109 protein-coding genes, 5 tRNA genes and 1 pseudogene (2 of these 115 running past the window's edge) are annotated in these 115,343 nt (G+C 43.6%); 24 read left to right on the top strand and 91 right to left on the bottom strand.

Annotated elements, in window-relative coordinates; all coding sequences use genetic code 11:
- Positions 1-240, bottom strand: partial view of a pyruvate carboxylase gene (pyc, locus tag NSQ26_RS03180; protein ID WP_499719113.1) — the 5' portion only. 3,213 nt of this gene lie to the left of the window's left edge; only the first 240 of its 3,453 coding nucleotides appear in the window; its start codon is at positions 238-240; the stop codon falls past the left edge of the window.
- A gap of 138 nt (positions 241-378) precedes the next feature.
- Positions 379-660: an Fpa/YlaN family protein gene (locus NSQ26_RS03175; protein WP_090775945.1), complete on the bottom strand. Its 282-nt coding sequence runs from the start codon at positions 658-660 to the stop codon at positions 379-381.
- A 149-nt stretch (positions 661-809) separates the two neighbouring features.
- Between NSQ26_RS03175 and NSQ26_RS03170 the strand changes: the two genes are divergently transcribed.
- The gene (locus NSQ26_RS03170; protein WP_499719112.1) at positions 810-1,322 is read left to right on the top strand and encodes a peptidyl-prolyl cis-trans isomerase; all 513 of its coding nucleotides are present in this window, start codon (positions 810-812) and stop codon (positions 1,320-1,322) included.
- Positions 1,323-1,327: 5 nt separating this feature from the next.
- Here NSQ26_RS03170 and NSQ26_RS03165 read toward each other — a convergent pair whose 3' ends face one another.
- Entirely contained in the window at positions 1,328-2,662 is a 1,335-nt protein-coding gene (locus NSQ26_RS03165; RefSeq protein ID WP_090775943.1) for a PhoH family protein, read from the bottom strand.
- 158 nt (positions 2,663-2,820) lie between these two features.
- Between NSQ26_RS03165 and NSQ26_RS03160 the strand changes: the two genes are divergently transcribed.
- Both NSQ26_RS03160 and NSQ26_RS03155 read left to right on the top strand, forming a co-directional pair.
- The gene (locus tag NSQ26_RS03160) at positions 2,821-2,979 is read left to right on the top strand and encodes a YlaI family protein (protein ID WP_499719111.1); all 159 of its coding nucleotides are present in this window, start codon (positions 2,821-2,823) and stop codon (positions 2,977-2,979) included.
- Between the two features lie 296 nt (positions 2,980-3,275).
- Positions 3,276-5,276: an alpha-helical endospore appendage domain-containing protein gene (locus NSQ26_RS03155; RefSeq protein WP_499719110.1), complete on the top strand. Its 2,001-nt coding sequence runs from the start codon at positions 3,276-3,278 to the stop codon at positions 5,274-5,276.
- Positions 5,277-5,527: 251 nt separating this feature from the next.
- On the opposite strand, the gene NSQ26_RS03150 is transcribed toward NSQ26_RS03155, so the two are convergent.
- Together NSQ26_RS03150 and typA are read right to left on the bottom strand one after the other, a co-directional pair.
- Entirely contained in the window at positions 5,528-5,866 is a 339-nt protein-coding gene (locus NSQ26_RS03150) for a YlaH-like family protein (RefSeq protein WP_499719109.1), read from the bottom strand.
- 35 nt (positions 5,867-5,901) lie between these two features.
- Positions 5,902-7,740 carry a translational GTPase TypA gene (gene typA, locus NSQ26_RS03145; RefSeq protein ID WP_499719108.1) on the bottom strand — a complete coding sequence of 613 codons (1,839 nt, stop codon included), beginning with the start codon at positions 7,738-7,740 and terminating at the stop codon, positions 5,902-5,904.
- 399 nt (positions 7,741-8,139) lie between these two features.
- Between typA and NSQ26_RS03140 the strand changes: the two genes are divergently transcribed.
- The gene (locus NSQ26_RS03140; protein ID WP_090775939.1) at positions 8,140-8,325 is read left to right on the top strand and encodes a DUF5325 family protein; all 186 of its coding nucleotides are present in this window, start codon (positions 8,140-8,142) and stop codon (positions 8,323-8,325) included.
- 9 nt (positions 8,326-8,334) lie between these two features.
- Here NSQ26_RS03140 and NSQ26_RS03135 read toward each other — a convergent pair whose 3' ends face one another.
- Positions 8,335-9,114, bottom strand: a complete 780-nt coding sequence (locus NSQ26_RS03135) for an inositol monophosphatase family protein (protein ID WP_499719107.1) — start codon at positions 9,112-9,114, stop codon at positions 8,335-8,337.
- Positions 9,115-9,256: 142 nt separating this feature from the next.
- Between NSQ26_RS03135 and NSQ26_RS03130 the strand changes: the two genes are divergently transcribed.
- Positions 9,257-9,877 carry a DUF1054 domain-containing protein gene (locus NSQ26_RS03130; protein ID WP_499719106.1) on the top strand — a complete coding sequence of 207 codons (621 nt, stop codon included), beginning with the start codon at positions 9,257-9,259 and terminating at the stop codon, positions 9,875-9,877.
- A gap of 8 nt (positions 9,878-9,885) precedes the next feature.
- Here the strand turns inward: NSQ26_RS03130 and NSQ26_RS03125 are convergent, their stop codons facing one another.
- Complete coding sequence (locus NSQ26_RS03125; RefSeq protein ID WP_090775936.1) at positions 9,886-10,149, bottom strand: UPF0223 family protein; 264 nt, start codon at positions 10,147-10,149, stop codon at positions 9,886-9,888.
- Positions 10,150-10,286: 137 nt separating this feature from the next.
- On the opposite strand from NSQ26_RS03125, the gene NSQ26_RS03120 reads away from it, so the two are divergent.
- A complete protein-coding gene (locus NSQ26_RS03120) occupies positions 10,287-11,756 on the top strand; it encodes an aminotransferase class I/II-fold pyridoxal phosphate-dependent enzyme (RefSeq protein WP_499719969.1) in 1,470 nt (489 codons plus the stop codon).
- Between the two features lie 51 nt (positions 11,757-11,807).
- Here the strand turns inward: NSQ26_RS03120 and NSQ26_RS03115 are convergent, their stop codons facing one another.
- Positions 11,808-11,942 carry a GapA-binding peptide SR1P gene (locus NSQ26_RS03115; protein WP_090775934.1) on the bottom strand — a complete coding sequence of 45 codons (135 nt, stop codon included), beginning with the start codon at positions 11,940-11,942 and terminating at the stop codon, positions 11,808-11,810.
- Positions 11,943-12,072: 130 nt separating this feature from the next.
- A complete protein-coding gene (locus NSQ26_RS03110; protein ID WP_090775933.1) occupies positions 12,073-12,849 on the bottom strand; it encodes a polysaccharide deacetylase family protein in 777 nt (258 codons plus the stop codon).
- Between the two features lie 247 nt (positions 12,850-13,096).
- Between NSQ26_RS03110 and NSQ26_RS03105 the strand changes: the two genes are divergently transcribed.
- A complete protein-coding gene (locus NSQ26_RS03105) occupies positions 13,097-14,752 on the top strand; it encodes a glycine betaine uptake BCCT transporter (protein WP_499719105.1) in 1,656 nt (551 codons plus the stop codon).
- Positions 14,753-14,780: 28 nt separating this feature from the next.
- Positions 14,781-15,188: a YueI family protein gene (locus NSQ26_RS03100; protein ID WP_499719104.1), complete on the top strand. Its 408-nt coding sequence runs from the start codon at positions 14,781-14,783 to the stop codon at positions 15,186-15,188.
- A 33-nt stretch (positions 15,189-15,221) separates the two neighbouring features.
- Here the strand turns inward: NSQ26_RS03100 and yqgO are convergent, their stop codons facing one another.
- From yqgO to NSQ26_RS03070, 6 genes are all read right to left on the bottom strand, one after another.
- Positions 15,222-15,428, bottom strand: coding sequence for a protein YqgO (gene yqgO, locus NSQ26_RS03095; protein WP_499719103.1), 207 nt, complete (start codon positions 15,426-15,428; stop codon positions 15,222-15,224).
- Positions 15,429-15,449: 21 nt separating this feature from the next.
- A complete protein-coding gene (gene nhaC, locus NSQ26_RS03090; protein WP_499719102.1) occupies positions 15,450-16,841 on the bottom strand; it encodes a Na+/H+ antiporter NhaC in 1,392 nt (463 codons plus the stop codon).
- A gap of 127 nt (positions 16,842-16,968) precedes the next feature.
- Positions 16,969-17,979, bottom strand: a complete 1,011-nt coding sequence (locus NSQ26_RS03085; protein ID WP_499719101.1) for a ThiF family adenylyltransferase — start codon at positions 17,977-17,979, stop codon at positions 16,969-16,971.
- Positions 17,976-18,536, bottom strand: coding sequence for a 5-formyltetrahydrofolate cyclo-ligase (locus tag NSQ26_RS03080; protein ID WP_499719100.1), 561 nt, complete (start codon positions 18,534-18,536; stop codon positions 17,976-17,978). Before NSQ26_RS03080 ends, NSQ26_RS03085 begins: the two co-directional genes overlap by 4 nt.
- A gap of 62 nt (positions 18,537-18,598) precedes the next feature.
- Entirely contained in the window at positions 18,599-18,748 is a 150-nt protein-coding gene (gene rpmG, locus NSQ26_RS03075) for a 50S ribosomal protein L33 (protein WP_090776008.1), read from the bottom strand.
- Between the two features lie 72 nt (positions 18,749-18,820).
- Positions 18,821-19,495 carry a hypothetical protein gene (locus NSQ26_RS03070; protein WP_090775926.1) on the bottom strand — a complete coding sequence of 225 codons (675 nt, stop codon included), beginning with the start codon at positions 19,493-19,495 and terminating at the stop codon, positions 18,821-18,823.
- A 368-nt stretch (positions 19,496-19,863) separates the two neighbouring features.
- On the opposite strand from NSQ26_RS03070, the gene NSQ26_RS03065 reads away from it, so the two are divergent.
- A complete protein-coding gene (locus NSQ26_RS03065; protein WP_090775925.1) occupies positions 19,864-20,241 on the top strand; it encodes a hypothetical protein in 378 nt (125 codons plus the stop codon).
- Positions 20,238-20,816, top strand: coding sequence for a hypothetical protein (locus NSQ26_RS03060; protein ID WP_499719099.1), 579 nt, complete (start codon positions 20,238-20,240; stop codon positions 20,814-20,816). The genes NSQ26_RS03065 and NSQ26_RS03060 overlap by 4 nt, the downstream gene beginning before the upstream one ends.
- Positions 20,817-20,867: 51 nt before the next feature.
- On the opposite strand, the gene NSQ26_RS03055 is transcribed toward NSQ26_RS03060, so the two are convergent.
- The 8 genes from NSQ26_RS03055 to NSQ26_RS03020 form a co-directional block, all read right to left on the bottom strand.
- Entirely contained in the window at positions 20,868-22,862 is a 1,995-nt protein-coding gene (locus tag NSQ26_RS03055; RefSeq protein ID WP_499719098.1) for a TRAP transporter permease, read from the bottom strand.
- Positions 22,843-23,364 carry a DUF1850 domain-containing protein gene (locus NSQ26_RS03050; protein ID WP_499719097.1) on the bottom strand — a complete coding sequence of 174 codons (522 nt, stop codon included), beginning with the start codon at positions 23,362-23,364 and terminating at the stop codon, positions 22,843-22,845. Before NSQ26_RS03050 ends, NSQ26_RS03055 begins: the two co-directional genes overlap by 20 nt.
- 108 nt (positions 23,365-23,472) lie before the next feature.
- On the bottom strand, positions 23,473-24,408 hold the full coding sequence (locus tag NSQ26_RS03045) for a TAXI family TRAP transporter solute-binding subunit (RefSeq protein WP_499719096.1): 936 nt from the start codon (positions 24,406-24,408) through the stop codon (positions 23,473-23,475).
- Between the two features lie 249 nt (positions 24,409-24,657).
- Complete coding sequence (locus NSQ26_RS03040; RefSeq protein WP_499719095.1) at positions 24,658-25,788, bottom strand: Ger(x)C family spore germination protein; 1,131 nt, start codon at positions 25,786-25,788, stop codon at positions 24,658-24,660.
- Complete coding sequence (locus tag NSQ26_RS03035; protein ID WP_499719094.1) at positions 25,766-26,869, bottom strand: GerAB/ArcD/ProY family transporter; 1,104 nt, start codon at positions 26,867-26,869, stop codon at positions 25,766-25,768. The genes NSQ26_RS03040 and NSQ26_RS03035 overlap by 23 nt, the downstream gene beginning before the upstream one ends.
- The gene (locus NSQ26_RS03030; protein ID WP_499719093.1) at positions 26,856-28,331 is read right to left on the bottom strand and encodes a spore germination protein; all 1,476 of its coding nucleotides are present in this window, start codon (positions 28,329-28,331) and stop codon (positions 26,856-26,858) included. Before NSQ26_RS03030 ends, NSQ26_RS03035 begins: the two co-directional genes overlap by 14 nt.
- 173 nt (positions 28,332-28,504) lie before the next feature.
- Positions 28,505-30,559 (bottom strand): peptidoglycan D,D-transpeptidase FtsI family protein, encoded by a 2,055-nt coding sequence (locus NSQ26_RS03025; protein WP_499719092.1) that lies wholly within the window; start codon positions 30,557-30,559, stop codon positions 28,505-28,507.
- Positions 30,560-30,699: 140 nt separating this feature from the next.
- On the bottom strand, positions 30,700-31,986 hold the full coding sequence (locus NSQ26_RS03020; protein WP_499719091.1) for an MFS transporter: 1,287 nt from the start codon (positions 31,984-31,986) through the stop codon (positions 30,700-30,702).
- Between the two features lie 208 nt (positions 31,987-32,194).
- On the opposite strand from NSQ26_RS03020, the gene NSQ26_RS03015 reads away from it, so the two are divergent.
- Positions 32,195-33,103 (top strand): Rpn family recombination-promoting nuclease/putative transposase, encoded by a 909-nt coding sequence (locus NSQ26_RS03015; RefSeq protein WP_499719090.1) that lies wholly within the window; start codon positions 32,195-32,197, stop codon positions 33,101-33,103.
- Positions 33,104-33,188: 85 nt separating this feature from the next.
- Here the strand turns inward: NSQ26_RS03015 and NSQ26_RS03010 are convergent, their stop codons facing one another.
- The 8 genes from NSQ26_RS03010 to NSQ26_RS02975 form a co-directional block, all read right to left on the bottom strand.
- Positions 33,189-33,797: a superoxide dismutase gene (locus NSQ26_RS03010; protein ID WP_499719089.1), complete on the bottom strand. Its 609-nt coding sequence runs from the start codon at positions 33,795-33,797 to the stop codon at positions 33,189-33,191.
- A 600-nt stretch (positions 33,798-34,397) separates the two neighbouring features.
- Positions 34,398-35,732: an alkaline phosphatase gene (locus NSQ26_RS03005; protein ID WP_499719088.1), complete on the bottom strand. Its 1,335-nt coding sequence runs from the start codon at positions 35,730-35,732 to the stop codon at positions 34,398-34,400.
- Positions 35,733-35,929: 197 nt separating this feature from the next.
- Positions 35,930-36,019: transfer RNA gene (locus tag NSQ26_RS03000), tRNA-Ser, on the bottom strand.
- Between the two features lie 35 nt (positions 36,020-36,054).
- Positions 36,055-36,128, bottom strand: a tRNA-Ile gene (locus NSQ26_RS02995).
- Positions 36,129-36,138: 10 nt separating this feature from the next.
- Positions 36,139-36,214: transfer RNA gene (locus tag NSQ26_RS02990), tRNA-His, on the bottom strand.
- 12 nt (positions 36,215-36,226) lie between these two features.
- Positions 36,227-36,300 (bottom strand) — tRNA-Met (locus tag NSQ26_RS02985).
- A gap of 11 nt (positions 36,301-36,311) precedes the next feature.
- A tRNA-Asn gene (locus tag NSQ26_RS02980) sits at positions 36,312-36,383 on the bottom strand.
- Between the two features lie 110 nt (positions 36,384-36,493).
- On the bottom strand, positions 36,494-38,092 hold the full coding sequence (locus tag NSQ26_RS02975) for a Na/Pi cotransporter family protein (protein WP_499719968.1): 1,599 nt from the start codon (positions 38,090-38,092) through the stop codon (positions 36,494-36,496).
- A gap of 283 nt (positions 38,093-38,375) precedes the next feature.
- On the opposite strand from NSQ26_RS02975, the gene NSQ26_RS02970 reads away from it, so the two are divergent.
- Complete coding sequence (locus NSQ26_RS02970; protein ID WP_499719087.1) at positions 38,376-39,170, top strand: DUF1189 family protein; 795 nt, start codon at positions 38,376-38,378, stop codon at positions 39,168-39,170.
- Positions 39,171-39,172: 2 nt separating this feature from the next.
- Here NSQ26_RS02970 and NSQ26_RS02965 read toward each other — a convergent pair whose 3' ends face one another.
- The 3 genes from NSQ26_RS02965 to NSQ26_RS02955 form a co-directional block, all read right to left on the bottom strand.
- Positions 39,173-39,820 carry an NfeD family protein gene (locus NSQ26_RS02965; protein ID WP_499719086.1) on the bottom strand — a complete coding sequence of 216 codons (648 nt, stop codon included), beginning with the start codon at positions 39,818-39,820 and terminating at the stop codon, positions 39,173-39,175.
- An 84-nt stretch (positions 39,821-39,904) separates the two neighbouring features.
- Entirely contained in the window at positions 39,905-40,810 is a 906-nt protein-coding gene (locus NSQ26_RS02960; RefSeq protein WP_499719085.1) for a DUF1002 domain-containing protein, read from the bottom strand.
- Positions 40,811-40,849: 39 nt separating this feature from the next.
- Positions 40,850-41,995, bottom strand: a complete 1,146-nt coding sequence (locus tag NSQ26_RS02955) for an MFS transporter (RefSeq protein ID WP_499719084.1) — start codon at positions 41,993-41,995, stop codon at positions 40,850-40,852.
- 157 nt (positions 41,996-42,152) lie between these two features.
- Here NSQ26_RS02955 and yqfZ point away from each other — a divergent pair, with 157 nt between their 5' ends.
- The gene (gene yqfZ, locus NSQ26_RS02950) at positions 42,153-42,458 is read left to right on the top strand and encodes a protein YqfZ (protein WP_499719083.1); all 306 of its coding nucleotides are present in this window, start codon (positions 42,153-42,155) and stop codon (positions 42,456-42,458) included.
- 124 nt (positions 42,459-42,582) lie between these two features.
- Positions 42,583-43,689: a flavodoxin-dependent (E)-4-hydroxy-3-methylbut-2-enyl-diphosphate synthase gene (gene ispG, locus NSQ26_RS02945; RefSeq protein ID WP_499719082.1), complete on the top strand. Its 1,107-nt coding sequence runs from the start codon at positions 42,583-42,585 to the stop codon at positions 43,687-43,689.
- A 55-nt stretch (positions 43,690-43,744) separates the two neighbouring features.
- On the opposite strand, the gene NSQ26_RS02940 is transcribed toward ispG, so the two are convergent.
- The 7 genes from NSQ26_RS02940 to NSQ26_RS02910 form a co-directional block, all read right to left on the bottom strand.
- Complete coding sequence (locus NSQ26_RS02940) at positions 43,745-44,176, bottom strand: ABC transporter permease family protein (RefSeq protein WP_090775907.1); 432 nt, start codon at positions 44,174-44,176, stop codon at positions 43,745-43,747.
- A gap of 115 nt (positions 44,177-44,291) precedes the next feature.
- Positions 44,292-44,516 carry a DUF1540 domain-containing protein gene (locus tag NSQ26_RS02935; protein ID WP_090775906.1) on the bottom strand — a complete coding sequence of 75 codons (225 nt, stop codon included), beginning with the start codon at positions 44,514-44,516 and terminating at the stop codon, positions 44,292-44,294.
- A gap of 80 nt (positions 44,517-44,596) precedes the next feature.
- Positions 44,597-45,013, bottom strand: a complete 417-nt coding sequence (locus NSQ26_RS02930; RefSeq protein WP_499719081.1) for a Fur family transcriptional regulator — start codon at positions 45,011-45,013, stop codon at positions 44,597-44,599.
- A gap of 86 nt (positions 45,014-45,099) precedes the next feature.
- Positions 45,100-45,975 carry a metal ABC transporter permease gene (locus tag NSQ26_RS02925; RefSeq protein WP_499719080.1) on the bottom strand — a complete coding sequence of 292 codons (876 nt, stop codon included), beginning with the start codon at positions 45,973-45,975 and terminating at the stop codon, positions 45,100-45,102.
- Positions 45,968-46,741 carry a metal ABC transporter ATP-binding protein gene (locus NSQ26_RS02920; protein WP_499719079.1) on the bottom strand — a complete coding sequence of 258 codons (774 nt, stop codon included), beginning with the start codon at positions 46,739-46,741 and terminating at the stop codon, positions 45,968-45,970. Before NSQ26_RS02920 ends, NSQ26_RS02925 begins: the two co-directional genes overlap by 8 nt.
- Before the next feature lie 154 nt (positions 46,742-46,895).
- Positions 46,896-47,600 carry a lytic transglycosylase domain-containing protein gene (locus NSQ26_RS02915; protein WP_245701182.1) on the bottom strand — a complete coding sequence of 235 codons (705 nt, stop codon included), beginning with the start codon at positions 47,598-47,600 and terminating at the stop codon, positions 46,896-46,898.
- Between the two features lie 137 nt (positions 47,601-47,737).
- Positions 47,738-48,766, bottom strand: coding sequence for a histidine kinase dimerization/phospho-acceptor domain-containing protein (locus NSQ26_RS02910; RefSeq protein ID WP_499719078.1), 1,029 nt, complete (start codon positions 48,764-48,766; stop codon positions 47,738-47,740).
- Positions 48,767-48,935: 169 nt separating this feature from the next.
- Between NSQ26_RS02910 and NSQ26_RS02905 the strand changes: the two genes are divergently transcribed.
- Positions 48,936-49,202, top strand: a complete 267-nt coding sequence (locus NSQ26_RS02905) for a DUF2624 family protein (protein ID WP_090775902.1) — start codon at positions 48,936-48,938, stop codon at positions 49,200-49,202.
- A gap of 49 nt (positions 49,203-49,251) precedes the next feature.
- Here NSQ26_RS02905 and NSQ26_RS02900 read toward each other — a convergent pair whose 3' ends face one another.
- Positions 49,252-50,142 carry a deoxyribonuclease IV gene (locus tag NSQ26_RS02900; RefSeq protein ID WP_499719077.1) on the bottom strand — a complete coding sequence of 297 codons (891 nt, stop codon included), beginning with the start codon at positions 50,140-50,142 and terminating at the stop codon, positions 49,252-49,254.
- Between the two features lie 25 nt (positions 50,143-50,167).
- Entirely contained in the window at positions 50,168-51,511 is a 1,344-nt protein-coding gene (locus NSQ26_RS02895; protein WP_499719076.1) for a DEAD/DEAH box helicase, read from the bottom strand.
- Positions 51,512-51,669: 158 nt separating this feature from the next.
- Between NSQ26_RS02895 and vrrA the strand changes: the two genes are divergently transcribed.
- The 3 genes from vrrA to NSQ26_RS02880 all read left to right on the top strand — a co-directional run bounded on the left by vrrA (position 51,670) and on the right by NSQ26_RS02880 (position 53,828).
- Positions 51,670-52,143, top strand: coding sequence for a VrrA/YqfQ family protein (vrrA, locus tag NSQ26_RS02890; protein WP_499719075.1), 474 nt, complete (start codon positions 51,670-51,672; stop codon positions 52,141-52,143).
- Between the two features lie 98 nt (positions 52,144-52,241).
- Complete coding sequence (locus NSQ26_RS02885) at positions 52,242-52,733, top strand: CarD family transcriptional regulator (RefSeq protein ID WP_090775899.1); 492 nt, start codon at positions 52,242-52,244, stop codon at positions 52,731-52,733.
- Positions 52,734-52,880: 147 nt separating this feature from the next.
- The gene (locus NSQ26_RS02880; RefSeq protein WP_090775898.1) at positions 52,881-53,828 is read left to right on the top strand and encodes a 4-hydroxy-3-methylbut-2-enyl diphosphate reductase; all 948 of its coding nucleotides are present in this window, start codon (positions 52,881-52,883) and stop codon (positions 53,826-53,828) included.
- A 255-nt stretch (positions 53,829-54,083) separates the two neighbouring features.
- On the opposite strand, the gene NSQ26_RS02875 is transcribed toward NSQ26_RS02880, so the two are convergent.
- From NSQ26_RS02875 to rpsU, 25 genes are all read right to left on the bottom strand, one after another.
- Positions 54,084-54,509, bottom strand: coding sequence for a hypothetical protein (locus NSQ26_RS02875; protein ID WP_090775897.1), 426 nt, complete (start codon positions 54,507-54,509; stop codon positions 54,084-54,086).
- A gap of 203 nt (positions 54,510-54,712) precedes the next feature.
- A complete protein-coding gene (locus tag NSQ26_RS02870; protein ID WP_499719074.1) occupies positions 54,713-55,837 on the bottom strand; it encodes a Nif3-like dinuclear metal center hexameric protein in 1,125 nt (374 codons plus the stop codon).
- On the bottom strand, positions 55,834-56,538 hold the full coding sequence (locus tag NSQ26_RS02865; RefSeq protein WP_499719073.1) for a tRNA (adenine(22)-N(1))-methyltransferase: 705 nt from the start codon (positions 56,536-56,538) through the stop codon (positions 55,834-55,836). Before NSQ26_RS02865 ends, NSQ26_RS02870 begins: the two co-directional genes overlap by 4 nt.
- A gap of 50 nt (positions 56,539-56,588) precedes the next feature.
- Positions 56,589-56,969: a c-type cytochrome gene (locus NSQ26_RS02860; RefSeq protein ID WP_499719072.1), complete on the bottom strand. Its 381-nt coding sequence runs from the start codon at positions 56,967-56,969 to the stop codon at positions 56,589-56,591.
- A gap of 253 nt (positions 56,970-57,222) precedes the next feature.
- Entirely contained in the window at positions 57,223-58,344 is a 1,122-nt protein-coding gene (rpoD, locus tag NSQ26_RS02855) for an RNA polymerase sigma factor RpoD (protein ID WP_499719071.1), read from the bottom strand.
- Between the two features lie 34 nt (positions 58,345-58,378).
- The gene (dnaG, locus tag NSQ26_RS02850; RefSeq protein ID WP_499719070.1) at positions 58,379-60,196 is read right to left on the bottom strand and encodes a DNA primase; all 1,818 of its coding nucleotides are present in this window, start codon (positions 60,194-60,196) and stop codon (positions 58,379-58,381) included.
- Positions 60,197-60,223: 27 nt separating this feature from the next.
- Positions 60,224-60,682 carry a YaiI/YqxD family protein gene (locus NSQ26_RS02845; RefSeq protein ID WP_090775891.1) on the bottom strand — a complete coding sequence of 153 codons (459 nt, stop codon included), beginning with the start codon at positions 60,680-60,682 and terminating at the stop codon, positions 60,224-60,226.
- A 284-nt stretch (positions 60,683-60,966) separates the two neighbouring features.
- Positions 60,967-61,785, bottom strand: coding sequence for a pyruvate, water dikinase regulatory protein (locus NSQ26_RS02840; RefSeq protein WP_090776001.1), 819 nt, complete (start codon positions 61,783-61,785; stop codon positions 60,967-60,969).
- Positions 61,786-61,841: 56 nt separating this feature from the next.
- Positions 61,842-62,486, bottom strand: coding sequence for a transcriptional regulator CcpN (gene ccpN / locus NSQ26_RS02835; RefSeq protein ID WP_090775890.1), 645 nt, complete (start codon positions 62,484-62,486; stop codon positions 61,842-61,844).
- A gap of 16 nt (positions 62,487-62,502) precedes the next feature.
- A complete protein-coding gene (glyS, locus tag NSQ26_RS02830) occupies positions 62,503-64,587 on the bottom strand; it encodes a glycine--tRNA ligase subunit beta (RefSeq protein WP_499719069.1) in 2,085 nt (694 codons plus the stop codon).
- Positions 64,577-65,467, bottom strand: a complete 891-nt coding sequence (gene glyQ / locus NSQ26_RS02825; RefSeq protein ID WP_090775888.1) for a glycine--tRNA ligase subunit alpha — start codon at positions 65,465-65,467, stop codon at positions 64,577-64,579. Before glyQ ends, glyS begins: the two co-directional genes overlap by 11 nt.
- 346 nt (positions 65,468-65,813) lie before the next feature.
- A complete protein-coding gene (gene recO, locus NSQ26_RS02820) occupies positions 65,814-66,587 on the bottom strand; it encodes a DNA repair protein RecO (protein ID WP_090775887.1) in 774 nt (257 codons plus the stop codon).
- A gap of 27 nt (positions 66,588-66,614) precedes the next feature.
- The gene (locus NSQ26_RS02815; RefSeq protein ID WP_090775886.1) at positions 66,615-66,755 is read right to left on the bottom strand and encodes a YqzL family protein; all 141 of its coding nucleotides are present in this window, start codon (positions 66,753-66,755) and stop codon (positions 66,615-66,617) included.
- Between the two features lie 156 nt (positions 66,756-66,911).
- Positions 66,912-67,826, bottom strand: coding sequence for a GTPase Era (gene era, locus NSQ26_RS02810; RefSeq protein WP_090775885.1), 915 nt, complete (start codon positions 67,824-67,826; stop codon positions 66,912-66,914).
- Positions 67,816-68,217 (bottom strand): cytidine deaminase, encoded by a 402-nt coding sequence (locus NSQ26_RS02805; RefSeq protein ID WP_090775884.1) that lies wholly within the window; start codon positions 68,215-68,217, stop codon positions 67,816-67,818. The genes era and NSQ26_RS02805 overlap by 11 nt, the downstream gene beginning before the upstream one ends.
- Before the next feature lie 13 nt (positions 68,218-68,230).
- A complete protein-coding gene (locus NSQ26_RS02800; protein ID WP_499719068.1) occupies positions 68,231-68,617 on the bottom strand; it encodes a diacylglycerol kinase family protein in 387 nt (128 codons plus the stop codon).
- Positions 68,592-69,068, bottom strand: coding sequence for an rRNA maturation RNase YbeY (ybeY, locus tag NSQ26_RS02795; RefSeq protein WP_499719067.1), 477 nt, complete (start codon positions 69,066-69,068; stop codon positions 68,592-68,594). The genes NSQ26_RS02800 and ybeY overlap by 26 nt, the downstream gene beginning before the upstream one ends.
- The gene (locus tag NSQ26_RS02790; RefSeq protein WP_090775881.1) at positions 69,069-71,213 is read right to left on the bottom strand and encodes an HD family phosphohydrolase; all 2,145 of its coding nucleotides are present in this window, start codon (positions 71,211-71,213) and stop codon (positions 69,069-69,071) included. It lies immediately after the preceding gene.
- A gap of 74 nt (positions 71,214-71,287) precedes the next feature.
- Entirely contained in the window at positions 71,288-72,265 is a 978-nt protein-coding gene (locus NSQ26_RS02785) for a PhoH family protein (protein ID WP_245701180.1), read from the bottom strand.
- A gap of 5 nt (positions 72,266-72,270) precedes the next feature.
- Positions 72,271-73,458, bottom strand: coding sequence for a sporulation protein YqfD (gene yqfD, locus NSQ26_RS02780; protein ID WP_499719066.1), 1,188 nt, complete (start codon positions 73,456-73,458; stop codon positions 72,271-72,273).
- A gap of 20 nt (positions 73,459-73,478) precedes the next feature.
- The gene (yqfC, locus tag NSQ26_RS02775) at positions 73,479-73,775 is read right to left on the bottom strand and encodes a sporulation protein YqfC (RefSeq protein ID WP_499719065.1); all 297 of its coding nucleotides are present in this window, start codon (positions 73,773-73,775) and stop codon (positions 73,479-73,481) included.
- Between the two features lie 139 nt (positions 73,776-73,914).
- Entirely contained in the window at positions 73,915-74,430 is a 516-nt protein-coding gene (locus NSQ26_RS02770) for a YqfB family membrane protein (protein ID WP_499719064.1), read from the bottom strand.
- An 89-nt stretch (positions 74,431-74,519) separates the two neighbouring features.
- Positions 74,520-75,521: a flotillin-like protein FloA gene (gene floA / locus NSQ26_RS02765; protein WP_090775876.1), complete on the bottom strand. Its 1,002-nt coding sequence runs from the start codon at positions 75,519-75,521 to the stop codon at positions 74,520-74,522.
- Between the two features lie 49 nt (positions 75,522-75,570).
- Complete coding sequence (locus NSQ26_RS02760; protein WP_090775875.1) at positions 75,571-76,908, bottom strand: NfeD family protein; 1,338 nt, start codon at positions 76,906-76,908, stop codon at positions 75,571-75,573.
- A gap of 390 nt (positions 76,909-77,298) precedes the next feature.
- Complete coding sequence (gene rpsU / locus NSQ26_RS02755; protein ID WP_090775874.1) at positions 77,299-77,472, bottom strand: 30S ribosomal protein S21; 174 nt, start codon at positions 77,470-77,472, stop codon at positions 77,299-77,301.
- 213 nt (positions 77,473-77,685) lie between these two features.
- Here rpsU and NSQ26_RS02750 point away from each other — a divergent pair, with 213 nt between their 5' ends.
- Positions 77,686-78,627, top strand: a complete 942-nt coding sequence (locus NSQ26_RS02750; RefSeq protein ID WP_499719063.1) for a Na/Pi symporter — start codon at positions 77,686-77,688, stop codon at positions 78,625-78,627.
- Here NSQ26_RS02750 and deoC read toward each other — a convergent pair.
- On the bottom strand, positions 78,616-79,290 hold the full coding sequence (gene deoC / locus NSQ26_RS02745) for a deoxyribose-phosphate aldolase (RefSeq protein ID WP_090775872.1): 675 nt from the start codon (positions 79,288-79,290) through the stop codon (positions 78,616-78,618). The two genes, NSQ26_RS02750 and deoC, sit on opposite strands and share 12 nt — an antisense overlap.
- Before the next feature lie 265 nt (positions 79,291-79,555).
- On the opposite strand from deoC, the gene NSQ26_RS02740 reads away from it, so the two are divergent.
- From NSQ26_RS02740 to NSQ26_RS02730, 3 genes and pseudogenes are all read left to right on the top strand, one after another.
- Positions 79,556-81,694 (top strand): alpha-helical endospore appendage domain-containing protein, encoded by a 2,139-nt coding sequence (locus NSQ26_RS02740; RefSeq protein WP_499719062.1) that lies wholly within the window; start codon positions 79,556-79,558, stop codon positions 81,692-81,694.
- Between the two features lie 220 nt (positions 81,695-81,914).
- Complete coding sequence (locus NSQ26_RS02735) at positions 81,915-84,179, top strand: alpha-helical endospore appendage domain-containing protein (protein ID WP_499719061.1); 2,265 nt, start codon at positions 81,915-81,917, stop codon at positions 84,177-84,179.
- 538 nt (positions 84,180-84,717) lie between these two features.
- A pseudogene (locus NSQ26_RS02730) lies at positions 84,718-86,036 on the top strand (pyocin knob domain-containing protein); the annotation flags it as partial.
- 580 nt (positions 86,037-86,616) lie between these two features.
- Here NSQ26_RS02730 and mtaB read toward each other — a convergent pair.
- The 12 genes from mtaB to gpr all read right to left on the bottom strand — a co-directional run bounded on the left by mtaB (position 86,617) and on the right by gpr (position 100,702).
- The gene (mtaB, locus tag NSQ26_RS02725) at positions 86,617-87,954 is read right to left on the bottom strand and encodes a tRNA (N(6)-L-threonylcarbamoyladenosine(37)-C(2))-methylthiotransferase MtaB (RefSeq protein ID WP_499719060.1); all 1,338 of its coding nucleotides are present in this window, start codon (positions 87,952-87,954) and stop codon (positions 86,617-86,619) included.
- A 10-nt stretch (positions 87,955-87,964) separates the two neighbouring features.
- Positions 87,965-88,711: a 16S rRNA (uracil(1498)-N(3))-methyltransferase gene (locus NSQ26_RS02720; RefSeq protein WP_499719059.1), complete on the bottom strand. Its 747-nt coding sequence runs from the start codon at positions 88,709-88,711 to the stop codon at positions 87,965-87,967.
- Between the two features lie 5 nt (positions 88,712-88,716).
- Entirely contained in the window at positions 88,717-89,658 is a 942-nt protein-coding gene (prmA, locus tag NSQ26_RS02715) for a 50S ribosomal protein L11 methyltransferase (protein WP_499719058.1), read from the bottom strand.
- A gap of 117 nt (positions 89,659-89,775) precedes the next feature.
- A complete protein-coding gene (gene dnaJ / locus NSQ26_RS02710) occupies positions 89,776-90,897 on the bottom strand; it encodes a molecular chaperone DnaJ (RefSeq protein WP_499719057.1) in 1,122 nt (373 codons plus the stop codon).
- Between the two features lie 166 nt (positions 90,898-91,063).
- The gene (gene dnaK, locus NSQ26_RS02705) at positions 91,064-92,905 is read right to left on the bottom strand and encodes a molecular chaperone DnaK (RefSeq protein ID WP_499719056.1); all 1,842 of its coding nucleotides are present in this window, start codon (positions 92,903-92,905) and stop codon (positions 91,064-91,066) included.
- Positions 92,906-92,932: 27 nt separating this feature from the next.
- Positions 92,933-93,523 (bottom strand): nucleotide exchange factor GrpE, encoded by a 591-nt coding sequence (gene grpE, locus NSQ26_RS02700; RefSeq protein WP_090775865.1) that lies wholly within the window; start codon positions 93,521-93,523, stop codon positions 92,933-92,935.
- Positions 93,524-93,613: 90 nt separating this feature from the next.
- The gene (gene hrcA, locus NSQ26_RS02695; protein ID WP_499719055.1) at positions 93,614-94,639 is read right to left on the bottom strand and encodes a heat-inducible transcriptional repressor HrcA; all 1,026 of its coding nucleotides are present in this window, start codon (positions 94,637-94,639) and stop codon (positions 93,614-93,616) included.
- Positions 94,640-94,745: 106 nt separating this feature from the next.
- Complete coding sequence (gene hemW / locus NSQ26_RS02690; protein WP_499719054.1) at positions 94,746-95,900, bottom strand: radical SAM family heme chaperone HemW; 1,155 nt, start codon at positions 95,898-95,900, stop codon at positions 94,746-94,748.
- A gap of 71 nt (positions 95,901-95,971) precedes the next feature.
- Positions 95,972-97,795, bottom strand: coding sequence for a translation elongation factor 4 (lepA, locus tag NSQ26_RS02685; RefSeq protein WP_499719053.1), 1,824 nt, complete (start codon positions 97,793-97,795; stop codon positions 95,972-95,974).
- A 143-nt stretch (positions 97,796-97,938) separates the two neighbouring features.
- On the bottom strand, positions 97,939-98,259 hold the full coding sequence (locus NSQ26_RS02680; protein WP_090775861.1) for a hypothetical protein: 321 nt from the start codon (positions 98,257-98,259) through the stop codon (positions 97,939-97,941).
- Positions 98,259-99,395: a stage II sporulation protein P gene (locus NSQ26_RS02675; RefSeq protein ID WP_499719052.1), complete on the bottom strand. Its 1,137-nt coding sequence runs from the start codon at positions 99,393-99,395 to the stop codon at positions 98,259-98,261. The genes NSQ26_RS02680 and NSQ26_RS02675 overlap by 1 nt, the downstream gene beginning before the upstream one ends.
- Positions 99,396-99,592: 197 nt before the next feature.
- Positions 99,593-100,702 carry a GPR endopeptidase gene (gpr, locus tag NSQ26_RS02670; protein WP_499719967.1) on the bottom strand — a complete coding sequence of 370 codons (1,110 nt, stop codon included), beginning with the start codon at positions 100,700-100,702 and terminating at the stop codon, positions 99,593-99,595.
- Between the two features lie 199 nt (positions 100,703-100,901).
- Between gpr and rpsT the strand changes: the two genes are divergently transcribed.
- Positions 100,902-101,171, top strand: a complete 270-nt coding sequence (gene rpsT, locus NSQ26_RS02665; RefSeq protein WP_090775859.1) for a 30S ribosomal protein S20 — start codon at positions 100,902-100,904, stop codon at positions 101,169-101,171.
- A gap of 108 nt (positions 101,172-101,279) precedes the next feature.
- Here the strand turns inward: rpsT and NSQ26_RS02660 are convergent, their stop codons facing one another.
- From NSQ26_RS02660 to holA, 7 genes are all read right to left on the bottom strand, one after another.
- Positions 101,280-101,627, bottom strand: a complete 348-nt coding sequence (locus NSQ26_RS02660; RefSeq protein WP_499719051.1) for a hypothetical protein — start codon at positions 101,625-101,627, stop codon at positions 101,280-101,282.
- A 161-nt stretch (positions 101,628-101,788) separates the two neighbouring features.
- The gene (locus tag NSQ26_RS02655) at positions 101,789-102,709 is read right to left on the bottom strand and encodes a DMT family transporter (RefSeq protein ID WP_499719050.1); all 921 of its coding nucleotides are present in this window, start codon (positions 102,707-102,709) and stop codon (positions 101,789-101,791) included.
- An 88-nt stretch (positions 102,710-102,797) separates the two neighbouring features.
- The gene (locus NSQ26_RS02650) at positions 102,798-103,790 is read right to left on the bottom strand and encodes a proline dehydrogenase family protein (RefSeq protein WP_499719049.1); all 993 of its coding nucleotides are present in this window, start codon (positions 103,788-103,790) and stop codon (positions 102,798-102,800) included.
- Position 103,791: 1 nt separating this feature from the next.
- Positions 103,792-107,139 carry an amino acid adenylation domain-containing protein gene (locus tag NSQ26_RS02645; RefSeq protein WP_499719048.1) on the bottom strand — a complete coding sequence of 1,116 codons (3,348 nt, stop codon included), beginning with the start codon at positions 107,137-107,139 and terminating at the stop codon, positions 103,792-103,794.
- A 15-nt stretch (positions 107,140-107,154) separates the two neighbouring features.
- Entirely contained in the window at positions 107,155-108,219 is a 1,065-nt protein-coding gene (locus tag NSQ26_RS02640) for an acyl-CoA dehydrogenase family protein (protein WP_090775854.1), read from the bottom strand.
- 12 nt (positions 108,220-108,231) lie between these two features.
- Positions 108,232-109,359: an acyl-CoA dehydrogenase family protein gene (locus tag NSQ26_RS02635; protein WP_499719047.1), complete on the bottom strand. Its 1,128-nt coding sequence runs from the start codon at positions 109,357-109,359 to the stop codon at positions 108,232-108,234.
- A 501-nt stretch (positions 109,360-109,860) separates the two neighbouring features.
- Positions 109,861-110,889, bottom strand: coding sequence for a DNA polymerase III subunit delta (gene holA / locus NSQ26_RS02630; RefSeq protein ID WP_499719046.1), 1,029 nt, complete (start codon positions 110,887-110,889; stop codon positions 109,861-109,863).
- Positions 110,890-111,689: 800 nt separating this feature from the next.
- On the opposite strand from holA, the gene NSQ26_RS02625 reads away from it, so the two are divergent.
- Entirely contained in the window at positions 111,690-111,830 is a 141-nt protein-coding gene (locus NSQ26_RS02625) for a YqzM family protein (RefSeq protein WP_090775851.1), read from the top strand.
- A 22-nt stretch (positions 111,831-111,852) separates the two neighbouring features.
- Here NSQ26_RS02625 and NSQ26_RS02620 read toward each other — a convergent pair whose 3' ends face one another.
- The 3 genes in view from NSQ26_RS02620 to NSQ26_RS02610 are tightly spaced (at most 57 nt apart) and all read right to left on the bottom strand, a layout consistent with a single transcriptional unit that may run on beyond the window.
- Positions 111,853-114,198: a DNA internalization-related competence protein ComEC/Rec2 gene (locus NSQ26_RS02620; RefSeq protein WP_499719045.1), complete on the bottom strand. Its 2,346-nt coding sequence runs from the start codon at positions 114,196-114,198 to the stop codon at positions 111,853-111,855.
- 16 nt (positions 114,199-114,214) lie between these two features.
- On the bottom strand, positions 114,215-114,787 hold the full coding sequence (locus NSQ26_RS02615) for a ComE operon protein 2 (protein ID WP_499719044.1): 573 nt from the start codon (positions 114,785-114,787) through the stop codon (positions 114,215-114,217).
- 57 nt (positions 114,788-114,844) lie between these two features.
- A protein-coding gene (locus NSQ26_RS02610) for a helix-hairpin-helix domain-containing protein (protein ID WP_245701176.1) crosses the window boundary here: on the bottom strand, positions 114,845-115,343 show its 3' portion. Its footprint extends 110 nt past the window's final position; the window shows 499 of its 609 coding nt (coding positions 111-609); the start codon falls outside the window, past its right edge; its stop codon occupies positions 114,845-114,847.

Raw genomic sequence — 115,343 nt, 5'->3', positions numbered from 1 at the left:
ATCATGCAATTTAGCTACTTCAATGATGCCTTCGATATCAAGATACGCAGCAATCGGTTTTTTCCCTTCACCGACCAAATACGCTTCATCCGCTTTGTAACGGTGAAACGCCCCTGTATCTTCTTTTGAATAAATCGCTACTGTCCGTATGTTTAATTCTGAACAAGCCCTGAAAATCCGAATCGCAATCTCACCACGATTTGCGACAAGCACTTTTTTTATCGTCTGCAACTGACTCATGGTTGTCTCCCTCCTGAGCTCTATCTCTATGTCACTAAAGAAAAACTTTTGCAGCAATCACAAGACGGTACGCGACACCGCTTCATCACCTGATCATTCATAAAACAAGCCGGGAACAGAAAATAATGCCCGACTCGTTTATTTCTTTACAGACCCTTCGTGTAACAATGCCAATTTGCGTTCTAATTCATGCAAAATATTTTTTGCTTTTTCTTCCTCTACTAGCCCGAGACGAATGGCGAAATCAATCTCTCGTGACAAGCCAAACATCCGTGTATCTAACACCTCTTCATAAAGAGGACATTGCGGCATTGTTAAATTTTCCAACTGCACTTCGATTAGCTGACGAATTTTTTCAGCATCTTCCTGCAACAGGGCATAGGCTTTTTCCCCCTGCTTTGTGATCGCATCAATCCTCAAGGTGTCGCCTCCTCACCTAAATGTACTTGCTTCTTCCATAGTATCTGTATTCTGCTTAAAATGCAATCCTTTTGGCATGCACAATCGCACAATTATGCTATAATGAAAGCGCGCCCGATTTTTATACTAACATAACCGGAGGAGTCATCATGCAAGAATTTGTATTTTTTATTACCGGCAAAGTGAAAAAGCCCTTAACAATTGATCCAAGTGTATGGATTTTCGATGAACGGAAAATAGACCTAAAAAAAAGTTTCGATGAGACGTTGCTCACATCTGAAGAACCTCATCTAAATACATATACAAAAGCGATTTCTGCCCAGTGGGATAAAGAAATCACTGAAGGCGCAACGCCTCCTAATCCGAACCGTGACACAAACCGCATATCATACGATCGTGATTCACTTGAAACTGGCTCGTTTGCGATGCCACTTGCCCCATTCTTTCAAAAAGCTTCGCCACATGACAACGCCACAAACATTGAAATCGAAACACATACAGAAGAAAAATGGACATTCACACGCGAACAAGCGATGCAACTTGTCGCTGCTTTTTGCGAAAATGGAAAACCATTAAAAGAGGACGGACCGATTCATCTATACATTGCAGATGGCATCACGCGCGCGCCGATTCGCCATGTCGCCCGCATTTCTTTTATTTAAGCCGGTCATAATAAGTCGGCGGCAAGTTGTGCCAGTGTGGATCGTTCTCCTTTTACAAGCTTGACATGCCCGCTTAATGCTTCTTCCTTGAATGTTTCCACTGCATACGTTAACCCATTCGTGTACTCATCCAAGTATGGGTGATCAATTTGTTCCGGATCACCCATTAAGACCACTTTACTACGCTCTCCGACACGCGTTAAAATGGTTTTCACTTCATGCTTCGTTAAATTTTGCGCCTCATCAATGATCATGTACTGATCGGGCATGCTGCGACCGCGAATATAGGTGAGTGCTTCAATTTGAATGGCACCCATTCCTGATAAGATGCGGTCTAACTCTACCTGTTTCTTTGTTCCAAACAAAAAATCTAAATTATCATAAATTGGCTGCATCCACGGTCGTAACTTCTCTTCTTTCTCACCAGGTAAATAACCAATATCCTTCCCAAGTGGCACAAGTGGCCTTGTCACGACCATTTTCCGATAAGCATGCATGTCCTCTGTTTGAAATAAGCCCGCTGCTAAAGATAACAACGTTTTTCCAGTACCCGCTTTCCCAACGAGCGTTACTAGTGGGATATCTTTGTTTAATAACAGCTCAAGCACCATCTTTTGTTGGACATTTCGCGCCTGGATTCCCCAGATTGCTTCATCCCTCCCGGTGACGGGTGACAATGTTTGTCCCAAAGCATCAACTTTGGCTAACGCGGAACTTGATCGCTTCAGTGGGTCTTGTAATAGTAAAAATTGATGCGGATAACAAGACGACACGACGTCACGGGTTTGTAACGTACGGGTTTGGAATAATTGTGTCAACATTTCAGGATCGCTCTCTACATGCACATATCCCATATACCCTTCATCTTTTTCCACAATACGCTCATTCAAAAAGTCTTCACTTTGTAAATCAAATGCATCTGCTTTCACACGGACAATCGCATCTTTACTAACTAAGATGACTTTTCTACCTGCAGCTTTCTCATTTTCTTCTAATTGCAAATTTAGGGCAACTGCGATAATTCGGTTGTCATTCGTTCGATCCGCAAACGCGTGTTTTAAATGGTGAAAAGAGCGATGATTCAGTTCGATTCGAATAAACCCACCACGGTCTAACAATACGCCTTGATGCAATTTCCCTCCTTCTCGCAACTGGTCGATCATCCGAGCAATTCGTCTGGCATTATGTCCAACCTCATCCATTTGTCGCTTCTTTGCATCTACTTCCTCTAGCACAATTGCTGGGATCACAACTTCATGTGGCTGAAATTGATAAATTGAGGATGGGTCTTGCAATAGTACACTTGTATCCAAAACATAAATTCGTTTTGCTTCATCCAATGGCTAATCCTCCCTTTGCCTACTTGAGTCAAGCCCTTTATCATTAACATATGTACAAAGTGATGACACTAGACTTCACCGATAAACATTTCTTTTTTCAGCTAGATTGTTTAAAATAGATATATGACTTGCATGGACAACGAAAGGAAGGTCATCTAATGCGTGTAAAATGTGTGCTATGTGACAAGATTGAAGAAATTGCTGACTTTTCACCTCTAGCAAAAAAACTCCGGAATCGACCGATCCATACATTTATGTGCACAAATTGTCAAACGCGTATTACACAAAAAGTAAACAACTCTAAAAATCGAAAATAACATTTATCTGAGGCTGACCTAAAATCCCTTAAAACACCAGGAGACTGATTAACGTTGTGATGTTTAATCAGTCTTCCGGTGTTTTTTATCATAAGAAAATGTTTTTTAGAGATTTCCGTTGCAGAAACGACAGGGCTCTCGCACTGTAACACTTACACAAAGAGCAAAATTAATTATCTTTCTTTTCGAATAAATAACAATTAGCCCGAACCAAAAAAAAAAAAAACATACCCTGAATTAAACTAATAATTGCCCCTATATATAGGGAGTCAAAATAATGAAAAGGATGTGTGAACATGTCTCAACCAAGCATGCCAAATTTCACGCCCAATATTACACTCGACCGCGATGATGTCGTCAATTTACTGCTCGCGTCAATCGCGATGGAGGAAATGGGCTTGGCGCACATTATTAATGCGGAAGGAGAGAAAATTCAGTACGCTCTTGGAACATTGAATGGTCTTACTGGTCCACCAGCGACACTACAAGAAATTCTAGCGATCAACGAAAGTGCTGCAGACATGCTTGACACGATTTTCAAGAAAGAAATTATTCTTGAATCGAAAATGAAATCTGCTGCGAACATTCCAACAATGATTGGACCGACTGGAGCGACCGGGGCGACCGGGCCTGCTGGGAGTGTGATCGGTGTCAATGACATTCTCCCTGATGGTGCAGGCAATGTCGTCCTCACCATTGGCGATATTCCAGGCGGCATTGTAAACATCAACGGCATTACTGCCGCACCAGATGGCAGTTTAACACTAGATGCTGAGGATGTCGGTGCTTTTCCGTATGATGAAGTGCCTTCTGGAAGTGATTTAGATTCGTTTATTACAGAAGGTGTATACAGCTCTGAAGGGAATGCAGGCGGACCTGTGAACGGTCCACTCGGGTTTACAAGCCCGATATGGACATTGTATGTTTCTATCATTACCCCAGGACCGACAACATCGATTTTACAACTACTCATCGGCAACCCAACCATTTATGTACGAAGCGCGACCGATGACACAGGCACAACTTGGAACCCTTGGGAAGAACTTGGCACACAAGGACCGACCGGACCAACGGGAGCCGGCGTTACTGGCGCTACCGGCGCTACCGGCGTTGCTGGCGCGACTGGCGTTACTGGCGCTACCGGGGTGACCGGCGCTACTGGAGCCACTGGCGTCACTGGAACTACCGGCGTTACTGGCGCGACTGGCGTTACTGGCGCTACGGGAGTCACTGGGGCAACCGGCGTTACTGGCGCTACAGGAGTCACTGGGGCGACCGGCGTTACTGGGGCGACCGGGATTACTGGAGCCACTGGCGTTACTGGCGTTACTGGCGCTACAGGAGTCACTGGGGCGACCGGGATTACTGGGGCGACTGGGATTACTGGAGCCACTGGCGTTACTGGCGCTACAGGAGTCACTGGGGCGACCGGCGTTACTGGGGCGACCGGGATTACTGGAGCCACTGGCGTTACTGGCGTTACAGGAGTCACTGGGGCGACCGGCGTTACTGGGGCGACTGGAACCACTGGCATTACTGGACCTACTGGCGTCACTGGACCTACCGGACCTACTGGTGTTACTGGACCTACCGGACCTACTGGCGTCACTGGACCTACCGGACCTACTGGCGTCACTGGACCTACCGGACCTACTGGCGTTACTGGCGCGACTGGCGTTACGGGGGTTACTGGAGCCACCGGACCTACTGGACCTACCGGAGCTACCGGGGTCACTGGCGCCACTGGCGTTACCGGCGCTACTGGGGTCACTGGCGCCACTGGCGTTACCGGTGCTACTGGGGTCACCGGCGCTACTGGACCTACCGGAATCACAGGACCTACGGTAATAGGTAATAATGCTATATACTCAACTCAAGCAGTTCCAAATCCTTTTCCAAATAATACTACGGCTTTAACTACTGTTACAGTTACAGAGGTAGAAAATAATGGTTTTGGGATCACTCTTTCGACAAATAATCAGAACATACTCCTACAACCTAACAGCCTATATTTTATTGCTTTTTCTCTTAGGATAAATATGAATAGTCCAAATGCACTTGTCGACTTTTCCGAAGGGCTTTTATATTTAAATGGTAATCCAACACGACTGAACCCTTTCTTTTATAAGCCTGAAACTACGGGTACTGGACCGAGAGCCATTTCTCTGATAGATAGTGGGCTGATCAGGACTGGAGTTGGGGCATCATCAATAGAACTTAGGATAGCGGCGGTCACAACGTCGACTCTTAATATAAACACTGCAAGAAGTATGATCAATATTTTTCAGATAATTTGAATAATATTGTGCACAACATTCTGATCAATAACTAATTACGTTACTAATTTGCTAGTAGAAATGAAGTTACAGCGGGCTATGCTAAAACCCCTGAAACAACAGAGCACTGAATGACATTTAATAAGTGCTCTGTTGTTTTTTGAGTGACAGTTTCTTATCTCTATTTTCCTCAAGATCATGTACGAACAATTAACACGGTATAAAAACGTTTGGAGCTTCGTCTCTAGTGGTTTGACTTCTTACGAAAGGCACTAATCATTTTTCTTCTTTTCGTCCCCTTTACGATGCAAATGCAGTCGGAATCGGTAAATCCCGAGGACGACCGCTGAAATTGCAAGAACAGCGATGATTGGCGCGCCGAAAATAAACTCCAAAAACCAAAGGAAAAAACTTCCTAACACTAGCATCGTGTACACAATCAGCCTCTTTAGTAGTGGTAACTTTCGGGCAAAGCCTAAGTGAAAGACAAGCATTGTTAAAGCGACTGTTAAAATAAATGCCCAAAACCCAATCCATGGATTTTCCTCGGTTGCTTGTAATAACCAAGGCAACGTTTTACCTGATGTCGTTCCTGCTGCTACAAAAGACAAGTCTCCTCACCTACCTCTCTGTTGCTACTACGTCATTAGTCCTGTGCGGCAATCTTTCGGCGCTTTTCATCACGCTCGCGTTCTGACTTACCTAAAATTTTCTTCCGCAAACGAATTGACGCTGGCGTCAGCTCACAATACTCGTCGTCGTTTAAATACTCCAATGTTTCTTCCAGTGTCAAGATGCGTGGACGCTTCATCGTCACCGTTTGGTCTTTCGTTGCCGAGCGTACGTTTGTTTGTTGTTTCGTCTTTGTAATGTTGACAGTCAGATCGTTTTCTCGCGTATGTTCGCCAACGATCATCCCTTCATAAATCTCTGTCCCAGGTTCTAAAAAGATCGTCCCGCGGTCTTCAACACCAATGATGCCATACTGCGTCGCTTTCCCTGTTTCCATAGATACAAGCACACCTTGACGTCGCCCGCCAATCTTGCCCGCAACAACAGGCTGATAGGAATCAAAAGAATGATTGATGATCCCGTATCCGCGTGTTTGTGTTAAGAACTCTGTCGTATAGCCAATTAAGCCACGTGCAGGCACGAGAAACTCTAAGCGTACTTGTCCGCTTGCTGTGTGCGCCATATTGACGACTTCCCCTTTACGCTCTCCAAGCGACTGCATGACGGCACCTTGGTATTCTTCCGGTACATCAATTTGTACCCGCTCAACGGGCTCACACTTGACACCATCAACCTCACGGACAATGACTTCCGGTTTCGATACTTGTAACTCGTATCCTTCTCGACGCATGTTTTCAATTAAAATCGACAAATGTAGCTCCCCACGACCTGAAACCACCCAAACATCAGGTGAATCCGTTTGTTCAACGCGTAAGCTCACATCTGTCTCTAATTCTGACAATAACCGCTCCTCTAACTTACGGCTCGTTACATATTTCCCTTCGCGCCCGGCAAACGGTGAGTTATTCACAAGAAACGTCATCTGTAACGTCGGCTCATCAATGCGCAACAGTGGCAGCATTTCTTGATGCTCAAGCGGACATACTGTCTCGCCAACATTAATTTCCTCCATACCTGATACGGCGACAAGGTCTCCTGCGCGCGCTTCTGAAATTTCGATTCGCTTTAAGCCTAAGAAGCCAAACATCTTTGTGACGCGGAACTGTTTGACACTACCATCAATTTTCATCAGTGCCACTTGTTGACCGACTTTCATTGTCCCGCGGAAAATTCTGCCGATCCCGATCCGTCCAACATAGTCGTTGTAATCGAGCATCGTCACTTGAAACTGTAAGGGTTCCTCACTATTATCAATCGGTGCTGGAATATGGGAAACAACCGTCTCAAACAACACATGCATGTTTTCATCTTGACGCTCAGGATCAAGTGACGCTGTGCCATTAATTGCTGACGCATAAACAACCGGGAAGTCCAGTTGATCTTCATCTGCACCTAAGTCAATAAACAAATCAATCACTTCATCGACCACTTCATTTGCCCGCGCAGCCGGACGATCAATCTTATTGACGACAAGAACAGGCGTTAATTTTTGTTCCAATGCCTTCTTCAATACAAAACGCGTTTGCGGCATACAGCCTTCATATGCATCAACGACGAGCAATACGCCATCGACCATTTTCATAATACGCTCAACTTCACCACCGAAATCAGCGTGACCTGGAGTATCCATAATATTAATACGCGTCTGATGATAATCAATCGCTGTATTTTTAGCTAAAATGGTAATGCCACGTTCCTTTTCAAGTGCATTCGAGTCCATTGCCCGCTCTTGCACCGTTTCATGCTGGGCAAACGTGCCCGATTGCTTCAATAATTCATCCACCAATGTTGTTTTCCCGTGGTCAACGTGGGCAATAATGGCGATGTTGCGTAAATCATCACGTAAAGTCATACATTTCTCTCCTTCTCATTCCAGAGATCAGAATTAGACGACCAAGAAATTCGAGAGAAAACATTGACGAAACCGCATCTATGTTTTGTGTGCCGATCTTGGTAGCTATGTTCCGATCTGATATGCTGATTACCAGCAGCTGTGTTCTGTACTTTGGACAACTGTACAATTATAGCATAAAGAGCGCTCGTTGCCTATTTTACTCGTCATCGTTTTTCCATGCTTTAAAAATGTTTCGCTTTTTGTCACACGATCACCTTTCACTTTTCCTAATAAACATGTACACTATGAACGAGGTTACTTCAAACAATTTGAAGGATAAGAAACCAGCTCTGCCGCCATATTTCGTATCTAATCTTCTGGTGACTGTGTTCTGTATTCGAAAAAGGAGGTAGCGTAGTGAAAAAAGACAATATCTTGTTTTTATTACTTGCAATGATTACAGTTGCTGGCATCATGTGTATCGGTGTCGCAGTTGCTGAACGAAGTGTGTGGATTGCTTTCATTGCTTGTATAGGGATCTTTTTGGCCATGACCATCGGCTTCCGACTTCGTAAAAAAAATGAAGCACGAGACGAACGCTAACATTTTTATTTAAGTCAGATGCCGCCTTATTTCCTCGTGTAGATTAGACGAGCTAGCAAGCAAGCTCCCTTTTTCTAACATAGATAAGGGCGTGCCATCTAAGCGTGTTGCTTTGCAGCCCACTTCTGCTAAAATAACGGCACCAGCTGCATAATCCCATGGCGACAAATTTAAACTCATATACGCATTTAAACGATTCGTAGCTACATACGCCATTTCAAGCGCAGCTGAACCATAGGAACGTGAGCCTCGGCTTGTCCTCACTACTTCAGTTAGCGCCGCTGCATGCTCACCGACAAGCCACCCTGCATTGATTCCTACAACTGCTTTAGAAAGTGACGTTTGCTCCACCTTTGGGAGAAGACGATCATTTAAATAGGCACCTTCACCTTTCAGCGCATGAAAAAATTCCTCGTTCATCACATCATAAATTAATCCGATCATCCCTTCTCCGCCTTGATATACGGCTACTGAAATAGCAAATCCACGCTTTTGGTGGATAAAGTTTGTCGTCCCATCAATCGGATCGACAATCCATACGGTGCCTTCTAGCGATGACAATACTTGAGCTACCCCTTCTTCCCCCAGAAAATGATGCGTCGGATATGCTTCACTAATTTTTTCATAAAAAAACGCCTCTATGTCTTGATCTACTTCAGTAACTAAGTCATCTGGTCCTGATTTTTCGCTAACAACTACTTCCCCTGTCAATGCTGTTTTGATGCGGTCACCTGCTTCAACCATCCACAAGCGCGCCTGGCGTTCAATGTTTCCCCATGTTGCTGTCATACAAGTCTCCTTTCGTCTAAACCACTTGTCTTCATTCATGATATACATCACCATTATTACATAATAAGCAAATCGTTTGCACGGAAATCATAAAAACGCTATGCTACTATCTAAACATTAAAAAAGGGATGAGACAAATCTAATGACACTTCCTACTTTCACTGCACATGATTTTGCGACTTTCCACGTTGACGGACTCGCTGAACGAATGGAAGCCATTCAAATGCGCATTCAACCAAAATTTGCAGCAATTGGCGCGACACTTGCGCAAGAACTCTCACTCATGCTTGGACAAGAAATGTTTCTACACATTGCCAAGCATGCACGCCGCAAAACGAACCCACCAAATGACACATGGCTCGCTGTTGCGGAAAACAAGCGTGGCTATAAAAAACATCCACATTTTCAAGTTGGACTGTTTGACGATCATGTATTCATTTGGCTTGCTTATATTTATGAATGCCCAGACAAACAAGCCATTGCCAATACATTTCTTGCTCACGAACAAACATTAAAAGAAACCATTCCTGACCATTACGTCGTCTCACTTGACCACATGAAAAAAGAAGCAACGCCTTTTTCTGCGCTTGACTTACGTGCATCTTTGCAACGTTTCCATTCAATCAAAAAGGCAGAATGGCTCGTCGGTCGTCATATACCAGCCGAGAGTCCGATTTTAAAGGACGGTCATAAGCTAATGGCAACCATCATAGAAACCGTTCAAACGTTGTGTCCAATTTATCAACTATCTAGACAGCTTTAGCGCGTGCGCTAAAGCTTAATACGTTCTTGCGGTTTTGCTTGCTTAGCAGCCTGCACAACATGATAACAAGACGTGCCTATTTCCTTGTCAATGTCCTTAAACAACTGCTTCTCTTCAGATTTTGCAGGAACAACTTCTTTAAATTGCTCATAACGGCGCAAAATCTCCCTTGCCTCTACCCCTTGTTCAAACACGCGTGCGATACAATCACAAAATTCGGCAACAATGACCACTTCATTTTGCGTCCATTCATCATTCAGTGGAATATTCATCAGCGCTCCTCCTCGACAGGTTTTCTACACGTTTTCTTCCTTATGTTTTCCAAACAGATAGTCAAACATAAGGATTCTTGCTATACTTTTCATGTGACTTTTTTAATCACGGAAATGAGGGATCCTCTTTGACACATATACATGAACAAACCCCTTTACTTACAGGTCTTGTCACTTATGCAAAAAAGAAACCGCTTCCGTTCCATATCCCCGGACATAAACGCGGAAAGGGAATGGACGAACAGTTTCGTACACTAATGGGTGCTGAAGCGCTCGCGCTTGACTTGATCAACCTTGCCCCACTTGATGACCTTCACCATCCGCAAGGCATGATTGCTGATGCACAAAAGCTTGCCGCGCACGCTTTCGGTGCGGACCACACGTTTTTTTCAGTACAAGGGACAAGTGGTGCCATTATGACCATGATCATGGCGGTATGTAAACCGGGTGATAAAATTATTATGCCACGAAATGTTCATAAGTCAGTCATGGCAGCAATTATTTTTTCAGGTGCACTTCCCATTTTTATTCACCCTGTTTTAGATAACGATCATGGCATTGCGCACGGAATTACAATAAATGCTGTCGAAAAAGCAATCGCAACACATCCGGACGCCAAAGCCATCCTTCTCATTAATCCGACCTACTTCGGCTTTGTCTGTGATTTAAAAGCGATCGTTGCCCTCGCACATGATGCTGCAATTCCTGTCCTCGTTGATGAGGCGCATGGTGTCCACATTCACTTTCACAATGCACTTCCGATGAGTGCAATGACCGCAGGCGCAGACATGGCGGCAACAAGTGTCCATAAGTTAGGTGGCTCACTCACGCAAAGCTCTGTGTTAAATGTGCGCGCTGGACTCGTCTCCGTTGAGCGCACCGCCGCCCTTATGAGTATGCTCACAACGACGTCTACATCCTACCTATTGCTGGCGTCTCTTGATGCTGCACGCAAACATTTGGCACTCTATGGGCAAGCGTATCTTGAACAAACCATTGCCCTTTCCCACTGGGCACGTAACGCGATCAATGAAATAAATGGTCTTTATTGTATCGGAGAAGAAGTGTGCCAGTCAAGTGCAACCTTTGCACAAGACCCAACAAAATTGTTCATTTCCTTAAAAGGACTGACTATCACGGGCTATGAGGCAGAAATATGGTTGCGAAAACATGCAAACATTGAAGTAGAACTGTCAGATCTGTACAACATTTTATGTGTGATCACACTAGGAGACGACGAAGAAAGCATTCACATGCTCCTATCCGCGCTTGAAAACTTAGCTACACGCTATCGTCGTACAGAAACAATCGCGACAACAATTCCAGTTGAATTACCTGAAATCCCCACGTTGGCACTCTCTCCCCGAGAAGCTTTTTACGCTGAAACAGAAGTGATTCCATTTGATCAATCTGCCGGCAGAATCATTGCAGAGTTTATTATGGTTTACCCACCAGGCATCCCGATTCTTAGTCCTGGGGAACTCATTACAACAGAAAACTTAGCTTACGTTCAAAAGAATGTTGCTGCTGGATTGCCTGTCCAAGGACCAGAAGATGCGACACTTGCAACATTAAAAGTCATTCGCGAACAAGAGGCCATTAAATAAAGAGGGTGCAACAGTATGTCACACCCTCCCCCCTAATTGGTATTATTTAAATTATTTTTGTGCATCTTGCTCCTCTTCCTTCACTTGGCACGTCGCACAAACACCTGTTGCATAAAGACGACTCACTTTTTCCCCTTCAAAATGGTCCATCAGTTGATCACAATGTTGACAAACGATTGTACCCATCTTAAAATCCCCCTCCCTCATATGAAAACGCTTCCTTCATACTTTATTTTATTATAGTATGACTCAATGTGTGCGTCAAGCGTTAATTAGTATGTCACAATTGACATGGTGGTGGTAAAAGGGGCCAACACTAATTGGCTACGTCTACTGTTTGAATTTCTAGTGGATCAACAAATTCGTACCCTTGATCACGAAGTCCAATGACAATGTCTGCTAATCCTTCTGCAGACCATTTTCGGTCATGCATTAACAAATTTGCTCCTGGTTGTAAGTATTCACTATTCACCATCACCTCCGCTATCGATGCCCCTGTTTGATAATTCGGCTCCCAGTCGTAACCATACGTCCAGTTCATTAATGTCATCCCTTCCCGCTTTGCTAGTTCCCGAACATGATCTGTGTTCACACCAAATGGTGCGCGAAAAAAGCGCGGGCGTTCTCCAATAATAGACGCCACTAAATCATTTAAAGCGACGATTTCTTCTGTTTGTGCTGTGGTTGATAGCTCACTTAGACGCGCGTGAGTCATCGTATGATTCCCAATCGCAAACCCAAGCTCATATATTTCCTTAAGCTTGTCCTTGCCACGATCATCCTCTAAAAAATGACCATTCACGAAAAAAATTGCTGGTGCATCCACTTCTTTTAACGTCCGCGCCATTTCCACACTATAGTGTTCTGGTGCATCATCAATGGTTAATAACACCAATTTCTTGTTTGTATTTATTTCAGGGAGTGGCTGCACTAAATATGTTTTTGGATCAATTTCATATTTCACTTCCACTTTACTCGTCACTTCCGTCTGTTCACGAGGAACGGATACATCCCTTTTTGATGGCTCATTGTCGTTCCTACATGCAGCCAATAAGGCAACGACACATGCGATCAATACCCACCCTTTTTTCATCATCATCTCTCCCATTCACTTTTGTTTTAACTTAATAAATCGCATTGCCTTTTGTACGGTTATCTCCATATTCGTATACATTTTCCCAAAAAACTTCATACTAAGCGAAATCAAACGTTTATCCCTTCATTTCCAACAGAGAACAGCTTTTTTTACCATTTTACAACCATATCCATCACTTGGAAAGATACTTTACCTATGTTACGATTTTATTTTACAAGAAAAAAGAAGGGTCTGAGAACTAAATATGAAACAAATAACAACAGTGTTTTACGTATCTCTCTCTATTGCAATTGCCTTCATACTATGGGGTGCCATTGCGCCAACAAATATGAAAGACATTACTGAAACGATTCAAAAAATGATTACTTCTGAACTCGGATGGTTTTACTTACTATCAGCTACATTTTATGTTGGGGTCGGCATCTATTTAATCTTCAGTCCTTATGGTAAAATAAAATTAGGGAAACCAGATGAAGAACCTGAATACAACTACTTAACATGGTTTGCTTTCCTGTTTACAGCAGGAATGGGGATTGGTCTTGTCTTTTGGGGGGCAGCAGAACCATTATCACATTTTTTCTCGCCACCTTATGCAGCGCCTGAAACGAAACAAGCTGCAGCTGAAGCAATGCGTTATTCTATTTTTCATTGGGGCATTCATCCATGGGCCATTTACGCTGTCGTTGCTTTGACCCTTGCCTATTTTCAATACCGCAAAGATGAGCCGGCATTATTTAGTTCTACATTTCGTCCATTAATTGGTCATCGTGTCACCGGTCCAATCGGGAAATTAATTGATGTGTTTGTTGTGTTTGCGACGGTATTTGGCACAGCCACATCACTTGGTTTTGGTGCAGCTCAAATTACTGCGGGCATTCGCTATGTATTTCCACAACTGCAAGATTTTAACGTATATATTTTCCAAGTTGTCGTCATTGTTATTGTAACCATCTTATTTAGTTTATCTGCTGCAACAGGGATTGACAAAGGGATACGCATTTTAAGCAACTTAAATGTCCGTCTTGCAATCATTTTAATGACGTTCATTTTATTTTTAGGACCAACAAGCCACATCATGGGCGTCTTTACACAAGGCATCGGTAGTTATGCGCAAAACTTTTTTGGTATGAGCTTTGCGATGGATATTTATGATCCTAAATCATCGTGGGTGCAAGACTGGACCATCTTTTACTGGGCTTGGTGGATTTCTTGGGCACCATTTGTCAGTGCATTTATTGCGCGGGTTTCACGTGGGCGTACCATTCGAGAGTTCGTTATAGGTGTCATCGCTCTACCATCTTTATTTGGCACACTATGGTTTAGCGTTTTCGGAGGATCAAGCCTCTATTTTGAAAGTATTGGGAGAGACTTATACTCTCACATGCAAGAAAGTGGCACAGAAATGGCGCTCTTCTCTTTGCTAGAACAGTTCCCTTTAACATTTGTCATTTCGATCATCGCTGTATTGTTAATTTGCTCTTTCTTTATTACATCTGCTGATTCAGCGACAGTCGTTCTCGGCATGCAAACAACTGGTGGAAATCTCAATCCACCCGGTATCGTTAAATTCATCTGGGGACTCATTATTTCTGGTACTGCCACTGTATTACTCATTACAGGTGGCAAAGCAGGAACAGGACTCACTGCATTACAAACCGCATCCATTATTGGTGCCTTTCCGTTCGCCGTCATTATCATTTTAATGATTGTTTCACTCTTTAAAGAGTTGCGTTCAGAAAAAGCCATTCTTGTTGTCGATCGAGAGCGAGTTCGTCAAGAGCGACTTGCCTTAAGGACAGAACGAGAACGTGTGAGACGAGAGCAACACATCCTAAAACGAGAACAACAACGATTTAAGAAGGAAAAGGAAAAATCTACGCCTCCACGGAAAAATGACTAATTAACCCTTTTATAAAGGAGCAGTCCACATGCCAAAAGATGTAAATGACATTTTGGAACAAGCATTGGCAGGTTGCCTTGAAACAAAACCTAGTGAGCGGCGTTTATTTTTAACGACGATACTAGAACGGGTTTATTTAGCACTAACGACAAGCCAAGTGCAATCTACACACGTTTATCCTGAAGTAGAGCGATTGATGAAACAAAAAAATAACGTGCACCTATACATTAATGGTGAGACGTCTTATCGCTTTTACACACGGTATATTAAATTAGCAGCGACCAATCGTGTTCCGTACACAATTGTGAATCCAAATGACCCGACACCATTCGGTCTTGTACTAGCTAGCAACTACTCACCTGTGCATGTCAACCAACCGTATATTGTCGATTCCCTTCACGAGCAAGATATTGTTGCCCATGACAAGAAAAGTTAAGAAAAAGCGTACCTTTTAAAAGGTGCGCTTTTTCTAGGCTTCCGGAGCATTCGTAGCATTCGGATAGGTAAACAATGAACCCATCAATCGTTTACGAATAAAAGGGATTCGTAATAATGAAGCAATAGCGAGCTTCCGGAGAAAAGACTGCCGAAAAAACATGTTTAGTAACCGGTAACGGTAACGATAAGCCAGACCACAGGCTAAACCGATACCCATCATACACATTATTTGACGCATGTGACGTCACCTCCAGTCTTACTATGCCGCTCCTCCCCCGCTTTTATCCACTCGCGCAATACCAATTCCAAGATAACCAAATACAATTGTAAACAGTGGGGACAACAGCAAGAATAATGCGAACGGTGCATAAGCACTTACTGGTACTTGTAACGTATGAGCGAAGAAAGCGCCACTTACCCCCCACGGGATTAATGGATTGATTAATGTCCCGGCATCTTCTAACGTACGGGACAAATTTTGCCGTGCCAAGCCAATCACTTTGTACGATGTCCGAAACGTTTCTCCTGGTAACAACACTGATAAATATTGCTCACCAGTCACCACATTGACACTGATCGATGACATCGCTGTTGCCGCAATTAAATGACCACGTCTTACAAGTAAGGAACGAACCGGAGAAAATAACGCTTCAATAAAACCGATTGTTTGCAGCACACCACCTAGTGCAAGGGCGAGCACAATTAGGGAAATGGACCACATCATTGATTGCAAGCCTCCAGCTTGAATAATGTTATTGACCATTTCTTCACCTGTATCTAATTTAAAACCATCTTGCAACACATGGAAGACAGCGGCAACAGATGGGACATGTTGCAGTACAATGGCTGTCACAATGCCTGTCGCAATGCCTGTCATTAATACTGGAAGCACCGGGTATTTCCGAGCTGCTAAAATGACAACAATGATCGGGGACAAGAGTGTGAGCCAAGTAATATGAAAGTGCCCTGTTAATGCATCCAACATTGGTTGAAGCTGCATTTGCTCTCCCCCACTAGCAGACCGCCCGACAACAAATAAAAATACATACGTAATGAAAAGTGCTGGGACAGTCGTCCATAACATATGTTTTATATGTGTAAACAGTGGTACACGAGCGACTGCGGCTGCAAAGTTCGTCGTATCTGACAAAGGGGACATTTTGTCCCCAAAACACGCACCACAAATAATTGCTCCTGCTGCTAAAGGTGCTGGTACATGAAGCGCAACCGCTATGCCCATTAATGCCACACCCACAGTCCCAATCGTTGTAAAACTACTTCCTGTAAAAGTCGACACAACGATACAAATTGTTAATGCCGCTGGGGCAAACCATTCTGGTGAGAGCAAACCAACACCATAAAATAACAACGTAGGCACCGTCCCACTCATCATCCACACAGCAATGATCAAGCCAACAAGCATGAGAATAAAAATAGGTTGAAGACCGCGATATACCCCTTGCACGAGCCCTCCCTCTAATTCCTGATAAGAAAACCCGAATAACCGACCAAGAATTACAGCTGTGACTAATACGAGTAAAATCGGAATGTGTGGTGCTACCTTCAGAAAGAACATACACCCAACCATCATTAAAATAAATAAACATAGCGAACAAATCGCTACTTTTGTACTTATTTTTGTCCTCTCCATGCCAACAACACCCCTTCACTTTAACGCGTTAAAGTATATTTGTAATATGTTCTTTATCATACGTACTTTCCACGATAAAATCAAGCTTTTTTTATAGACAAAAAGAGAGGTGTCTATTCCTCTCCTATTAATGGCCAATATATTTATTGTATAAGGACTTCGCTTTTGCCACATCTTCTGTCCCTTGAACCAACACGCGACCGTCTGGAAATAAAACGAGCCGCTCTCCCTCTGGCAATGTCGCACGCACTAAAAATGGGGTTTCCTGTATCGTTGCAACCGCTCGCAACCGTGTTGCCATCGCTGCAATATTTAACGGCTTACCACCAACCTGAATCGTTTCTCGTCCACACAATGCAACTGTATCCGTTGCTCGCTCTGCTAACGCTGGATATTCAGCTTTTTGACAAGTGGCACAATCAACTTTCGGCGCTCGAAATGACAATTGCGAAAATGTATTATGCCAAATATCAATGGTTTGAACGGTGTTTCTTAATTGTTCCGTCGCACCCACTAAGTACTTGACAACCTCAACCACTTGATAAGAGGCAATGATATCAACAATAGGTGCAATGACACCGACTGTGTCGCATGTTTCTCCTTGTTGCGCACCTTCTCCAATGAAACACCTTAAACATGGTGTCATACCTGGAACAAACAATGCACTAACCCCTTTTGCTTGTACGACACCACCATAACTAAGTGGGATTTGTTGCTTAAAGCAGGCATCATTTAGTAAGAAACGCGTATGAAAATTATCTGTGCCATCTAAAACGATATCTACATCCTCTGTAAATGAAGCCACATTCCCACTATGAACGTCACACACCGTTGCATCAATCTCAACTTCTGTATTCACTTTTTCTAACGTGTTTTTTGCTGCGACTGCTTTTGGTAACGCACGTGATACATCATCTTCATTAAACAATGATTGGCGTTGGAGGTTGCTTAATTCCACATAATCGCGATCAACAAAATGCGTATAGCCTATTCCAGCGCGTACAACGTGGTTGGCCAACACTGTACCAAGTGCACCCATACCAACAATGAGCACACGACTATTTTTTAAACGACGCTGTCCTTCCTCACCGATACCAGGAAATAACAACTGCCGCGAATAACGTTCCGCTGTCGTCATCCCGATTCATCTCCTTCCACAACAACATGATCAATCTTCACATCATGATCTTCCGTTGGCAATACCAGTCGCAGCTGCTCCTCAAAACAAAGAGACACGGTCGTTCCCCTATAAGCTGGCAGCAACCGATCATAGAAACCGCCCCCCATCCCTAAACGATCCCCTTTCCTTGTAAACGCCACACCAGGAACGATCATTAAATCAATTGCTTGTTCATCTACACATCGACATTTTGAGACCACTGGCTCTAACAGTCCGTATCTTGTCTCTTCTAATTGATCCCACGAAGTCACTACATAAAAAGCCATCGTTTTTGTACGCATATGCACACGTGGCAGTGCGACTTCCTTCTCGTCGCACCAAGCTTGTTCAATAAGTGGTGCTGTATCTACTTCTGGGAAAATGGCTTTCGTCACACCCATACACTTAGCAACCTTCCACATGTTCCGTCCCATAAGTTGGCTTACAATGCGCGCCGAGCGCTCACGATACGTCGCCTGCGACATCTTTTGTAATGATGCTTTTACTTCTCGACGAATCATCACCTTCTTGTCCATTGCTCTCCCATCCTTTTCGTGCCTCACACATAAAAAAGCAAGCAGCGGATAAGTCCGTCTGCTTACTTTGTTTCGCGATGTAATGTGTGGCGCTTTAATCGCGGGCTATATTTCTTCAGCTCAATTCGCTCAGAATTGGTTCGCTTGTTTTTTGTCGTAATGTAATTACGATCACCTGTTTCAGTGCAAGCAAGCGTTACTTGAACACGCATACTAATCCCTCCAAACTCTTCTACCATACTTGAACTATCATAGCAAAAGTTTCTCCACAAAGCAAGTGCTTTTTATCGTTCCTGACCAGTTGCGCGCAAACGTCGATGAACATCCTTTAACAAGTCATACTGTTTTGCAACGAGTAACCAACCTGCCCCTACTTGTTGTTCCTCAGGTGCGATCGAAAGCGTCGCACTAACCACACTCTCGGCACTGTCTGAGGAAAAAGGCGAAAACGATAACCTGCCTTCGTTACCGCACCAATGTTTATCCATACTTCCTGCCACGTGCTGAATATAGGTCGCTTTAGGCATATGTAGCGCAAACAACGAGCAAATGTCATCATAATGATGGACAAGCGCTTGCTCTTCTGGCGCGTAAAACGTCATACCTGAGCTGTCACGTTGAGGGAGATGATGCATCATTAACTTTACTTTCATTACAGCTGTGCTTTCATTTTTAAACATGACTTCTCGAACACAACCTAGTTTCTGAGGTGCTGTGCGATCAAAAACCGTTAAACTCACATTCCATTGCTTATGGTAAGCATGACTCACGACAGACGTGTCATTCACTGAGAATGCACGATCGATTGCCCATGCTGCATCGCCTACCCATGATATTTCACCTTCATACCAAATACCTAATCGCCCAACCGGTGAGAGAGACGCAGTTGTTTTTAATGCATCGTGAATGGCTATGTCGTAAGCGTTTTCATGATCGGATGCTTCTGAGAAATTGTGCATCTATTCCCCTCCTCTATGCCCTTCGGTTATAATCCGTGACAAAATTTCTACCAAAGATCACCATGTTCTACTATAAGCATACCTGTTATTTTTATCCTACACAAGGAGGGCAAATTGTATGTTTTTGTAAACGGAAAACCCCTTGTGCCACAAGCGTTACAGCTACATAATCACTTTTAAAAATACCTCAACAAAGATTGCTGTCCAGCTATGTCAAAATCAATTGTAACAGAATAGAAATTTAAATTTTAAATCGAAATACGGGGGAATTCATGTATAATAGAGACGAGGCCACAATATGACCGATTTAAAGTTTTACCGTGCAGCTTCCATCTGCACATTTCAAATTCATTTAGGAGGGAATTACGATGGAATGGACTTTCATTATTTTAATTGCTGTCTCAGCAATATTGCTTGCGATGTCTTATTTCAAAGCAGAGAAGTCACCGAGAGCGGAGGAAGCAATTGAACAACTCTCTATCTCATTTATGGAGGAAATCCATCATTTGAAATCGCACATTCGTGATTTAGAACTGGACGTAGAAATCGCAGCACAAGAAAGTGGTCGTTATGTGCGGGCACCAGAGGAACAAGCAACGCTTCGAACGGTGTTAGATTTACATAAACGTGGCTATTCTGCTGAAAGCATTTCTGCTGAGTCGGGTCTTGAAGAATCAGAAGTGACGCGCTTACTTGCACCTTTCATTGAAGCAGCTGCATCGCGCGTGAAAGTAGGTCGCTCATGACACCTAAAACAATTCGTAGTTTTGCTGCTGGGTTACTTGTTGCCGTGAGCGTGACGACTGCTGCTTATTACATTCAAGCGGATCAGGCAACTGACGCAAGCGCACTCTCTGAAACGGAACTTCGCGCTGCACTTGCCGACGCTGGCTATAAAGTTGAAAAAGCAAAAGAATGGGAAGCACTTGAAACAGATTTAGAAAAGACCAAAACAGCCCTTGCTGAAACAGAGGCCACTTTAAAAGAGGTAAAAGACAAAAAAAACGACGATAAGAAAGACGAAGACAAGAAAGACGAAGACAAGAAAGACGAAGACAAGAAAGACGAAGACAAGAAAGACGAAGACAAGAAAGACGAAGACAAAAAGGATGACGACAAGCATACCGTTGTGATTGAAGTAAAACCGGGCATGACAGGTGGGCATATTGCTCAAGCGCTCAAGGAGGCAAAAATCATTGATGATACACTTGCCTTCTCTAAAAAAGTAGAGGACAAAGGGGTCGCTGATCAATTAAAGCCACAAAAAACAGAAGTATCAAGTGACATGAGTCTCGACGAGCTTGTCGACGCCTTTTTCTAGCATATAGATCAAAAAAAGCAGTTACCTCGATTCGAGGCAACTGCTTTTTTTTTACGCTCCTTTTGAGCGAGACTTTGCTTCTTCGCGCTGTCTATTCAAAAAGCTCCATTGATAAATGAGCAACATGACAAATACAGCCATACCGACCAAGTCTGTATATCCATCAGGATAAATGAGCAAGAAACCAGTGACGAACGCAATGAGACGTTCGTGCCAGGCAAGCGACTTATACCAATAACCAATGAGGGAGGCACCGATTGCAATCATCCCGAGAATGGCTGTAATGAGCGCATGACCTGTTTCAAATATCGTTGAATCAATCATGAGCAATTGCGGCTGTAACACAAACATGTACGGAATAATAAAAGCAGCAATTGCAAGCTTTGAGGCGTTTACCCCGGTTTTAATCGGATCTCCACCGGATATTCCTGTAGCGGCAAATGCAGCAAGTGCCACAGGCGGCGTAATATCAGCTACAATGCCAAAGTAGAAGACAAACATATGGGCCGCTAAAACGGGAATAGCGACATCCAGTTGACTATTTAAAGCCAAAATCGCTGGCAACGCAATTGTTGATGTAATAATATAATTGGCTGTTGTTGGTGATCCCATGCCTAAAATGATCGCTGTAATCATTGTGAAGAATAACGTCAACAACAATTGTAAGTCTGCCGACGACGTTAACGATGCCGCCATGCCGACAATACTACCACCCAATTTTAATCCGAGTCCTGTCTTTGTCACAACACCAACAATAATCCCTGCACACGCTGTTGCAGCCGCAACACCTAATGCCGTGCGTGCACCACTTGTTAATGCAACAACAAATTTACTCGGTGTCAAGCGCGTGTCTTTATGAAACAAGCTTACAATAATGGTGATCGCGATACCAAGTAACGCTGTCCGCTCAATACTAAAGCCTTGAAACAACAAAACAACAATGGCGACAATTGGCAACAACAAATACAACTTCTTTAGTACATCGATTTTACGAGGCAGCGCTTCTTTTGGCAACCCTTTTAGTCCAAGTCGCTTCGCCTCAAAATGCGTCATCACCCATATTCCGGCAAAGTAAAGCATGGCAGGTATCAATGCCGCCTTCGCAATTTCCCAATAACCAACACCGGCAAATTCAATCATAAGAAACGCTGCCGCGCCCATAATGGGTGGCATGATTTGTCCACCTGTTGACGCAGCTGCTTCTACTGCACCGGCAAAGTTTGGTTTATAACCTAATTTTTTCATCATTGGGATTGTATAGGAACCCGTTGTGACTGTATTGGCAACCGAGCTCCCCGAGATGGTGCCATTTAGCGCACTTGAAAAGATCGCCACTTTCGCAGGTCCGCCAACGCGTCGCCCGGCAATCGCAAGCGCCAAGTCGTTAAAATAACCACCTACCCCTGTTTGAACGAGAAAAGCACCAAATAATAGAAATAAGAAAATATATGTTGACGACACTTGTAATGGTGTACCAAGAATGCCTTCCGTTGTAAAGAACATAGACTTTACAAATTCATCTAAGTTCAAACCGCCATGTGACAACATTCCCGGCATGTACGGTCCTAGCAATGCATAAGCGATAAATAGACTTGCGATTGTGACGATCGGCAACCCAACCGCTCGTCTCGCTGCTTCTAACACAAGTAAGATCGCCACTGATCCAATAAATAACTGTACCCCTGTGATCGATCCAAGCTGTTGAACAAGCGTTTCATAAAAGAAAGGCCAGTATGCACACACAATGATTGATAAGCCCATGAGTCCGTAGTCATACCACGGCACATGGTCTCTCTTCGTCTTTCTCCTTGCCGGGAACAACAAGAAAATGAGTGCCAAGGCAAATCCTAAATGGATCGTACGCTGAATATACGCTGTAAATTGACCGAATGCACCTGTATATAATTGAAATAAAGAGAATGCCAGTAGCCCTGTGAATACGATACCCGCTGCAACGCCAGATAACTTCCGTGTTCTCGACTCTGCATCATATTTTTCCATTAACTCTTCTTGATTTACATCTTGGTTAGTTTGTGTTTTGCTCATGAATACGTGCTCCTTTCAGCCACTGCCATAATGTTAAATCCTCTATCTTTAAAGTCATCCATGCGCCTGGCTCCATATAGTCATTAAAAGTTACTTCATGCGTCCCCCAAACAAGCCGATGCTGAGAAACAGCTTTCCCATTTCGTACACGCAGCTCAGGAAATAAATTTTTCATATCACGAATGTGATAACGACCCTCTTCATACACAAATGTCTCGCCTGTTTGAGCGTTCGATGGCATGCCGACGCCAAACTCTTCAAATATGAATTCAAATTGTTCGATTTGTTTGTCTGATGTAACGCGGTATTTTTCCACCACATCTGACAAATGGACGGAATGGGTAAAAATGATTTGAAACTCATCTCCATACTCTAGCGGTAAAAAAGCTTGGCGTTCATTTGTATCCTCATTATAAAAGACGAGCGCCATCGAAACAGGGTAAAAAAAGATACACAGTAGCAGAAGAAGAGGAAGCAACACCCAAATGATGATCCGTTTCACTTGATGCACGCCCTTTCTCAACTTGCAAGCACTGTTTAAAAAGAAAGACCGGCCGCACGTACACTACGCACGTACGCAGCCGGTTGATCATCTTTCACACGGTGATTTTTACTCAACACTCAATCCTTGTTCTTCAAAATACTTCTTAGCACCTGGATGTAAATTGGTCACACCATCTAACGCTGTTTCCAAAGTGATCTCAGTTCCTTTGGCATGTGTCACTTTGTTTTCATAAATGGCTTTTGTGATCTCATATACATCGTCTTCTGGTAAATCTTTCTTCACCGCGATCATCGCAAGAACAGCCACCGTCTCCACGTCTTCAGTCAATTTATATGTGCCAGATGGAATGGTTTCAGCCGCATAGTACGGATACTTCTCAATTAATGCTTGTGCTTTATCCGCTGCAATTGGCACGATAGAAACATCTGTCGTTGTGGACAAACTTTCTACTGCTGCTGTTGGCGTCCCTGCTGTAATAAAGGCTGCATCAATGTTGCCATCTTGGATGCCACCTGTCGATTCGCCAAAGTCCAAGTTCTGGGCATCAATATCTTCCACCGTCATGCCGTGAATCTCCAAAATTTCCTCCGCATTGGCACGCGCACCTGATCCTGGTGCACCAATCGAGACTTTTTTCCCTTTTAAATCTTCTACACTTTCAATTCCTGAGTCGGGTGTTGTGACAATTTGGATCATCTCTGGGTAAAGAGAGCCGAGCGCCAACACATTGGTGATCTCTCCCTCAAAACCTTCGCCACCAGCAAGCCCATTTGCCATCACATCTGTTTGTACAAATGCAATGTCTGCTTTCCCTTCACTCAAAGCAAGCATGTTCTCCACTGATGCATTAGAAGACGACACATCGATTTTCAAATCGGTATTGTCTTGAATCGTCTTCGCCATACCGCCACCAAGCGGATAGTATGTCCCACTCGTCCCCCCTGTGACCATACGCAAACTACCTTCACCGTCCCCACATGCTGTCACAACAAGCGACGTTGCTAATGCCAGCGATGCCAACATAAACCGATTCTTTTTCATAAAAAATCCCCTCCCACAATCATTATGTATATAGACTCATTTTCTCCCGTTGACACGACTGCGACAAAAGCAAAGGAAATAATAATAATTATCTAACTAATGTCTCCATAAGCCCAATTATGCGCCTCAGCCTATTTTGCAAACGCTTTTATTTCCTGCTCGTCACAATTATATCACATGTCCGCTAAAAGCTAAAGACAAAAAAAAGCGGGTCATCCCGCTTTTTTCATATCCAGTTCTCATCTACCATTAATAAAGAATCCCTTGCTGGTCAATTCGAACCTCGATATTCGTTTCAAATTTAATATTTGGATATACCTCTTTCCAATCCTTCTCTTTCCATATGTCATGATGAAATGCATGAATACGCTTCCCAATCCCAAGGGCATCAGAATTTGCTTCCAATAATCTGTCTGTCACAATCTTTGCTTCTTTCGTAAACAAATCCCCAAGCTTTTTGTTTAGATTCCTAACCTCTGATATAGGCATTGGGATATCAACGGGTAATTCGACCACATCGACATCAAATTTTAAATTCAGTTTCACTGTAATGTCATCGACGCTATTTACGACCAATTGCAAGTCTCTGTCAACACCCGTCACATCGACAGTAATATAGTTGGCGATATTCACTTCCTTGTCATCATGGATTTTCTTTGAAAACCGCGCATTGTTGCCCACTTGTCCATTCATTAACAAAAACAATGTCGACAATTGATGCTCAATTTTTCCTGTGTATTTTGTCCCATCAAACAACGCCAATCCAACAACTGTCGCAGTCACATCATCAAGAGGTTTGATGAGTGGCAAGGTAATGTCTTCTCCTCCGCTTAATAGCCGCGCTGAAATAGACTGGATGTTCTCATTCGGAATCGCTGTCTCACCCTCTAAACTACTTAACAAGTCAGCAATATACTCACCAATTTGCAACGGATAACCCTCTCCTAATTTAATGATGTCTTGTGCCTCCCCCTCGGAAATGACGAGCTTCGTACTTAAAGGACTCCGTGGGTTACGGTAAAAAACATCTAACAATAAAAGGATATCATCTTTCGCTAACTCTTCTCCCAACACCAATACTTCCAACTTCGAGGAATCATATTCCTTCCCAATTCTACGGTCTAATAAGTCTCGTGCCTCTCGAATGGTGTTGCTTTCCACTTGCATCGTTTTTGGTGACGAGACACCTGCCTCTTCTTTACTCGTCGGTTCTTGAATCGACCGAACAGTTACAGATACTAAATATTTCTCATCCTCAACTAAGTCAATCCCTGCACTTTTCACTAACGTCACGTCTTTCAATAAATGTTGATCCCAACATCCTGACAACGTAAGCAACGAAGCGATGCAAGCAATGCTAATGAGTTTTCTCAATATCATCCCTCTTCCTCATACATAATGACAGAATATAAAGCAAACCTGGAATGAGCAATAACACGTAGCCACTATAAGTCAAATACATGCTATATTCATCAATTCTTTCCTCAATTTTCCACACGTATGCAGCTAAACAAAGGACAGCCAATAAGAAAACAGCTAGTGCTCTGTCCGCTCGCTTCTTCTTTTTAAAAAATGACTTTAAAATGTCTCCACAAATAAACGTAAACATGACAAAGGAAGTGAAGATATACACGACCCACACAGACAAAAACACTAAGTCTGTTCGTTCAATAATTTGAAACGTATAGGATTTAATGAGGTAAATCATCGGTTCAGGGAGAAAAGCAATCTCTTCTGGACTAAAGTATAAAAAGCAAACAAGTGTTAAGTACAAATACAACATAAGTGTAAACACATTTGCCCATACCGCCATTTTAAATTTTGCTTTTACTGTTCCGGTAATATATGCATTTAAAAACAAGATGACCTCAAACCCCATTAGTGGCAAAATGGCATCCAAGCTTCCTTTAAAAATGGTGCCTATCCCTTGGTGACCGATTGGTAACAAATGATAAATGTTTGCGTCTTTTAAAGAGTAAGTCGCAATCGCTACCAATAATACAAGAGCAGGCGTTACTGCCAGAAAGAAGCGTAAAATGACTTGCAAACTTTCTCTCGCTAAATAAAAACTCAACATAAGTATGATCAAACTTATTACAACTCTTGGCGTTTCTGGTAAAATCCAACGATCAAGCATCCTTACAAGAATGGCAATGAACAGCACATCAATCAAAAAGAAAAAAAGCAAGAAAAATACTCTGGCTATGTTGCCAATCCAATTCCCAAGCAACGTTTGAACAATCTGGTCCAAGTTTTTACGCGGAAAACGTCGATATAACAAAAAGAATGTGCCGAGCAACAGTTGAATCCATACTCCGGCAAGAATTAAAGACATCCATCCATCAGCACCCGATGCTTGCGACAACGTATATGGGAGCGACAACACGCCTACGCCAATTTGGGTATGGATGATTAAAAAAAATACATGACTAGCTTTCACTTTTTGTTTAAGAATTTCCATCAATATCCCAACCTCGCGTTTGTCTAAAACGGAATCGTTTTTTTGGTTTTGCATCAAGTGGACGGCGTTTCATTAACCATAATGGCATCCTAATGAATGCATCTTTTAAGCCACTCCAATTAAATGGCGCAATTGGATAAAAATAAGCAACCCCAAAAGATTCTTGTCTGCATAACTGGATAAGCATGATAATGAGCCCAAAAATGATGCCGATAAAACCAAACATCGCTGCTAAAAGCATAATTGGAAACCGCAGTAAACGGATGGATGCGCTAAATTCATTAGATGGAATAATGTAAGAAGCAATGGCTGTAATGGCCACGACGATGATCATTACATTCGACACGAGTCCTGCTTGTACAACCGCATCTCCAATGACCAAACCACCAACAATCCCGATCGTCTGGCTAATTGGGGAGGGCAAGCGAATCCCTGCTTCCCTAATGAGCTCAATCGTCAATTCCATTAACAGTGCTTCCATAATTGGCGGATAGGGCACCGTCGACACCGATAACTTCAGCGGCATGACGAGCTCATCCGGTAAAACTTCGAAGTGAAAACTTACAACCGCGATATATAACGCTGGTAAAATAATCGCAATAAGAAAGCTAACAAAGCGAAGCATCCGAATAAATGACGCCGTCATCCATCGGCTGTTATAATCATCTGGAGACTGAAAAAAACTAAAAAAAGTAACCGGCATAATAAGCGAATTTGGACCACCATCAGACAAAAGCGCAATTTTCCCATCCAGTAAATTGGCTTCCACCTTGTCCGGGCGCTCCGTGGATATCATTTGTGGGAAGATCGAAAATGGACTATCTTCAATAAACTCCTCCAAATAGCTTGTTGTCACAACCATGTCCGTCTCGATATAATTCATTCGTCGTTTCAGTTCTGCTAAAATGTCTTCATTGACCAAGTCTTTCATGTACACAATGGCCACTTTCGTTTTCGTTTCTGTCCCAATTTCAATATGCTCTACTTTTAAATAACGACTCCGCACCCGATTGCGCACAAGCCGGACATTCGTTTGTAAGTCTTCTACAAATCCTTCATGTGAGCCGTGCACTACTTGCTCCGCATTTGGCTCAGTCATATCACGCGCAGTATCTTCTTTTAAATACACCGTATAAAAATGATCGTCACCAACACAAATCATGACACTGCCGGCCAAAATTTGGTTGATCGCATCATCATAGGTCGTCGCCTCCATCGTTTGCAAATTATGTACATACGTATCAATTTCTTCTGCTGGCAACCTCATCAATGTCGGAATGAGAAAATCATTGATTTTTGCCATCGACACCAGACTGGTGATGCACGCAAATGTCAGTGTGAGATCACCTTTTTTTACATGACGGACATGAAACTCGCTATCATCTTCAAAAACCTCTTGTAGCTTCGCTATTTTCTCATCCAACGACAATTCATCAAAGGCTGGTTCTTGCTTTTTCACCACTTATTGTGCACCACCTTTCATCGTTACCTCTTGTTTGTATAGCATCCCGCACATATGACAAAACATGCACGCAATGTGGGCGGTATTGAGAAAACATGTGCGCGAATGTTTTCACGACAAAGAACACCTGAAATGATGGTGTGAACCATGACTTCAGGTGTTTTTGTTATGCGTTAATTACTAGACATATCGACTTCCTCAACAATCTTATCATCCGCTTCTTTTGGGGATTTGCGGTCTTTTTGGAGGTCGAAGTAGTCGTTAATGAGTTTGATGCCGATGTTTTGGGCTTGACGTGCCGGCTTCATTTGACGCAAGTTAGGTACAATGATTGCAAAAGCAATCTCTGGGTCCTCGTACGGAGCAAAACCGACTAAACTAATATTCTCTCCTTTTATGCCATTGGCAAATACTTGTGCCGTACCCGTTTTTGCTGCAATCGGTACGTCTACTTTGCTGTTCATGGAACTCGCTGTTCCATTGCTTCCTGCCACTACTTGTCGAAATCCTTGTTTCACTCTTTTGATATGATCGAGACTCATATCAATCCGATTCAGCACTTCTGGTGGTCGCTCCATTTGAATAGCGCCCCTTTCTTCCCCACCTGATGCCGGCTCAAGCACCCTCCCGACAAGACGTGGACGCATCCGTACACCATCATTGGCAATTGTACTCACATATTGACCAAGCTGTAAGGTAGAATACGTGTCATATTGTCCGATCATCAAATCGAGCAAGTTCCCTGAGTTTTGTAAGGGGCTCGTATATCCAGAAGAAGCAGCAGGCAAATCTATCCCTGTATCTGCGCCTAATCCAAACTGTCTAAAGTAGTAACGAACTTCATCAGACACATCTTGCGCTTGTGTAAGTGGAATGAACGCCTTACCTTTACTATATTGATAACCCGCCATCCTCATCGCTACATAAAACATGTACGTATTAGATGACCTCGCTAATGCTTTCAAATCATTCACATATCCTAAGTTTTCCCATGAACCTTTAGGTTTTGTCCCTTTAAATTCCAGCTTAGTGTCCTGAATGCCTCCACCAGGACTAAAGACCTCCGTCTCAAACCCCGTTAAAACCGATGCCCCTTTAATCGCTGAACCTGGCTCAAAAGCACCATTAATAACCCCAATCTCATCATGATAACCTTCCCCAGTGTTACGGTCTTTCTTATACCCACTCATCGCCAAAATATCGCCCGTTTTCGGGTCCATAACAACTGCATAGGCGCTAGGATGATCAATATAAGAATTAGCATTCACCGTACTCTTCACAATTTCATCCAACTTCTGCTGATACGCCATGTCAATCGTCAATTCGAGGTCGTTTCCGCGGCTACCGAGCTTTTCTTCAATTTCACTCTCACTTGGTCCACGTCCTTGGCGTGTAAATGTGCTTGCAACTTCCGCTTTTTTTCCGCGTAACACATCTTCATACTGCGCTTCTAAGTAACTTGTGCCGACATAATCGGAACGTTTGTATCCTTTTGCTAAGTAACTATCCGCATCCTCAATTGGAATTTGCCCAACTCGTCCGTACGCTTGCTTAAACGTCGACCCATACACATAGGCACGAGACGCATCGCGTTGTAAATCCATATGTGGCAACGTATCAAGTCGTTCCGCAATCTTATGCTGCTCAGTTTTTGTTAAGTTTTGCTTAATTCGCTGTGGCTCACCGGTCATGCCACTTGCCATTCTGCCAAAAATCGTAGCCACTTTGTTTTCTTCGTCTGATAAACCTTCCAATACTTCATCGGGGATGGCTTTAATGATTTCTTTATACTCATCCTTAGGCTTAACATCCTTTTTTGGTAAAAGCTTTTTCCGTTCTTTCTCATTCAATGTCGTATAATAATACTCTCGCTGATCGCGCTCACGCACTTTACTCACATCTAGCTCAATCAACTGAGCAACCTCTTTTGCTAGTTCCAGCATATCCTCTGCCTTGACGCCACCTGGATTCGTATATGTAAGCGATAGTTCAAGGTTATTATCAACAAGCACATGTCCGAACCGGTCAAACATCTTTCCGCGCGGTGCGTCCATATGCGCCACTTGACTCGTTGTTTTCGTTAATTCTTCTTTAAAGTGGTCTCCTTGTGCAATTTGCACGATGCCTAGTTTCAAAATAAGCGCAGCAAACAATAAAAAAACAAGCACAAATAATGCATTTAAACGCACTGAAATTTGTCTCCGTTTTTTTGGTTTAAATTTTGTCACGGTACTCCTCCTCACCCCATCGTCCTATGGGGCTTTCGTCTATTTCTAACCGAACAGCGATAACCGTGGTATCAACACCACGGTGCTTTCATTTTTATTATAAGACGTGCGGTGAACGGTGTCAAAGAATGACACCTTCCTCACACCGTTCCCCCATTCCCGTCCCCTTGATTAACTGCGCGCATCGCTGTTTCTGGTGGCGGTTCTCTTTCTGGCAAGTGAATACGACGCACAAATAAGTATAACCACAAGTGCCCTGAACCAACGATCAGAAGGACAATCGGGATTGCCCACACTTCATCAAACAACGTAATTGCGACAATGAACAAGACGATGGATAAAATGCGACCAATATTAATAAACCATTCTCGGACAACGATATACTCCACGCGTAATTCAGACGCTCTTGTCGCTGTGCCAATGACATCGTAAGTGAGCGAAACATATGGGATTAATAGGATTGGGTATGCAATAGAAATAACGATCCCGTATGTCATCAGTTTTGTAAAACTTAAGTTCACCACAAGCAAAAACACCGCGCCATAAAGCAATATTCCCCCTAAGAGAATGCTTTTCTTACGCAATGAAGGTTTGAGGAAACGCGCCACCACGTAGTAACAGACAAGCTGAATACTCGATGTCACAAGCCCGTACATGCCAAGCGCTAATTCATTTTTAGCGACCACATAAATCCATACGACAATAACAAAAATAAACGTCCCCTCACGTAGCCCTTCGAAAATATGTGCCGTTAAAATGCGACGCCAATTTTCATTATCTTGCCGCTCCATTAAAGCAGCTTTAATACAAAACCGTCCGTGCGCATGCCTCTTTGAAAGAGAAAATGTCAGTAAGATGGCTAAAAGAAACAATGTCAATGACGTAGCAAAAATAATAAAATACCCGCTGTAACCACTCATACTTGTAATAATAAACCCAGCGAGCAAAGGACCTGTCATCCCGGCAAAAGAAGTAAGTAACCCTAAAAAGCCATTGAAAAAATCGCGTGTGGCAGGTTCAGTCACTTCAAATGTTAATACATTAAAAGCGAGCCAATAACAACCAACACCGATGCCAAGTAACGCGCCTAATACGAGTAAATAATCATTCACATGGTGTGAAGCAAGTAAAACAGCTATGTAAAATAAAGACATGAGCACCACACCAATACGCAATACATGCGCCCGGTCAATCCGCTTCGTTAACATCCCTGCTGCCCAAAAAGAAAGTGGCTGAAAAATGACTACCATCAAATTATACAAAGCCAAGTCAATAAATTCCCCAGATTGCTTCCACAAAAATACATTTACAAACGTGTTGGAGAGCGCAACACTTAGTGCGTAAAGACCACCAATAAGGAGCAATAACTTTAAGTCTTTTGTTACTTCTACTGGCCCAAATAATTTCGTTGCCCAATTCGTGCGCATGATGCCACCTCCCTAAAGGGTAGTGTGGCTTTATTGTGGTGCGGGTATGCAAGCAGAGAGGAGAAGTCAAGGGACCAAAAAACAGCATGCAGGCTTAAAAAAGGCAAATCAATGCTTATTTCATTAAAAAAGGAGGAACTTGTCTTCATTTGGCGAATAGACTAAAATACCCTTCCCTTGAATCATCCCCTGAAAGGAGCCTCCATCCATGTCCAGGCAACATCCACCTCATGATCAACTTTTCCGTCAGTTACTTGACAACTTTTTCACCGAGTTTATGCAGGCTTTTTTTCCAGAAGAAGCAGCATGCTTGAATCTCAATCCACTCGAACATATGACAACAGAAGTATATTTTGAAGGAGACCACACCCCGCGTCTGCGCCCCGATTTTGTCGTCAAAATAAAATTAAAAGGCGAAGATACCATGGTGCTTGTACATATTGAGGTCCAAGCAACCTACGATGAAGCCTTTTTACGCCGTATGCGACGGTATCATGCACGGTTAATGGAACATGAAGAATACCAAGTACTGCCGCTTGCCGTTTTTAGCTATGAAACACCGCATAAAGAACCACCAAAGGAAATGACCCATCACCTAAACGGCAAAACCGATTTCTCCTTCTCTTATAGGAGTATATTTTTGCGCCAGTTGTCATGGCAGGATTTTTCCGAAATGAAGAACCCTGCTGTTTGTGCATTGCTTTCAAAGATGGGGTATAATGTAGAAGAGAAAGTTGCGTGCAAAAAAGCATTTTTGCGACTGATTACCAAGCTAGAGTTAACGGAAATGAAACGACACTTTATTATGCAGTTTTTTGATTTTTATCTCACATTAACTGATGAGGAGGAAAAACAATTGGCAAAGGAAATTAACCGATTGAAGCCAGAAGAAGGGTTTGTCATTGCTGATTTTATGACATCATATGAACGCCTCGGGTGGAAGAAAGGAATTGAGGAAGGAATTGAAAAAGGGCGCATGAAAGGAATTGAAGAAGAGCGAACAGAAACTGCAATACGCATGCTCCGTGAAGGCGTTGAGGTTATTTTTATCGCAAAAGTAACGCAATTGTCAGTGGAAAAGGTTCGTGAGTTACAGGTGCATATGAAAGAGCTGTAATCGAGAGACCTCCTTCGTCCTTTTTTCAAATATCCACAACAAACACACCGCCAAAGACGTACCTCTAGCGGTGTGTTTGTTTGTGTTATTTTGCAGCAGCGTAACGCTTCGCAACCTCATCCCAGTTGACTACATTCCAAAATGCGTTGATATAATCCGGACGACGATTTTGGTAGTTTAAGTAGTATGCGTGCTCCCAAACGTCCAATCCAAGAATAGGTGTCTTTCCTTCAGACAACGGGCTATCTTGGTTTGGTGTGCTCATCACTTCTAGCTTACCATTGTTGACAACAAGCCACGCCCAACCTGAACCAAAGCGCGCTTTTCCAGCGTCTGCAACCTTTGTTTTAAACGCTTCAAAGCTACCAAAAGTTGCTTTAATATCCTCGGCAAGCTTACCTGTTGGTTCGCCGCCGCCATTTGGGCTAAGAATTTGCCAGAATAAAGAGTGGTTTGCGTGTCCACCTCCGTTATTACGCACAGCCGTGCGCACGCTTTCAGGTAATGCGTTTAAATCTGTTACAAGCGACTCAATGTCTTTGCTTGCGAGCTCTGCATGCCCCTCAAGCGCTGCATTTAAGTTCGTTACGTACGTGTTATGGTGCTTACCGTGATGGATCTCCATCGTCTTTGCATCAATATGCGGCTCAAGCGCATCTACTGCATAAGGTAATGTTGGTAATGTATAAGCCATGGTTTTCTTCCTCCTTAAAAATAAGCATTTCCTAGACATAAGCACTTACATCGCTTACATCTATCCTGATCGTAACAAAAAACAGCGTGAGTCGCAATGAATTTGCTCATGTTCATAGATGCGATCCACGCACCCAAGCAGGGTGCGACTTTGTCGCCAAACGTTGTTACTGCGAATCTTTTTTTATTTCAATCCACGCACCCAAGCAGGGTGCGACTTGGCGTTTGGGGAGCAATCAACCTATTAGAAGGATTTCAATCCACGCACCCAAGCAGGGTGCGACAGCGATTTATCCCATAAAAAGGAGATTAAAGCCCTCTCCTAAGGATAAATATCTTGTATTTCACAAAAATATCTCGAACAAACGTTTCAAAATAGCCAAATACAGACGATAAACATACAAATAATACCACTTTGTTGGTGCGAACCTCCCGGGGATTTCATGTGCGCCTCAGGTTCGCACCTGTCCCGTAGAAGGTTCTTTTTTGCTCCTTATAGAGTAAAATTAACACACATCACTAAACAATGTCATCTAATACACCTTTGGATTATATAAAAAAAGCAAGCGTAGGAAGACTTACCCCGCCTGCTTCTACCTCCTTAAAATCCGCTGATGCCTAATGCTTCGCTCATTTTCCCGGGTACATCTGTATTATTCATCGTTCCATAAAACAAATCTGCTCCCACACCATACGCATAAAGAGGCACGTCCACACCTGTATGGCCCGTTGTTGTCCAAGCAATACCTGCCTTTTCACTTATCATGCGATTTAACTCCAGTGTGAAATCCTTGCTCTTTTTCAATCGCTTCAATTCTGAGGAATCCCATTTAAAATTCGTATGATCCTCAAGTACCTTCTTCAAGTTACTAAAATTTTTCTTCACTTTCGAAGCAATCGTCCCCCCAGTTGCTTTCACGCCATGCAACATCGAAGGATGCGCTTTATCCGTCGCATGAACAGCCATTCCACCAGTATCATGATCCGCGACGATTACAATCAGTGTTTCCTCATTTGTATCCGCAAAATCCACTGCGACTTTTACAGCATCATCAAACTCCGCCATTTCTGTCATTGCATACGCAGCATCATTGTCATGTCCGCCCCAGTCAATTTGACTCCCCTCTACCATTAAGAAGAACCCGGCTTCTTCTTGCGAAAGAAAATTAATTGCCTGCGTCGTCATCTCAGCTAAGCTCGGCTCTTCTTGCCCTCGCTCTAAAACCGGCTGTAACGCCTCATCGGCAAATAATCCAAGCAACCGCTGCTCATCACCACTCCAAGTTTCAAGATCATTTACCGTTTCAATGTATCCATATCCAGATTCCTTTGCTTTTTCAATTAAGTTTTGCCCATCTTTACGGAGACCGCCTTTTTCACTTGGCATAAACTCGTGCCGACCGCCACCAAATAACAAATCAACATTTTCATTATGAACAAGTTGATTGGCAATTTCCAAATACTCATTTCGTGACTGGACATGCGTCGCAAATGCGGCTGGAGTCGCATGCGTAATCGTCGAAGTCGCCACAAGGCCTGTCCGCTTTCCGTGCTGTTTAGCTACATCCACCATCGTTGCCACTTCTTTGCCGTCTGGTGTGAGATCCACCATCCCATTATTTGTCTTTTTACCACTTGCAAGTGCTGTTGCAGCGGCTGCTGAATCGGTGATCGCCCGATCAGCTGAATACGTCTGAACGCCCCCACGTAACATCCTCTTCTCGTCCCAGATCGGTAAACCGTCCTCTTTATAAAGCCGGTAACTCGATGCATAGCTTTGCGAGAAGCCATCAGGAACTAAAAAAATGACGTTTTTAGCCGTCTTTGTTGATGGATCTTCCGGGGGTGCAACATGTTGATCAACCGCCTGCACCGGATAAGCGGCAGACAACGTGAGTACAGCACCAAAAGCAACAATACAGTTTTTAAATTTCATATAAAAAAGCCCTCCCCAATTCATGAATGATCGTGCATTTTCACTATACAAGTGTGATATGCACGCTCAATGGAGATGACGTTAATATTTGTTTATTTTCCGTAAACGATTCTTTACAAACTTGTCCTTATCCTTCAAAATCAAAAACCTTTAAATCATTGATCAATGACTTAAAGGTTTTTCACTCGTACTACAAACGGAGGAAGAGGGATTCGAACCCCCGCGCGGTTTAACCCGCCTGTCGGTTTTCAAGACCGATCCCTTCAGCCGGACTTGGGTATTCCTCCATGTTAGATGTTAAAGGGTCAGTTGACCTTTAAAGTGGACCCTGTAGGACTCGAACCTACGACCAATCGGTTATGAGCCGAGTGCTCTGACCAACTGAGCTAAGGGTCCGAATAAAAAATGGGGCGACTGATGGGAATCGAACCCACGAATGCCGGAACCACAATCCGGTGCGTTAACCACTTCGCCACAATCGCCATAAAGATATATAGCGGCGGAGGGGATCGAACCCCCGACCTCACGGGTATGAACCGTACGCTCTAGCCAGCTGAGCTACACCGCCATAAAAATAAGCTCCACAGGCAGGATTCGAACCTGCGACCGATCGGTTAACAGCCGATAGCTCTACCACTGAGCTACTGTGGATCAATCAAGACAAGAACTATAATACCATGGTTTAAGCAGCTTCGCAATGGCTTTTAGAAAAAAAGAGGACAATTTTTTCTGTCCTCTTTTTCCTTCGTTGTTTTAAAACGCTATTCCTCACCAATAACCGTTTCGGCAATATTGACAGAGTGGTCGCCAATTCGCTCTAAGTTACTAATGATATCTACGAAAATAATCCCCGCAGCACCCGTACATGCGCCTTCATTCATACGAACGATATGTTGCTTACGCAGTTTTCTCTCCATTTTGTCAATCAGTTCCTCGTGCTTTAATACTTCATGCGCTTTGTCTAAGTCGTCGTGTTCAAGTGAATCCATTGCGCTTTGTAACGTCGAGTGGGTCAACTCAAACATCTCATTTAAATCTTGAATGGCCACATCACTTAGCGTGACTTTGTTCGCTTTTTGATAATCTTTTAATTCGACAATGTTCTCCATATGATCCCCAATCCGCTCAATGTCACGAACGACATTTAAAAGAACAGAGTGCGTGTTAGAATCGGACGCCGACAATGATCGTGAAGACACTTTAATTAAGTACTCCGTGATTTCTTTATCCAAATTGTTGATCGCATCCTCATATTTTAACGCCTTGTCGGCATCTTTCTTTTCACCAGTTTCCATATAACGGATCGCATGCTTTAATGCATGTTGAGAATAACTCGCCATGTGCAACACTTCTTGTTTCGCTTGACCCAATGCAATTCCTGGTGAACTGCCGATAAAAATTGGGTCTAAATGCTTTGGCTTATAATCAAGCTCAAGCTCCTCACCCGGCACAAGCTTCGTTACAATTAGTACCAACACCGCAATAAACGGAAATTGAATCAGTACATTTGCTGTGTTGTATACCCCGTGAGCAGCCGCAATCTGCATGGATGGGTTTAAATTAAATTGTCCTGCTAGGAATTCGACAAAATTGACAAAAAACGGGAAGATGATCATCACTAAAATGGCTCCGAGCACATTAAACATCACATGTGTGAGCGCCGCTCGGCGTGCGGCAACTGTCGTACCAATTGATACGAGAACCGCAGTGATCGTCGTTCCAATGTTATCACCAATTAGTACTGGTAAAGCAGCTTGTAAACCAATCGCACCTTGCTCGTACAATTGTTGTATAAGACCGATTGCTGCAGACGAACTTTGCAAAGAAACAGCTAGAATTACACCTACAATGACGCCTAAAATAGGATGCTCACCCATACGAATTGTAAAATCAACAAATGGTTCCCAACTGCTTATTGGACGTAAGCTATTCCCCATTAAAGCTAAACCATAAAACAATCCTCCAAAACCAAAAATGATTTGTCCAATACTATTCACCTTTTTGATTTTGAAAAAGAAGATTAAAAATGCGCCGATAGCCATAATTGGCAAACTGTATTCTTTTAAATTTAACCCGATAATAAAGGCCGTTGTTGTCGTCCCAATATTTGCCCCCATAATCACTGCGACCGATTGACGGAGTCGCATAAAGCCGGCATTTACAAGTCCAACCGTTAAGACAGTGGTTGCTGAACTACTCTGCAATAAAATCGTGACAATAATTCCAACCATCAACCCCATAAACGGATTTGTCGTATACCTATCCAACAAATTTCGCAAGCCATCGCCTGCTGTTTTTTGGAGTCCGTCCCCCATATACTTTACAGAGAAAAGGAAAATCCCTACTCCTCCTAGGAACATAAACAGCAACGCCTGTAAATCTTCCACACATCTCATCCCTTCATTATGTAAATGTTTTTTGACTGTCTTTGACAAGCCTCAACATGACCCACCGTGTCTATTATTAAACAGCTTGGGCTGTTTGTAAATAACCTTTTTTACAATTTCTCTATTTACCAAAAAAAATTTCTATGTAAGCGTTGCCTTCGCATTTATTTCTACTTGTGTCCAATCAAAGCATCCGCTAAACTTGAAGGACGGAAACGCTACACCGTTCTTATTTTGATCTAGGGAGGCATTTTTTATGAATTTTTGGAAGTGGATTACAAAAAGTTTATACCACCTCCCAATGTTAAGCGCAAGCCGCATGCGCCCAATTACACAAACCATTTTTCATGTACTGTTTGTTTTACTCATTGCTTGTATGCCTTTTTTTGTGTCTCTTGGCGTCACTTTACATAAGCAAATTGACCAAGTTGTCACTTTTTTAGATTCAACGAATGTCGATGTAACCATTGAAAATCAACAACTTACAATCGAGAAAGAACAAACTTATTTTTTTGATGACCACGCGTTTTTGTTAACCAACGATGAAGGACACATCGTTTCTTTTATAAGCAAACACCAACAAGGAGTCGTGTTCGGCCCGACCTCACTCCTTGTCTTCTCCAATGACGCTGAGCAAACCATCCCATACGCCTTTGCGGGATCTTCAGTATCTAGCGATCGTTTGCTTGACACCGTGACATCCATGCAGTCATTTTTACCGATCATTGTCGTCATTTTTAGCCTCATGATCTACATGCTCTATGCAACAGGGGTCTTTATTCTTATCTCTTTCGTAGCCTCGATCACCCTTCTTTTCAAAAAAGAGGCACACGCACATATTACGTATCGCCATCTATGGGGGATTACTGCACATGCGACCTCTGGACCACTATTATTATTTTTGACAACTGATTTGCTTGTACGGACGTACAGTGATTTACCATTACTTTCCATCTTACTCATTGCTACGCTAATTGCCGCAACCTTGACACTTTCCATCTTTGCCTTAAAAAAAATACCACCTAAAAAGAGAAAGCCGACCCTCACATAGGGTTAGCTTTCTTCTTTGTCTTCACACGGTTTGATGACAATTCCTGTGCCATCCACCAAAACAACTTCTACCTTGACGCCTGCTTGTAAAAATTGACCGCCGCTTGTTGCACTATACGGCTGCCCTTCAATCTCAACGGTCCCCGCCGGGCGAAAAACGGTCAATGTTTCTCCGGTTTTGCCAACTAACGCCTTGTATGATTCGTTCATCGTGTTGTAGCCACGTTCAGATGTCAGTTGGTCTTTCAACGTCATTTTTGTCCACATGTTCCGCTTCGGAAATACTCTTAAAAACATGAGCGCTGCTAATGCACCAATGATCACTGCCATACCGACAAGAATACGATAGACCATATCAGGAGCTGGGACTGCCAAAGCAATAATCATAAATACAATCCCAATTGCTGCAATCGTCCCATCCGAAGTCACATTGCCATCAAAAATAATGAGCGCAAGACCGATGACATAAAATAAAACGACCCATGTGCCTACATCCCCAGTTAAATGATGAATGAAGTAAATAGAAATCATCCCGACACCGATTAAACAAAAGACCCCTTTTGCCCGCACTAAAAGCTCGCCTATTAAAAACAGTGTTCCAAGAAAAACAACGATAAAACCAACTGTTGCGATATTGAGCCACTCAAGCACTTGTCATTCCCTCCTCTTCTCACTTTTATATACGCCGCAGCGATCATAAATGTTTCACTTATTTTATTAATACTGCAACATATATTAGCTAAACAATGACCGGAAAAAGTCGACAATTGCATCAAACACATCTTTTAAAAATGCAATCACATTGTCGAACCACGATTTCGCTTCTTCCATATCAATATCTATCAGGTCATTCCAATATTGACGTGCTTTATCGAGCTGGTCTTGAAGTTGGCTCCAATCAATATTCAAATCCTTCATCTTCATAAATAGTGACTCAAGCTTCTTCATCTCTTCATCGGTAATGGTCACATTTAATTTGACTTCTAATTCTTTGACCAGTTGTTGCACGTCTTCTTCGTTCGCAATTCGCCCATCGGCTAATGCTTCCTTTAACTGCGACATTAATTCATTGGCTTCTGCGGCACCAATAGTGTCAGAAAGCTCTGCTGTGCGAATCATTTCTTCCGTTGCCACTGTTTTTTGCTCTTCAGGAATGACTTTATCAGCCGCAGACTCATACGCCTTCATCAAACCTGTAAGCGCCGCTGTACCAGAGACACGGAACGGCGCAGTGACATGAATCTTTGCATCAACGACACCCGCTGTAATTAATGCATTTGCATACATCTCGTCTGTCACCCACGTAATGTTGTCAGATGTGACTTGGACACCCGTCCCTTTCGGCTCTATCGTCATCTTCGCCGATGACAACGCGCGCGTCCCAATTTGTTTTGCGCTAATATAATTTCCTAAGTACGTATGCTCTTCTGCGTTGCTTACAGAAACCGTTGCGACGTCTTCAGGCACATCCAATCTTTTTAAAATCTCTGTTCGTTGTGCTGCAGTTAAGTCCTCCCCGAGTGTGACGACAACATCTGCTGTAATCGCATCTGCTTGAGCAGCTGGCGCTTGAGAAGCAAATATCATCCCAAGTACAGCCAGCACCATAAATAAACGGTGTAACCCCATCTTTTTTATCATCTTCTTCTCCTCCTATACACGCTAAAAAACAATCTCTCTTTATATTTGTTGCGGTTGTATGTGCCGACGTAGCACAAAAACTAGCAAAAAAGCACCGACAGCAAGTAGTGTTGTTCCCCACGCCACACCTGTATCATGCGCCATCCAACGCGCATACACAAGCGGCGCAAACGCAATACCGGCAAAACGAGCCATCGATAAACCAGAAAGCGCACGCTGCTTTAACGAAAGCGGCGATACTTGCGCCAGCATTTGACTGGCAACTGGCAACGCTAATCCGTTGCTCGCACCGATGACCATTAATGCCAACATTAATGCGATGCTGCTGCCTTTAGCATATAACAAAATTGCACTAAATACCAACAAGAACATCGGCGCTCGATAGACAAAGGAATACTTCTCTAATCGTCCAACTTGTGAAGAGATGAGCACCATTGCGAGAAACGGCAATGCCAACAGTATCCCACGCCATATAGGTGACAACCCAAACAGAGAGAACATGTACGTTGCATGATAGAGCAATCCATATAAAAGGAATAAATGGATAAGACTCATTGTGTAACTAACTACGATGAGCCTCGTCTGTCCCGAGACACTACGTTGCTCTTTTTTTTCATTTCTATCTGTTTGTGTCTGCTCATTTACAGCACCAAACGACAACCATCCAAGACAGAACAAGGCAATGCCCATCAAAAGGAATGAACTATATGACCACATCGTATATAAAAAGACGCTTCCTAGCAATGGGCTCATCATCTTGGCCAGTCCATTACTTCTCTCAAGAAAACCAAACATCCGCAATCGTTGTGAAAACGCAACGACACTCCCAACATATGTATATGTAAGCGCAGTTAGACTACCCGCTCCTAATCCTTCTACGATACGACCCGCAATAAAAAGGCCATATCCATTTTCACCTACAACAGGAAACAGGACACTGCCAAGCGCGCCTAAAATAACACACCCACATCCAGTTTGCATGGCTACGCGAAAGCTCGTACGATCGGCCAACCATAAACCAAAAGGAATCGCCACAATGCCTGCTAACGTAAAAATGCTTAACACCCATGCACTTTGACGCTCAGTCATTGCAAAACTTTCTTGGATGGCTGGTAATAGTGGTAAGTACATTGAATTTCCGATGACAATTAACGTTGGCAACAATAACAGCACAATCCGCCCCATGCCTACACCTCGTTTCAGAAATCAACATTTAGACGCTAAGAGGCGGGCTCTGAATTACGGTCGCTGATTTCCGACTTTTGGTATAGCATGTCGTCGCTTTTCATATTCTACATGTAGTAGTTATTCCCAATTGCAGCTGCTTGGAGGATGTGCACAGATGAAAAAACTTACTTTTGCCATTGTTTCACTACTAATCGTGCTAGGTGTACGCCACGATTTGTCAAACGGATCCGTTCAGATTCAAGAAAAAGACAGTTTGCCTACCGTAACAGCTCCTTACCAAGAAGTCATCATTCAACCCGGACAAACCATTCTTTCGGTGGTCGAGCGCTTACATGACCAACCTGTATCTGTACCAATTGAAAAAATTATTGATGATTTCCACCAACTAAACGGCATGAAACAGACAGAAACACTTCAAATTGGACAAACGTATCGCTTTCCTCTTTACAATACAGACTAGACATGCGTATTTCTGGCTTTCTCACCAATTTGCTTGCCAGCCCCCATCATCATTGGTAAAATAAGAGCAGACTTCCATGGGAGACTATAGTCGGGCTACCGTGCCCGCAAAGGAGAGAAGGTCTATGACCAAAATGATTCACCGTAAACATACACGCCCTGTTAAAGTCGGGCATTTAACGATTGGTGGTCACGATGAAGTGATCATTCAAAGTATGACAACAACCAAAACACATGATGTAGAAGCAACCGTTGCTGAAATTAATCGTCTGGAAGAAGCAGGATGTCAAATTGTCCGCGTCGCATGCCCAGATATGCGTGCAGCCGAAGCGATCGCAGACATAAAAAAAAGAATTAATTTACCACTCGTTGTTGATATTCATTTCAACTACAAGTTTGCCTTAAAAGCGATTGAAGGCGGCGCCGATAAAATCCGTATTAACCCAGGTAACATTGGCAAACGCGAAAACGTTGAAGCTGTCGTAAAAGCAGCAAAAGAAAAAGGCATTCCCATTCGGATTGGTGTCAATGCCGGCTCACTTGAAAAGCATTTACTTGAAAAATACGGCTACCCTACCGCTGAAGCAATGGTCGAAAGTGCACTGCATCATATTAAGATTTTAGAGGACCTTGATTTTTACGATATCATCGTTTCTTTAAAAGCGTCTGATGTACACTTAGCGGTTGAAGCGTATAAAAAGGCAGCTGAAGCATTTGATTATCCGCTCCATCTTGGCATTACGGAGTCAGGCACACTTTTTGCCGGGACAGTGAAAAGCGCAGCTGGTGTTGGCATTTTGCTTCACCATGGGATTGGAAATACACTTCGTATCTCCTTGTCCGCTGATCCGGTTGAAGAAGTAAAAGTCGCACGCGAACTTTTGAAAACATTTGGCTTAGCCGCAAATGCAGCGACGCTTATTTCTTGCCCAACATGCGGTCGCATCGAAATTGACTTAATTAGCATCGCCAATGAAGTCGAGGAATATATTGCCCAAGTCAAGGCACCTCTTAAAGTCGCTGTGCTCGGTTGTGCCGTCAACGGCCCTGGTGAAGCACGAGAAGCTGACATTGGCATTGCCGGCGCACGTGGGGAAGGTTTGCTTTTCATGAAGGGAGAAATTGTTCGTAAAGTCCCTGAGGAAACTATGGTCGAAGAATTGAAAAAGGAAATCGACAAATTAGCTGCCGAACATCAGGAGAAAGAACGACAAGCGCAGCTAAATAAATAGTGCAGAAAAGAAGCCTATACGATCGTATGGGCTTCTTTCCATGTAACAGCACCATTTACAAGTACGGTGAAAACAATAACGTGCCTACGACAGAGGCAACAGCGATAATGATAGACCATACACCGAGCGTCCGTGCACCTTTGCTCCAAGCAATTACGCCGCAAATCGCCCCTGCCACCCCAAGTAGCAATGGGACAAAAAATAATGACGTAATCGCCAAGACGAGTCCCATCGTTCCAATTCCCTTTCCGGGTGCTTCAAATGTGTCTTCTTCATCATCGGTCGTTGGTGATGGGTCGACATAATCATTTGTCGCTGGGAATTCTGTTGCTACTTCTTCATCATACGTATGGTTAGATTTTGCATTGTAAACATACTCCGTTCCTTTTGCCCCGTCATGTCCATCCACATGCGTATTGACAAATGTGAGCGATGGGTCATTTTCATCAACAAGACGAACTGGCTCATTTTTTTCTTCCTTTTTCACAACGTATCCCTTCTTTCTACATGAGATACCGTTAGTTTGTCACGAAACCATGCCCACAATTCTAATTACATAAAAACAGTGGGTGACACATACATACACGTGTCACCCACTGTTTTTATTTAGATTCTTTCGGTTTAAACGTATGACAACACGTCTCTGCCGTATTTTCAGCCTTATCTTTATGAAGCGCGTCCGCACTTAACTCTCCGCTTGCTTCAACATCGTAATCCTTTGTGGCATGCGCATCAATTTCCACAAGAATTTCGTCCGCACTACAACGGTTTCCCGCTGTCCAATATGCACAGTTTGCGACATTACACTTTACCACTGGTCCAGTCATATGCATCCCCTCCTATAGTCATAGGATCTGCAACTTGTCCAAAACCATTCATGGAAGTGAATTCCTCTATAACACGTATATTACAATTGACAACTTTCACATCTTCCATATACTTCAAATTTATGACCCGTTACGTCAAATTGAGGGAAATGTTGCCGTGTAAATTCGTCCATCGGACAATGCTGAAACGACTCTGTTTTGCCACATGAGAGACAGATTACATGGTGATGATGCGTAGATGTGTCACATCGATAACGAAAACGTTTTTCCCCTTCCAATTCCGTTGTCTCTAATATGCCTAGCTGAGCAAACAAAGATAAATTACGGTAAATGGTATCTACACTCACACCCGGATATTTATGATTCATCATTTCAAGCAACTCTTTTGCTGACAAGTAACGCGCTTCACGCGCAAAAATGTGCAACATATCTTCACGTTTCCCTGTATATTTATATCCCTTCTCCTTCAATAAACGGAGCGCATGGGCGACATTCATGACACTTCCCTCCATTAAGACGTGTCCCTTCAGCTGCGGATAACGTCGTCTAATTTTACTCCAACCTGTCGATCTCGTTTAACTCTCTAATCCTCTACCCTATTGTCCATGTCCTTCTCGTATTTATAAAAGCGACGAACGCATTTTTTCCACATAATAGAAACAAGCAAGATGACCACTGCAATCATGACAATGACCCCACCCGGCGACAAACCAAGTTGATAAGCAAGGATCAGCCCACCCATCACTGAAATCTCCGCAAAAATGATTGCATAGAAAAATAATTGTTTAAAACCTTTGGCAAACCGCATCGCGCTGGCAACGGGCAAGGTCATGAGAGATGAGACGAGCAAAATACCCACAACGCGCATTGATGCAGCAATGACCAGTGCTACCATCACGATAAACACAAAATGCACCAGTCGCTTTCTTATTCCAGATATCACAGCCTGTTCTTCATCAAACGATAAGAAAAACAATTCCTTGTAAAATAAAAATAGGACAATCAATACGACGACTGTGATGAACGTAATTGTCAGAAAATCACTTTTGTTGACGGCAAGAATGGATCCAAATAAGTAGTCAAGTAAATCCTTATTAAAGCCTTTTGCCATAGAAATAAAAATAACGCCAAGTCCAATCCCACTAGACATCATAATTGGGATGGCGATCTCTTTATAATGTACGTACACTTGACGTAACTTCTCCATTAATAATGAGCCAGCCACAGAAAAACCCATCCCAAGAAAAAGTGGATTGACACCTTGCATGAAAATAAAATGGCGACCTAATAACAAACTTAATGCAATACCTGAAAGTGTAATATGTGACAATGCGTCAGCAATGAGTGACATCCGTCGCACAACAAGAAATACACCTAATGTCGGCGCCAATAAGCCGATCATGATCCCTGTCAAAAATGCGTAACGTAAAAAGTTATAAGTCATAAATGCATCAAACATGAGGAACCTCTTCGTGATGATGTGTCAATAAATGTACATCATGATTGTAAAAATCAAGTTTGTCTTTCTTTGCCGCAAACTCCTCACTTTCACCGTGAAAATGAATGGTCTGGTTTAAACACGCGACTTGACTGACGTACGTAGTCACCGCGCCAATGTCGTGCGTTATTAATAGCAATGTCTTGCGATGACGCTCATTCAGCTCACGTAGCAACCCATAAAATTGGTCTACACTTTTAGAGTCCACACCTACTGTCGGTTCATCCAAAATGAGCAGCTCTGGATCACTTACTAAAGCCCGGGCGATAAAAACCCGCTGTTGCTGTCCGCCGGATAGTTCACCAATATTTTCATTCAAATAATCTTGCAACCCAACTTGTTTAACAACTTCCAACACCTTCTCCTTATGATGCTTACGTAAAAAACGGAATAAACCAATTTGGCCATACAAACCCATTGAGACAACTTCATACACTGTCGCTGGGAATCCACTACTAAAACGATTTGCTTTTTGCGACACATAGCCGATTTTATCCCATTGTTTAAATTGCTGCACCGGTTGTTGAAACAAATAAACATCACCCACGGTTGGTTTTAACTGACCCAGCAATAACTTTACCAACGTTGATTTTCCTGAGCCATTAGGTCCGACAAGGCCTAAAAAAGCCCCACGCTCAATGGTCAAAGACACATTGCGCAACACTGGGCGTTTATGATAACGAAAAGCAACGTGACTTAATTGCGCCAATACGTCTTGATTCTCCATGCGCTCCAACCTCCTTACACAAACATTTTTAAGAATGATTACGATTTATCACTTCCTCTTTATTATAATCATAATGAGCCAAATGTCTAGTCATAAAAATTTTTATGACACAAAAACTGCCCCTTGCAAAGAAGAGACAGTTTGGCTATAATCCTTATGCAGATTGTGCTGCATGTTTCTTTGCTCTTTCTTGTATTGTCACTGCGTACTCACTTTTTGCATGTCCATTGCGGGCAATATACGATTCCAAACCGCCCATCCCACGATGGTAAGCAGTGAGGGCATAGTTCCAGTCATTGTATTGTTGATATAAAAAATCGAGGTATTCTACAGATAATCGAATCGCATACAGTGGATGAAATAATAATTCCTTTTCATACGGAAGGTCAGCCATTTCCGCTATCCACGGGGCCGTATTTTCCATAAACTGCGCCATTCCATATGCTTGCCCATACCGTGTCTCTGGTCCAATAGCATCGGGATCAAATGTGTGACCACTTTCTACTTTTAATAATTCATACACGACGTAAGGATCAATGCCCCTGTCTTCAGATAATTGACCTAAAAATAAACCCCACTCTTTTTGGAAGTAACCACTGCTATCCTGATATAAATGTTCAGATAAATGAAACGCGCGCTCCCATAAAGCCCGATGTTCTTTCATGTCAAATGGGATCACGTCCACTTGTGCCGTCGCCAATTCCTTCTCTAACGAGCGATATGCCTCCTCTAATGTAGCGGTATCCTTATCTTTACCATACTGCTGCTTGAATGGCATATCACGCTGGATGACGACAAGTAACAATACGACAAGCACACTTATACTAACAGCTATGACCCACTTTTTTCGTGTATTCAACAGCAGCCACCTCAAAGTTACCATATTAAAAAGGAACCAGTAAAATCATCTAATCATTCCTCATCACTTATAAGGTGCTCATTTTCTTACTTATATACACATTTCTTGCCAAAAAAACGATCTCATCGTCATTTTCTTTATACTAATACGGGAAATTGTATGGTCACCTTTGTACCAATATTCATCTCACTATGAATCAACAGCGTTCCGCCATTTTCTTCAATCATTTTTTTACAGAGAGACATGTTACGCTTTGGTTTCAATGTTTGTTGTGATAGGTCGCCACCATTATCAATCATTTCAATGTTGACCCACTCACCAATAATATCCATTTTTATATGTAAAAAACCATTTACACGTGTATGATCATACGTCTCCATTGCACGCCTAAGTAAATTTAACATCACCTGTTTTAATATCGTCTCATCAATATAACAAACAGCGTATGAACGAGATAATACGGCTTTAAAAGCAACCCCACATAGTGTACATTCTGACTGCATGACACCTGTAAACGACTCGATGAGTAACAGCGGTGACTGCCAACTTTTGCTGCGCTTTCTCCTTGATAACGATACAAATTCCTCCAATAATAAATTTGTACGATCAATTTCGGAGATGACTGTCTTTGCATACTTGTCTACATTATTCGTCCGCTGCGCCAATTGGAAAATGCCACGGATCATTGACAATGGGTTACGAATTTCATGCGCAACACTTGCTGAAATGCGCGAAACATTCTCCATCTGATCATAAAACAATAATAACTGCTCAAATTTGCGTTGTCCTGATAAATCCTCTAGTAAGATATAATAAACGACCTGCTCTCTCTCCCATTCCGGCATCACTGTAACATTAATGAGCGTTTCATCTTGATCATATTGTCCACGCGATGCGATGTACAATTGTCGCGCCTCTGCTAAAACATGATTAATACATCGTAAGACCTCTGTCTTATTTGCTAATTGCACCATTGTTTTATTTTGCAAATCTACATGAGCAAGATCGACAATGTCAAGGAAAGAATCACTCCAGTGCACACATCTATTGTGCTCATCTACCTTTACATATGGCAGTCTCAGTACTTGAATAAATGAAAATAACGATGGTTGCTCATTCATTTCTGATAAAATATCATCCGTAATTGAGATGACTGATTGCGACATCTTTCTTCTCCACCTTCCCTTACATGATTTTTTCCTACAAAATACATTCGCGCTAAACAACGGATTTCCCTTTATTGTGCCAAAATTAATTTTCAATTGCACCCATCGGTTCTAAAACATATATAAGTGCATATAGTAGAACGACTCTGTTCACAAAGGGGCGACTGCTTTGAATATCATTATGCAACAGCTAGCCAATAAAAAAATTAACAGCTTAACTGAAAGCGAGCTTATCTCGCTTGCACAAGACAATGGTTACACACTTGATTTAATGCAAGCAAAAAGTATTTTGCGTATCGTACATGCACAAAAAGTAGACGTCGGAAATAAAGCACAAATACATCACATTATCCATCGTTTAAAAACAGAAACTGATCCCCGCATCGCGCACATTGTCAGTGAACTTTTCCAACAATATGGACATTATTTAGGTTAAAACGAGCAAAAGTCCCCGTCAATTCGCAACGACGGGGACTTTTGCGTTATTAAGAAATGATTTTTTCGATAGGCGACAAGACTTCTCCACGGAAAAGAGAAATTTCATGCTGATACGGTGGTTGCTTCTCTTTTTGGTCTGGATGCACAATGTAAGGGGTCTCCAATATTTTTGGCACGTCTTCCAGTTGTGGATGGTGCACAATATATTGTAATGCCTTTAAACCAATAAACCCATGACCGATATTTTCATGACGGTCTTTCCCCGCACCACGCTCATTTTTTGAATCGTTAATATGCAACACTTTTAATCGGTCGCACCCAATGAGATGGTCAAATTCATTTAACACCCCGTCAAAGTCATTCACAATGTCATAGCCAGCATCATGTGTGTGGCATGTATCAAAGCAAACAGATAAGCGTTCATTATGCGTCACGCCGTCTATAATACGGGCAATCTCTTCAAACGATCGTCCACACTCCGATCCTTTCCCAGCCATCGTTTCCAAAGCAATTTGTACATCACGTTTTTCTTCTAATACTTCATTTAATCCTTCAATAATCTTTGCAATGCCTACATCTACACCTGCACCAACGTGAGCGCCAGGATGCAAAACAATTTGCTTCGCCCCTATTGCTTCTGTCCGTTCAATTTCTGAACGTAGAAAGTCAACACCTAGTTGAAAAGTTGCTGGTTTGATCGCGTTACCGATGTTTATAATATACGGCGCATGTACAACGATGTTGGTTAAACCATGCTCTTTCATATGAGCTTGTCCAGCTGCAATATTTAACTCTTCAATTGGTTTACGGCGCGTATTTTGCGGGGCACCTGTGTAAATCATAAATGTCGTTGCTCCGTACGAAGCTGCTTCTTCACTTGCCTGTAACAACATTTTCTTTCCGCTCATTGATACATGGGAACCTATTTGCAATGTCATAAACGCTCCTCCCCTTTAAACGTCTTTAGCCTTTCCGTGCAGACCGCGGTTTTTTCTTCTCTGCAGTGACACGTGCTTTTCGCTTATATGCTGGCTTTACTTTTTTCGGCTTTGCTTTTGCTTTGCCACCTGTACGTGTCACTGGTTTTTTGGGCGCATCTTTCTTTGCATGTGACTCGCTTTTCGTCGTGCGTTTTGCTACTCGTCCGGCGCCAACTGGTGGTTTATCTAATACGATCCACTCATCTTTTTTATACTCTACAAACTGAAAAACAATTCCCCGTTTTACAAGCTTCGCAAACGCGGCTTCGTCTTTTTGGTCGTATAATGTGAGGGCCAGTCCATCCGCACCAGCACGTGCTGTCCGTCCAATCCGGTGAACATAATAGTCTAAATCTGTTGGAAACGAAAAATTGATGACATGACTGACACCTTTTATATCCATACCGCGCGCCGCTAAATCTGTTGCCACTAAATATTGAATGTCGACAGCTGCCACACGCTTCATCACTTGTTTGCGCTCGCGAGGAGATAAACCACCGTGGAGGCAATCAACATTCACGCCTTCTTTCACTAACGCATCCGTCACCTCATCGGCTTCTTCCTTCGTATTCGTAAAGATGAGTGCCAAATATGGTGACAGCCCTTGAATGACCTGTTTTAAAACCGTCAATTTTTCTTGGTGACGAATGGGAACAAGCTGATGCGTCACACGTGTAGCAGCAGTTTGATGTGGCGACACATGAACATGCCTTGGGTCATTCATATACTTTCGCAAAAATGGCTGGAGATTTTCCGGGACTGTCGCAGAAAAGACAAGCATCTGCAAATCGGGGGCCAACCGCGCAGCAATTTGATCGACTTCTTCAAGAAAACCCATGTCTAACATTTGATCCGCTTCATCAACGACAAATGTTGTCGCCGTATAAGCAACCAACCATTGGTTTTTAATTAAATCTCCAATTCGTCCCGGTGTGCCCACAACAATGTGGGGTTGTTTCGTGGCCAATTTATCTGCTTGTCTTTTTCTGTCCGTCCCTCCAACAAATAGTTGCGCATCTAGCGTACCTTCAAAATGTACAAGGAGCTTTTTAAGTTCTTGAAATAATTGTGTTGCCAGCTCCCGTGTCGGTGCTGTCACGATTGCTTGTAATTCCGGACGGGTCGTATCAATTTGATTGACTAGCGGCAACAAAAATGCAAATGTTTTCCCTGTTCCCGTTTGCGACTGCCCGATACAATCACGTCCATTCAAAATGGCGGGAATTAATCGCTCTTGAATCTCTGTCGGTTGCGCTATGCCAAGCTCACTTAACGCTGTAATTAAACGTCGGTCTAAGCCAAACCGGCTAAAATTTTCTGCCTGCATCGTTATTCCTACTTTCCGTATCGCTCTTCATAAGCGTTCATTTTACCATAGAAACATTAGATCGTCTATTGTCAAACCTCACACACACTGATCATCGCGCATACATTGTACTAACCGTACACTGACTATTTTTGATCGTAAGAGAGGAGGCAATTCACATGAATCCTTTTTTAGGCCCACCTCATAGTGCTATTCCTTTACAACATCGCTTTCCGCCAACTGGCAGTCGGCTGATGGGCATGACGCCTACTCATCACTTTGGACCGCTTGTACAGCCTGATCCCACGCCAACAAAACCGCGTCCAAGTGGACGGTTCCTACCACAATTATTTGGTGGCGGTACTGCTGCTTTTGGAGAGGGCATTACGCTCGCAACCATTTTAGTCTACGCCCAACGTGTCATCGGCGTCACGCAACAAGTGACACCGATGATCCAACAATATGGTCCATATGTGAAGCGCATCCCAGCATTATGGCGAATGCTACGCAGCATGCAATCCACACAACCTGTATCCGATGGCAATAGAAGTGAACCATCCATGACTGCGCACTCACCAATCTCTACCCCACATCTACACGCACCATCCAACTATGAGCAAAGAACGACATCTCAACCGAAATTGTACATCTAGAAATTTCTTGTTGACAACCATCCTAACGGAGTAGTATAATTTGAAATTTATATCTCCTCATGTTATAATAACACAATCACTTGATTGGAGGAATGTCCATGTTTAAAGTTGGTGACAAAGTTGTCTATCCGTATCACGGTGCAGGCACCATTCAAGACATCGAGGAAAGACAAATTTTAGGAGAAACACATTCCTATTTTATTTTACATTTCCCGCTCGTCGATATTACACTCATGTTACCCGAAAACCGGATTCAAGAGTCGTCCCTCCGACGCATTATTTCCTCTTCTCAAATTGAAGAAGTTGTCGAAGCATTAAAGGAAGGACCTGAAAAACTCCCTTCGACCAACCAATTTTCACGAGATACAGAGAACATGTTAAAATCGGGAAACATTATTGATGCTGCTCATCTCGTTTCTGCTTTATCTAAAAAACAATCAGAACGTTCAAATGGATTGCACATCCAAGACCGAAACTACTTACAAAAAGCGCGTCAACTTGTTGCAAGTGAGATCGCGCTTGTCAATGACTATTCAGAAGAGCAGGCATATGAATTTATCGATGCCAATGTACTGAAACAAACACAATGACATTGCGAACACACCTTTTCTCCTTTACAATAGATGTAAGACAAGTGAATCTCCACTATCAATGATCCGGAGCCAGGAACAATGCTGTCCGCGTTGTTCCTTTTCGCTTGCCTCTTTGCTCATTCTCCATAGGAGGTATTAATTGACATGGACGTTTTAAAAATTTCCCCACGAGGCTATTGTTATGGTGTCGTTGACGCGATGGTCATGGCACGACAAGCCGCACAAAATTTAGATCTACCTCGACCGCTTTATATATTAGGTCAAATTGTTCATAATCAACACGTGACAGACGCGTTTGAAGAAGACGGCATCATTTCTCTCGACGGTCCGAACCGGCTAGAAATCTTGAAAAATGTGACACACGGTACCGTTATTTTTACAGCACACGGCGTTTCACCTGAAGTGCGCCGTCTCGCGCGTGAAAAAGGGCTTACATGCATTGATGCGACCTGCCCTGACGTCACGAAAACACATGATTTAATTCGTGAAAAAGCCGCAGAAGGTCATCAATTTATTTACATTGGGAAACAAGGTCACCCTGAACCAGAAGGCGCTATGGGTGTTGCCCCAGATGCTGTTCATCTTGTTGAAACGCTTGAAGACTTAGAAAAACTACAACTTGATGACCGTGACATCATTATTACAAACCAAACCACTATGAGCCAATGGGATGTTGCTGACATTATGAAGCGGGCCATGGACATGTATCCCCGTGCTGAAGTTCATAATGAGATTTGCTTGGCAACACAAGTACGGCAAGAAGCAGTCGCCGAACAAGCGGCCACGTGCGATGTCGTCATCGTTGTCGGTGATCCAAAAAGTAACAACTCCAACCGTTTAGCGCAAGTATCAGAACAAATTGCCGGCACACCTGCCTACCGGATTGGTGACTTGTCAGAGCTGAATCTTGATTGGATCAAATCGGCGAAAAAAGTTGGGGTGACATCTGGTGCATCTACACCAACGCCCATCACACGAGAAGTCATCAATTTCATTAGCCAATATGAGCCTGAAAATCCTGAGACGTGGGACACAACGAAGAAAGTACCACTGGAGAAAATTTTACCAAAAGTGCGAGCGCCAAAGAGCTGAACATGTTAAAAGCTTGACACATTTCATCAATACGAGTACCCGCTCGCTCATGGAGCGAGCGGGTTCACTCTGCACAAACGGGGTCGTGCGTTGTCCTTATTACACTTTATGACTAGATCTTTAGTTTGTGTACGCATCACATAGGAACCGCTTGCAAATCATACCGACAAGTTTAATAGTATTTAATTATTTTGTTTTTATATCCCATAAGGTTTTCAAATATCATACTGACACACTTTATTGAAAAGTTTACGCCTACTCTTCTTTCCCCCACTTCACAGCGTAGCGACATAGCTTTTTTTCTAACTTACGCATCTTCTTTTTCTCGCTATTCACAGCATTTTGCCGCTCAAACACATACTCCATCACAAACTTGCGCTGTTTTGCTGTCTGTACACATTTCACGATTTCTTGTTTCAACGTTTCCCAAGACTCTTCCAGCTCTCCAAAGAAAAGATGGAGCCTCCGATTGAATTCTGGTACAACAGAAGCGAAGCTCTTCTTATGAATCTGCAATTCAGATTCTGTCATACCCTCTCTTGTCTTCTCTTTCTCCAACCAGTACATTAATGCCGCCTCAGTTAATTTGTGCTCTGCAATCATTGCACCAAGACTAGACGTAAATTTTTCCTCTAAAGGCTTTAAATCTCGATAACTTCGTTTTTTCTCGGATACACCCATTCCCGACACCGCCTCCTGTCATTTTTCGTACTTCGTTGTTACACTTCAACAAAAGGAGACGGAAATCCTGCATGATTCATTTATTTTCTCTTATAGATCTGACAAAGTATATCGCTTGCCTTCACTTAATGATTAGAGGCAAGTTCAACCCACCCCAAAAAACCTGCACAACCCCACACCGGTGCTACACAGGTTTTCTCGATCTAAACAAACAAAAACGGATCTGTGCTCCGCGTCGAGGCAAATACTTCTGCGTCATAGCCTTCCTGCACTACAAACGCTTGTAATCGCGACGCAACACCTTCTTTCATAACGTGCTCAATATGGTGCCCGGCATCAATGAGGCAAAATTCATCCATCAAAGCGTCTTGGGCAACGTGGTAGTACACATCACCAGTAATGAGTACATCCGCACCAGCTCGCTTCGCAGCCCCGACGTATTTATTGCCATCTCCTCCGAGTACAGCTACTTTCCGGATTGGTGTATCACCGTTTCCAACGACACGTACTGCCTGCAACTGGAGGGCTTCTTTCACAAACCGCGCGTATGCATTAAGGTTTGTCGCTTCATGTACTGAGCCGATCCGTCCGAGTCCGAGCTGTTCTGCCGGTTCCTCTAATGGATACACGTCATAAGCTGGCTCTTCATACGGGTGTGTGCGCTTCAATGCTGTCAGCACAGCTTTACACTGCTTCTTCGTCACAATCGTTTCGAGGCGGATTTCTTCCACAAATTCTTGTTTACCAGCTGAACCGATATACGGATTGGCACCAACACTCGGGCGGAATGTGCCTGTTCCTTCAGTTTGAAACGCACAATGGCTATACTCGCCGATATGACCAGCACCAGCTTGACCGAGCGCTTCTCTCACTTCTTCTATATGTGACATTGGGACGAAGACGACAAGCTTTTGCATTGCTTCTGTGTGTGTCGGGACGAGGACCCGCGTGTTTGTTAAGTTTAACTGCTTCGCAAGCAAGTCATTGACGCCACCTTGTGCGACATCGAGATTTGTGTGTGCCGCATAGATGGTGATATCATGCTGGAGTGCCTTGGAAACGATCCGCCCAATCGCTGTGCTCGTATCAATTTGCTTTAACGGACGAAATAAGAGCGGATGATGGGCGATGATCAAGTCAACTTGCTCGTCAATGGCTTCATCAATCGTTTCTTCTAGCACATCGAGGGCAGTCATGACACGCTTGACGTGCTTATTTAACGTGCCGACCATGAGTCCGTTCTTATCGCCGTCCATTTCATAATGCTTCGGTGCAAATGTTGCAAAATGGGCGAGCAATGTTTGCATATGCAAGGCTTTCTTTTTCATTGTAAAACCTCCCGAACGAGCGCAATGTTTTCCTCGATCTTTTGTCGCTTCTCACTTGCTGCGATTGGATCTTGACTTTTATCTAACTGCGCGAGGACACGCGTCCAGCTCGCTACTTCCTCAGACCATTTTTTCCGGAATACCGCTGATTTCTCTTTTCTTAAAAATGGACCAAGCAATAAATCAGCTGCTGACAATGCCTGTCTTTTTCCACTTTCCTTCTTAGCGACAAGTACCTCATAAATTTTCCCGTCTTCCTCTATAATTTCTTCTGCAACAAGCGTCCAATGATGTGCGACGCACCATAACCGAATGACCTGTGCCGCGACATTCGGCTGTAACACAAGTATGTGCACATCTCTTAATGCTTCTCGTCCGTCTGTTAAAATGTCTACAATGAGGGGACCGCCCATTCCGGCAATAACAACCGCCTCAATACCGTCTTCTTCTCGTAAAACAGCGAGACCGTTTCCTTTCCGCACATCAATCTGGTCACATAATCCAGCCTGTCTCACTTGTGCTTTCGCGGATTGGTAAGGTCCTTCATTCACTTCACCAGCGACCACATAACAGTTTTCATTTTTTAAACACAGATAGCATGGCAAATAGGCGTGATCTGAGCCGATGTCGGCCACTTTTGTCACACCACTTAAGTAGGATGCAACACACGCTAATCGTTTTGAGAGATTTTGTTCATTCACGTTTTCACATCCTTATTGAAAAAGCAGAGGTCGCCCCCTGCTTTTTCACCTTACTTTGATAGAGATAACAAGTATTCTGCAATTGCATCGATTTCTTCATCTTTGAATGTACCGCTAAAGGATGGCATCCCACCTCGGCCATTTTTTACGACTTCAATGATTTCTTCCTTACTTAATTTACCTTCTAACGCATTTAATGCAGGTGCATTGCCTGTCCCAGCTAAATCCGTTGCATGACAGGACACACATGATTTTTGTACAACTTGTTCTCCATGAGCAATTGGATCTTCGATGACCATTGGTTCACCAGTGTCATCACCTTCTTTATCCATATTTGCGCGTTGTTGTTGTCCTACTGTCGAAAGTACGACAACAAGGATGACCCCAAGTAGCGCGATAAGCGCAAATGGGAGTAACGGACGTCCCTTCATTTGATCGACCCCTTTCTCTGTTGCTGTTTCAAAATATATGTAAAAGAAACCGCATCCACCTTATTTTACTTTACTTTTGTTCATATGAAAAGAGAGCATACGTTTTTCTCCATTGTGACAAAAAGTCCATCTCATTTGCATTCTGTGCGCGCACACAGTACAATAAAAGAAGTAAGAGAAAAACGCTTTTTTCCTTTTAAAAGAGTGACGCATCTGACCTCTCTTCTCACCTTTAAGGTCAGATGGTTGTCGACTACTCTAAAAAGTCTTTTAATCGCTTGCTGCGGCTCGGATGACGCAATTTACGCAGTGCTTTTGCTTCAATTTGTCTAATACGTTCGCGCGTGACGCCAAACACTTTTCCTACTTCTTCAAGTGTACGCGTACGTCCATCATCTAAACCAAAACGCAAGCGGAGCACATTTTCTTCACGGTCAGTTAATGTATCAAGCACATCTTCTAGTTGTTCTTTTAACAATTCGTACGCTGCTGCATCGGATGGGGCAAGCGCTTCTTGGTCCTCAATAAAGTCACCTAAGTGAGAGTCATCCTCTTCACCAATGGGTGTTTCCAATGACACAGGCTCTTGAGCGATTTTAAGAATTTCGCGCACTTTCTCTGGGGTTAATTCCATCTCCTTTGCAACTTCTTCAGGCGACGGTTCACGCCCATATTCTTGTAAAAGTTGTCGTTGTACACGGATCAACTTATTAATGGTCTCAACCATATGCACCGGGATCCGAATCGTACGTGCTTGGTCAGCGATCGCGCGTGTAATGGCTTGACGAATCCACCATGTTGCATACGTACTAAATTTAAAGCCTTTGTCATGATCAAATTTCTCGACCGCCTTAATGAGTCCCATGTTCCCTTCTTGAATTAAGTCAAGGAACAACATCCCACGCCCGACGTAACGTTTCGCAATTGAAACCACTAACCGTAAATTTGCTTCTGCTAACCGCTTCTTTGCTTCCTCGTCTCCTTGTTCAATTCGTTTAGCCAAATTCACTTCCTCATCGGCAGACAATAATGCGACGCGACCTATTTCTTTTAAATACATTCGAACAGGGTCATTAATTTTTATACCTGGTGGTACACTCAGGTCGTTTAAATCAAATTCATCCTCTTCTTTCACTACTTGACGAATCGTCGCAGCCTCATCATCGGGTTCATTTACCAGTTCAATCCCTTGTTCACCAAGGTACTCATAAAACTCATCCATATGGTCAGAGTCTTGCTCATAGACAGCCATTTTCTCTATAATTTCAGCGTATGTGAGCGTGCCACGCTTCTTCCCAAGCTCGACAAGTTGTTCCTTCATTTGATCGATGGTAAGATCACCTTCTGTCAATGGACGTGGTGTTTTTTCCGCCATACGATCCCCTCCTTCCAAAATTGACGCTGCTAACTTAGCTGCTGGCAAATTCATTCTTTAATCGGAGTGACTCTTCCTGCAATGCTTGGGCAAGCTTTGCCGCAGCTACTGGGTCCTCTGCTTGCTTAATCGCTTGTTTCTGTGCAAGTAATTGTGCCCATTTTGGGTATTGTTCAATCCGCTTTATATAATCGCGAAATGCCTCATCGCTACATGGTTCCTCTAATGGCTGTACTAATAATTCAGCTGCAAGACGCGCAAGGTCGCGATCCTCTAGCTCGGCAATAAAAAGATCCATATTTGCTCCAGGTGTTCGTGACACAAATGATAATAAATACGCATATAACGCTTGATGCGCATCAATATTAAACTGTCCTGTTAATTGGGTAGACACACGCCATACCATTTCAATATCGCGCAACATATAACCGAGTAAAGCCCTTTCTGCCTGCACATATGCTGCTGGTAAGCGTATATTAGATTTTCTTTCAGACGGCGCCTTAGCAAACGAATTTTCTTCTTTTCGCTTTGCCTGTGCCACCTCTTTTCTAAAACGCGTCTGTTCCTCGCGAAGCACTTCTATTGATAAGCCGAACTCATCTGCTAGTTGGCGCATATAATATTCACGTGTGACTGCTTGCGGATACTTTGCTAAATCCCGCATTACTTCTTCAATATAGCGTAACCGATCTCCTTCATTTTGAAGATTTTTCCCAATCCTACGATCATGCATACGAAACATCATAACCGACATCAATTCTTTTTCCAAATGCAATCGAAATGACTGTGCGCCGTGATGAGCAATAAATCCGTCTGGATCAAGTCCGTCTGGTAACAAACATATTTTCACTTCACACCCTACACCTTCAAGCACGGAAATCGCTTTACGTGTTGCTTCAAGCCCAGCCTGATCACCGTCATAACAAAGAACAACTTGCGAAACATTTCGCCGCAACAATGTCGCCTGTTCAATTGTCAGCGCCGTACCAAAAGTCGCAACCGCATTTGTAACACCTGTTTGCCATGCAGCAATGACATCAAACGCTCCTTCAAATAAAATCACTTGGTCACGCTGTCTCATACCTGACCTTGCATCATGCAAGTTAAACAGTGTCTTCCCTTTTTGAAACAATGGGGTTTCTGGACTGTTTAAATATTTGGGCTGGTCAGCGCCAATCGCCCGACCACCAAACGCAATGACCTGTCCTTTGCCATCTTTCACAGGAAACATGAGGCGATGCCGAAATAAATCATAGTACCCTTCAGCTTGTTTTCTTGCGGAAAGCAATCCACATTGTGCCATGAGCGAGAGAGACCACTTCTTGTTTGAAAAAATCGTCGTAAGTGCCTCCCAATGGTCCGGTGCGTAGCCGATTTGAAAGTGCTCAAGTTGTGCAGCAGATAACTTTCTCTCCTCTGCATACACCCGTCCAGGTGCACCTTCTTCAGTCATGCGTAATACATTATGATACGTTTCCGCCGCGAGCGTATGCGCTTCTTTCATCACCTGGAGATCAGCGTGCATACTTGTCTTATGAGTGGTATTTTTTGTTGCTTCTGGCAGCGCAATACGTGCCCTACGCGCCAAATGATGTGCCGCTTCGGTAAAATGCCAGCCTTCTATTTCTTGCAAAAAGGTAAACACATTGCCTCCTGCACCGCACCCAAAACAATGATACAACTGCTTCTCACTCGAGACAGAAAATGATGGTGTCTTTTCGTGATGAAATGGACAAAGTCCACTATGACCACGCCCTTGCTTTGTGAGCTGGACATATTCACCAATCACTTCTACAATGTCATTTGCCCTACGAATCTCAGCCAATTGCTCATCCTGTATTTTATCCACCATGGGCAATCACCAAATCCTTTCGTACGCTCACTCACCATCCAGCAAAGAAGCCAAATTTTGTTTAAAACGATCCCGCTCAATTGCTGTAAATTTTTTCGGCCCCCCGCGTACTTTCTTTCCTGATCGTCGCTCCTTTTGTGAAAGGTAGCGCGACTGTAACATCTCATCCATTGTTTTCTCGTCGTAACGATGTCCACGTGGAGAGACGACGTACACTCCTTTCATCAGTAAGAGCGAAGCGAGACCATAATCTTGTGTCACACATACGTCAGTCTCTTTAACTGCTGCTAAAATATATAAATCAACAGCTTCTTTATGACAATCTACTTGCACAATTTTTATATGTGCTGGTGCGTTTAGATCGTGGGCATAGGAACAAACAAACACCACGTCACATTCATACGTCTCACACAAAGAAATAATTTCTTCTTTTACAGGACACGAATCAGCATCTACATATACAATTTGGTTTCTTTTTGTTCCCATAACTATATCTTTCTACACCATGACGAGTATTTCCTTCCTAACTTGACGAAAACAAAAAAAATATGTCGAAGGCACCATTTTTATGCTTCCTCTTCTATCATTGCCAAAAAAACAGAAAAAAGTCTTGACTTTTCCATATTTATTTGCTAGATGCGCCCAATATACATACACATCATTAAAAACAATCACAAGTACCCATTATACTGAAAAGTAACGGGTTTGAAAAGACGTCATTTCACGCGTGTTTATAAATAGATCTATTTAAAGGACTACCACTTCATCCTTTATCCTTTTTTCCGAAACATATCAGAAATCATATTTGCTGTTTCTTCAACTGCCTTTGTTGAAACATCGATGATGGGACATTGAATTCTTGCCATCACACGTGATGCATAGTCCAATTCTTCCTTAATACGGTTCATATCTGCATATTTGGCTTCCGTTTTCAAACCTAATGCTTTTAAACGTTCAGCACGAATGCCATTTAACTTTTCTGGACTAATTTTTAAACCGACACATTTTTTTGGTGAGATATGAAATAACTCTTCTGGTGGTTCCACCTCGGGTACGAGCGGAACGTTAGCTACTTTAAACCGTTTGTGCGCTAAATACTGTGAAAGTGGGGTTTTAGACGTGCGAGACACACCAATTAATACGACATCTGCTAAAATAATCCCTCGAGGATCACGACCGTCATCATACTTTACCGCAAATTCGATCGCTTCGACCTTACGAAAATAATCTTCATCTAAGCGATGAATCAATCCCGGTTCATAACGAGGCTCTTCATTTGTCAATTCATGGATCTTCGCCAACATTGGACCAATGATATCGACCGTTTCCACCCCAACTGCCGCCGCTTCTGTTAATAAAAAGTGTTTCATTTCTGGGATCACAAGCGTAAATGCTATGAGTGCATCTTCTTCTTGAGCAAGCTCAATAATTTCTTTCAATGTTCCTTTGTCTTCAACGTAAGGAATGCGACGAAGATCGACGCCCGCTTCACTAAATTGGCTCATTGCCGCTTTGGCAACAAGTTCAGCCGTTTCTCCAACTGAATCTGAAACGACATATACGACAAGGCGTTCACGGCTCTTTGTCATCACTGGATTCATCCCCTTAAAAAATGAACTATATGTTCTACTATCACTATTTCATCTCATTCAAAATCATTATTTGCCAAATCAACCAATAGCGCGGTCAAATTTGTTTTCGTTACGCGTCCAATGACCTCATATCCTGATCCTACAGCGACTTTTTTCACAATAGGTAATCCATCTATTTGTCGTGTCATTAACGTTTGTGCGACTTCAATGATTGCATCTTCCTTCTGACACATCGCGATGTTAGGCATGCGGGACATCACGACACTCACTGGGGTTGTTTCTAACGACCCCTCGCCTAAACTTGCGCGCAAAAGGTCTTTTCTAGAAGCAACACCAATTAATGTATTTGATTTATCCACAACGAATAAGGTGCCACAGTCCTCTAAGAACATCGTACAAATCGCTTCATATACAGATGATGACGCTGAAACGAGTACAGGACGTGACTGGTAATGGGCAACTGTAATATCTTTAATTTTATCTGACAACATTTGCCCGCCTGTTTTCCCTGTATAAAAATAACCAACACGTGGTCGTGCATCCAAATATCCGGACATCGTTAAGATGGCCAAATCTGGACGAAGTGTCGCCCGCGCCAAAGAGAGCCGCTCAGCGATATGCTCCCCTGTTATGGGGCCATTCTCTTTCACAATGTCAATAATTTGTTGTTGACGCTTCGACAGTTCGATTTGGATCACCTCTCTTTTGCCTTACTCACGTAGGAAGAACGAGTTGCTGAAAGTCAGCAAAAGCTTCTATCGACTGTGCCAGCCGTCGCAACAATGCCAACCGATTGTGACGGATGCGCGCATCGTCACACATGACCATCGTGTCCGCGAAAAACGCAGCAATTGCCGGTTCACACGCTGTTAATGATGCAAACGCTGCTTTCACATCACGTGCCGCTAAAGCTTGACCCATCTCTTTTTCGACTTTCAACGTTGCTTGACATAACATACTTTCTGACTCATTTTCAAAAAGATCATTTGACACTTCCTCGTCGTGTGTTGCTTTTGTTGCTAAATTTGTCACACGTCGAAACGCTTCTACACTCTTTTTAAATGTCGCGTCATCCACCTTTTCTGTGAGCAACTGGCTTTTCGCAAGCATTGTTTCTACATCCGTTTGTGGAGCTTGTAGCACTGCATCGACCACGTCATAGCGATTTCCGGCTTCAGTAAAAGCGTATTTCAAACGTGTCTCAAAAAATGTTAAGAGCGTCTCCTTTGTTTCTTCGACAGACGTAGTCATAAATCCTTCTTTTGAGGCAACTTCCAACGCATAATCAAGTAATGTATCCAAATGTAGTCGGGATTTATAGGCAAGTAACAGGTAAACAACGCCACTTGCTTGTCGTCTCAGTGCATAGGGATCTTGAGAACCGGTTGGAATGAGTCCAATTCCAAAACATGATACAAGCGTATCTAGGCGGTCTGCTAACGCAAGCATTGTTCCCGCTGCACTTGTTGGCGTCACGTCTTTTGCAAACCGTGGCAAATATTGCTCATAAATGGCTGTTGCAACTGCTTCCGCCTCACCTGCTTTCAGCGCGTACACTTGCCCCATTCGTCCTTGTAGTTCTGGAAATTCACCTACCATATTCGTCACAAGATCAAATTTGCTCATTGCTGCAGCACGACGCACCGTCTCTTGTTCCGCTTCTGATAAACCACTTTGTGCTGCTAACCATGTGGCTATCGCGGTCGTGCGCGCCACTTTCTCGCCAATTGTCCCAACTGATTCGTGAAAAACAATGTGATCAAGTTTCGCTAATGCATCTTCTATTGAAAGGTTCCCGTCTTCTTCATAGAAAAATTTCGCATCTGCCAAGCGAGCCCGCAACACTTTTTCATTACCCTTCACCACTTGCGCGATAGATGCATCGTTCCCATTGCGAATGGTCACAAAATAAGGAAGCAACTGACCATTGGCGTCTGTAACTGGAAAATAGCGTTGGTGCTCACGCATGGTCGTTACAAGCACTTCTTTTGGCAAAGATAGAAATGCTTCATCAAACTGACCTGCAAGTGCCGTTGGATATTCCACTAAGTTCGTCACTTCTTCCAACAATGCTTTGTCAATTGGAATATGCCAACCATTTTTCGTCATCAGTTGTTCTAATTGCATACAAATGCGCGACTTACGCTTCTCTACATCAACCATGACATATTGCGCTTCTAACTTTTCTACATACTCATCCGGAGAGTGTAACGTGACTTCCTCCCCTAAAAAGCGGTGCCCCTTTGTATGTCGGTTTGTTGAAACGGCTGTGATTGAAAAAGGGACAACGTCTTCTCCATAAAGCGCCACAAGCCATTGAATCGGGCGCGCGTAACGTAAATCATACGTATGCCAACGCATATTTTTCGAAAAATTAAGGGACGTTACGATATCTTTTAGCTCAGGCAAAAGGGAAATCGTTTCTTTTCCAGCCGTAAATGTATTGGCAAAAATATATTCGACATCTCCAACGTGCTTGACTTGAAGTGCTTGCGCCTCGACGCCTTGACCGCGGGCAAACCCAAGGGCCGCTTTTGTCCATTCACCAGAAGCATCCATCGCAATCCTTTTTGCCGGTCCACGTACTTCAGCAGTGACATCTGGCTGCTTTACAGCAAGTGCCTCAACAATGACAGCCAAACGCCGCGGTGTCGCGTACGTCTCGACTTTTTCATATGACAATCCTTTGTCATCCAGCCATGCGCGCACTTTCTCACCGAGCTGCTTCACAGCCGGTACGACTTCTCGTGCTGGCAATTCTTCTACACCAATTTCTAATAACAATGGCTTATGATTCATGTGAGGAGCCCTCCTTCTTTAACATCGGAAAACCAAGCCTTTCTCTTTCATCATAATAGAGACGCGCTGCTTTCCGCGCAAGCGTACGTACACGCCCAATATATCCAGTTCGTTCAGTGACTGAAATCGCGCCCCGTGCATCAAGCAGATTGAACGTGTGCGAACATTTGAGAATGTAATCGTACGCAGGAAAGACAAGTCCTGCCTCAAGTGCACGCGTCGCCTCTGTTTCATACGTCGAGAACAGCGAAAACAACATCTTCGTGTCCGACACCTCGAACGTATATTTAGAATGCTCGTACTCTGGCTGATGGAAAATATCACCGTATGTAAATTCATCGACCCAGGCAAGCTCAAACACATTTTCCTTGTCTTGAATATACATCGCTAACCGCTCAAGGCCATACGTAATTTCGGCAGAGACGGGATTCGCTTCCATACCACCTACTTGCTGGAAGTACGTAAATTGCGTGATCTCCATGCCATCTAACCATACTTCCCAGCCGAGGCCTGCACAGCCAAGCGTCGGATTCTCCCAGTTATCTTCCACAAAACGAATGTCGTGCGCTAACGGATCAATACCTAACGCCCGCAAACTATCTAAATAGAGCTCCTGAATATGAAGCGGCGATGGTTTCATAATGACTTGGAATTGGTGATGTTGGTATAAGCGATTTGGATTTTCTCCGTAACGCCCGTCAGCAGGACGGCGCGACGGTTCCACATAGGCCACGTTCCATGGCTCAGGGCCGATTGTACGTAGCAATGTATGCGGACTCATCGTTCCCGCCCCTTTCTCTATGTCATAGGCATTCATAATGATACAGTTTTGCTTTGACCAAAAAGATTGCAACGTTAAAATCATTGACTGAACATCCATTGATTGTCCTCCTTTATTAGGGGCAGTAGACGACAAAAAAACTCGCCTCTACGCCCATGTGGCATAGGGACGAGCAGTTTGCCCGCGGTTCCACCCTACTTATCGACCGGAAGTCAAAAATCAGTCGCCCGAGGTCGGATGATGCCCTTTTGTTCCGACTTCTGGTCTCTAATTCCTGACTGCTGGATGGTCGATCACTTTATCCGATTATGCTCGGGAATTGCCTGTACACTTGCTTTGATGTCCTAGCTCACACCACCCTAGGATCGCTATGCATCAAGTGACGCAAACGCTCTTTTTTCCCTCAGACGCACCTTTTCGTTGTTTGCTCATTATAGTCGCTTTTTTAATCATTGTCAAGCGTGAAAAGACGTGGATCATACCGCTCTAGTTGCGTAATAAACCCCCGTGTCTTTAAATGAATCCCTACATATTCGTCGTAATACATATGCAACATTGTACGGAGTCGCTTCTTTGTGCTTGCTGAAATTGAAATTGTGCCGATCTTGTTTAAGTCGACATAATAAAGTGTACGTAACAACTGGGCAAAGGTAATTGATATTGGATAAGCATGCTGATCACGGTACGCGCAAGTGACACATAAAAAACCTGCCTGTGTAATCGAAAATACGGTTGGATCATGAGTGTCTGAACGACAAACCGCGCAATAATCCAACACAGGTTTTGCGCCGGCGACCGTTAACATTTTCAAATCGACGATACGTGCAATCACTTCACCATCGTATCCTGTTTCAAGTTGTTTTAGTGCGACAATAAGCCAGTCAAATACATGCAAATATATCCGCCGCGCTTCTGTAAGTTTATCGACTAACTCTACCATGTATGCGGCATACGCAGCTTTTGTCATATCCATATGGATTGTTTTAAACGACTGCAACACATCACCTTGACTAAGTGATGGCATGCCTCGTCCTTGAAAAAACAAAAACGACCCATATACAAATGGCTGTGTCACTGCTGAAAAACGGCTCGTCCCTTTTTTGGCCCCTTTTGCTAACACAGCCATCTTCCCATAAGACGTTGTATACAATGTCACAATTTTATCTGTCTCTCCGTAATCAATCGATTTCAGCACAATGCCGTCGACTTTTTTTAACATGACCTCTCCCTATATTGGTGCGGGTTTTTAAAGAGGAGAAGGACCAAGTGAGCCGGTTTCACTTGTGTTATTTTCAAGGTCTTCTCCGTTTTCCTCTAGCTCTTTCAATAACAAATACATGTCTACATTCCCTGTCTGCGAAAATACTTTCCATAATAGCTCAAGCATTAAAAGCCACCCTTTCATTTCCTAGGTTCTTTTACAAACGCACCGTCTTTTACGGGGCGACCCTTTGCTTGTTATGTTCACCTGTAGACGCACGTATCATGCTATGGAAAAATTGTTAATTCCCCACCCTTGACTTTTTCAAAATTACGTGCCTGCTTACGAATAGTCCTCTTCATTAAAACCAAAATCGCGTAGTTGTGCAGGACGATTACGCCAATCTTTTTGCACCTTCACCCATAATTCTAAAAACACGCCCGAACCAAGCAAGGCTTCAATATCTGCACGTGCAAGCTGACCGATCTCTTTCAACATTGCCCCACGCTTCCCGATAATCATTCCTTTTTGCGAAGAACGCTCGACAATGACCGTCGCTCCTACATACACTTTTCCATTGTCCCGCCGCTTCATTTGTTCAATAACAACCGCGATTGCATGGGGAATTTCTTCGCGTGTTAACTGCAACACCTTCTCACGAATGAGCTCGGAAACAATGAATCGTTCTGGGTGGTCTGTCACTTGGTCAGCCGGATAATATTGAGGTCCTTCTTTCATATAAGACACAATTTGTTTCATCAGTGTTGGGACATTCTCACCCTCCAGTGCTGAAATCGGAACAATTTCTGCAAAATCATACCGATCCTTATAAGATGCGATCATATGAAGCAATTCATCTGAGGTCACCTTATCAATTTTATTAACGACCAAAAATACCGGCTGGTTCGTTTCCTGTAAACGTTCGAGAATATATTGTTCACCCGGGCCGAATTGTTCATCGGCAGAAATGACATATAAAATGAGATCGACTTCACGTAACGTATTTTTAGCCACTTTCATCATGAAATCACCGAGACGATGTTTCGGCTTATGGATCCCTGGTGTATCAATGAAAATAACTTGCACATCAGCATCCGTATACACGCCTTGTACTTTGTTTCTCGTTGTTTGTGGTTTGTCTGACATGATTGCAATTTTTTGACCGATCACATGGTTTAATAACGTCGACTTGCCGACATTCGGTCGACCGATAATCGAGACAAAACCTGACTTAAATGATTGTTCCTTAACGCTCATACATGTCCTCCGCTTTAAAAAATCCTGGTAATAGTGCTTGAACAGTTGTTTCTTGCCAATCACCTTGTAAGTTCCCTAAATAAACAGGCATATCCGGCGGACAAAGCTCAACTAATACTTGACGACAAGCCCCACAAGGAGAAATTGGTTCATCGGTATCGGCGACAACTGCGATCGCTTGAAACGGCGCATGCCCCTCTTTGTATGCCTTGAAAAGTGCTGTTCGCTCGGCACAATTTGTTAAACCGTACGAAGCATTTTCAATGTTGGCACCATGTACAACTGTCCCATCAGCAAGTAACAACGCCGCTCCGACTGCAAAGGATGAATAAGGAATATACGCATGACGTCGTGCCTCCAGCGCTTGCTCCATTAATGCTTTCTTATCCATAAATATGCTCCTCTCAAAACAATTTTACAATTGGTGGGATAAAAATAAACAGACCAATTATTACAGCAAATAAACTGAACATAAACACCGCCGCAGCTGCAATATCTTTCGCCCGCTTCGCTAATGGATGATACGCTTCTACGACTAAGTCAACCGTTCGCTCGATGGCGGTATTCATAATTTCTAACGTAAGCATGCCCCCAATCACGAGCAGCAACACGAGCCAATGGGTTAGGGGAATAGCTAAATACCATCCCGCACATATGACAAGTGCGGCACTGACAAGATGAACTTGCATGTTTTGCTCATTTTTGCATACATAAACGAGCCCTGACATTGCATAACCAAAAGATCGAAACAGCCGACGAATCCCTTTACGATTGCGGTCTTCCAAGCCCATAAGATTGTAAAATCTCCTCCTGTCTTGTGAACATCTTTTTTTCATCCGTTTCATTCATATGATCGTACCCTAATAGATGTAAAAAACCGTGCACAAGTAAAAATGCAAGCTCTCGTTCATACGTATGCCCGTACTCTGATGCCTGGCGCTCTATATGCGGCACCGAAATAACGATATCGCCAAGCATGTCGCTCATCCCTTCAGGTAGAATCAAATCCACCTCTTCTTCACCATCATGTAAAGCGAAGGACAACACATCTGTTGCTTTGTCTAACCCGCGGTGTGTAGCATTTAAAGACTGGATCTCTTTTTCATCAACAAACGTTACAGACACTTCACTTAGACGACTGACATTTTCTTCTGCTGCTGCATGAGTCAATACTTGCTTAGCAATCGTTAATTGTGCTGAAGTCAGTGTGTTTGTTTCATCGGTTACTTCAATCTCTAACATTTACTTGTCTCCTTTTAACGTGTCTTCTGGGTACTCAATCCGTTGATGGAAAGTTCCTTTTAACGTCTCGCAGATTGATCGCTTAATCTTATTCAATTCCTTTAACGTTAAGTCTGATTCATCAAATTGACCATCTTCTAGCTTATCTTTAATGATTTTATCAACAAGGTGCTCGATTCTCTCCGGTGTTGGTTTTTGCATTGAGCGAACAGCTGCCTCCACACTATCAGCAATAGAGATGATCGATGTGACTTTCGTTTGTGGTTTCGGACCCGGGTAACGGAATTGGGATTCAGGTAATGGCTGATCGCTTTCTTCATTCGCTTTATGATAAAAGTATTTTAGTAAGCTTGTCCCGTGATGTTGTTCAGCGATATCAATGATCTCTTTTGGCATTTTATGTTCACGTAACAATTCTGCACCGTCATACGGATGTGAAATGATAATCGTTTTACTCAGTTGTGGAGAAATTTTATCATGAGGGTTTTCCCCCTTTAACTGATTCTCGATAAAAAAGTGAGGGCGTTTTGTTTTTCCTAAGTCATGATAATACGCACCCACACGTGCGAGCAATCCATTTTCACCGAGCACTTCACAAGCTGCTTCTGATAAGTTACCGACAACAACACTGTGGTGATACGTTCCGGGTGCTTCAATTAATATTTTTCTCAGTAACGGATGATTCGGATTTGACAACTCAATCAAGCGAGATACAGACAACACACCAAAACCTGTCTCAATAAACGGCAAAATTCCAATCGTTAGTACAGCAGCAATAAAAGCCGATAAGAATGCTGCGCCAAAATGTATACCAAATTCAACCCAATCAATATGAATTGTCTTGATCAACAAAAGTGTGAGTACCGTCACGATGTTCGCACAAGCGACAAAAAATCCTGCCCGCAAAATACGCGTGGCCCGATTTGTATGCTTTAAAAAGTAAATGGCACTTAAGCAACTGATAAGAATATATAAACCGTACGTAAACGCAAATGTCCCTGGAGAATCGTTGTTATAAAATACACTACCAATGATCGCAAAAATAAAGCTTGTCATAATCGCAATCTTAGGATGAATGAGTAGTGACAGTAACATCGCACCTGCAGCTGCTGGAACGGCATACCCTAAACCACTCTGATCAACCATTGGAGCCAAATAACTACATCCCTTTAAAATTAATAACATCATGACAAACACCATTGCAAACATGAGTAAGTGTGAATGGTTTGTCGCGACACTTGTTTGAGAGTCGTTTAAAAAATAAACCAACATCCCCACGATTAAAGATACGAGCAGCGCTAGTCCAATATAAGGATAAATAATCGGGGCATCATCTAACAAACCGACTAGCCGTAACTTTTCATACACAGGATGTGTGATCATGTCCCCTGCTTTCACGAGCAATTCCCCATCGCGAATCACTACCGGTTCAACTTCATCTGCGGCTTCTTTACGTAAACGTTCTGTAGCTTCTGCATCATATGTCACATTAAACGTAATTGCAGTATCCACAAGACCACTTACCGTTTCTCGCACGCCTGCCATTAAATTAGACACACTTGCCACTTGTTCTTTTGCCAGCTGCTTTGCCTCTTGCAGCTCACCGACGCGAATTTGTTCACTCATCGTTTCATAAACAGCACTTACCGCTGTATCTTTGGCAAGCTCGAATTGTTGATCGGGCGTATCTAACAAGACAGTCAACTGATCATCAGAAATCTCTGTGTTCATGCTATCTGAAAAATCGTTACGTATTTCCTTAATCTGATCCTTGACCGACATCTTCTTGTCGGCTTCTTTCGCTTCATCACGCACTTTAGCAACCACACTAAAAATCGTTTCTACATGTTGCCGACGCTCTTCTTTATAATTTTTCTTGTGCTTCATCTGTGATTCAATACTTTCTCTTGCTTCTTCACGCCGCTTTTCCGTCGCTTGTTTATCTTCCACTGTTACACGGGAATGAAGATCCTGTTCCGCAGGCGTTGACAATGCAATGTTTAAACGCTCAGGTATGATATTGTCAATCATCATGACATACATGATCACGCCAATGAGCGCGAAAATCACCGCTCGCGTATATGGCTGATGTTTGACTTTCGACCACCATCCAGACGCCGCAGAAGCTTTTTTCTTCTTTGTCATTTCATCACCTCCATTCAAGCGTTCAGAAATTGGTTGCCGGAGGGGAGCTCCGGGCTAACTCATTAAAATCCTTTCTAACTTCCCGCCTCAGACTCCTGACTTTCGCTCTCATACGCATGTAAAATTTGCTGTACCAACACATGACGAATCACATCACTTGCTTGTAAATATGAAAATCCAATGCCAGATACGTGCTTTAACTTTTCAGTAGCAGCTTTCAATCCCGATCGTTTTCCCTTTGGTAAATCAATTTGCGTCAAGTCACCGTTGACGACCATCTTTGAACCAAATCCTAACCGGGTCACAAACATTTTTATTTGTTCTTCTGTCGTGTTTTGTGCCTCATCTAAAATGACAAACGCATTTTCTAAAGTACGTCCGCGCATATATGCGAGTGGCGCCACTTCAATCGTTCCTTTTTCCATCAGTCTCGCTGTATGTTCTACACCTAAAACGTCATGCAACGCATCATAAATAGGACGCAAATACGGATCAACCTTTTCTTTCAAGTCACCCGGTAAAAAACCTAAGCTCTCGCCTGCTTCTACAGCAGGTCTTGATAAAACAATGCGCTCCACTTTGCCTTCCTTCAGTGCCGTTACTGCCATGACAACAGCTAAATACGTTTTTCCTGTGCCTGCAGGTCCGACACCAAAAACCATGTCCTTATTTTTGATGAGAGACACGTAATGTCGTTGTCCGAGTGTTTTCGCCTGGACCTCTTTTCCTTTAATCGTCGTTGTAATTTTATCACCGTATAGGTCATGTAAGTCATCCAGTTTCCCTTGCGCTTCTAATTGGACCGCATAGAGCACATCACGTTCCGTCAATTCGATTTTCTGGCTCACTACTTGGACAAGCGCTTTCAGCACACGGGTCGCCCGATCAACATTGCCTTTTTCTCCGGTTGCCAAAATCTCCTCTCCGCGTGTCACGAGTTGAAGGGATAATGCTTGTTCTAACTGGTGTAAATGTGCATCACCTGGACCATATAATGCTTGCGTCAACGCAGCATCTTCTGTATCTAGTTGGATTACAAATGCTTCTGACAATCGCATCAGTCTCCTTGTATAATTGGTTTTTCTTGCGTAATTTCTTCTAAAACTTGGTAATGAATCGTTAATGAAACTGTACCATCCTCAACACGTTGCTGCAAAATATTTTCAGATTTAATGACTGCATCTTCCGGTAGCCGCTCCCGTAATTCTGTCCGTGCCCCTGCCATTGCGACTTTTTTTGCCTCTTCTTCTGTATACGTACGTTCAAATGAAAATGTTTCACGTTGTTCTGTCGTTTTGAACTGAACTGGTAACCGATAACCAAATAATGACCAGTCTGTTTCTCGCTCAAATGTCTCATACTGCTCATACGCCGGCTTTGTAAACGCCCAAACGGGAACTTCAAAACCGCCAAGCACAAGTGAGCGTCGGTTTTTTTGCGTGCCTGTCAACGTTGTAAACGTGTTTTTTAATGGAATGGTTACATTTGAAGTATACCATATTTCACCGATCACAGTCGCTTTTGCGGCAACAATCTTTTCTTTTCCCTCTACACCAATGACACCCGAAACAATGACATCCCCCTTCTCCACATAATCATTTGTATGTTTTAAAGCTTTCCCGTTTTCGACAAAAATCTTATGAATGACCGCCCGTTTTGAAGCAACGAGATGGCGAGGGCTTAACCGCTCTGCTGGCGCTTGCCTCACTTGCTCCACAACCTCAAATTCAAAGGTCGTCCCTTTTTTACGCACCCCAATCCAAGTTGCCTCGTCCACTTCTTCTGTGACAAGAAGTTGAATTTCATCCGGTGGTGGTAAAAGAAATTGGAATTTTCCTCGTTTGATTCCAAGTGCGTCCACTACTTCACGTAGCTCCTGCGCCACTTTCGGGCTTGCTCCTTTAATTTCAATATCCCACACCATATTTGCTGCTAACATCATCATGGTAGCAAAGAGAACAACGCCCAGCGACAATCCAATTCGAACGCGCATTTGTTTTAAAAAGAAAGGGAATCCACTACGCCTCTTAAAGGTTGTCTTACATTTAAATGCACGCAACAACATTCTAAGATCGTGAACATGATCAAGAAACATGTCAAACTGGAGCGTATCACCTTTTTTATATCGGACATTCCATATTTCTATCTTTCTCCTTAAGCAAGCATTTAATAACCGCGTTGGTTCTTCCATTGTGATCTCAACTGTCACATAACCACGTATTTGTTTTGCCGCGTTGTTTCGCACAAATGCCCTCTCCTTTATTTCTATTTCTTTTTCGTTTCGTCTTGTATAAATGACACATGCTCAATACGTCCTTCTAATAAAAGTTCCTCAGGCATAATCGTTTTTAATATAAAGCCACTTCCACGAATGAGTAACTGCCCCTGTTTTAAAAATAAACATATTTCTTCCCGTGAAAAGCGCTGTACACCGCAATGGTTTTCAATATAAATATGCAGTTGTCCAATCATCGTAATTCGTGGCAGATCCATCATGACATCTGCCGGTAGCTGCATGCGTTGGCCAAACCAACGTTTCATATTGTTTGCCATTTTCTTCATGCAGCTCTCCCCCTCTCGTATGAGTGTATGAAAAAGACCCTTTAAATAGCACACAAAAAGCCGTCATGTCATTGACATCACGGCTTTTGCTTCATTTTCAGTTATCATATACAGCCATCTAAATGGTCACATGTTGCTTTTATCTTCTCACCAAACGAGATTGTACCTGTTTTCGCCCTTTAGGTGACCCGATGATTTCAGCCCACACAACCGCACGCATCGCTTCTTGACCAGAAGGACGGCTAAAGTGCAATGGACTTGCTGCAGGCGATTGCTGCTGTGGCTTTCGTGTAACCACTGTTTGTTTTTTCATACGATTTATTTTTTGCTCTAACTGTTGCTGCAACCGCTCTAGCTCTTCCTGTTTCACGCGCGTCTTACGCTCGTCTAATGCTGTTACGATCTGAGGCTCAGATTTTGGCGCAGGTGCAGATGAAGGCTCAGGCTCTTTATCTTTCCATGTATCAGGATCAAATATATCTTGCCAGTCGAACCCTTCATCTGACGACTGTTCGTCCGCGCGTGAAGCAGATGCTGATTCTTCCTTTTTAACAGGCTCTCCCTTAAGCAAACGCGAGAAGAAACTAAGGATCGCACCGATCGCAATGATGGCAGGGATCGGATTGCTAAAAATAAAATCAATAAGTTCTTCCATATGGGTGTAACCCCCCTTTGCACTTCGGAACAAGGGCGAGGTCGTTCAGTCCTCGCACACTGTCCCAACGTTTCTCAGTTGGCTATTGGTTATTTGTTCTCATCAACATTAGCGTCCTGAACATCGCTAGACGATTTACTAATCGCGTCGCGCATATCGGTATCAGCCATGACATTTTGATAGTTCATATAATCCATGACACCCATATGACCTTGACGTAACGCCTCTGATAAAGCAAGTGGTACTTCCGCTTCTGCTTCAACCACTTTCGCCCGCATTTCTTCGACGCGCGCTTTCATTTCTTGTTCTTGGGCAACCGCCATCGCGCGACGCTCTTCTGCTTTCGCTTGGGCAATCTTCTTATCTGCTTCCGCTTGGTCTGTTTGCAACTCTGCACCGATGTTTTTACCGACATCAATGTCCGCAATATCAATCGATAAAATTTCAAACGCGGTTCCAGAATCTAAACCTTTTGAAAGCACCGTTTGTGAAATGGTGTCCGGGTTCTCAAGCACGTTTTTATGATGTTCTGAAGAACCGATCGTTGAAACGATCCCTTCCCCAACACGGGCAATAACCGTTTCTTCACCAGCACCACCGACAAGGCGGTCAATGTTTGCACGTACAGTAATCCGGGATTTCGCTTTAATTTCAATCCCGTTCATCGCTACACCCGCGATAAACGGTGTTTCAATAACTTTCGGGTTGACACTCATTTGTACTGCCTCTAACACGTCACGACCAGCAAGATCAATCGCCGCCGCGCGCTCAAATGATAAATCAATGTTCGCCCGTTGTGCCGCAATTAACGCATTAACAACACGGTCAACATTTCCCCCTGCTAAATAATGTCCTTCTAGTCGCGCAGTATTTAAATCGATTCCTGCTTTTACCGCTTTAATGAGTGGTGTGACGACACGGGACGGAATCACACGGCGTAAGCGCATCCCGATTAACTCAAAAATTCCTACACGAACTCCTGCCGAAATGGCTGAAATCCACAGTGCAACAGGTACGAATGTAAACAAGATTGACAATAAAATAATCGCAACCGCTGCAATAACAAGTACAAAAATAAGGTTTTGATCCATTCTCTTTCTCCTCCTCTTTCTCTTACAAAAATTTCACTTCCGGGCACTGTTACTCAAGTGCTCGAACAACGATACGTGCCCCTGATGCATGTACAACCTTCACCTGGCTCCCTTTCGCAATGTAACCTCCCTCAGAAACAACGTCTAATCGTTCATCCTGAATGAGTGCAATTCCAGATGGACGAAGATCCGTCAATGCCTTTCCTTCAACGCCAACTAAATGCCTCACTGCACCACTTTGAACGAGCTCATCGCCACTTGTTGCAACAGCTGGCGTTTGTAAGACAAGCCGCTTCCAAGGACCTCGATCTCCAAAGAAAACAAACAACACAACAGCTAAAATGATGGTTAGAACAAGGGCAATGGCTACAGAAAACACCATCACTGTTGTAGAAAAAGAAGCCATGAACAAGCCGCCTAAAATAAACCCTGTTCCCAGTATACCAAAAATCCCAAACCCGGGGACCATAATCTCGATTCCAAGCAAGACAGCACCAATGCCAAGCAAAATAAGTGATTCCCACCCCGCAAAACCTGCAACCATGTGCCCGTAGAAAAATAAGAGCAATGCACTAATCCCCATGATGCCAGGAATACCAAAACCAGGTGAATATACTTCCATTACTAGACCAAGACTTCCTATCGATAACAGAATAGGAATGACAAATGGATGTGTCACAAAACGTGCAAGATGCTCTGCAATGCTCACTTCAGCATGAACAATATTGATGTCATCTTGTTCATAGCCAAGGTAAGTGATGACTTCGTCCAAGTTAGCGGCAATTGCTTCAGCATACCCAACTTCATATGCTTGATCAGCATTTAATGTTAAAAAACCTGGTTCAAATCCATCCACATTAAAGTCACGGTCTGCCATCGCACGGGCGTACGCCGGGTCACGTCCTCCATCTGGTCCGTACTCTTCTGCAGCTGTCATCATGCGACTGATCCAAAGAGACTGCATCTTCTCTTCTGCTGCATTTCCATCGCCATCAATGACCCCCGCTGATCCAATTTGTCCATCCGGAGCCATGACAATATCGTCCGCATTGAGCGCAATGTACGCACCAGCAGAAATCGCCTCATTATTAATAAATGCTGTTACAGGAATTTGAGCCCTGTTAATGATGTTAGCGATATTTCCTGCGGCATCAACTGCACCACCAGGCGTGTGAATGTCCAAGATGATGCGATCAGCGCCCGAAGCTTCTGCCTCTTTAAACGAACGCGCCAAAAATGCTTCCAACCCACGCTCTACTGTTTGCTCAACTGGTATGACAAACACTTGCTTCTTCCCATCATGTGATTGATTGGCTAGCATGTAAAACGGGGTTAGTAAAAAAGCAGTGATCCATGTAACAAATGTTAGCTTTAACCATTTACTCATCTGCTGTCCTCACCTCCCTCGTAGATGGTCCATCACTCTTTCTACGAAAATGATCAAGAAAGGTTTCATTTTTTTTACTTCGTGCGAATGGTTTCATCAGCCATCTCATCTATGTATGTTAAAAGCCCCTGCGTAAGGCAGAGGCTTGTTATACAGACAATTTCTTGGATCGTTATAAGTTTCTTTTATCAATAAACCTGGCATGTATGATTCCAGTCCGAAAAACATGTTTTGCTAGGTTACACGAGGGACTTGTTCTCACCTCGCTTGTTGAAATCCATGGAGGGATTCTTTACGCTGCTTCACTTCATGACTGAGCATGCAATGCGAAAGAAGTTTCTTCTACTATTTTCAAGCTTTTCTATCTGTTGACACAGCCGCTCCAGTCACTTAAAACTTCCGCTTTCTAGCCGCTTCTGATTTCTTCTTACGCTTTACACTTGGCTTTTCGAAGTGTTTGCGTTTTTTAACCTCAGCCAATGTTCCTTCTTTGGAGATTGATCTCTTAAAGCGACGAAGTGCAGCATCGATCGATTCGTTTTTACGAACGCGAGTTTCTGCCATTCTATTTCCCTCCCTCCGAAAACAACCAAACTAAAAACACGTGCGAAAACACGCCTTCATACATTATAATACAGCCTTTAAACAAGGTCAACTCCATGAATGAAAAATTTGTACGTTCCTATGTTTCTGGTCTTGTCATGAAAATCGATTCATATAGTAATAGGACAAGAACGATATGACCCCATTTTAGTATCGCGCGAGGTGACATTTTTTATGGGACAAGAATGGTTTTCTCTCATCGTTGTCTTTATTACTTTATTTTTATTCGGGATGTTCGTCTTACGCTCTGGGTTAATGCAAATCGGCGCCCGGCGTTTACAACCCATTTTACTTAGGGCCACCGACTCGGCTTGGAAAGGGCTTATCATTGGTACAGTCATTACCGCCATCTTTCAAAGCAGCACAATTGTGATGATCATGGTTGTTGGTTTCGTTGCGACGCAACTTCTGACGTTTCGCCATACAATTGGTATTATTCTAGGCACAAATATTGGTTCTTGCTTCACATTAGAATTGATTGCCTTTCGACTCACAGACCTTGCCGTGCCACTCATCGGACTCGGCATCTTCTTTCTCTTGTTTCCAAAAAAAATACTATATTGTTTGGGTAGCATTTTTTTTGGGGTTGGTGCCATTTTTCTCGCAATGCATGGTTTAGAAACCCTTGCCACACCACTAGCAGCAGAACCGATGACACATACGTTTTTTCATTGGACAAACGCACATGCACTATCGGGAATCGTTGTCGGTGCTGTAATGACAATGATTGTCCAATCTAGCACAGCAACGATTGCGATGGCAATGAGTTTCATTCAAGACAGCGCGCTTAATATGGCTTCTGGCATTGCCATTATGCTTGGGGCAAACATTGGTACGTGCCTCACTGCTTACATTGCGAGCATTGGTGCAAGTAAAGCGGCACGCCTCGTCGCCTATGCCCATATTTGGCTGAATCTTTTAGGTGCAATCGCCTTTTTTCCGCTCATCGGCTTTCTCGCCCATATTTCATCTTTGCTAGCGGAATCTACAAGTATGCAACTCGCTCATGCAAGTGTCATTTATAATGTTATCTGTTCACTAGTCGTTCTGCCATTTGCACATATTTTTGCCCGCTTCATCGAGCGGATTCATGGGCGAATGGGCTCAATAAGTTGATGTCCCCTTCTCCCCAGAAACAATGGCCACGCCACTACTCGCACCAATGCGCGTTGCACCAGCTGCTACCATTGCTTCGAGTCCAGTGCGATCGCGCACACCCCCAGATGCTTTTACACCAATATTTGGACCAACTGTTTTCCGCATTAACTGCACATCAGAAGCTGTCGCCCCGCCTGTAGAAAATCCGGTCGATGTTTTGACATAGTCCGCACCAGCTGCAACTGACAACTCACACGCACGTACTTTTTCTTCGTCTGTAAGTAGCGCTGTCTCAATGATGACCTTCGTCAATGCCTTACCTTTTGCTGCTTCGACAACCGCTGCGATATCCGCACGTACTGTTTCGTCGTCCCGATCTTTTAATGCCGCAATGTTGATCACCATGTCCACTTCTGTTGCACCATTTTGAATGGCATTGGTCGTCTCAAATGCCTTTGTCGCCGATGTTGCTTGTCCAAGTGGAAAACCAATGACCGTACATACTGCTACATTTGACGCTTCTTTTAAAAGTGTTGCTGCTGTTTTCACCCAATATGGATTGACACAGACAGACGCAAACTGGTGCTCTTTTGCTTCCTTACATAACTTTTCGATTTGGTCTTTTGTCACATCTGCTTGTAAAAGTGTGTGATCAATGAACGAGGCTGTTTTAACTGTCATTTTCTTCATCCTTCCAAAAGGGGAATTTTTCATTTACTATCATACCATAAATTAGGCAAAAGGTGATCTTGTGGCATTGAACGACATTTTTCTTTGGATCTAAGCTGATAATCGCCCTTTTTTATATTTATGCTACACCTTTCATCTCTTGTCGACATATTTTATGTTACAGGGAGAAATGATGTATGAATTTTAGCCATTACTCACTGCTTCATTTTTTAAATTACACTTATTCTCCACAAAGAAACAAGAGGGGGAAATACGTATGTCTCAACCAAATATGCCTAACATTACACCTAATATTACACTTAATCGTGATGATGTTGTCAATTTATTGCTTGCCTCCATTGCCATGGAAGAAATGGGGTTGGCACATATTATCAATGCGGAGGGAGAGAAAATTCAGTACGCTCTAGGCACACTTGAGGGCTTAACCGGACCTCCTGCAACAATCGCAGACATTTTAGCCATTAATCAAAGTGCGGCTTGTATGCTCGACACGATTTTCAAAAAGGAAATCATTCTTGAATCGAAAATGAAGGCAGCGACAAATATTCCTACGCTAGTCGGACCAACGGGGGCGACGGGGGCAACAGGTCCTGCCGGAAGTGTTGTAAGTGTCAATAACCTTCTTCCTGATACAGGTGGGAATGTCATTCTCTCAATTGGTGAGATCCCTGGTGGCATTGAAAATATTAACGGCATAACTGCCTCATCAGATGGCAGTTTGACGCTAAATGCTGAAGATGTCGGTGCTTTTCCGTATGAAGAAGTGCCATCCAGTAGTGATCTAGATTCGTTTGTTACAGAAGGTGTGTACAGTTCTGAAGGAAACGCTGGTGGACCTGTGAACGCTCCACTTGGGTTTACAAGCCCTATTTGGACATTGTATGTCTCTGTCATCACTCCAGGACCGACAACATCGATCTTACAATTACTCATTGGCAACCCAACCATTTATATACGTAGCGCAACCGATGACACTGGAGCAACGTGGAATCCTTGGGAAGAACTCGGCACACAAGGACCGACTGGACCAACGGGGGCTGGGGTTACTGGCGCGACTGGCATTACCGGCGCCACGGGGGCGACTGGCGCGACTGGCATTACCGGCGTAACGGGCGCGACTGGCATTACTGGCGTTACGGGCGCGACTGGCGTAACGGGCGCGACTGGCATTACCGGCGTAACGGGGGCGACTGGCGTTACTGGACCTACTGGCGCGACCGGCGTGACGGGGGCGACTGGCGTTACTGGACCTACTGGCGCGACCGGCGTGACGGGGGCAACTGGCGTTACTGGACCTACTGGCGCGACCGGCGTGACGGGGGCGACTGGCATTACTGGACCTACTGGCGCGACCGGCGTGACGGGGGCGACTGGCGTTACTGGACCTACTGGGTCGCAAGGACTTCCTGGTATAGGAATGAATGCAAAAAACACCATTTACGCTTCTACACAAACTGAAAATGCCGTTGCTGCTATAGATGGCATGACAAATCAATTGATCACCACGATACAAGTAGGAGATACACCGAATGGCGTTGCAGTCAACCGGTACACTAGTCTCGTTTACGTCGCAAATACAGGTGATGACAACGTTTCTGTCATCGATAGCTACACAAATCAAGTAGTAACAACCATAAATAGTATTCCTTCACCATTTGATGTCACCGTCAACCCTAATACAAACCTTGTCTATATCTCATCTATTAATCCATTAGCAGTTTATGTTGTCAATGGTCTCACAAATACTGTCATACAAACGATTTCAATCTCAGCTACGACTAGTGCTGCAAATGCCATTGCTGCAAATCCCGCCACAAATCTCATTTATGCTGTAAACTCAATTACTCAGGATGGAACGGTTTCTGTCATTGATGGCGCAACGCATCAGATTACACACACCATCACAGCAGGAATCTTTTCAAGAGATATCACGGTGAACCCAATCACCAATCGGATCTATGTCTCCAATACGGGAATGGCTCCAATCAGTAGCAATGTATCCGTGATTGATGGAACAACCCATACGATCACCGCAACACTGACCGGTTTTCCGTTTTGTCAAGGGGTAAATATTAATCCTGTCACAAATATCCTTTATGTTAGTTTCAATACTGCAATGGGGTCTTTCATTGCCGCACGGGATATTCCTACGAACACTACGCTAGCAAACATTCAAGTCCAGGGCACCACACCAATAGCAATCGTCGCAAACCCAAACACAAACACCATTTATGTTGGAAGTCGCATCACCTTTTCCCCACCACCTAGTATACCAATTGCAGCAATTAGTGGTGCAACAAATAACATCATCTCTACCGTCACAGTAGCAGGAAACATCATCTCAGGAATCGATGTGAATTACTGGGATTTCATGCCTTTAGGTGGGATACAGTAGTGCGGCGGATACTCCCTTAATGATACATTCATAACGAATCATCACACGACGAGCAGTACCACGCACACCAATTGCTCTACCACAGATTCTGTATCATATTCGCTCACTTTTTATACCACCATGCCCAGTCAAAAAAACAACAATAACATACGTTATATAGAGTACTCATTCTACATTTTTTGAGGAGTATTCCAACCACATTAAGAAAGGAATGATTCAAGTGTCTCAACCAAACATGCCAAATTTCACGCCCAATATTACCCTCGACCGTGATGATGTCGTCAATTTACTGCTCGCATCGATCGCGATGGAGGAAATGGGCTTAGCACACATTATTAATGCGGAAGGAGAGAAAATTCAATACGCCTTAGGGACATTAAACGGTCTCACTGGACCCCCTGCTACATTGCAAGAAATATTATCGATCAACGAAAGTGCTGCCGACATGCTCGACACGATTTTCAAGAAAGAAATTATCCTGGAATCAAAAATGAAAGCAGCGACAAGTATTCCTACGTTGATCGGACCGACGGGCGCGACTGGGGCGACCGGACCAGCTGGCAGTGTGACAAGTGTGAACAATATCCTTCCTGATGGCGCAGGCAATGTCGTTCTCACCATTGGCGATATTCCAGGCGGCATTGTAAACATCAACGGTATTACTGCCGCACCAGATGGTAGTTTGACGTTAAATGCTGACGATGTCGGCGCTTTTCCGTATGATGAAGTGCCTTCTGGGAGTGATTTAGATTCGTTTATTACCGAGGGTGTGTACAGTTCTCAGGGGAATGCAGGCGGACCTGTGAACGGTCCACTTGGGTTTACAAGCCCGATATGGACATTGTATGTCTCTGTCATTACGCCGGGACCGACCACATCGATTTTACAACTACTCATTGGTAACCCAACAATTTATGTACGAAGCGCGACCGATGACACAGGCACGACTTGGAATCCTTGGGAGGAGCTCGGTACACAAGGACCGACCGGACCGACCGGGGCTGGGGTGACGGGCGCGACTGGACCTACTGGACCTACTGGCGCGACCGGAGCTACTGGGATCACGGGGGCGACTGGTGCTACGGGAGCTACCGGGGCGACTGGCGCGACCGGAGCGACGGGAGTAACTGGAGCTACAGGAGCCACGGGAGCCACGGGTGTAACTGGAGCGACTGGACCTACTGGAGCGACCGGACCTACCGGGGTGACTGGAGCTACTGGTGTTACCGGAGCGACTGGCGTTACGGGAGCTACCGGGGTCACGGGGGCAACTGGGACTACGGGGGCGACTGGGATCACGGGGGCGACTGGTGCTACGGGAGCTACTGGCGTTACTGGCGTTACTGGGACCACTGGTGCAACTGGCGTTACGGGAGCTACTGGCGTTACTGGCGTTACTGGGACCACTGGTGCAACTGGCGTTACGGGAGCTACTGGCGTTACTGGCGCCACCGGTGTTACCGGCGCCACGGGGGCGACTGGCGTTACCGGACCTACCGGTATTACTGGTCCTACTGGCATTGATGGTGGCGGTGCTTTTCCTTTGCTTTATGTTAGCGAACAAGCGAGCGATCAAGTATCTGTGATTAATGGCTTCACCAATGAAATTATAGCGCAAATCTCTACAGGAGGGACAAATGAATTTGGTGGTGGTGCAGTCGACACCATTAACAACTTTGTGTACGTTCCAGACGCAGGCAATAATACCATTACCATTATCGATGGCAACACCAACACCTTTGCCATGACTGTTGCCGTTGGAACGACGCCTCGAGGATGTGAAATCAATACAAACCTAAACGTTTTATATGTATCAAATACAGGTACACCGGGCTCTATTTCAGTCATAGACTTAAATTTAGCAACACCGGCATCTACAGCAACAATCACCGTCGGTAATAATCCACGAGAATCCACATTTGATCCATTAAATAACTTACTCTATGTACCAAACAACCTTTCTGGAAATGTATCTGTCATCGACACCACTTCTAATACTATCACAACAACATTCACTGTAGGAGATTCACCACTAAAGCCAGGAATAGATCCATTCCAACAAAAAGTATTTATCCCCAACCTTGGTACCAATAATGTCTCGGTGATCGATACATCTACCTTTAATCCCATCATCACGATCACAGTTGGGACCGCTCCATCTTATGTCGCCATGGATATCGAAACGGATCGCGCTTACGTTTCAAATTTTAATGGAAACGGAGTTTCAGTCCTTGACACAGTAAACAACGTTGTCACATTCACAATCAGCAGTGTAGGAACGAATCCTTATGGCTTAAACTTAAATCCGTTCCCTATTTTATTGAAAAATGCTTATCCACTTCGTTTACTTTATATTCCAGATCGTCCATCTGAAGTAACCATTGTTGATCTCAAAACAAACCAAATTATCGACAACATCCCAATACCAGGAGCCGTAAACCCACGTTGGGTTGGTATCAATCCGTATGGAAATAAACCTTCGTAAAAATAATGCACCCGTATCTGTTCAGTGCGTATGTATCGAAATAATGTTGTCAGCAAGTTACGCACAAATCTTTGATCAGATTAGAAAACAGCAATGAAGCTAGGTAAGCCTTAAGATAAAAAAATTAAAGGGGCTGTCTCAAAAGCCCCGTGAAAAACAAACTCACTGATTGAGGCTCTTGATGTCTGATCAATGAGTTTGTTTTTTATTGTCAGAAAGTGTCTTGGAGATAAAGTCTTCGGAGGCCGAGGGTTTTTTTGACATGACCAAGTACACTCTCCACATCTATTTTTTTCCTAAGCATTGCCGTACTAAAAGGCACAATTGCTGTAAATATTTCCAGTCAATCATGATATGGTAGCTTTTTTCGCGTTTTCATATGAAAACCATCCCAAAACCTATAGATGTACACCTATTTTCACCTTTTTTAGCGATCATAATCAAATAGCCCGAACAAAAAAAAAAAACATATTCTGAACAAAGCGTGTTTTTGCTTACGCATTCATGCGCTTAAAACAAATCGAAAGGGGAACTATGCATGAGTCAACCAAACATGCCTAATTTCACACCCAATATTACTTTGGACCGTGATGATGTCGTCAACTTACTGCTCGCATCGATCGCGATGGAGGAAATGGGTTTAGCGCACATTATTAATGCGGAAGGAGAGAAGATTCAGTACGCCTTAGGGACATTAAATGGTCTTACTGGACCTCCAGCAACGTTGCAGGAAATTTTGTCGATCAACGAAAGTGCTGCCGACATGCTTGACACGATTTTCAAGAAAGAAATTATTCTTGAGTCAAAAATGAAAGCGGCTGCGAACATTCCAACGATGATCGGACCGACGGGGGCTACTGGCGCTACTGGACCAGCTGGTAGTGTGACAAGTGTGAACAATATCCTTCCTGATGGCGCAGGCAATGTCATCCTCACCATTGGCGATATTCCAGGTGGCATTGAAAACATCAACGGGATAACTGCCGCACCAGATGGTAGTTTGACGTTAAATGCTGACGATGTCGGCGCTTTTCCGTATGATGAAGTGCCTTCTGGGAGTGATTTAGATTCGTTTATTACCGAGGGTGTGTACAGTTCTCAGGGGAATGCAGGCGGACCTGTGAACGGTCCACTTGGGTTTTTACAAGCCCGATATGGACATTGTATGTCTCTGTCATTACGCCGGGACCGACCACATCGATTTTACAACTACTCATTGGTAATCCAACAATTTATGTACGAAGCGCAACCGATGATACAGGCACGACTTGGAATCCTTGGGAGGCGCTCGATACACAAGGACCGACCGGACCGACGGGGGCTGGTGTTACTGGGGCGACTGGCGCCACTGGCGTTACTGGCGCTACGGGGGCTACGGGGGTTACAGGAGCTACTGGCGCTACTGGGATCACGGGGGCGACCGGAACTACCGGGGTGACTGGCGTTACTGGCGCTACTGGGGCAACAGGGGTGACTGGCGCCACCGGGGCTACTGGCGTTACTGGCGCTACGGGAGCTACTGGGGTGACTGGCGCTACTGGCGTTACTGGGGCCACTGGGGCGACCGGCGTTACTGGCGCTACTGGGGCTACTGGCGCTACTGGCGTTACTGGGGCCACTGGCGCTACTGGCGTTACGGGGACCACTGGTGTTACTGGCGTTACGGGGGCTACTGGCGTTACTGGTATCACAGGCGCCACTGGACCTACTGGCGTCACAGGTGCCACTGGCGTTACCGGTATTACGGGTGTTACTGGACCTACCGGTGTTACAGGAGCCACTGGGGCAACCGGCGTTACTGGCGCTACCGGAGCGACCGGCGCTACTGGGGCAACCGGGGCGACTGGACCTACCGGACCAAACAACCTTAATAACCGAATTCAAGTAGTAGAGCAAACGGTTACACCAGTAAACGTGGGTGATCCGATCGGTTTCGTTTTGACTCCTGAACAAAGTGGGAACATTACTCACACTGCTAATAGTGCCGATATTAATGTTCAGCCTTTACGGACTTACTATGTCTCATATGTGTTTGAATATGAAGCAGAGGATCCACCTGTTGAAGTCACAACGATCATGCGATTACTAAATGATGCTCCAGCAACAATCACCATTGGCCAAAGCCAAATGCGTTCCAATATGGTCGGTGGAGGCGTGGGAGACAATATTGTTAACTTCGGAAGTTATTTTATGGTCAGTACAACAGATGATGCTAATCCACGACTTCAATTACTCGTTTCCAATCTCTCTACAGGAACTTCTATAGGTATCAGAGGTGGTACCACAGTCAATGTGTTTGACTTAGGCCCTGCTCCTTCACCTTAAATCGTTTTTTATGTCAATAGACACTTCTTTTCAGGCATTACGTTCAGTCGATAAAAAACACCCAAGGCACATGTCTCATGACACCTCGCCTTGGGTGTTTTGTTTCATTGATCTACCTGACTTCAACCTCGTCCTTCACAACCCGGACAAACTCACCTTCATTGTACGGGTATCCTGCTTTTGTCAACTTCACACGTACAATTTCACCAACCATCGTTTCATCGACAGCCACTTTCACCTTCAAATAGTTGTCCGTGTACCCGATGAATAACCCACTATCAGGATTTTCTTTATCGCGCTCTTCCGGAATCATTTCTAACACTTCACCTTCAAATTGCGAGGCGTAATCTTTTGCTAATTGATCCGATAAGGAGATTAAACGGTGGACGCGTTCACTTTTAACGTCTTCGGCAATTTGATCAGTCATCCGCGCGGCTGGTGTGCCTGTCCGCATTGAATACGGGAAGACATGTAGCTCACTAAATTTGTGTTCAGCGATAAAGTCATATGTCTCTTGAAACTCTTCTTCTGTCTCTCCTGGAAAGCCGACAATGACGTCTGATGTAATCGCGAGTCGTGGCAATGCTTCTTTTAGCTTCGTGATCCGTTCAGAAAACTGCGCCATCGTATATTTCCGGCGCATCCGTTTGAGCACCGTGTCTGAACCTGATTGTAGTGGGACGTGCATGTGGCGGACAACTTTTTTCGACTTGGCAATGACAGAAATGACATCGTCGGTGAGCTGGCTCGCTTCAATTGATGAAATCCGAATCCGTTTCAAACCGCGCACTTCTTCTAAATCCTCAAGCAAACGAGCTAAGCTATACTCTTTTAAATCTTCACCATAACCACCTGTATGAATCCCGGTGAGGACAATCTCTTTATACCCTGCTTCCACAAGTTGAGTCGCTTGTTTGATCACTTCTTCTGGATCACGCGAACGCATCAAACCACGTGCCCACGGAATAATACAAAATGTACAAAAGTTATTGCAGCCTTCTTGAATTTTTAAGGACGCACGGGTGCGGTCGGTAAATGAAGGGACATCCAGTTCCTCGTACACGCGCGACTTCATAATGTTACCGACACCGTTGATCGGCTCACGCTCTTTTTGATATTGCGCGATATAATCAAGCAACTTCGTACGGTCTTGCGTTCCGATCACAATATCAACACCTGGTATCGCCATGATTTCGGCCGGTGACGTTTGCGCGTAACAACCCGTCACACAAATGACGGCGTCAGGGTTTTTACGGATCGCGCGGCGAATAATTTGCCGACTTTTTTTATCACCCGTATTTGTGACAGTACACGTATTAATGACATACACGTCCGCACGTCTTTCTTCATCTACTTTTTCATAACCCGCTTGTTTGAACAGTTGCCAAATCGCTTCAGTTTCATAATGGTTCACTTTACATCCTAACGTATGAAACGCCACAGTTGCCACTACACTCACCTCAAGTTTCTAAATGATACGATAGCGCTGAAAGCACGTACAACGCCGCTGTTTCTGTGCGCAAAATGCGCGGTCCTAGTCCGCAACAATACGCACCTTGTGCCTGAAAGTCTGCCACTTCTTCACGTGTCAGTCCACCTTCTGGACCCACGATGACGAGTACCGTCTGATTTCTTTCTAAGCTCATGAATGCTTGCTTGAGCATTTTCGGCTCACCGGATTTCGCGACTTCCTCATCACAAACAATAACACAATCATATGTCGCCATTTTTTTTAACAACGCTTGACTGCTGAGTGGAGAAGCAACCTCAGGGACAAATTGCCGATACGATTGTTCAGCCGCTTCTTTTGCAATTTTTGCAAGTCGCGCTGTTTTCTTTTCTGCTTTTTTTGCGTCCCATTTCACAATCGTACGAGCCGCAAAAAAGGGGAGAAATTCGCGCGCGCCAAGCTCGGTTCCTTTTTGAACGATAAGTTCGAGCTTGTCCCCTTTTGGCATGCCTTGTGCGATCGTCACGTGCACCGGTAATTCAACGGTAAGAGAGAGTTCAGACACAATCTCTGCCTCCACCGTGTCGATAGAGAGTACAGCAAGGATTGCCCGCACGCCGCGACCGGCTTGATTAAGACAAACAATTTCATCCCCGGCCTGCATCCGCATGACCCGCACAATGTGAGCCGCATCATCACCGGTGAGCGTCACGTGCGTCTCGCTCATTTGCTCATTGGCAACAAAATAACGTTGCATACAGGTCACCCTTTCCGGATCGCCCTAACCGCGATCCAGTCATCCATTTCCGTCACTTCATCAATGAAAAAGCCAGCTTTTTCAAGTGCTGTTGTCACTTCTTCTTTCTTCCGCGTAATAATCCCCGACGTTAAAAAGGTTCCCCCTGGCTTTAGCACACGATACGCATTTTCGGTAAATGATACAATCACTTCCGCTAAGATGTTAGCAACAATCACGTCGCAAGTATTGTCCGCGATCCCTTCGAGTAAATGATTTTTCCGTACCGTCACAGGTGTAGGCAGCTCGTTTAACGCCACATTCGCTTTTGCGCTCTCGACAGCAACTTCATCCAAATCAAGCGCAAGCACCGTCTCTGCCCCTAGCTTACTTGCAGCAATCGCGAGCACACCCGACCCTGTCCCAACATCAATTACGTTGTGCCCTCGCTTAATCGTTTTTTCTAATGCTTGCAGCGAAAGGATTGTGGTAGGATGTGTGCCTGTTCCGAATGCCATCCCAGGGTCGAGCTCAATCACCATTTCATTTTCGTTTGGTGTATATGTTTCCCACGTTGGCACAATCGTTAATCGCTCGGTCACTTGAACCGGATGATAGTAAGCTTTCCACGCCGTTGCCCAATCTTTTTCATCGACTTCAACATAACTCATCTCAGCTGCGCCAATGTCAATTTCATACGTTACTAGTTGTCTAATATCCGCCTCCACACGGGCAATCATTTCGGTAAAGTCATCCCCCATTGGAAAATAGGCTTTCACTATGACACCTTCTGTTGGATAATCAGCCGGAGATAGTTCATACACTTCTCCATACTGATTAGCCCATTCGGTCACTAAATCTTGTGGGTCTTCAATTGCCACACCTGCCGCACCTGACTCATGCAAAAGATTTGAGACGGATTCAACCGCCTCTTGGGTTGTATGAATACGGAACTCTGCCCACTTCATGATTGTCTCCACCTTTCCGAAAGCTTACGGGGACTGAGGAAAAGCCAGAAAACAGCTTGCGCCGGAGTCAATGTTTCTTCCGACATCCGGCGACTGACTTCCAACTTCTGGATCGTGTCATTCTCCTCTAAACGCGCGGCGTAATTTATCAAAAAATCCATCGTTCTGCTCATCCGGTCTGCCTCCACGCATCCCGGCAAACTCACGCAACAATTCTTTCTCATCTTCAGTCAAGCTTTTTGGAACAACGACACGCACTTGTACATGCTGATCGCCTTGTCCTCGCCCATGCACATTTGGTGCGCCTTTTCCGCGTAAACGGAAGCTAGTACCTGTTTGTGTACCTGCTGGAATTTTCAGCTTCACTTTACCTGTTAATGTTGGCACTTCAATTTCATCGCCTAATGCCGCTTGCGGGAACGTGAGTGGCACTTCACAATAAATATCTTCCCCGTCACGTTCAAAAAACTCGTGCGGTTTTACTTGGAAAACGACGTATAGGTCACCAGCTGGACCCCCATTTGATCCACTTTCTCCTTGACCACTGACACGTAGCTGTTGACCGTTATCAATCCCTGCGGGCACTTTCACGCTAATCTTTTTCCGTTTACGTACTTTTCCTTTGCCATGACATGTCGTACACTTCTCTTTAATCGTTTTGCCCGTACCCCCGCAATGATTACATACACGGCGATTGACAACACGACCGAATGGGGTGTTTTGCTCGACATTTAATTGTCCAGCCCCCTTACATTGTGTACACGTCTCTGGTTTTGTCCCCGACTTTGCCCCTGAGCCACTACATGTTTCACACGTTTCTTCACGCGGAATCTCAATCTCGGTTTCTTTACCGAAAATCGCTTCCTTAAATGTTAATGTCATTGTATATTGTAAGTCATTGCCTTTACGTGCGGCGTTCGGGTTCCGTCTTCCACCACCTGAACCGCCAAAGAACATATCAAAAATATCATTGAATCCGCCAAAGTCACCAGCGCCCCCAGCACCGCCAAATCCTTGGTTTGGATCTGTATGCCCGAACTGATCATAATGCGCTTTTTTCTGTGGGTCACTTAACGTATCATACGCTTCTTTTACCTCTTTAAATTTTGTCTCAGCGTCCGCTTCTTTGTTCACGTCCGGATGGTATTTCCGTGCCAATTGACGATAAGCTTTTTTCACATCCGCTTCTGACGCATTTTTGCCAACGCCAAGTACATCATAATAATCTCGCTTACTCAAACGCTTTCCCTCCCGACTAATCACGACGCTAAACGTACATCACGCTTGCTCACATAACGTTCATCTTACCACCACCGCTTACGTGCTGGCAACCGCCTGTTGCTACTTTCGTGAAAAAAGCCAAAGCCATTAACCTGACTTTGACTTTTCCGTTCATCCTGCGTGCTTACTTCTTCTCGTCTTCTTTTACTTCTTCGTATTCTGCATCAACAACGGTATCATCTTGGTTCGCATCAGCACCGGCTTCACCTTCAGCGCCTTGCTGTGCTTGGGCTGATTGCGCGGCTTGCTCATACATTTTTGTTGTTAAAGCCGTTACGATCTCTTGTAGTTCATCTTTTGCAGCTTTAATGTCGTCTGTGTTGTCTGCTTCGAGTGCTGCTTTCACTTTTTCTTTCGCTGCTTCTGCTTTTTCTTTCTCGGCAGCATCGACGTTGTCACCGAGGTCTTTTAACGTTTTCTCTGTCGCAAAGACAAGCTGGTCTGCTTCATTACGTAATTCAACTTTTTCGCGACGCGCTTTATCTTCTTCCGCGTTCGCTTCAGCGTCTTTCACCATTTTGTCGATCTCTTCATCAGAAAGACCTGAAGACGATGTAATTGTAATCGACTGTTCTTTGTTTGTGCCAAGATCTTTCGCCTTTACGTTTACAATTCCGTTCGCATCAATATCAAATGTCACTTCGATTTGTGGTACACCACGTGGTGCTGGTGGAATATCTGTCAATTGGAATCGACCAAGTGTTTTATTATCGGCAGCCATTTGACGCTCACCTTGCAAGACGTGAATATCCACAGACGGCTGATTGTCTGCTGCAGTCGAGAACACTTGTGACTTCGACGTTGGAATCGTTGTATTGCGCTCGATTAACTTCGTAAATACGGCACCCATCGTTTCAATTCCAAGTGAAAGTGGCGTCACGTCAAGTAGCACAACGTCTTTTACATCTCCTGTTAATACCCCTGCTTGCACAGCCGCACCAAGTGCAACCACTTCATCTGGGTTAACCCCTTTATGCGCATCTTTGCCAGTCAGGCGCTTAATTGCTTCTTGTACAGCTGGAATACGCGTAGATCCACCAACAAGGACAACTTTATCAATGTCTGATGCGGACATGTCTGCATCTGATAATGCACGGCGCGTTGGCTCAAGCGTACGCTCAACAAGGTCTGCAGACAACTCTTCAAATTTTGCTCGTGTAAGTGTCAACTCAAGATGCTTCGGTCCTGTTGCATCTGCTGTAATGAACGGGAGTGAAATTTGTGTTTGTGTCACGCCAGAAAGGTCTTTTTTCGCCTTTTCTGCAGAATCTTTCAAGCGTTGCATTGCCATTTTGTCTTGAGACAAGTCAATGCCATTGTCCTTTTTAAACTCTGCCACGAGATGATTAATGATCACTTCATCAAAATCATCTCCACCAAGTTTGTTATCACCGGATGTCGCTTTTACTTCAAAGAAGCCATCGCCAAGCTCAAGGATCGAAACGTCGAATGTGCCGCCACCGAGGTCATAGACGAGAATCGTTTGGTCTTCCTCTTTTTCAAGACCATACGCCAGTGCAGCAGCTGTCGGCTCATTGACAATCCGATCGACTTCAAGACCAGCAATTTTACCAGCATCTTTTGTTGCTTGACGTTGTGAGTCATTGAAATATGCTGGTACAGTAATAACCGCCTTTGTGACTGTTTCACCAAGGTATGCTTCTGCATCTGATTTTAGTTTTTGTAAAATGATCGCCGATATTTCTTGCGGAGAATAGCTCTTACCATCCACTTCTACTTTATGATCTGTACCCATGTACCGTTTAATTGACATAATCGTATTCGGGTTTGTAATTGCTTGACGCTTTGCGACCTCACCTACGAGACGCTCGCCATCTTTAAATGCAACGACAGATGGGGTCGTGCGGTTTCCTTCTGGATTTGGAATAACTGTTGCTTCCCCACCTTCCATCACTGCAACACATGAGTTGGTTGTACCTAAATCAATACCAATAATTTTACTCATTTTCTTTTCCTCCTTAATAAAGTAGACTTATGCGTTCACTTTCACCATTGAATGTCGAATGACGCGGTCTTTCAACTGATAGCCTTTTTGAAGCTCTTCTACGATTTGATTTTGTTCATACCCTTCTTCTTCCACTTGCATCACTGCTTGGTGAAGATGGGGGTCAAACAGCTCACCTGTCGCCTGTATGACTTGCACACCTTCATTTTGCAATGCTGTCTCTAACTGGCGATAGACCATCTCCATTCCTTGAAGTAACTGCTTTGTTTCTTCATGTTGTGGTTCAACCATTAACGCACGCTCAAAGTTATCTAGTACGGGCAATAATTTTTCAACAAGATTTTGTGACTGATATTTCGCAGCTGCCTCTTTCTCCGCTCTAGAACGACGTTTGAAATTTTCAAAGTCAGCGCGAACACGGGCGAGACGTTCTTCCATTTCAGTGAGTGCCGTGTCTCGCGGATCCGCCTCAGGCGTTTCTTCATTTTCTTCATCAAATTGTTCAGAAGACGCCGTTGTCTCAGACTCAGGCATTTCTTTTTCTACCTCTTCTTGCGCGGGAACTTCTTGGTCTTCTTGTTCACTATGCGCAACGTGATCATCATGCTTCTCAACCACGATCGTTCACCTCCCATAACGACTTCACTTTATTCATTTATGTACAGCAACAGTAGAAACTGTTGCATATACGCGACCATTTTTTTGTTGCTACTGTAAACGCGACAAGCGTTTTGATAAATCTTGCGCGAGCACATCGACAACGGTCATCATCCGTCGATATTCCATTCGGGTTGGACCAATCACACCAATCGTACCGACATCATAACCATCCACAGTATAAGAAGCCATGACAATGCTACATGACGAGAAAGCTTCAAGTTCATTTTCTTCCCCGATGGACACACGCAATCCGTCTGTTTGTTGCGATCGTAGCCATTGAGACAGTCTCGTCTCTTCTTCAAATGTGTTATACACAAGTCGAATTTTACCTAAGTCTTGAAACTCCGGTTGCGTCATCAAGTTTGTTTTTCCAGAGAAAAACATTTTCTCTGGTTGATGACGGGAAGTAAGTTGCTTTAGCATGCTCATGACGTGCTGATAGTTGCCTACATGACGTTTAAACAAGTCAGCTAGCTCTATTGTAATTTTGTCTTGCAACATCAACAGTGGTGTCCCGACAAGCCGTTCATTTAACAAATTGACTGTGCGCTCTAAATCAGCTGATGTAACCATTTCATCAATATGCACGAGACGATTTTCCACATGCCCCGTTTGACTGACAAGAATGACAACAGCTTGCTGGTCATTCATTGGCACAATTTGAATATTGCACAACTTTTCCTTTAACGTTTCTGGACTGAGTACGACGGACACATAACTTGTCATCTCAGACAAAATTCGAGCAGACGCTTCAAACACTTCTTCTGTTGCTTGTAACTGCGCGGAGGCTAAACGTGATAACCCTGCTTTTTCCACCGTTGTTAAGCGATGTGGTAACTTCATATGATCCACATAATAACGGTATCCTTGCTGAGAGGGGACGCGCCCAGCAGAGCTATGTGGTTTTTCCAAAAAGCCAAGTTCTTCTAAATCCGCCATTTCATTTCGAATCGTTGCTGGACTAAAAGGGATATCTTCACGTTTTGAAACACTCCGCGATCCAACTGGTTCAGCCGAGCGCACATAATCATCCACAATTGCATGTAAAATCAACAATTGTCTCTCTGTTAACATCGTCACACCTCCCTGTTAGCACTCGCAACACTTGAGTGCTAATACTACTGTTACACTATCAAATAGCTCATAATTTGTCAATTGAAAAACGCACTTAAATTTTAATTTATTCATCTACGTCCTCTAAAGAAGCAATGAATAAAGAGAAAGCTTCATTCCCTAACAGTAAACCATCCTCACTTAATCGGATGTGGCTATGCGTTTCTTCAAGCAATCCTTTTTGAATGCCTGTCATGACCGGCTCCCTAAAAAGCGTTGTAAATGGCTCACCGTACGCCTGCGCAAAATCTGCTTTACAAATGCCTTCGCGTTTGCGCAAACCGAGAAAAGCAGCCTCTTCTAACTTTTCTACTCGTGTGACACGATGCGTCTGTAAACGCGGCACGCCCTTTTCCCATACAGCATCAATATATTGCTGGATCGGGGCAATATTTTGGTAACGAACACCTTGTTCATAACCAGAAGCACCCGCACCAACCCCATCATATTCTTCATTATTCCAATAAACGAGGTTATGCTTGCTTTCATATCCACTTTTACCAAAATTACTAATTTCATACTGCACCAATCCTGCGGCACGTGTTTTCCGTTGCAGGTCATGATACATCGCAACATCTGTCTCTTCTGGCGGCAAAGGGAGTGTACCTTTTTTCTGGCGGTTAAAAAATATTGTCTTTGGCTCCACTTTTAACGCATAGGCAGAAATGTGCTCAACGCCAAGAGCGAGCGCTTGCTCAAGTGAGTCGGAAAAGTCCGCTTCCGTTTGGTTCGGCAAACCCAACATAAGATCGAGTGACACATTCGTAAACCCGACACTTCTTGCCGTTTCCACTGCTCGTTTCACACTTTTTGGAGAATGTGAGCGCCCTATTTCTTGCAATAATGCCGGTGTAAACGTTTGGGCGCCAATGCTCAAGCGATTCACCCCATGTTCATGCAGCACAGCCAGCTTCTCACGATCAGCGCTATCAGGGTTTACCTCTACTGTCCATTCCTCAACACCCTGTACAGAAAACAACATATGCATCTTCTCAAGCAAACGTGCAAGCTGGAAACTCGTTAAAGCCGTTGGTGTACCACCACCAATATAAACTGTTCTTACTGGAACGTCTCCTTGTCGCTCACGCAGTACACGCATTTCTTCAATGAGTGCATCCAAATATGCCTCTACCGGCTGATTTTCTAAAAACACTTTATTAAAGTCACAGTAGTGACAAATATGCGCACAAAATGGGATATGGACATAGATAGATTGACCCAATAGACATTCTCCTCTCAGCATGAAAGGAGCGCCTCTACAACACATTTTTGTCATAGCGCGCCCTATTTCTTTTAATCTTCGTCCATTCGTAACACAGCCATAAAAGCCTCTTGTGGTACTTCAACATTCCCGACCGCTTTCATTCGCTTTTTTCCTTCTTTTTGTTTTTCAAGTAGCTTTCGCTTTCGAGAAATGTCGCCACCATAGCACTTTGCGAGGACATTTTTTCGCATCGCTTTAATTGTGGAACGCGCAATAATTTTTGTGCCAATACTTGCTTGAACTGGTACTTCAAACTGTTGACGTGGGATCAGTTCTTTTAATTTCTCAACAATCGCTTTCCCACGGTCATAAGCTGAATCACGGTGCACAATAATTGAAAGGGCGTCTACCTTTTCCCCATTTAATAAAATATCCATTTTGACGAGTTTCGATGTCCGGTATCCAATTAATTCATAGTCAAAAGATGCATACCCTTTTGTATTCGACTTCAACTGATCAAAAAAGTCGTACACAATTTCAGATAGCGGGATATCATATATAATTTGTACCCGTAACTCGTCTAAATATTGCATATCAACAAAGACACCGCGTTTCTTTTGACAAAGTTCCATCACCGCGCCAACGTAATCGTTTGGCACCATGACCGTTGACTTGACATACGGCTCTTCAATATGATCAATCTTTTGTGCGTCAGGCATATTAGACGGGTTATCAATTTTGACATCCTCTCCATCGGTTAATGTGACATGATAAATCACCGATGGCGCTGTCGTAATTAAAGAGATATTAAACTCGCGCTCAATTCGCTCTTGAATAATCTCCATATGCAACAATCCTAAAAACCCACAACGGAAGCCAAATCCTAATGCTTGCGATGTCTCCGGCTCATATTGCAATGATGCATCATTTAATTCTAATCGCTCCAGTGCTTCACGTAAATCGTTATATTCATTTGTGTCAATTGGATAAAGACCACAATAAACCATCGGATTCATCCGCCGATACCCCGGCAACGGCGCTGTTGCACCCCCAACAGCGCTTGTAATGGTGTCACCGACACGTGAGTCGCCGACATTTTTAATCGCTGCTGTTAAAAAACCTACATCACCGACGGTCAATTCATCACATTTGACCACTTTTGGTGTGAACACACCGACTTCACTCACTTCAAAGACTTTGCCTGTTTGCATCATTTTAATCTTTTGTCCTGGACGCACAGTGCCCTCTACAATTCGAATGTAGGCAACTACACCACGATAGGGATCATATAAAGAGTCAAAAATTAATGCTTTTAGTGGCGCTTCTGGGTCCCCTTGTGGCGCAGGCACTTTTTGGACAACTTGCTCCAATATTTCTTCGATGCCAATGCCATTCTTCGCGGACGCAAGCACTGCATCAGACGCATCTAAACCGATGACCTCTTCAACTTCCCGTTTTACTCGTTCAGGCTCCGCACTTGGCAAATCAATTTTATTAATGACTGGCAAGATTTCTAGTTCATTATCAAGCGCCAAATACACATTTGCTAACGTTTGCGCTTCAATTCCTTGCGCACTATCCACAATTAATAGCGCCCCTTCGCATGCTGCCAAACTACGTGAAACCTCATACGTAAAATCGACATGCCCAGGCGTATCAATTAAATGGAAAATATACGTCTCTCCGTCTTTTGCTTGATACTGCAGCTGAACAGCATTTAATTTAATTGTAATCCCACGCTCGCGTTCTAAATCCATTGCATCAAGCGTTTGGTCTTTCATTTCTCTGTCTGTTAATGCACCTGTCCGCTCCAAAATACGGTCGGCAAGTGTGGATTTTCCATGGTCAATGTGAGCGATAATCGAAAAGTTTCGGATTCTCGATTGCCGCGCGACCCGCTGCTCATTATTCATCTTACTTCGCTCACCCCTAAAATAACGTACATAGACACTATTTTCTATTATAGCAAGGTGAGACGCAAGCTTCAATAAGCGATCAGTTTTTCTAGCAAATTGTCGTGTTGTGGAGGGCGCAGTAATGGCTCATGATCTCTTTTCTATTCCTTCGACAATCCTTTTTGGATCGCTCCAACAATACGCTCTAACCCACTTCTCACTACTGACTGCGATCCTTTGGCAGTCACTTGCCCTAACTCAGACACCACGTTTGTGACACCTTCTGTTTGCGGTACATGTGGGCGTTCCGATTCTTTTTTTCTTTCTGTCGTTTTAGACGAATGTTTTTCTCCTTTGTCTGCCAATTGCAGCGGTTCAGGTTGCGATAAACCATATTGTTCACTCATCCACTGCACCCCTAACATCACTCCGATCATGGAAATGAGTATCATTCCCCCCAGCCGTTTCAACCATTTCCCCACTATGAGCCCCCCTCAAATTGCTGCGCGTAATACTCTGCAAACACTTCCGCTACTGCCTCGACTGCTCGGTACGTCTCTTCTAACGAATTATCAACCCCGCCAACTTCCATCAAAATTGAATTTTCCGCAAGGTCTTGGTTGAACTTTCCATTTGTATTCGCACCACCTTTTGTAAACACACCTCGGCTTAACGTTGGATACTGTTCTTCTAACATATTGTGTAGCGATTCTGCCACCGCTAAATTTGGTGCATAATCAGCATAATTTGTCCCGACAACGAAAAAGGTGCGCGCGTACGTGTCGCCATTTATTTCTGTCGTTGTCATTTCACGCCCAACGGAATCACGATGCAGATCAAAAAAGAAATGAAGTTCCTTATTTTCTTCTTTCGCCGCTTGAATAAACTCTCTTGCAACATTATAAGATTCGCGGTAATTTAATCCACGTTCTACAAGTGTTGCTTGCACATCTTGTTGTTCTACTTGCGCAGCGATGCCATGCTTTGCCAATGCTTGCTTTAATCGTTCGGCAGTCATCGTAATATTAATTTCCCGGTGTGTCGCATTATCAGCAACTGTTCCATCATCAAGCTCTAATTCTGGGAAAAAAGACTCATACGTGTGTGATGCACCAATATATACGGTTGGCGTCTCTTGATCAAGTGATGCTTTGTTTTTCCCTTCCTCCTCTAATGCTTTCTTTTTTTCCAACGCTTGTTTCGTCGCTTCACGATCAGATGCCAATAAATCATCTGGTGGCGGTGATTCAATTGGTAAATTTGTATAATCTGTTCCTTCACCCGCTATATGAATCTTCGTATCAAATAATGAAAAACCAGGCAATTCTCGTCCAAGTAGGCTCCGTGGATCATCTGTATTAATGCTGGTTGTCATTTGGAATAACACTTGTCCAAGCGACAACGTCTCTGCTTCTTCAGGCAACCCATGAGCAAACATGCGGTTTTCTGTGCTCATCCATTGTAAGAAATGCTCTCCTTTTAATCCACTTGTCCAATTCTTTAACGTACTTGAGGACAAATAATGTTGTGGTCCTAATGCTACAATCATGCTTGTACATAAAAATAACGTCATCATTGCAATGACTAACACGGTCACAAAGCGCATGCCATGACGCAAAGGTCACACCCCCTCTACTTGTCCTTCTTCTTGCTATACGTATGTACCAGTCACACTTTTAGAACAAAAAAATCTGCCCCCTTACAAAAGCATGAGGACAGAAGTGAAGATGTATAAAATATTTAGTTTTATGATCAGGGACGCAGCCACAAGATCTAAGGACTCTGACCTCCGGTGACTGAATTCCGCTTTCTGTATTATCGTGTATACGCCCCAACATTCTCTTGATCAATTTTTCCATGCAACGCCGCATTTAACCCACCGGCAACGACATGCGCCATGTCTTCAATAAATACATCAATTTCCTTTGGCGTAACCATCAAGTTATGCCCAAGTGGCGCCAACACTTCCCGAATCAACTGACGTTTTTCTGTTTCTTCTAACGTCCCTACCATGCCTAAAATGGCTGACCGTTCTTTCTCGTCAGGTAAATCTTCTTCTGTTAATATCCGCTTCTCACCAAATGTCATCCCTGCCGGTGCAAGCCGTTTCGCCGGCTGGTCTCCTTCCTTCATTTCTCGTCCTAGATGCTTCAGTACGTAGTCAATCGCATCAGACGTAATTGTTACCGCATCAACGACGGTCGGAATACCAATCGCAATAACTGGCACGCCCAATGTTTCTTTGTTCATTGCTTTTCGGTTATTCCCAACCCCACTCCCTGGGTGGATGCCCGTATCAGCAATTTGAATAGTTGTATTAACACGATCAAGTGAGCGAGCTGCGAGTGCATCAATGACAATCACAAAATCGGGTTTTGTTTCTTTTACGACCCCGAACACGACATCACTCGTCTCAATCCCGGTAATTCCCATCACGCCAGGCGTCAACGCACTGACAGGGCGGTACCCTTCTTCGACTTCCTCCGGTGCCAATTTAAATAAATGACGCGTCACAAGCAAATCTTCGACCACCATTGGTCCGAGCGCGTCTGGCGTTACATTCCAATTCCCAAGACCAACGACTAGACAAGTGGCATCCTTTGCAATGCCTGCCTCACTTAAAAATTTTGCAAATTGACGCGCAAAAACGCGTTCGATGTTTTCTTGTAATGGTGTATCCTGTTTTCGTATCCCTTGCGCTTCTAACGTCAAGTAATGACCCGCTGGTTTTTGTAACCGTTCTGCACCCGATTTCCCAATTGTCACCCGCGTTAATTTCACACCTTCTATCGTCTCTTCTTCAACATTTACATCATTTGTTTCCTTTGCGCCTGTTGCACGATCCGTTTCCTGCACCATCTCTTGCGCCTCTAACGCTAAATCAGTTCGAATTTGATAAGCTTTTAAATCGATATTTGCCATGATTGATCGCTCCTTATCCGTTCGCTACATTTATCGTCCCACCAACAGAGAAAAACATGTATCATTGCATCGAAGGTTATTTCCCTCAGTGTATTGCATTTACCGCGTAGATTTGGTAAAATGCAGATTGTCGTACGTTGATGTACTAGTGTTCGTGAACGGTGCGAAATTGACCGCGCCATTTACCCAGGAGGTGAAACAAATGCCAAACATTAAATCTGCAATTAAACGTGTGAAAACAAACGAAAAGCGTCGGATGCAAAATATGTCACAAAAATCAGCGCTTCGTACCGCAGTAAAAAACTTTGAAGTTGCCGTTGAAGCTGGGAATGTTGAAGAAGCAAAAACAACATTTACTGTTGCAACGAAAAAACTTGATAAAAGCGCAACAAAAGGTCTTATCCATAAAAATGCCGCATCCCGTCAAAAATCTCGCCTAGCGAAAAAGTTAAACGGTTTGACTGCTGAATAAGACTCGTTGAAGATCATGGACACAGTCTCATGGTCTTTTTTTATTTTGTTCGCAAAATAAAACCCTCCTTAATCTAAGGAGGGAAAGAACATCTATTTCAATATTGTTTTACCAACAGTTATTACAATACAAAGTGCCCCAATATTCTACTACCCACTGACTACCTAATTGGTACGTATGCCCACGGGATATTGAACCAGAATACGATTTCATGTACTGGTGCTTATACTCCGTAACATAAATCGAAAAAGGAATGCTCCACTCATTCGGGTACATAAAAGTGGAATAATACCGTGTCTCCCGATGCATAATCGATCGCGGGGCAGTAATATTCTGTGTTTCTGATTGCTCCTTGATCGTCTGCATCGACATTGCCCCCACTTCTGAAGTACTACCTAAAGTGCAAATTGCAGAAAACATCATCATCAACATTGCTAAGACCTTTATGTTCTTCATACACAGCCGCTCCTTTTTCAGTGATGATAAATGTAGTGTCAAACCACATTCTCACCTTCATATTAACATTAAGATATAAATAATTAAACTATTTTTTAGTTAATGTTAATAAAAGAGCTTTTTTTATCATCTCCTGACAGAAAAGAGTAAGTGAGGTGCAGTTATTGAATATTTCTTTTCCCTACAACAGATGTAGGTGGTAAAGGTGATGCCTTCTTGGCCGCTTGTTGTTGTGTTGTCAACCGAACCCCGGCAAAAACCAATATTGTCCCGACCACGTGCACCCAGTAAATTGTGTCTCCAAAAAAAAGTGAGAGAAACAACGTAAAGACGGGCACTAAATTTAGAAAAATCGCTGTCGTCCCTGGACCTAACTCTGCCACACCTTTATTCCACCAAACAAAAGCGATTACTGTCGCAAAGAAAGCCATGTATAATAGCGCAGACCATTGCATCATCGTAATCCCCGTCACTGCTGGGAGTCCAATCCATAGCACAAGTGGAACAAACAAAATCGTGCCAAACACAGTCGCATACGTTGTCGTTTTCAATGGACTCATCGTGATCATAAATCTTTTCCCTAACAATGCGTAAACAGAGAAAACAACGACAGCGCTTAATAGCCATATATCTCCCGGAGTCAATTGAAAAATGCTCATCAAGTTTCCTTCTGTTACAACAAGAATCACACCTGCAAGAGACAGCAAAATCCCGATTATTTTCTTGGGTGTAAATACATCTTTATAAAAGATTCTTGCCAAAATCGACGTCACGATCGGGATAAACGCAATAATGACCGCCGATTTTACCGCTCCTGCCGCTTGCAGTCCCATAAAGAACAGCCCATTGTATAAAAAGATTCCTGTCAGTCCTAAAAGGAGGAGAGGCACCCACTCTTGCTTTTGAATCTTCCAAGAATCTTTTTTGGACATCATTAATAATGGAACAAGACAAAGTGATGTCAATAAAAAACGGTAAAAAGCAACGACAATTGGATGAATCGCGTCAACGGTGATATGTCCAATCGGATATAAACCAGCCCAAAAAAGTGCCACTAAAACCATACGTAACCAAATAGACAAACAAACATCCCCTTTTTATTTCATCTCATGCAACATTCGCCAACGATAATCCCCTGCTAATCTATTTTTTGATTAACAGGGGTTTCGTTTAATAAAAATTTTCCTCCACACGTGCTGGATTAAACATATCTTCGAGTGCGGCATACACATTCGGTGGATATTCCGCTAACCGATGAAAGAAGTGCAGGTGCCAATCCATTCCATAAGTCACATACACACGGGCATTGCAACCTTGTTCTTTAAGAGATTTTAAAAGATTTGGTCTCACACCATACAACATCTCTACCTCTACATGATCACATGTCAAGTAACCTTGCTCCTCCAACTTACTGAGAATATGCTCATCATGTGTCGCAATCGATATTTTGTGCTCGGCATCCACAGCACGGGTCACCAATTCCACAAATCGTTCATTCAAGCGATCTGAGCGCGGGATACTAATTTCTGCCGGCTCATTGTATACCCCTTTGACAATGCGGATTTTCCCGGGATATTGTAACAATTGCAGCAAGTCTTCTGGTGTCCGCTTTAAATATGCTTGAATGGTGATGCCAACGTTTTCAGGAAACAATGACGCTGCCTTACCGTAAAGCGCTAAAATTGTATCTGTTGCACGAGAATTCTCCATACTAATCATTAAAACACTTTGATTTTCTTTTGCCAAGCGTGCCATCTCAAGTAGATGCTGCTCCGTTAACATTTGATCGACCAACAAACCGATTTGAGACAAATCAAAAGAAACAACCGCCCCATGTAATTCAGGGTGCTTACCGATCTCCCGGATCAGTGCACAAAATTCCTCTTTCGCGTCAATGCATTGTGACGCCTCAGTCATGTCTTCGCCCAACAGCTCCAATGACACACGATAACCGTCGGAAACGAGCTGCTTCGCTTTCTCTATTCCCTCTTCCCGCTTTTCCCCGGAAATATATCTTTTTGCAGCAACAAGCAGAGAGTCATACAACGCTGGCGTCGTTTGAATCTTTTTTTTCGCCTCTGGATCACGGGCAATTTTCTTCAATAACGCTTGCGCTTCTTTCGTGTTTTCTTGCTCCCCAGTTGCTAACACATTAAGCGGCATATCATGATTCCCCTTTCACTTTCAATTGGTTGATAACCTTATTCGCAACAAACGTAGCCATCTTTTGTTCCTGTTGTTGAAGAAAAAAATGATCTCCGTCAAACATTTGTACATCCACAGAAGCTGTTGTCAATTCACCCCAAGCGCGTAACTCTTCTTCTGTTAAGTGGTCCGTAGTTGCCCCGAAGATAGAAAATGGCACATTTAACTGCTGCTCTCCATGAAATGAGTACGTTTCAGACACTTTTACGTCTGCTCTTATCGCTGGAATCATCACTTGTAATAAATCATGGTTCGTCATGACCTCTTCGGGTAACCCACCAAACTGTTTCAATGCATTTAAAAATGCAATATCATCTCGAAACTGACTAATGCCCGTTTTCGGTGGTCGTTGCGGCGCTCTACTTGCTGCAACAAATAAATGCGCTGGGATCAAGTCTTTTTTTACTAACTGGCAACTCGTTTCAAACGCAACCAATGCGCCCATGCTATGACCTAACAAAGCTACAGGTACATCAAATAGAGGTGTTAGCTCAGGTACAAGCTGTGCTGCGATTTCCTCGGCGCTTTCTAAACATGGTTCCTGAATCCGTACACCATGTCCTGGCAGTTCCACCAAAATGACTTCTCCTTCCGGTGCAACATGTTGCTGCCATTGCTTAAAAACATACGAACTTCCACCTGCATAATGGAAACAAACGAGTCGAAAACGTGGATTCGTCTGCTTATCAATTTTCAAAAAGCGTGGTTCGCCCGCTTGCATCTGATCAATCATTTGTAAAAGATCAGACCGTTTTTGATCCTTAACCGTTTGGTGCGCCGTCACTAATTGCGACAAGCCTTTCACTGTCGGCTTCTGAAAAAATTCGATGAGACCAATCTCGACACCAAATAAGTCTTTTACGAGCGACACCACTTTGGTTGCTTGCAAGGAATTTCCTCCCAAGTCAAAGAAGTTGTCTTCCGTCCCTGCACGTGGTAAGTCAAGTAAAAACGCAAATACCTCTTTTGCGATCTTTGCTTCTGTTTCAGAGACTGGTTCAGTAAATGCTTCATGAGATTCCAACACGGTTCCTTCTTGTTTCACTGAGAGCGCTTGTCTATCTAACTTGCCGTTTGGTGTCAGTGGGATTTCTTTTACCTGAACCCATTTTGTAGGAACCATATGTTTTGGCAAGTGTGCCTCTAAAAACGCTCGATACGCAGTAGGATCCGGTTCAACGTGTGGATCAAGGATCACATATGCAGCAATATACTTATCGTCTTCCTTCGTTTGAATTACATCAACTGCTACCTCCAATATAGCTGGGTGATCTAGTAAAACCGACTCAATTTCTCCTAACTCAATTCGGAATCCGCGGATTTTTACTTGTCGGTCCGTTCTCCCTAATATCTCTAAATTCCCGTCCGGGAGCCACCTGACCAAGTCGCCAGTTCGGTACAAACGCGCACCAACTTGAAACGGGTGATCAATAAACCGCTCCGCTGTTTTGTCAGGTGCATTCAGATAACCGTCTGACAACCCCACACCTGAGATGCATAGTTCCCCAGGGGAGCCAATCGGTACTGGTTGCGCATGTTCATTCAACACGTATGCTTGATGATTTGCAATCGGTCTACCAATCGGCGGTGTTTTTGCCCACGATCCGCTACATTCAAACACGGTGACAGCGACAGTCGTTTCTGTCGGACCATATCCATTCATGAACCTTCTCGTTGGCGTTGCCCAATTTTCTACTAATTTCCCGGGAAACATTTCTCCTCCGACAGAAATTAACCGCAAATGAGGGAGCTTTTTAGCATCTAATAACGGCAATATGGCTGGTGGCAATTCTGCTACTGTCACTTGGCGCTGCATCATAAGGTCAGCTAATTGTTGCGGGATGCGCCGGTCCATGTCACTCGCAATCACAAGCTCTGCCCCATTGAGCAACGCAGAAAAGATATCAAACACCGATACGTCAAAACTTAAAGATGCAAATTGGAGAATGCGATCCTCTTTCGTCATCTCATAATTTTCCGTAATTGAATAAATAAAGTTCACAACCGAACGATGACAAATTGGCACGCCCTTTGGCTCTCCTGTACTCCCCGATGTGTAAATGATATATGCCCAATCAGTCGGGAGAATCTCTGTTGTCATCGGTTCAGTTAATGAAGATGCAATGTCATCCGCTTCCAAATCTAACGACACAATTGTGACCCCGTTGCTTTCTAAAGTAGGTAAAGTGCTTTCTGTCACTAAATACGTTACATGGGCATCATTGATCATATAATGTAACCGATCTTTAGGATAAGTCGGATCTAAAGGAACGTACGTCCCGCCAACGATGAGCGTGCTTAATACAGCCACAACCATATCTACAGAGCGTGGCAAATAAATTCCGATGCGGTCTCCTTTTGAAACACCCCTCGTTTGAAAGTAGTGCGCCAATTGCAATGCTTTCATCTCTACCTCACGATACGTCAATTGTTCATCTTCCATCGTCAGGGCGGGGCGATCCGCATATTGCTGTGCTGTTTTTAACCATTGCTGTACAAGGTGATTCGCTGGCACTTCTCTGTTGGGACCTACTGGCCACACCTCGGTCAACTGTTCATACGACACTTCATCTAATAAACAGCACGCAGATAATCGTTGGCTAGGGCTTGCCACTACCTTTTCAATGACAACCTCTAAACAACTTACTAATTGACGAATCGTATGTTCTGAGTAGCGAGTAGACCGATACTGGACAACCACTTCAGGCACAACACCTATACTGAAGGAAAAGCCGATATCCCAGAAAAATGTGTCAGGCGTCCACGTTATTTTTTTTACCAAATTTGTTTGACAGACGACGCCTAAGGAGTCCTTTTTTATTTGGTCGCAAAGGCTCTTCAATTGCGCCATTTCAATCGTATCAGTGCACGCATCGTTCCATCCTTCATTTAATTGCACAAGCTTCTCTGAGAACGATCGGTCATTTGAGCAATTGGTTGGAAACAAAACGACTTTCTCTTCTTTTTGCACACTGAGCGCAACGTTTTCCTCTCCTGTCACATATACCAACATTGTCTGTAAACATGCTAGAAGAACTTGTGCGATCTCCACATTTTGTTGGCGAGCCCACGCTTGCATCTGCACAAAAGACGTGGCAGAAATCTCTTTCCGGAAGTCACGCAGCTGCATCTCGGTGCGCTCGTCCTTCACTTTATATACTTCTGGAATGTCTATTGCTGGCCACTGTTGTAAACGCTTGACCCATCGTTCCTGTGGAGAGGTTTGAGCCATTGCTTCTTTCATCCAATTTAATAAGCGTCCCCGCTTTTCTTCTGGTAACTTGACAATTTGATCCGATAAGAACATGGCAACTCCCCCTCTTTACAAATGATTGACGATTGAATGACGTGTCCGCATCTCGTTTGCATCCATCCATAAAGAAACGGGTGTCCCTAATCGTACTGCTTCAAAAGCCGCTAGTCGATAATATTTTTGAATTGGCGCACGCGCTGTTAGTCCGTATGCCCCGTGAAGATGAAGGCATTTTTTTGTTACTTGCAACACGAGTTCTCCGACACTCGCAAGCAGTTCGGTTGCGTATAGGACACGCTCGGTCAATGACGCGTCTGAATCATGGAGCCATGCTGTGTACGAGAGCTTTGTAGAAATTGCTTCTATCTCGCCATACATGTGTGCCAGTTGATTACTGACCACTTGATTCTCAATCAACCTTTTATCAAATTGCTTTCTCATATTTGCATATCTCACTGCTTCTTTATGTGCACCTTTTGCTAGTCCTAACAAGTAGGCAGACTGTCTCAAATAAAGACGACTAAATAGCTGCTGCCATTGCTCATCATGCGCTGCAACTTCCGCTAACAAATATTTTTGATCAATGATTGCTTCAAGCAAGTCCATTTCTTTTGCATCAACATCGGCAATGTTATGTCGCTCGCGCAAATTTTTAAAGCTGCCAGCAGGCATATAAGCAATGAGCCACATCTCATTTTGTTTTGCTGCTATTACCCATCCATCCATGTTAGGGGTGTGCATGAAGTGTCCACTTCCATGAAGCACGGGGGTTTTTTCTGTATGTTTCACTTGCATACGTGAGTCGGAAACAAGTTGAAAGCCTACTTTCGTTCGACCATCCATTGCAGAAGATAATAAATTACCATCCAGCGTTGGCTTCAACGTCTTCACAGCATCTATTGCTGTCATCCAATCGATACATAATGATGTGCAACCAAATGTACCTAATTCTTCACAGCCAGCAACTGTTGCCTTCATCCCAAAGCCGTATCCCCCCTGCTCGACTGGGACTTCAAACCCAAGCAACCCTTTTTGAATCAAATCCTCCCACTTACCATCTTGCTGCGTTTGACTTAAAGTGAAACGCATTGCCTTTTGCAATTCTTCCATTAGCGGATCAGCGACAAACTGCATCTTTTCACTTCCTTATTCTTTTGAAATTAGCACCAGTTGTGTGAGCGCTTCCATCATCATTTCCGAACTACCCGCAGAAATTGTTAATCCCGGGGCTTCTCGGTAAGCCGCTTCTAAACTTTCTTTTTCAGCATCACGTAATGTACTGGCAAATCCGCCTGTCTTCATCCCAAAATCAACGACCTCATTTGCTAACTCACTCGCATACCACTTTGAAATCAACGTCAACTTCTCATCAACTTCGCCGCTTTCATCTAATTGACGCAACACACGATACGTCAACAAGCGCGCATTTTCAACTTTACTTGCTAATTTTGTTTGTTCTACACGGGCGATCTTACAATGAGTCTGAGAGAATTCAGGCAACAAATTCAACCAACGTAATGCACGTATATAATAATCTAAACCTGTTCGTTCAACTGCTAACGCTTTATTAATTAACGACCAACCGTGGTCTTTCTCTCCAATGATCTCTGCCTCAGTGACAGTGGCACCATTTAAAGTGACTTCATAAAAAGATTCGTCTCCCATACTTGGAATCGGACGAACATCCACTCCTTCACCAAATAAAGGAACCATAAAAAGCGTCATGCCATCATATTTAGATTTCCCTGTAGTCGTACGTGCAGCACATAATCCATAATCACTTAAATGCGTCTTCATACTATAAACTTTCGTCCCATAAATGGCATAACGATGATCATCGAGCGGCTCCGCATACGTCTCAAGAGAACCTAAATCCGATCCTGCCTGCGGTTCAGTATATAGCACACTTGCATATGCCTCACCTTTCGCTAGAAGAGGTAAATACCGCTTTTTTTGTTGCTCGGTCGCTTCCAACCAAAGCAAGTTCCCGACAATTTGAATGGAGATGACTTGAAGTGCTTCAGGTATCCCGTGTAAAGACATTTCTTCAGCTACAATTGCTGTCTCCATCCATGATTTCCCTAAACCGCCATATTGAGCAGACCAATTCGCTGCTAAATAGCCTCTCTTCCCCATTTCCTCGTAAATTTCTCGGGGATCATAGTCTTTGTTTTTTCTCACTTCGATCAATTTATCTTGAATAGATTGACTGCTAAAAAAGTCTTTCAACTCTTGTCGAAAACACATCTGTTCCTCGCTGAATAGTACGCTCATTGATGATCTCCCCTGTTCAAATTACAGAATATCACACATAAACCTTTTATCCACGCTCGATTTGGGGACAACTTTGTCCAATTACACAAAATATGTCTATTACAAACGACCCATTCGAACAGTCAAATCTTTACGTTCTGTTCTTGTTCATTATCATAAACAGCAACATTCATTCCGTCAACAATAAAAAATAGTCACATTTCGACAATCATTTTTTAAGTTTTTGTTAATGTATTTTCAAAACGTATTCCTATCACGCTATCGCACTAGTGAACAACTTTTTGAGCTGTCATAATAAAAGAAAATAGGTCGATATATGTAATAAGAATGACTGATGAATAGGTTATCATTCCGTTTCCAACAATAACAAGTAGTTGAATGAAAGATCCATTTATACAAAAAATGACCCTATCAATGCAAAAATATTGCACTTACGTAGGATCATATCTCATCTTTTTTATTCAACACATGAGACCTCGGAAAGGCTTGCTTGATATACACTCATACCTTCACCGCTTGTACCTCCCCAAGCTGCAACAATACCCACTCAACTGCAATCCTTTTTTCTTGTTTCCCTGTTTTAATCGCATAATCGGTATCAGCAATGAGTGTTAATGCCTTTGCACCAACCTCGCGCGACATTGATTTTGCGTGCGGTATGGCTAACTTCACCACGTATGGATGCAACTTCAATTGTGAAGCAATATCTTTTTGTGTATATCCTTGTGAAAGTCGTATCTTCACTTGAAAAAAGATCCGAAACTGCCGCGCAAGCAACGTTAAAATGACGAGTGGTTCTTCTTTTTGTTTAAGCAGTTGTGCATATAGCGCAACCGCCTCACCCGTGCGACCATTTACGACATGTTCGACTAATGTAAAAACGCTTTGCTCAACCGTTTCAGCGACAAGTTCTGCGACTGTTCCCGATGTGATTGTGCCCGATTCACAAACATAAAGTGCACATTTTTTCAGTTCTTGGTCAAGCAACGTCAAGTTTGTACCGACACGTCGAAACAATTGTGAAATGGCTTCCGCTTCAATTTCCATGTCTTGTGTCTGTAATTGCTGTTGTATCCATGCATGTACACCTTGTTCTGACAGTGGGTTTACATTTTCAAGCGCAGCACCTTTTTTTAAGCACTTCGTTATCTTCTTTCGATCGTCTAATTTTTCATACGGCGCAATAAGTACAAGCGTCACTCCTGGCGTTGGGGAAGACATATACGCCTCAAACACTGATACATCATGCTCAAACGGTGTCGTCACTTTTTGACTTGTGACGATGTAAAAGTCATGAACAATAACAAGCTTTTTCTCTGCAAAGAAGGGTAACGTTCGTGCCTCCTCGATCACTTCATGCAGCGGCATATCTGCAAGTCGCAACGACACCTCATTCATGCTGCTATCTTCATCTTGAAACAATACTTCGCGTACTGCTTGTAAAAATTGCTCCACTAAAAATGTTTCGGTTCCATGCAGCAAGTAGATGGGCTCTGGTCCCGTTTGTCTCATTTTTTTTAATAGCTTCATGATCTCTTCCCCTATTCGTTTATTTTTCTCTATCTGTCGTATACATTATGTAAAATAGTCCACGAAGAACAAAATATAGATGACATCCTATCATAAATCATTTGAGACTGAGACTCGGTGTGATTGCACTGCTATCGCACAGGAGCTAGACGGCACTTGATTTCAAATCCACGCACCCAAGTAGGGTGCGACATGTTGATCGTAACGAGGTTGCATTGAATCCAAATTTCAATCCACGCACCCAAGTAGGGTGCGACAATGATAAACAACTTACATGCTACTGTTAAAAGATTTCAATCCACGCACCCAAGTAGGGTGCGACAGCGATTTAGCCCGAAAAAAGCGCTATAAATACCTTTTTTTGGACTAAAATACTTTAAATGTCACGACATAACAGGAAGAATCTTGATAATATCACTAAATTATCCACAAATACACCTATTTCGTGGTGCGAACCCCCCAGGGATTTCATGTGCACCTCGGGTTCGCACCAGAAATTGACTGCCCCTCCCAAACATGACGCCTGTATACATTCATTGTAACTTAACTCCTCGAATTAAAACAAGGGCGCACCATCAAGCGTGCGCCCTCGTTATACAGACATCTATAAATAAACGCTTTTAGCAAGATCCTAGGTGCTCTTTCTAAAAGCGGGATGCCTTGCTAACATCGTATGCAACGTGCACGATATTGTGCATTTGCAGATCATCTCTTTTCATTTGCGCATAATTGGGCTATACTATAAGTAATTGGCGTATTACATAACATAATGTTTTCAACGAAAGAAGGAGGAATGTGACATGAACGAATTTGAAAAAGACGTCCAGGATAAATCAAATGACTTTGTTCCATCTGTCCTTGGCTTTGTCGTCTCCTTTTCATTCTTTGCGCTTATTTTCATTATCGCCAACGTTGTCGACGTGGCAAGCTACTTTAAATAAAGAATGGATTGTACACCGCACCTTATCTGGTGCGGCTTTTTTTGTCTACAGATGAGAATTTGCTCTCAATCGCTACAATCGCGCGATCCCGCAGTTTAAGCACGACCATCCCGTGCTCATCTGTCCGGTATAGTGGAACGGCTGCTTCATGAAGGCGAGAAACCACTTCAGGATGTGGATGACCAAAACGGTTGTTCACACCTGCTGAGACGAGCGCAACTTTTGGGTTCACTTCGTTTAACCACGCTTCTGACGTCGATGTGCGGCTACCATGATGCGCAACTTTTAAAATTGTTGCTGTCAGATTCGGGAATTGTTCCAATATCACCCTTTCTCCTTCTTCTTCAATATCACCCGTGAACAGAAAAGATACCCCTTCAATCTTCATAAAAAGTACGACAGAACCATCATTCAATCCTAACTCAACATCAGAAGGCGGACCTAAAACATGCATGACTTGTCCGCTGGAAACGAGCTTATCTCCTTCTTGAACAAAGCGGACAGGAATACCTCGTTGCTGTATATCAGCAAATAATACTTGCTCCTTCTCCTGCTCATGTGCAACCGCCGGATAAACCACTTCACGAACATTCATCTCTGCAATCAGACCTTTCGCTCCACCCATATGATCATCATGTCCATGGGTTAACACCAATCGATCAACCGTTTTCACACCTTTCGCTTTCAGATATGCACTTACTTGATCCTTGCCCGTATCAAAAGAACGTTGCCGGCGTTGCCAATCCTCTTCGGAAAACGACATCGTCCCACCCGTATCAATAACGGTCACATGACGGCGAAAGGGCGCTTCAATGACAAAACTATCACCTTGTCCAACGTCGATCATCGTCATTTCTGCATTTGGATTCATATAAGGCATCAACCATTTTATACTGATGACTAAGCATAGTGGTATGACAGAAAGCGACCACAAACGATGGCGCCTTTCCCATGACACGAGTAAAAAGTAGCTGGCACCATACATACAAACAAGCAGCAATGGATGAGGTTTGCCAAGAACGAATGTAAAGAGCGATGACTTTTGCAATGCAAAAACAACATGATGCACGTATGGCACAACTGATTCGAGCAAAAAAACGGCTATATTTGGAAGTGAAGGAAACAGAAAGAAAAGCACGACTGCGAGGATGGAGACTGGCAAAACAAACAATGAGATCAACGGAATATAAACGAGGTTTAAAAGCAAACTTAATGCAGACCATTCAAAAAAGTGGTAGAAGATGAGTGGTAAACCAACCAATTGGGCGATCGTTGAAACAACAAAAAGACGAGCAAGACTACTTTTATACCGTGTTTGAATCGTTTTTGCTGCAAATAAAAGGGTGAAAGAGACGATGAAAGAAAGTTGAAACCCTAATTGTAACAATTGATACGGGTCTATGAGTAAATACGCAAAGAAAATTGCCATAATACCGTATAACGGGTGCGTACGCAAGCGTAGACGGATGCACAAGAAGATAACGAATGCCATCGCAGACGCACGAACAACTGGTGGAGAAGCACCTGTCAACATTGCAAACACTGGCAGTAAACATAACATGAATATTTGCGCCCGCTCACGTGTCATCCCGACACGTAACAAAAAAGCATACATGACTGCACTAATAAGTCCTACGTGCAACTCAGAAATGGCAAGTAAATGGATGATGCCTAGCTCAGCATAAGCATCAAGTAGGACGCCTTCAATATAACGCCGCTCGCCAAACGTAAGTGCCAGTACCATCCCTTTCAGCTCACTGGGGAAATCTGATACAATCGTCTCAATCATCATTGTCCGCCAAGATGCTAAAAGATACCACCCCTTATCCAAGAGGTCACCCGATGTACACGTCATCGCTTGCGGTTCAACTTGCCATTGCCAATGGATTTTTTGCATATATAAATATGTGCGATAATCAAAAGCATAAAAATTACGTGCCTCATTCGGACGGATAAGCACACCTGTTGCCTCACAATGAGAACCAGGCAAATACAACGAAGAGAGACGTTGCTGTTCCTTCTCCATAAGGCGCATCCGCAACATGAGTCGCTCGCCTCCAGTTGTTCGTACGACCCCTTGCAAGCGATCACCATCGACATGAAATCGATCCGCCACAGTGAATGTAAAGTGCTCTTCCATTCCCGTTAGCTTGCTCACATTGTTGCGATCGTGCAACCATGTACTGCTCGTAAAAACAACATACACGAGGAATAACCACATTGCAAGGTACAAACGTTTCCCTCGTGAACGGCAACATATGCCTACCACCACGATGAGAATAAAAACAATCGCGACATCGACACGTTGCTGTAAAACAATAAGAACGGCAGCCATTGCGACGAAAGCGGTCAGCATCCATATGTTCATGATGGTCACACTACCACTAGTTTAACGTCTGAAAATATAGCGCCTTCGTTTTCTCAGTATATGAGGCAAGCGTCTCTTCACTTGCACCAAGCGTCTCTAACTCTTGCAACAATGATGTTGCAAGCGTTAGCTTTTCTCGAAAGTGTTGATCAAGGACACACGGATCCCACTCAACAGCGTTACAAACGATCCCCGCCTCGGTGAATAGCGATTCTGCATAGGGATGATTTTTATAATCAGTTGCATAGTATACTTTTGCAATGCCCGCTTGAATGAGTGCTTTCGTACAATGGACACACGGGAAATGAGTAATATAGATTTCTGCTCCCTCTGTTGCTACCCCCAACTTTGCACATTGTAACAACGCATTCATTTCTGCATGCACCGTTCGAATACAATGACCATCTACAACGTAGCAACCTTTGTCTATACAATGATCGCTCCCGGAAACAGAACCATTATATCCACCGGCAATCACGCGTTTATCGCGCACGATCGTCGCGCCTACTTTTAAACGTGGGCACGTGCTCCGCCAAGCTAACAAATGACTTTGTGCCATAAAATAATGATCCCAAGAAATACGCTCCATCACTTTATATCTCCTTTCGACCTCTCCATGAAATTGTAAAAAAATATTGCAACTTCGTCAATGCACACGAATCTTGTCGATGATCACTTCTAATGATTTTGCGCCAATGCCACTTACATTTGTAAGCGCTTCTACCGATTCAAAGGGTCCGTGCTCCTCTCGGTAAGCAACAATGGCTTCAGCTCGTGCGGGGCCTATCCCTTGCAATGTCGTTAACTCATCAACTGTCGCTGTGTTCAAATTCAACGATTCCTCACCACTCACCTCCATGCCCGTTCCAATATTGGCATCCATCTCTTCTCCTTCTGTTGGCACATACACAACCATTTCATCATGAACGCGTAACGCTAAATTGATCGCCGTCTCCTTTGCGTCCTCTGTCAAACCACCTGCTTTGTCAAGCACTTCATGCACCCGACTCCCTTCATTCACTTCATACACACCAGGTGAGACAACCGCACCTTTTACATCAACGATCATGACATCATCCGTAGTCACTTGTTCTTTCACTTCTTGTTCCTCATCAAGTTCAAGCGCCTCCCAATGTACATCTGCA

It is taken from the genome of Bacillus sp. FSL W7-1360 (assembly GCF_038592975.1).
GTDB lineage: Bacteria > Bacillota > Bacilli > Bacillales > Bacillaceae_D > Shouchella > Shouchella lonarensis.
This window is presented reverse-complemented; position numbering and strand designations above follow the sequence as displayed.

Coding starts and splice junctions, on each gene's coding strand:
- NSQ26_RS03085 (WP_499719101.1), bottom strand. CDS start 17,979: ATGACGACAGCGGAACGTTATTCGCGGCAGTTGTTATTTCCTGGTATC.
- NSQ26_RS02800 (WP_499719068.1), bottom strand. CDS start 68,617: ATGGGCTTGGAAGACCGCAATCGTAAAGGGATTCGTCGGCTGTTTCGA.
- nhaC (WP_499719102.1), bottom strand. CDS start 16,841: ATGGAGAGGACAAAAATAAGTACAAAAGTAGCGATTTGTTCGCTATGT.
- NSQ26_RS03105 (WP_499719105.1), top strand. CDS start 13,097: ATGAAACAAATAACAACAGTGTTTTACGTATCTCTCTCTATTGCAATT.
- NSQ26_RS02750 (WP_499719063.1), top strand. CDS start 77,686: ATGGGACAAGAATGGTTTTCTCTCATCGTTGTCTTTATTACTTTATTT.
- NSQ26_RS03040 (WP_499719095.1), bottom strand. CDS start 25,788: ATGATATTGAGAAAACTCATTAGCATTGCTTGCATCGCTTCGTTGCTT.
- floA (WP_090775876.1), bottom strand. CDS start 75,521: ATGGATCAAAACCTTATTTTTGTACTTGTTATTGCAGCGGTTGCGATT.
- NSQ26_RS02970 (WP_499719087.1), top strand. CDS start 38,376: ATGAATTTTTGGAAGTGGATTACAAAAAGTTTATACCACCTCCCAATG.
- NSQ26_RS03015 (WP_499719090.1), top strand. CDS start 32,195: ATGTCCAGGCAACATCCACCTCATGATCAACTTTTCCGTCAGTTACTT.
- NSQ26_RS02900 (WP_499719077.1), bottom strand. CDS start 50,142: ATGACATTGCAAATAGGTTCCCATGTATCAATGAGCGGAAAGAAAATG.
- era (WP_090775885.1), bottom strand. CDS start 67,826: ATGAGCGTTAAGGAACAATCATTTAAGTCAGGTTTTGTCTCGATTATC.
- NSQ26_RS02960 (WP_499719085.1), bottom strand. CDS start 40,810: ATGATAAAAAAGATGGGGTTACACCGTTTATTTATGGTGCTGGCTGTA.
- NSQ26_RS03170 (WP_499719112.1), top strand. CDS start 810: ATGCAAGAATTTGTATTTTTTATTACCGGCAAAGTGAAAAAGCCCTTA.
- NSQ26_RS02660 (WP_499719051.1), bottom strand. CDS start 101,627: ATGAAGAACATAAAGGTCTTAGCAATGTTGATGATGATGTTTTCTGCA.
- NSQ26_RS02805 (WP_090775884.1), bottom strand. CDS start 68,217: ATGGATAAGAAAGCATTAATGGAGCAAGCGCTGGAGGCACGACGTCAT.
- NSQ26_RS02885 (WP_090775899.1), top strand. CDS start 52,242: ATGTTTAAAGTTGGTGACAAAGTTGTCTATCCGTATCACGGTGCAGGC.
- NSQ26_RS02870 (WP_499719074.1), bottom strand. CDS start 55,837: ATGAAAAAGAAAGCCTTGCATATGCAAACATTGCTCGCCCATTTTGCA.
- NSQ26_RS02740 (WP_499719062.1), top strand. CDS start 79,556: ATGTCTCAACCAAATATGCCTAACATTACACCTAATATTACACTTAAT.
- NSQ26_RS02770 (WP_499719064.1), bottom strand. CDS start 74,430: ATGGAAGAACTTATTGATTTTATTTTTAGCAATCCGATCCCTGCCATC.
- NSQ26_RS02875 (WP_090775897.1), bottom strand. CDS start 54,509: ATGGGTGTATCCGAGAAAAAACGAAGTTATCGAGATTTAAAGCCTTTA.
- rpmG (WP_090776008.1), bottom strand. CDS start 18,748: ATGCGTGTTCAAGTAACGCTTGCTTGCACTGAAACAGGTGATCGTAAT.
- glyQ (WP_090775888.1), bottom strand. CDS start 65,467: ATGGATGTTCAGTCAATGATTTTAACGTTGCAATCTTTTTGGTCAAAG.
- rpsT (WP_090775859.1), top strand. CDS start 100,902: ATGCCAAACATTAAATCTGCAATTAAACGTGTGAAAACAAACGAAAAG.
- NSQ26_RS03035 (WP_499719094.1), bottom strand. CDS start 26,869: ATGGAAATTCTTAAACAAAAAGTGAAAGCTAGTCATGTATTTTTTTTA.
- recO (WP_090775887.1), bottom strand. CDS start 66,587: ATGTTAAAAAAAGTCGACGGCATTGTGCTGAAATCGATTGATTACGGA.
- NSQ26_RS02930 (WP_499719081.1), bottom strand. CDS start 45,013: ATGAATGTCGCCCATGCGCTCCGTTTATTGAAGGAGAAGGGATATAAA.
- dnaK (WP_499719056.1), bottom strand. CDS start 92,905: ATGAGTAAAATTATTGGTATTGATTTAGGTACAACCAACTCATGTGTT.
- NSQ26_RS02975 (WP_499719968.1), bottom strand. CDS start 38,092: ATGTTCCTAGGAGGAGTAGGGATTTTCCTTTTCTCTGTAAAGTATATG.
- NSQ26_RS03070 (WP_090775926.1), bottom strand. CDS start 19,495: ATGCACAATTTCTCAGAAGCATCCGATCATGAAAACGCTTACGACATA.
- NSQ26_RS02720 (WP_499719059.1), bottom strand. CDS start 88,711: ATGCAACGTTATTTTGTTGCCAATGAGCAAATGAGCGAGACGCACGTG.
- NSQ26_RS03155 (WP_499719110.1), top strand. CDS start 3,276: ATGTCTCAACCAAGCATGCCAAATTTCACGCCCAATATTACACTCGAC.
- NSQ26_RS03020 (WP_499719091.1), bottom strand. CDS start 31,986: ATGCGCACGAATTGGGCAACGAAATTATTTGGGCCAGTAGAAGTAACA.
- NSQ26_RS02895 (WP_499719076.1), bottom strand. CDS start 51,511: ATGCAGGCAGAAAATTTTAGCCGGTTTGGCTTAGACCGACGTTTAATT.
- NSQ26_RS02840 (WP_090776001.1), bottom strand. CDS start 61,785: ATGACAAAGAGCCGTGAACGCCTTGTCGTATATGTCGTTTCAGATTCA.
- NSQ26_RS02650 (WP_499719049.1), bottom strand. CDS start 103,790: ATGCCGCTTAATGTGTTAGCAACTGGGGAGCAAGAAAACACGAAAGAA.
- lepA (WP_499719053.1), bottom strand. CDS start 97,795: ATGAATAATGAGCAGCGGGTCGCGCGGCAATCGAGAATCCGAAACTTT.
- NSQ26_RS02615 (WP_499719044.1), bottom strand. CDS start 114,787: ATGGAGCGTATTTCTTGGGATCATTATTTTATGGCACAAAGTCATTTG.
- holA (WP_499719046.1), bottom strand. CDS start 110,889: ATGAAGCTATTAAAAAAAATGAGACAAACGGGACCAGAGCCCATCTAC.
- NSQ26_RS02920 (WP_499719079.1), bottom strand. CDS start 46,741: ATGGAGAATCAAGACGTATTGGCGCAATTAAGTCACGTTGCTTTTCGT.
- NSQ26_RS03065 (WP_090775925.1), top strand. CDS start 19,864: ATGGAATGGACTTTCATTATTTTAATTGCTGTCTCAGCAATATTGCTT.
- NSQ26_RS02910 (WP_499719078.1), bottom strand. CDS start 48,766: ATGTCGCAATCAGTCATCTCAATTACGGATGATATTTTATCAGAAATG.
- ispG (WP_499719082.1), top strand. CDS start 42,583: ATGACCAAAATGATTCACCGTAAACATACACGCCCTGTTAAAGTCGGG.
- NSQ26_RS02640 (WP_090775854.1), bottom strand. CDS start 108,219: ATGCAGTTTGTCGCTGATCCGCTAATGGAAGAATTGCAAAAGGCAATG.
- NSQ26_RS03060 (WP_499719099.1), top strand. CDS start 20,238: ATGACACCTAAAACAATTCGTAGTTTTGCTGCTGGGTTACTTGTTGCC.
- NSQ26_RS02955 (WP_499719084.1), bottom strand. CDS start 41,995: ATGGGGCGGATTGTGCTGTTATTGTTGCCAACGTTAATTGTCATCGGA.
- rpsU (WP_090775874.1), bottom strand. CDS start 77,472: ATGGCAGAAACTCGCGTTCGTAAAAACGAATCGATCGATGCTGCACTT.
- NSQ26_RS03160 (WP_499719111.1), top strand. CDS start 2,821: ATGCGTGTAAAATGTGTGCTATGTGACAAGATTGAAGAAATTGCTGAC.
- NSQ26_RS03100 (WP_499719104.1), top strand. CDS start 14,781: ATGCCAAAAGATGTAAATGACATTTTGGAACAAGCATTGGCAGGTTGC.
- NSQ26_RS02645 (WP_499719048.1), bottom strand. CDS start 107,139: ATGTTCTTATCGGATCAAATTGTCAAGTTACCAGAAGAAAAGCGGGGA.
- vrrA (WP_499719075.1), top strand. CDS start 51,670: ATGAATCCTTTTTTAGGCCCACCTCATAGTGCTATTCCTTTACAACAT.
- NSQ26_RS02845 (WP_090775891.1), bottom strand. CDS start 60,682: ATGGGAACAAAAAGAAACCAAATTGTATATGTAGATGCTGATTCGTGT.
- glyS (WP_499719069.1), bottom strand. CDS start 64,587: ATGAATCATAAGCCATTGTTATTAGAAATTGGTGTAGAAGAATTGCCA.
- dnaG (WP_499719070.1), bottom strand. CDS start 60,196: ATGGTGGATAAAATACAGGATGAGCAATTGGCTGAGATTCGTAGGGCA.
- yqgO (WP_499719103.1), bottom strand. CDS start 15,428: ATGCGTCAAATAATGTGTATGATGGGTATCGGTTTAGCCTGTGGTCTG.
- rpoD (WP_499719071.1), bottom strand. CDS start 58,344: ATGGCGGAAAAAACACCACGTCCATTGACAGAAGGTGATCTTACCATC.
- hrcA (WP_499719055.1), bottom strand. CDS start 94,639: ATGTTAACAGAGAGACAATTGTTGATTTTACATGCAATTGTGGATGAT.
- yqfZ (WP_499719083.1), top strand. CDS start 42,153: ATGAAAAAACTTACTTTTGCCATTGTTTCACTACTAATCGTGCTAGGT.
- NSQ26_RS02815 (WP_090775886.1), bottom strand. CDS start 66,755: ATGCTTGAGCTATTATGGAAAGTATTTTCGCAGACAGGGAATGTAGAC.
- NSQ26_RS03045 (WP_499719096.1), bottom strand. CDS start 24,408: ATGAAAAAGAATCGGTTTATGTTGGCATCGCTGGCATTAGCAACGTCG.
- NSQ26_RS03055 (WP_499719098.1), bottom strand. CDS start 22,862: ATGAGCAAAACACAAACTAACCAAGATGTAAATCAAGAAGAGTTAATG.
- NSQ26_RS02860 (WP_499719072.1), bottom strand. CDS start 56,969: ATGAAGGGACGTCCGTTACTCCCATTTGCGCTTATCGCGCTACTTGGG.
- NSQ26_RS03135 (WP_499719107.1), bottom strand. CDS start 9,114: ATGACAGCAACATGGGGAAACATTGAACGCCAGGCGCGCTTGTGGATG.
- NSQ26_RS03125 (WP_090775936.1), bottom strand. CDS start 10,149: ATGAATATTCCACTGAATGATGAATGGACGCAAAATGAAGTGGTCATT.
- NSQ26_RS02625 (WP_090775851.1), top strand. CDS start 111,690: ATGAACGAATTTGAAAAAGACGTCCAGGATAAATCAAATGACTTTGTT.
- prmA (WP_499719058.1), bottom strand. CDS start 89,658: ATGAAGTGGGCAGAGTTCCGTATTCATACAACCCAAGAGGCGGTTGAA.
- NSQ26_RS03115 (WP_090775934.1), bottom strand. CDS start 11,942: ATGGGTACAATCGTTTGTCAACATTGTGATCAACTGATGGACCATTTT.
- NSQ26_RS02925 (WP_499719080.1), bottom strand. CDS start 45,975: ATGTTTGATGCATTTATGACTTATAACTTTTTACGTTACGCATTTTTG.
- NSQ26_RS03080 (WP_499719100.1), bottom strand. CDS start 18,536: ATGGACAAGAAGGTGATGATTCGTCGAGAAGTAAAAGCATCATTACAA.
- NSQ26_RS03010 (WP_499719089.1), bottom strand. CDS start 33,797: ATGGCTTATACATTACCAACATTACCTTATGCAGTAGATGCGCTTGAG.
- NSQ26_RS02620 (WP_499719045.1), bottom strand. CDS start 114,198: ATGAACATATGGATGCTGACCGCTTTCGTCGCAATGGCTGCCGTTCTT.
- NSQ26_RS02760 (WP_090775875.1), bottom strand. CDS start 76,908: ATGAGTAAATGGTTAAAGCTAACATTTGTTACATGGATCACTGCTTTT.
- NSQ26_RS03005 (WP_499719088.1), bottom strand. CDS start 35,732: ATGAAATTTAAAAACTGTATTGTTGCTTTTGGTGCTGTACTCACGTTG.
- NSQ26_RS03130 (WP_499719106.1), top strand. CDS start 9,257: ATGACACTTCCTACTTTCACTGCACATGATTTTGCGACTTTCCACGTT.
- NSQ26_RS02790 (WP_090775881.1), bottom strand. CDS start 71,213: ATGACAAAGAAGAAAAAAGCTTCTGCGGCGTCTGGATGGTGGTCGAAA.
- yqfC (WP_499719065.1), bottom strand. CDS start 73,775: ATGAAGAAAATGGCAAACAATATGAAACGTTGGTTTGGCCAACGCATG.
- NSQ26_RS03110 (WP_090775933.1), bottom strand. CDS start 12,849: ATGAAAAAAGGGTGGGTATTGATCGCATGTGTCGTTGCCTTATTGGCT.
- NSQ26_RS02635 (WP_499719047.1), bottom strand. CDS start 109,359: ATGAGCGTACTATTCAGCGAGGAACAGATGTGTTTTCGACAAGAGTTG.
- NSQ26_RS02935 (WP_090775906.1), bottom strand. CDS start 44,516: ATGACTGGACCAGTGGTAAAGTGTAATGTCGCAAACTGTGCATATTGG.
- deoC (WP_090775872.1), bottom strand. CDS start 79,290: ATGACAGTTAAAACAGCCTCGTTCATTGATCACACACTTTTACAAGCA.
- NSQ26_RS02880 (WP_090775898.1), top strand. CDS start 52,881: ATGGACGTTTTAAAAATTTCCCCACGAGGCTATTGTTATGGTGTCGTT.
- ybeY (WP_499719067.1), bottom strand. CDS start 69,068: ATGTTAGAGATTGAAGTAACCGATGAAACAAACACACTGACTTCAGCA.
- typA (WP_499719108.1), bottom strand. CDS start 7,740: ATGACTTTACGTGATGATTTACGCAACATCGCCATTATTGCCCACGTT.